We start from the raw sequence: 83,742 nt of genomic DNA, 5'->3' as shown, positions 1-83,742 counted from the left end.
ACCCAGGCCACCAGCTCCTTGCGCAGCTCTTCCGTCGGATCGGTGCCGGCCATCAAGGTCACATAGGCATAGATGCCCTGGCCTTTGATGTCGTGGGGATAGCCGACCACGGCTGCCTCCGACACCAGCGCATGCGCCACCAGCGCGCTTTCGACCTCGGCCGTGCCCATGCGATGGCCGGAGACGTTGATCACGTCGTCGACGCGGCCGGTGATCCAGTAATAGCCGTCGGCATCGCGCCGGCAGCCGTCGCCGGTGAAGTATTTGCCCTTGTAGGTCGAGAAATAGGTCTGCTCAAAGCGGGCGTGATCGCCATAGACGGTGCGCATCTGGCCCGGCCAGGAGCGGGCGATGCAGAGATTGCCTGATGTCTCGCCCTCTAGCGTCTTGCCGTCGGCGTCAACGATCTCCGGCACCACACCGAAGAACGGCTGCGTCGCCGAGCCCGGTTTCAGCCTGGTCGCGCCCGGCAGCGGCGTGATCAGAATGCCGCCGGTTTCGGTCTGCCACCAGGTGTCGACGATCGGGCAGCGCTCGTCGCCGACCACGCGGTGATACCACTCCCAGGCCTCCGGATTGATCGGCTCGCCGACCGAGCCGAGCAGCCGCAAGCTGGCGCGCGAGGTCTTCTTCACCGGCTCGTCGCCGCCCTGCATCAGCGCGCGGATTGCGGTCGGTGCGGTGTAGAAGGTGTTGACCTTGTGCTTGTCGATGACATTCCAGAATCTGGAATTGTCGGGATAGTTCGGTACGCCCTCGAACATCAGCGTGGTCGCGCCATTGGCGAGCGGGCCGTAGACGATATAGCTGTGCCCGGTGACCCAGCCGACGTCGGCGGTGCACCAGTAGATGTCGCCGTCGTGATAGTCGAACACGTATTGATGGGTCATCGCGGCGAACAGGAGATAGCCGCCGGTGGTGTGCAGCACGCCCTTGGGCTGGCCGGTCGAGCCCGACGTATAGAGAATGAACAGCGGATCCTCGGCATGCATATGCTCGACCGGGCACTCCGTCGTCACCATGCTGGCTGCGTCGTGGTACCAGAGGTCGCGCGACGGCTTCATGTCGACCTTGCCGCCGGTGCGCTTGACCACCACGACCCAGTCGACGCCGTCGGTCTTGGCGAGTGCGGCATCGACATTGGCCTTCAGCGGCACCTTCTTGCCGCCACGCAGGCCTTCGTCGGCGGTGATGATCACCTTGGACTTGGCGTCGTTGATGCGCTGCGCGAGGCTGTCGGGCGAGAAACCCGCAAACACCACCGAGTGGATGGCGCCGATCCGCGCGCAGGCCAGCATGGCGTAGGCCGCCTCCGGAATCATCGGCAGGTAGATGGTGACGCGGTCACCCTTCTTGACGTTGCGGGTGCGCAGGATATTGGCCATCCGGCACACTTCGTCATGCAGTTCCTTGTAGGTGATGTGCTTCGACTGTGAGGGATCGTCACCCTCCCAGATGATGGCGGTCTGGTTGGCGCGGGTGTGGAGGTGGCGGTCGATGCAGTTGGCGGCCGCATTGAGCACGCCGTCCTCAAACCATTTGATGGAGATATTGCCCGGTGCAAACGACCAGTTGCTGATCTTGTGCGGGGTCTTCATCCAGTCCAGGCGCTTGGCTTGCTCGGCCCAGAAGCCGTCGGGGTCCGAGAGCGAGCGTGCGTACATTTCCTTGTATTTGCCCTGGTCGACCCAGGCCCGTTTCGACCACTCGGCCGGCACGTCGTAAACTGACTCTTCAATGCCCAATGCCACGGCTCACTCCTAAGACTGATCGTGTTTCAGTCCAGACCCCGATTCCAAGAAGGTCGTCACGATATTAATCTGATCCGGCGCCATCAGCGGCGGCACGTGCCCACAATTGTCGAACTGAAAGACTTCCGCTTGCCGGTTGCGCTTCCTCATCTCAAGCATCAAAGCGCGCGACAACAGATCTGAACTCGCCCCACGCAGCACCAATATTGGCACGCTGATCGCCTCCCAATATTTCCATAGGTCCAGCGCCGGGTAGTACCATGGCAGCTTGAAACCTTTTGCGATGGCGGGGTCGCAGAGCACAGCGTGTTGCCTACGTTCCGCGTCGCTACGAAGGCTGTGGACTGTCAGATGACGCCAATGCGCGTCGGACAGATAACCGTAGGGCGCCAGCACTTTGCGAAAGTACGTTTCGCCCTCCTCCAAGGTGGAGAACGATGACGGCATATTGCCAATATACTGGCCGATCCGCTGAAGTCCCGTGGAGGTGACATAGGGTCCAATATCGTTGATCACGAGCTTGCGGACGACACCACCCGAAAACCCAGCCATCACCATGCCGACCAGGCCGCCGAGCGAGGTCCCGACCCAATCGACTTCCTGAATGCCCAGACGCGCAATCAGCGCATTCATATCGGCGCAGTATTGCGGGAGGGAATAGTGATCCGGTTCACGGAGCCATCCGCTGCGACCTCTCCCCGGGAGATCGGGACAGATCACGCGACGGCCTTTCGCCGCGAGCTCGGCCGCTAGGTAGTCAAAATCCCTACCCTGCCGAGTCAAACCATGCAGGCAGATCACAGGCCGCGGATCGTCGAGCGGCCCCCAATCGACGTAAGCGATCTTGTGAAACCCGGACGGGGAGAGCCCGAGCAGCACGTCCTCGCGGTCGGGCTGCAGGGGTCCTGGGACGCGGGCCGCATTTCCTGAAATCAGATTTTTCGGTCTCATCGGGGGCTCTGTCAGACAGCCGATTTCGAACGACACGCAGCTCTTTGCTGCTGCATTTGGAGAAGGGCCGAGATGCTGCTCTCAGGACTTCCAGCTCTTGCGCATTTCCTCGAAGTTATCCGCCATTCGTTGCTTGACTTGCTCGAATGCATCCTTATTGGACTTCGAAGTCATCTCCGCGAGTTCTCGAGCGCTCGTCAAAGCTGCCTCAAACGATTTTGTCGCGAGCGCGCGCTGCTGCTCGGCGGAGAGCTTCATGTCCTTCAGCATCGAGGCAAGATGCTCGGAACCGGCACGCATGATCTCGAGCTGCCGTTGCGAAAACTCGGTCGCTGTCTCGTTGGACAGCTGTGCCGCCCTTGACATCGCCTCGATGGTCTTGCGCTGGCTCTCGACAAGAGCCGGAACGTCGAGATCGGGCAACCTGAAACTCTGGGCAAGCTTCTCCATCTGTTCCTTGAAGGCTTGAGAAAGCTTTTCGGCATCGAAAGACATCGTCTTCTCCATCGTTTACCAAAATCACTGAGCGGCAAATGCCTGGGACCGCGCAAAGCTTTGTGCTTCCGCCTGAGTTTCGAATATGTGCGGAGCCACCTGGCGCTCGGCGAGGCCTTCTCCGAGCTTCAACCGCATGAAGGCGCTGGTCGTATAGCGGGACGCGGAGCTGTAGTAACGTTTTTCAAGGTAGGCGATCATCGAAAAGTAAGTATCGCTCACGAGCGGCTCGAGATAGAAACCATCGTAATTTGCGATCAGCGCCACTGGCTTTCCGACCCCACGGCAGACTTTTTCGACCTCGCGCCGAACGAGGTCGACATCTTCGATTGTCTTGACGTCGAAACCCTCGAAGTTCACGAACAATATATTGCGCTCGGCGTCGTAGCTGAGGCGGTCCGCGAGGCTGCGGCCAAGGAGCGCATGATCCAGCCCCATGGGTTGGTCGCGGAAGATGCGGGGATCCATCGGCCGAACATTGCGGATCAGCGGCCTGAAATCCATCTGAGAAAGAACGTCGCGCTCGATCTCGACGCCTGGTGCAATTTCGATTAGTTCGAGTCCTGCCGCCGTTCGTTGCATAACGCACCGCTCGGTTACATAGAACACAGCTTGGCCCGTTTCGGCTGCATAATCTCCGCTGAAGGTGACCTGCTCCACATTGGCGAGGAATTTTCGCGCCGTGCCTTCGCGCAGGATGTGCACGGCGCCATCCTCGACCGCGATCTTCAGACCGCCGCTTGTGAATGTCCCGGCGAAAACAATCTTCTTTGCGCGCTGCGAGATGTTGATAAAGCCGCCAGCTCCGGCAAGCCGATGTGAGAATCGGCTGACATTCACATTGCCGGCTGCGTCCGCCTGCGCCATTCCGAGACACGCCAGGTCGAGTCCGCCGCCGTCGTAAAAATCGAACTGCTGGTTCTGATGAATCACCGCATCCGGATTGAGCGCAGTGCCGAAATTGAGCCCACCCTGCGGCATGCCTCCGATGATACCCGGCTCCGCCGTGAGCGTCAGGTATTTGAGCATATGCTCCTCGGCGGCCACAGCGGCAACGCCTTCTGGCATGCCGATCCCGAGGTTGACGACGCCGCCGGGAGGCAGTTCGAACGCGCAGCGGCGTGCGATGATCTTCCTTTCATCCAGCCCAAGCGGCTCGATCCGGTCCATCGGCACGCGCTGCCGGCCTGAAAAGGCGTGGTTATAGGACGTGCCATAGGTTTGCGGATGATTTTCCGCATCTGCGACAACGACGCAATCAACCAGGATGCCCGGGATCTGCACTTCGCGCGGATTGAGCGTATTGGCGGCAGCTATGCGCTCGACTTGCACGATGACAAAGCCGCGTGAGTTCTTGGCCGCCATCGCCATGGCAAGGTTGTCAAGGGTCAGCGCTTCGCGCTCCATGGTGATGTTGCCGGCGGGATCCGCGGTCGTGCCGCGCAAAATCGCGACATTGATCGGGAATGCCTTGTAGCGCAACCATTCCTCACCATCGATCTGCAGGAGCTCGACCAGATCTTCGGTTGTCTTCTCGTTGAGCTTGCCGCCTTCCAGCCGCGGATCGACGAAAGTTCGCAAACCCACCTTGGAAATGGTTCCGGGTCCGCGCGCGGCGATGCTGCGATAGAGATGTGAAATGCAACCGAGCGGCAAATTATAAGCCTCGATGCGATTGGCCAGGGCCAGCTCGCCGAGCTTCGGTACCAGCGCCCAGTGCCCGCCGACCACCCGCTTGACCAGACCGTCATGCGCAAGCCGGTTAAGGCCCCGCTCCCTGGAGTCGCCGGGAGCAGCGGCAAACAGCAAGGTCAGTTCAGACGGATGCCGGGTTTCGCGATAGCGTTTCTCGAGCGCAATCAGAAGCTCGTCCGGCGTACCGACACCGACAAATCCGGACGTGCAGACAGTGTCGCGATCGCGGACGATGGCAACCGCTTCATCGGCGGAGACGATCTTGTTCTTCATCGCCTCACCTCAATCCCTTTCCATCAACCATTTCGCTATACTCTTGCTCAAACGACCCTGCGACTTGCTGGACACGAACAAGCCAACATGGCCGCCAGGCAGAGGAATTTCAGTGTAGTCGTGGGTCCCAATCAGGGGACCGAGCGCCTTTGAGCAAGTCGGCGGAATGATGTGGTCATCCAGCGCGTAGACATTCAAGGTCGGCGCCGTGATGGCGTGGAGATCGACCTTCCGGCCGGACAACGCGAAAGCCCCCTTTGCCAGCCTATTGTTCTGATAGAGATCCTTCAGCCATTGCTTGGCAGCTTCGCCGGGATGGTGAGGCCGATCGGCCAGCCATTTCTCCATGCGCAGGAAATTCATCCACTTCGCCTCGTCGTCGGCAACGTCAATGAGATCGATGTTGTATTTGGTCAGCGAACGCATCGGTGTCATCATCGAGAATACCGAGCTCATGAACTCGCCTGGCAGCACGCCGTAGGCGTCGACAAGATTGTCGACGTCGGCGCTTCGGAGACTCCGTGTCCAGATATTCAGGAACCCATGATGTTCGGCCGGGTCCTCACTGTCGGCATGGAAGTCGATCGGTGTGATGGTCAAGACCAGGTTTTTGACTTTGTCGGGGTGCAGGGCCGCATAACAGGTCGTGAACACACCGCCTTCGCAAATGCCGAGCAGAGTTACCCGATCATGACCAGTCTCCCGGCAAATGCGCTCGACGGCCGCATGGATGTAGTCATCGACATAGTCATCGATTTTGAGCCAGCGCTCCGTGCGGCCTGGCCTGCCCCAATCGATCAGCCAGAGATCGAGCCCCTCCGAAAGCAGACTGCGGATCAACGATCGATCGGGCTGAAGATCGGCCATCGTGTAGCGGCCTATCAGACCATAGGCCACCAGGACCGGTACCTTGACGGAATTGGCTGCGATCGGCTCGTAGCGAAACAGCTCGACTTTGTCGCGACGCATGACGAGCTGCTTTGGAGTGGCGCCGACATCGACATCCTCGTCCTTGATCTTGACGAGACTCTCGGCTGCCTTTCCCAACTTGGCCGCAGCATCCGCGAAATCGCGGATCATCCGTGCTGCCGGACTATCATCACTCATCGCGGCTCTCGTTTTTTCCAGTCGGTCCAGACCCGTCCTGCGCGCCGCGGGCAAGCGCACGCACCTCGCGGCGCAGCTCCGTCAACTGCCGGGTCACTTCGTCGAATTCGCTTTGCGTTGGGACGCTGAACAGCGCCGACACCGTTTCGCTGAGCTCAGTCTGGGATTTTCGGAACTCGATGCCTGCGTGAAGCAATTCTCGCTGGGCATGCAGAAATTGCTCTGATCGTTGATGATGGACCAGCTCTTCATTGGCAAAGGCACTCCAGGCGGCAAACTCCTCGCGCCAGCTCCGTGACTTGGCCTTGCCTTCTTGCCGTGGCGCGGCCTCGTTATAGCGCTCGAGCGCACGCATCCACGGCTTTGAGGCAACTGCGTTATAGGCGACCAATTTCTGTCGCATCCGACTCCAGGCAACGAATGCATTCATCAGCTTGCGGTCGATGTCCCAGACATCGGCCAGCTTCGGTCCTTGCGCAAGCCGCTCGATGGCGTCGCCCAGCTCATCGCCGAAGCCTGACCTCTTTTCCGCCGCGCGCGCGACGATGAACGGCAGCACCGACTTCGACCATGCTTCCCCCAGGTCAGTCGAGAAGTCCGCGACTTTTCGCCAGTTCTCGCTCCACTGAGCCATGGCGTCGGCTATCGCATCGGTGTTCTTGCTTTCTTCCATCGCGACCTACTCGGCAGCAGCCACCCTGTTTCCATATGCCTCCGTGTAGATCGCAAGCGCGTCGTCGTAGTGCACTTCGCGGGGATTGTTGACGAGCAGCCGCGTTTGCTTCATCGCGTCCTCGGCAAGCTTCTTCAGGTCGCCTGCACCGATGCCGACGTCGGCGAGTGACGGCGGCACCTTGCAGTCGCGGCAAATCGCGGCCATCGCATCGACGAATAGCCGTGCTTGCTGAGCGACAGTAAGCCCCACGGTGCGGGGATCGACGATCGGCGCCAATTCGGCATAAAGCGGCTCGGCCTCGGGCAGGTTGAAGCGCAGCACTTGCGACAGCACCAGCGCATTCGACAACCCGTGCGGGACGTGGAAGATCGCCCCGATCGGATAGGCCAGCGCATGGACAGCGGCAACCGGGGCATTGGCAAACGCCATGCCGGCAAGCATCGAGCCAAGCAGCATCTGCGAACGCGCTTCGAGGTCGCGTCCATTCTCGCAGACCTTTCGCACATTGGCCGACAGCAGCGCGAGGGCCTGGCGCGCCAATTGGTCCGACATGGGATTCTTCTTGTGCTTGCTGGTATAGGCCTCGATCGCGTGCACCATGGCGTCGATTCCGGTCGCCGCCGTGACGGGCGCGGGCAGGCCCAACGTCAGTTCAGGATCGAGAATGGCCCAATCCGGAATCAGCACCGGAGAGACCACACCTTTCTTTTCGGTTGTCGGCGTGGTCACGATCGAGATCGGCGTCACCTCCGAGCCGGTGCCCGCCGTGGTCGGCGCAAGCAAAAGCGGCAGACGTTTACCTTTCGCGAGGCCGACGCCGTAAATGTCGTCGAGCCGCTCGGGTGTCTTCGCGAGATAAGCGACGAGCTTGGCCGTGTCGAGCGCGCTGCCGCCCCCGATCGACAGCACGAGATCAATCTCGCTGGCGCGGCAGACGTCGACAGCCGCTTCGATGACATGCGAGGGTGGATCGGCAACGACATCCTCGAAAATACTGACTTCGATTTTCGCTGCCGCGAGCGATGCCTCGGCATCTCTTGTCAGTCCGGCCGCACGTACCCCCTTGTCCGTGACCAGCATGACGCGGCGCGCATCAAAGCGCGCGGCAAGCTCACCCATCTTGCCGCAGGCTCCGGGCTCGAACAGAATGTTCGACGGCGCCTGAAAGGTGAAATTTCCGACCATCCTTCTCTCCTTCTCCTTCGCCGAACGCGACCGGCTTGACACTGGTCCTGCGCCGGGCAACGAGCCGTGCCGCTAGGCGTGCTCTTTACCCAGCTTGCGATTGCGAAGTTCCTCGACGAGCACGCGCGTATTTTCGGAGTAATCGATCGCGACATCGACCAGATGGACACCGCCGCCCTTGAAGGCGGCTTCCAGCGTCGGCAGCAGGGCGTCGACGGACGTGACCTTGGATCCTTTGGCACCGTAGGCCTCCGCATAGCGGACGAAGTCAGGGTTGCCGAATGTGAGGCCGAAATCCGGGAAGCTGTCGACCGCCTGTTTCCAGCGAATCATTCCGTAAGCACCGTCATTGAGGATCAGCACGACGAGATTGAGCTTGAGCCGCACTGCAGTCTCCAGCTCCTGGCTGTTCATCATGAACCCGCCGTCACCGCAGACCGCCATAACCCGACGCTCGGGATAGAGCATTGCCGCCATCATCGCCGACGGCAGCCCGGCGCCCATGGTCGCAAGCGCGTTGTCGAGCAGCAGCGTGTTGGCCACATAGGTTCGGTAGTTGCGTGCGAACCATATTTTGTACATGCCATTGTCGAGCGCAACGATGCCGTTTTCGGGGATCACCTGGCGTACGTCGTGGACCAGCCGCTGCGGCGTGACCGGAAAACGGCTCTCGGTGGCGCGGTCGGTCACCCTGCTGAGGATGCTCTCGCGCAACGACAACAAAGTCTTGGCGTTAGGCAGCTTGCCTTCGACGCGGTCCGCGAGCAATTCAAGGCTCGGGCCGACGTCGCCGACGACCTCCGCATGCGGGAAATAAACCTGCTCCACATTCGCCGGCATGTAGCTGACATGAATAACCTTCGGCCCTGTCGGTCCCATGATGAACGGCGGCTTCTCAATCGTGTCGTGACCGATAGCGATGATCAGATCGGCCTGATCGATAGCCTCGTGCACATAATCGCGCTCAGACAGCGCCGTGGTCCCCATGTACAGCATGGTGCCGCCGGGTACCGTCCCCTTGCCCATCTGCGTCGTAAAGAAGGGAATGCCGGTGCGGCGCACGAAGCCGGCGATCCCGAAGGTCGAACGAGGTCGGCTTGCCGCAGCGCCCAGCATGATCAGCGGCCGCTTTGCGGCCAAGATGATTTCGGCGGCGCGATCGAGCGCCGCTCGATGAGCGACGGGAATTTCGATCGGATGAATCGGAACCATCTGCACCGGTTCGATCTCGTCGCCCGCGATGTCCTCCGGCAGCTCGAGGTGAACCGGTCCCGGGCGTTCTTCCATCGCGACGCGAAACGCATCGCGCACCAGCGTCGGGATGCTTGCCGCGCTCACAATCTGACGCGACAGCTTGGTCAGCGGCCTCATCGAGCCGATCACATCCACGATCTGAAAGCGCGCCTGGCGACTGCTCATGATCGCCTTCTGTCCGGTGAGCAGCAACATTGGCATGGCGCCGAGATGCGCGTAGGCGGCACCCGTCGAGAAGTTGAGCGCCCCCGGCCCCAGTGTCGCGATGCAGACACCCGGACGACCAGTGAGACGGCCGTGAGTGGCCGCCATGAAGGCGGCCGCCTGCTCGTGCCGGGTCAATACCAGTTCGATCTTCGAGTTGCGGAGCGACTCCACCACGTCGAGATTCTCTTCGCCGGGTACTCCGAAGATACGGTCGACGCCCTCATGCTCCAGAGCTGCAACAAGTAAATCCGAACCCTTCACCATTATTCACTCCTTGATTGTCCCGATCGCCTTGTCCGCCAGGCAAATGGAAACATTCCTGTATCGACGTCTGACAGCCGCCAGCTTTAGTGCGCAAGGCGCTTGACGATGGCCGTCGCGAAATCCCTGGTGCTTGCCTTACCCCCGAGATCGCTGGTTCGAACGTTGTCGACCTGCAGCGTCTGCTCCACTGCGGTCTGCAGCCGCCCGGCAAGGTCCGTCCTGCCGACATGCTTCAGCATCAATCCCGCGGCCAACAGGAGCGCAAGCGGGTTGGCCACGCCCTTGCCGGCGATATCAGGAGCCGATCCATGCACGGCTTCGAAGATGGCGGCGCGCTCGCCGATATTCGCACCGGGCGCCATGCCGAGCCCGCCCACCAGGCCCGACATCTGGTCGGAGAGAATGTCGCCGAACAAGTTCGTGGTGACGATGACGTCGAACTGCCAGGGGTTCATGACGAGTTGCATGGCGCAAGCATCGACGATGCGATCGTCCATCGCCACCCGCCCCTCGTATTCCTTTGCAATTTCGCGCCCCGCCTGCAAAAACAGCCCGGTCAGAGCCTTCAGGACATTGGCCTTGTGAACCACCGTCACCTTCTTGCGGCTATGGCTGAGCGCATACTCGAAGGCGAACCGCACGATGCGTCGAGCCTCCGCATGCGTGTTGACGCCGGACGATATGGCAACGGCATGCGGATCGTCACCGACCGCTATGAAATGTTCGAACGCGACATAGAGGCCTTCGATGTTCTCGCGTATGAGGACCAGGTCGATATTCTCATAGCGCCCGCCGGGCACCATGGTTTTCACAGGCCGCAAATTGGCATAAAGCCCGAACTCTTCGCGCAAACGGACGTTCACCGAGCGGAAGCCGCCGCCAACCGGCGTCGTCAACGGCCCCTTCAATGCAAGTCTTGTACGACGGATGCTGTCGATCAGAGAACCTGGCAGCGGATCGCCGGCGCTTTCGATCCCGGCCATGCCACCTTGCTGAATGTCCCAGTCAAACGGCGCGCCCAGCGCGTCGAGCACCTTTGTCACCGCTTCCGTGATCTCCGGGCCTATCCCGTCGCCGGGAATCAACGTTGCTGGAATCCTGTCCGACATGATTGCAAATCCCCCTTGAGCCTGGTTGCGATAACGAATCAAACTCAGTGAGCCCCGCTCAATGCAGTCGTGGCGGGTTGCTCGCTACCACGGCTCAACACCAGAACCAGGACGCATCCAATGGCAGAGAGTGCGGCCAGCGGCATCAGACCGAGCGCGTAGCTGCCTGTTGCGTCCTTGATCGCGCCGAGCATGTAGCTTCCGAAAAAGCCGCCGAGATTGCCGATCGCATTGACCTGGGCGATCGCTGCTGCGGCCACGCCAGCCGACATCCATTCCGTCGAAAGCGCCCAGAACGGTCCCTTGACGATGTAGGTCGCTGTCACCGCGACGCAGAGGATGATGATCGTGGGCGTCAAGGCATCAGTCAGGGGGGCGCAGGCCAGACTCGCAGCGAGCAGCGCAAGCGGCACCGCGGTGTGCCATTTGCGCTCGCGCATCCTGTCGGAATTGCGTCCCCACACCAGCATCAGCAGTGAGGCGACACCGAAAGGTATCGAATTCAGAAGGCCGGTCTGCATATTGGTCAGGCCGAACGACTTGATGATCTGCGGCTGCCACAGCGACAGGCACTGGCTTGCGCCGGAGGCGCCGGCGTAGATCAGCGATGCGGCGAGCACGTATTTGTTGGACATCACCTGCCAAAGCGAGAGATGCGCGACCCGGGTCGCCGGCGAGGAACGCTCTTCGGTCAGCCGGTTGGCGAGCCATTGCCGTTGCGGTTCGGTCAGCCATTTGGCACCAGCCGGCCCGTCGGCGAGAAAGAAGAATGAGATGACTCCCAAAATCACGGCAGGGATCGCCTCCAGCACGAACATCCATTGCCAGCCGTGGAGACCAGCGAACCCGTCGAGCTGAAGCAGGCTGGCGGAAATCGGCGAGCCGAGGAAGCTCGAGAGCGGGATCGCCACCATGAACAGCGCGACGATTCGGCCACGGTATTCGGACGGAAACCAGTAGGTGAGATAGAGGATCACGCCGGGAAAGAAGCCGGCCTCAGCCGCGCCGAGGAGCATCCGCACCACGTAGAAGGAATAGGGCCCCACCACCAGCGCCATGCAGCCGGAGACGATGCCCCAGGAAATCATGATCCGCGCGATCCAGATGCGGGCGCCGACCTTGGCCATCGCGAGATTGCTGGGGACCTCGAAGATCACGTAAGTGATGTAGAACAGCCCGCCGCCGAGACCGAATGCCGCTGCCGACAAACCGATGTCGTGATTCATCTGGAGAGCCGCGAAGCCGGCGTTCACGCGATCGACGAAGGCGATGAAATAGCAAAGCATCAGGAATGGGATGATACGCAAGGTGACGCGACGCATGGTCGCGATTTCCAGTTCCGATCGTTCATTCAATTCAATAGGCATATCCATTCCCCCCATCGACCTGCTTCATGCCGCGAGTTGACGCAGCACGTAGGGCAGGATGCCACCGTGCTTGAAGTAGTTCAGCTCATCGACCGTATCGATGCGACATGTCAGCGGGACCTGCTTCACGGCGCCGTTGGTCATGGTGATTTCGACCGTCATCTTCTGACGCGGCGAGATATCCGCCAGCCCGCGAATCGATACTGTCTCCGCGCCAGTCAGCCCGAGGCTTTTCCAAGACGTTCCCTGTTCGAAGACAAGCGGTATGATGCCCATTCCGACAAGATTGGAGCGATGGATGCGCTCAAAGCTCTGCGCAATGACTGCGCGCACGCCGAGCAGCTTTGTCCCTTTGGCGGCCCAATCGCGCGAGGAGCCGTTGCCGTATTCGACACCCGCGAAAACCACGAGTGGCACACCCTCGTTCTGGTATCGCATCGCCGCATCGAAGATCGACATCCGCTCGCCAGACGGCTGATGTACCGCCCAACCGCCTTCGGGCGGATTGCCGTCCTTGTCCTTCACGGAAAAATTCTTGATGCGAATGTTGGCGAATGTGCCGCGAACCATCACCTCGTGATTGCCGCGCCGCGTGCCGTATTGATTGAAGTCCTCGACGCGTACCTGCTTGTCACGCAGGAACTGACCCGCGGGCGAAGCGGCCTTGATCGAGCCGGCCGGCGAAATGTGATCGGTCGTGATCTTGTCGCCGAACAGGCCAAGGATGCGGGCGCCGACGACGTCGCGGATCGGTGTCGACGTCATGGTCATGCCTTCGAAGTAAGGCGGGTTCTGCACATAGGTCGATGACATGTTCCAGCGATAGGTCAGGCCGGTCGCCACCTTGACCGCCTTCCAGTTCGCATCGCCTTCGAAGACGCCGGCATATTTCGACTCGAACATCGTGCGCGTGATGTTATCGCGGATGAAACACTCGATTTCCGCATTCGAGGGCCAGATGTCCTTCAGATAGACCGGTGCGCCGTCCGAACCGGTGCCGAGCGGTTCATTCAGGAGATCGACCTGCAGCGAGCCCGCGAGCGCATAGGCGACGACCAGCGGCGGCGAGGCCAAGTAGTTGGCCTGGACGTCAGGCGAGACGCGTCCTTCGAAATTGCGGTTGCCGGACAGCACGGCCGCAGCGACAGCCTCATTGTCATTGATCGATTTAGATATCTCGGCCGGCAGCGGACCCGAATTGCCGATGCAGGTCGTGCAGCCGAAGCCGACCAGATAGAAGCCGAGCGCATCGAGGTCCTTTTGCAGGCCTGACTTTTCCAGATATTCGGCAACCACCTGCGAGCCCGGTGCGAGCGACGTCTTGACCCAAGGTTTCGCCGTCAGGCCTTTTCGCGCCGCGTTGCGCGCCAGCAGGCCTGCACCGATCAGCACCGAAGGGTTGGATGTGTTGGTGCAGGACGTGATGGCCGCGATGACGACGTGGCCGTGCCCCAGCTTGAACTCCTTGCCTTCGACGGCAAACTGCTTTTTGGATTCACCCGCCTTGCGGTACTCGCTCTCCAGAGCCGCAAGGAAATTGGACTTGGCATCGCTGAGGCCAACGCGGCCTTCGGGACGTTTAGGACCAGCAAGCGATGGAACGACGTCATCGAGATTCAATTCCAGCGTATCGGTGAAGATCGGGTCTGGCACGCCCGGCGTCCTGAACAGGCCCTGCGCCTTGGCATAGGCCTCGACCAGGGCGATCCGTTCGCTCGCGCGTCCCGACAGGTTGAGATAGTTCAACGTTTCCTGGTCGATCGGGAAGAAGCCGCAGGTCGCGCCATATTCCGGTGCCATGTTACTGATGGTGGCGCGATCGGCCAGCGTCATATGGTCGAGGCCGGATCCGAAAAACTCGACGAACTTGCCGACTACGCCCTTCTTGCGCAGCAGTTGTGTGACTGTGAGCACGAGATCGGTCGCAAGAACGCCTTCGCGCAATTTTCCGGTCAGCTTGAAGCCGATCACCTGCGGCACCAGCATCGATAAGGGCTGGCCGAGCATTGCCGCCTCGGCCTCGATGCCGCCGACACCCCATCCGAGCACGGCAAGGCCATTGGCCATGGTCGTGTGGCTATCGGTGCCGACCAGCGTGTCGGGATAGGCGTAGGTCTTACTGCCCTGCTTCGAGGTCCAGACCGTCTGGGCGAGATATTCGAGGTTGACCTGGTGGCATATACCGGTACCGGGCGGCACCACGCGGAAATTGGTGAAGGCACCTTGTCCCCATTTGAGGAAATTGTAGCGCTCGCCGTTCTGCTGGTATTCACGCACGACATTGTCGTGAAGCGCGCGCGAATTGCCGAAATGATCGACGACAACGGAATGATCGATGACCAGATCGACCGGCACCAACGGGTTGATCCGCGAGGGATCACCGCCCAGCTTCTCCATGCCGTCGCGCATTGCCGCCAGATCGACCACGGCCGGGACGCCGGTGAAATCCTGCATCAACACGCGTGCCGGACGAAAGCCGATCTCGGTACCGGCCGCGCCGCGGTCTTGCGGCCATCGCGCCATCGCCTCGATGTCAGCCCGTGTCACCGACTGGCCGTCCTCGAAGCGCAGCAGGTTTTCCAGCAGGACCTTCAGCGAGAATGGAAGGCGTGAGATGCCCGCCAGGCCATTCTTCTCCGCGTCCGGCAACGAGCGATAGATGTAGGTCCGGTCACCGACGACCAACGCCTTCTCGCACGTGAAACTGTCTTGGATAGCCATGAGCGAATCCCTTTCAAATCGGAGACGCTATTTGAGATAACCCATGATCAAGAGAACCAGCGTGATGGTCACGGCGCCGCCGATGCGGGTCGCGATCTGAGCAAATGGCATCAACTGCATGCGATTCGCGGCCGTCAGGATGGCGACGTCGCCGGTGCCGCCTTGCCCGCTATGGCAGGCGTTCACGATTGCGGTTTCGATCGGATACATCTTCATCAACCGCCCGACGACGAAACCGGTTGCCATGATGGTCACGACAGTGGATACGATTGTGATGATGTTGGCGGGGTGGAACGCCGCGACCAGCTTGTCCCATGGCGTCAACGCGACGCCGATGGCAAACAGGAGCGGATAGGTCATGCTGGTACGAACGAATTCGTAGACCACGAGCCCACCCTGCTGCAGCTCGGGCGACACCGCGCGCGTCAGCTTGGCAAGCACCGCCAGAAACAGCATCGCCACCGGCGCTGGCAGTCCAATCAGGTGATTGAGGAGAACGCCGAGAAGATAGAGCGCGATCGCCGTGAGGCCGGCAGCCGCGACCGTGCTAGCGCCGACATGTCCGACGGGTTTCTCTTCCCCGCCCTCCTCGTGAACGGCCTGGATATCAGTTCCGTCATCCGTGTGAGGCTGCAATCGCCCTTCGCCGGTCAGGCTCGGATATTTCTTGCCGACAACATTGAGCATGCCCGAAAGCAGGATGGCCGTCAGGCTTCCGAGCATTACTGGCGGAAGGACCTGCGCGAACACCTCGCCTTGCGGCACACCGCTCAGCGCGGCATATCCGATGGAGAGCGGAATCGCGCCCTCGCCAACACCACCCGCCATGATCGGTACCACGACGTAGAAGAATGTGTGCGAAGCGCCTAGACCGAGGGCAGTGCCGACCAGGGTCCCGACGACCACGGCTACGATGGTGCCAACCGCAAGCGGCACAAATATTTTGAGAAAACCGCGGATCAGGACATCGCGATCCATGGCAAAGATGCTGCCCACGATGATGGACGCGATGAAAAGATAGAGGAAATTGGTGGATTTGGTGAAGTCGATGACGGCCTTGTCGACCTGCGCCGGGATCAGATGATAGTAGGCCAGCGCAGAGGGAATAAAGGTCGCGAAAATCGCGCCCGCGCCGATGCTGCGCAGAACCGGGATTCGCTTGCCGATCTCGGCGCAAGTGAACCCGCCAAGCACGAGCACGACAATCATCGTCGGACCGTCCGACTTGATCTCGCCGAAATAGACAAGCCCGGCAATGATGAGGACAAGAAGAACATAGATCGGAACAGGAATTATTCCGATCCGAAAGGCCGTGATCCGCCACCAGCCCTCGGGCCAGAACGGGCTCGTGATCTTGGCATTCGATCCCGCAATGCCGGGTACCGGCGACGGAATACTGCCCGCGTCATGCGCTGACATGTTCGCTTCCCTCCCATCGTCTTTATCTGCAAGGACGAACACGTCGCCTCGCGACGGCAAAGGCCGGCGAGAAAGGCGGTCCTCCAAGTCTTGTTTTATTTTGGGGTCAGGATACGCCGCGCTACCTGTCAACAACCTGTCACGGGGACAGAATGCCAATCACTTCTGCAGCGCGTCCTTCCAGTCCTTCAGGAACCGATGGCGCTTGGCCTGGTCGAGGTAAGTCAAGAGATCGATGCTCAGTGCGATCGGACGCAACGCCCGCTCAGCATTCGCATAGCCCGGAATCGCCGGTTTCATATCTTCGCGGACCGATCCAAGCGAGTGCAGTGCGAGTAGGGCCTGACCGTCGCGGGACAGCAAGAAGTCGACGAAGCGTTCGGCCTGGGGCACGTGTTGCGCCAAACGCGGGATCAGAACGATCCGGGACATCATCAGCGTATAGTCGCTGGGGAAGATAACGCCGAGCTGATCATCATGTTTGGCTCGCTCCAGCGCATAAGAACCGGGAACATTATACGCCAGTATGAAGTCGCCGGCGGCCACGCGATCGATCATTGGTGCGGACGAGGTGTAGAGCTTGACGCCAACGCGCCCCATGGCTTCGACCAGCTTGAACGTCTGCTGCGTGATGCGCACATCCTGCGTGATGAACAACAGACCCGTTCCGCTCAATTCGGGATCGTAGGTAGCGATCTTGCCTTGAAATGCCGCAGGGTGCTCCGTCAAGAGGCGCAACAGGTCGGCATGGTCTTGCGGCACCATGGCGCCTTGAAGCAATCGCTTGTTGAAGATGATGACGACCGGCTCGGCGGTTACACCATACGCGCGATCCTTCCATTGCGCCCAGGCTGAGAGTTGCGCGAGCTCGGCGGGTTGATATTCGATGGCATAACCGTCGTTCGCGAGCTTGATCTGGAGATCCATGGCCGAGCTCCAGACAACATCGGCCGGGCTTTGCTCCCGCGCGGACTTGACGACACGATCAAACAGATCTCCGGAAACGATCTTGGAATAGTGAACGGATATGTCAGGATTTTTCTTCATGAACTCAGTGATCAACTCCGCGACTTCCGCAACGTTGGTGGTCGCTTCCACGACCAGCGGAATCTTCACCGTGTCGGCCTCACCTGCCGATACCGCAACTGCGAAATACAAACAAGCAGCGAGCCCGCACAGAAAGGCGAGTTGCCGATGCAATCGTCCCGCGACAGATCTCATAAGACTTGGCAATGTTTTGACGTCGTGGCGCATCTGAACTTACATTGACGCGTTTAGCAATGTTCGCCTCAAGTGTACAAGGTTCACCCTCTTGCGCATCCTGATCATCGAGGACGACACGTCCCTGGTCTCTGGTCTGAAGAAGGCGCTGGTGCCGGCGGGTATTGCTGTCGATCATGAGACAAGCGGCCTCGGCGCTTTGGGGGTAGCCCCCTCAGAGGCCTATTCGTTGATCGTGCTCGATCTCGGCCTGCCTGATTTGCCTGGTCAGGATGTCCTGCGCAGGTTGCGCGACAATGGTTGCGAAGTACCGATCCTGATCCTGACCGCGCTTGGAGAGGTCAAAGACAAGGTGAGATGTCTCAACCTCGGCGCGGACGACTATCTGACCAAGCCATTCGATCTCGGCGAGTTCGAGGCGCGGGTGAGAGCATTGATGCGCCGCAGCAAGGGACGGCCGGCGCCGGCACTCAAATGCGGAAACCTTGTGTTCGAAACCTCGTCGGCGACCGCAACCCTTAGCGGCAAGCCCCTATTGCTTCGTCGCCGGGAAATGGCGGTGCTGGCTGTTCTGATGGCAGACGCCGGTAAGCTTGTGCGAAAGGAGCGGTTGATTTCAGAAATCTTCAGCTTCGACGAACCCGTCGCACCGAACGCAATCGAGCTGTACATCGGACGGCTGCGTCACAAGCTTGGAGCAGACGGACCCAAGATCAGGACGGTGAGAGGCCTCGGCTATCTGATGGAGGAGAAGTGAGAGAGCGGCGGATACCCTCCTTACGTCGGGCTCTTCTCCTCAACCTGCTGGTGCCGACCAGCGTGCTTGCGATCGCGCTTGGCGTCGGAGGGCTGCTGCTGATCAACAAGACCGTCGAAAGGGCCTACGATCGGGTTCTCGATGGCTCGGCGAAAGCGATCGCCGAGCGGATCAGCGTCGAGGACGGCGAGATCACCGTCGACCTACCCCAGGTCGCACTCGGAATGCTCGAGACGCGCGCCAACGACAGCGTCTACTACAATGTGTCCTACGATGGGATGCTCGTGACCGGCTACCCGGATCTGCCGCTGATCGATCTAGCCAAGCTTCGTGCAGATTCCATCGGTCATTTCGACCTGCGCTACAAGAACGTGCCGGTGCGTATTGCCGCCATGGCGCAACCCGTTTACGGCAAGCCACGGCCCGTCCTCATTGAAGTCGCTGAAACGAAGGATGGAAGGACGATGGCGCAGCGCGAACTGCTTCTCTTTCTGGCGGCGCTGGAGACCGGGATCGTCCTCGCGGCCGCAGCTTTGGGCTGGCTTGCGGTGCGGCGTGGGCTTTCGCCGCTGGTGGATCTCGGACGCGAGATCGATACGCGGCAAATTGAGGCTGGAAGGGGCCTGCGGCCTCTCAACCTCGCGAGCATCCCTTACGAGGCGCACCCGCCGGTTCGGGCAATGAACCAGCTGTTCGTACGGCTGGATGCAGCGATGCAGGTTATCCGGGACTTTATTGCCGACGCATCCCACCAGATGAAAACCCCTCTGGCTTCCTTACGGGTTCATCTCGCACTGCTGCAACGCGACACCGGTGAGCAGTCAGAAAATCGCGAGATCATCGCCGAAATCGAGAGGTCGACCCGCCATCTTGACAGGCTCGTTGCTCAACTCATCGCGATGGCGCGCGCCGAGGAGGCAGCCGTTGCCGAAAAAGGCTTCCATCCGCCGGTGACAGACCTGGTCGCGAGTGCGAGCGAGGCCGTCAGCATCATGGCGCCCCTCGCCGCGGCCCGAGATGTCGACTTGGAATTCGAAGCCAGGCTGGATGCCGCTCCAATTCGCGCCCATGCGCCGGCCCTGCACGACATCCTCATAAACCTGATCGACAACGCAATCAGATACAACGCCAATGGCGGCTCCGTTGTCGTATCTGTCTTCTTCGAAGATGGCCGATATCTGACGCGCGTTTCCGACGATGGCCCGGGAATCGCGCCCGAACATCGCGAGCGCGTATTCGATCGCTTCTACCGCATTCCCGCGAACAATCGTCCGCCTGGCTCGGGACTAGGGCTTTCAATCGTTCGCACGTTGTTACAGCAGAGCGCTGGGACAATTGCTCTGACCGATGGCATAGGCGGCGCCGGCCTTGCGGTCATCATCGCTTTTCCTGCCGCTTGACGGCAGGGTTGCCCACGGTCGCATGCTCGTGGCACCACGCGTCCAAGCATGATCGTGGGTTGCGGTCCTCTATTCCTCAACGGCAGACGCCGTGGCGCGGAGACCAGCTACGTTCTACAGAAGCTCTGCATCACTCCCCAGTCGCTTGCGCAATGTCAGGATGAGCCGGTGGACCGTTTGCAGGTCCTTGATCGATAGCCCGTCCGCGAGCTTGTTGATCCAGGGGGCCTGCAGCCGCATGGCCGCGTCGAATGCTTGCTTCCCTTTCTCGGTGAGCACAACAAGCTGCGCCCTCCGATGATGTGGGTTGATCTCAAAGGCGACGAGCCCGTCCTTCTCCAAGTCGTTGACGATGCGCTGCAGGTTCTGGCGATTGGCGCCCATGTCGCGCGCAAGCCAGGCAACGGGTTGTGGGCGTTCGGCGGCAACGATTGCGCCAAGGACCTGCCATCGCGCACTGGTGAGCCCAAGTTCCGCGACGAGGCGATCGCCGGCAGTCAACAACAGGCTGTTTAGCCTGAAGAAGTCGAGGATGAGGTCGGTCAATGCATCGCCCGCCGGCGTTCGCTTGCTCTTGTTCATATGTCACCATAAAACATACTTGACATCATGATGTCAATCAAATAGACATCTACGCACCGTCTTGGTGCTATGAATCCATATTATGAGGAATATGTCATGTCGTTGCTGCGTCCTCTGGACCCTGCCTTCCCGATCGACCGTCAGATCGGGATCGACGCCAGCCCGGTGGTGCTGGTGAACGTGTTTACGGTCGACAAAGCCGATGAGCAGAGCTTCCTCAAAGTCTGGGAAGATGATGCCGCTTTCATGAAACGTCAGCCGGGCTTCATTTCCACGCAGCTTCATCGCGCCATCGGCGAGAACCCGACCTACCTGAACTACGCTGTTTGGGAAACGACAGCCCATTTCCGCGCGGCCTTCACCAACCCCGAGTTCCTGGCAAAGCTCTCGAGCTATCCGGCCTCGGCAGTTGCGGCGCCACATCTGTTCCAGAAGGTCGCGGTGCCGGGCATCTGCGTCCCATAGCCACGCACCAAGCGCGCCGAAGCAGCAGGTGCCACCCTCTATCACCATCCTTCCGAGATGGGCTGCTTGGGCGCATGTGGTTCAGCACCTGAGCCGTCTTGTTTCCGACCTTCCGACGAGCGAGAAAATGATCAAGATTATCCACCCTGTCGCCGGCACCATCGCAATCCTCACGATTGCGACCTTCTGGATGTCGACCGCGTTGAGCGAGCTGTTTGCGTCTCGTTCGGTCGTTACAGCCGTAAAGACGACAATACCTTGGGGCTTCCTGTTGCTTGTTCCAGCGCTGATCGCGGTGGGAGCCTCTGGGTTTGTGTTGGCAAAGGGACGCCGGGCCGGCTTGATCGGCGCAAAAATCAAGCGCATGCCCTTCATAGCCGGAAACGGCATCTTGATCCTCATCCCGTCGGCCGTGTTTCTTGCCTTCAAGGCAAAGGCCACAGAGTTTGACGGCTGGTTTTACGCAGTGCAGCTGCTTGAACTCATCGCAGGGGCAACTAACATCACGTTGCTTAGCCTCAACATGCGCGATGGCCTCAGGTTGAAGGGCTGGTTGCGCGCCACGCCTCGCTGATCAGTCAGACCCTGGAAACTGCTGACAGGCTGGCGATCGAGCAACCCGCACCTCAAGTGTCTGGCATGGCTCGACTAGACCGCAATCGGAGATTGTCGGGCTAATCCTTCGACGTAGGCGAGCAAGCGCTCGGTTGCATGGGCCGCCTGATCCGCGTCGCTGCGGGCGATGGCGCGGGCGATTTCGACGTGGCTCTCGACACCTTCGCGCGGCAGAGACCGTCCGTGATGCATGAACCAGAACCGCCGATTGTGCGTAGACATTAGGCGCATCATCGAGGTCGCCATCGCGTTGCGGCAGGCAGCCACGCACAGCTGATTGAACTCCATATCGAGTCGCGCGAAGACGTCGAAATCGTCCGCTTCCAGCGCCGCGACCATTCCATCCGCGATTTCGGTGAACTGCCGGCGCTGGTCGGGCGTTGCGCGCATGGCAGCCGCGCGCGCCACCATCAATTCGAGGGGCCGCCGCACCTCGATGACATTCAGTTCGTCGCCGAACCGGAAGTCCGAGACGACGCATCCCTTGCGAGGCATGATCTGCAGCAGATGGTCACGCGCCAGCCGCTGCATCGCCTCCCGAACGGGCGTGCGGCCCATGCCGAGCCGCTCGCACAGATCAGCTTCGGAGACGAACGCGCCCGGCCGCAGCTCGAGCGTCGCGATCATGTGCTCCAGCCGGGCGTAAGCCTGCTCGGTCATGCTGGAGACTTCGGCATCGGCCGGCGGCGTCGCGCGCGAAGGGCGAGATTTGGGTTGACGCTTATTCATATATCATCTCATATATCACGTGTTTGAGGCCGGGAAAACGGTCGAATGTAGGGAAGGCAGGCAAGGCATGGCGCGAGCTCCTGTGACGGATTGGGCTTCCGATTGGGATCATCTCGACCCGGCCTGGGTCGGCAACCCCTATCCGATCTGGCAGGACTTGCGCGACCGCTGTCCGGTGGCCCGGACCGATCGCTACCGAGGTGTCTATTTCCCGACGCGATACGCCGACATCCGCGAGGCCGCATACGATCCTGACCGCTTCTCTTCCCGGCGCGTCGTCGTTCGCGACGGCGAATACCGCGTCAATTCGCCTCCGATTACCTCCGATCCGCCAGAGCACCGGCCGATGCGAATGGTGCTGATCCCGCCATTTACGCCCCAGGCGGTGGCAAAGCTCGAGCCGCAGACCATCCGGGTCTGCAACGAATTGATCGACCGCATCGTCGCGCACGACAGCTGCGATGCTGCCGTTGAATATGCCCAGCACATTCCAGTGCGGATCATCGCCCATATGCTGGGAATACCGGCCGAACACGGCGATCAATTCCGTTCGTGGATTACGATGGCCTTGCAGGAGGGCGTGACCAACCAGGCCACGCTGAAGCGGGCCGAGCAGGAGATATCGGACTATTTCGCCGCACAGATCGCCGAGCGGCGCCAGCAGCCGGGCGAGGACCTCGTCAGCTTCCTGATCAAGGCGCGCCATCCGAGTGGGGAGCAGCTTTCAGACCAACAGGTGCTCGGCGCGCTCCGGCTGCTCCTGATCGCCGGCATCGACACCACTTGGAGTGCCATCGGTGCGTCGCTCTGGCATCTGGCGACGCATCAGCAGGATAGGCGGCGTCTGGTGCACGAGCCCGAACTGATCGAGACCGCGGTCGAGGAATTCTTGCGTGCGTACGCCCCGGTGACGATGGCGCGCGAGGTCGTCGAGGATACCGAACTCGGCGGCTGCCCGATGCGGAAGGGCGAAATGGTGATGCTGTCCTTCCCCGCCGCGAACCGCGACCCCGGAAAATTCGCCGATGCGGAAGCGGTCCGGATCGACCGCGCGGAAAATCCGCATGTGGCGTTCGGGCTCGGCATTCACCGCTGCATCGGATCCAATCTGGCGCGGATGGAAATGCGGATCGCGCTCACCGAATGGCTGAGGCGAATTCCTGAGTTCGCGCTCGACCGCACCCGGCCAATGACCTGGTCGGAAGGCGCGGTGCGCGGGCCGCGCCTGCTGCCGATCGTCATCGGATCGAGCTGATTTGGATTCAACCACGGGGGTTCAGATGTACTTCATCCGCAAACACGACATCGTCATCGATGCGCCGCCGGAAGCCGTCTTCGACTATGTCTGCAATCCGCATTCCTGGCCGGAGTGGCTGGCCGCATCGCACCAGATCGATGGGCCGGACCGGCCGTTGCGGTCGGGAGAGACTTTTCACGAGCAGTGGCAGATCCGGCGCGGGACGATCGCGCTGAACTGGACGGTGACCAAGAGCGAGCGGCCGAATGCCTGGGCGTGCAGGGCCGACACCGATTTCATCGGTCCAATCGTCATCCGTTACACGTTTGCCAATGAGGCCGGCCGCACCCGCTATACGCGCGAGCTCACCAACCCCGATCGGCCCACCGCGCCGAGCGAGGACCAGCTCAAGCGCATGGATGACGAGGCGCAGATCGGGCTCGCCAACATCAAGAAGCACGTCGAGCGGCGGTTGGGAAGCAACACCGGCATTGACCTCCGCGTCGATCCCGACAAATGTCAGGGCCATGCCCGTTGCAGCGCGCTCGCGCCCGAATTGTTTCAACTCGACGAGTTCGGAAATGCGCGGGAACGCCTCCGCAGTTGCTTCGATCCTGCCTTGATCGAGCGAGCCTATGTCGCCCGGGCGAACTGTCCGGAGGAAGCCATCATTGTCAGCGAGCGCTAGGTTCGGAAACGGTCGCGCGAGAATTCGATGAAGGTCCGGCAAGCTTTCGTGAGGTTTTTCTCGTAGCGCCAGCAGAGGCTGAAACGGAAGCGGAGTTGTGGGCGGAACGACACGGCTTGGATGCGCGGATCGTCTTTGACCGTGGATCGAAGCAACGTCGCAGCGCCCATGCCCGCGGCAACAGCTTCGCAGATCGTCGGCACATCGTTCGATTGAAGTACCAATCGAAACGTCACCCCGGCGGCCTTGCAAAGCTCTTCGAGTACGTTTCGCTGCAGGAAAGTCGAGTCAAACACCGCCATCGCCAGCCCATCGAGATCCTTCGCCTCGACAAACTTCCTGCCCGCAAGCTTGTGGGTTGTGTTCACGCACAAGGCGGTCTCATCGCGTCCCACCTCGACGTTGTGCCAGCCCGCCGGAACGCGTCGGCTTTCGAGCATGCCGACGTCGATTGCCCCGGCATCCAATAGCTTGCGCACGCTGTCCGCGCTCCCTTCCATCGCGGTCAGCACCACTGAAGGAAACTGTTTGTGAAATTCGGCGAAGACCCTCGGGAAAAATACCTGTCCGTACATCGGCGGGAATCCGACTTTCACCTCGCCGATCTTCAACTCCGACGCAGCCTGTATCTCTTCCCTCGCCAGCGCCACCTCCTCAAAAATGCGAGCGGCTCGCTGCAGTAGCAATTCAGCCTCGGGACTCGCGACGACATGGCGGGCCTTCCTTGCGAACAGGACCACTCCGAGCTCGGTCTCCAGCTTCTTGATGGCGATACTCAATGCGGGTTGCGCGATGCGCAGCTCCTCCGCAGCTTTCGTGAAGCTGCCGTGGCGTGCGACCGCTTCGCAGTAACGAAGCACCTTTAGATCCATTGCCACGGCTTATCCTTCTCATATCCCTTTTATATTTTTCATTCACAAAGACGAATAGTAGGCTCCTGCATAAAACAAAGGCAAGGGCGCGACACTATCGCAGCCCCAAGGGAAACGCTCGATCCAGGAGGCTACAATGCAGAAGGGGCGCCGTTGGATTGCGCTGATGCTCTTTTCGCTTGCTATGATCAACTACATCGACAGGGTGACCCTGTCGTTCGCCGCGGCTCCGATAGCCAGGGAGTTCGGTTTGTCGCCGGTTACTCTGGGCTATCTGTTTTCATCGTTTCTGTGGACCTACACCATCTTTCTGATCCCGGTCGGAATGCTGGTGGATCGGTTCGGCGCAAAGCGGGTGGCTGGTTTCGGGCTGGCGCTCTGGTCCGCAGCGACCGCAGCAACCGGCATCGCGTGGAGCTTTCCCTCGCTGCTCGCGACCCGCCTTTTGATGGGAGCGGGGGAGGCAACCAGCAACCCGGCCGGTGCCCGCGTCGTCCGCGAGTGGATTCCCGCCTCCGAGCGAGGAGTCACCAACGCCATCTTCAACAGCGGGTCCTACGCAGGCCCCGCGATCTGCGCGCTTGCTGCAGGCCCGATCATGGCGGCGCTTGGTTGGCCGGCTCTCTTCTTTACGGCTGGCGGAATCGGATTGGTCTGGCTGCTCTGCTGGGTGACATGGTTCGCCCGCCCCGAGGACGCCGCCTGGCTCGGTGAGCAAGAGCGACAAAAAATCCTGAGCGAACGTGGCGCCCGGAAGGCTGATTTCGACACGTCGGCACCCAAGACCGGACTGCTCGGCCTGTTGCGTAAAGGCCCGACGCTCTGGGGTCTCGCGCTCACACAGGGATGCAACGTCTACTGCCAATACCTGTTTCTCACGTGGCTGCCGAGCTACCTTCAGAACGAGAAGGGATTGGCGTTCGCAAAAACCGGCTTCTATGCAGCGGTGCCATACGCGATTGCCGTCGCTCTGTGCATCATCGTCGGCCGGATCAGCGATCGGCTTCTGAAGGGGGATACCGGCGGTGGCAGGCGGCGCAACATGATCGCCTTTGCGATGCTGCTTGCAGCCATCATCCTTTTCGCGCCGCTGGTCGACAGCGTCTGGGTGATCCTCGGTCTCATCGCGATATCGCTCACGGGTGTCGCGTCCACCACTTCGCTCAATTTCGCGCTCCTCAACGATCTCATCAGGAAGCCGCAGGACGTCGGGGTTGCCATGGGCTTCCTCGTTGTCGGCGGCAATGTATTCGGCTTGATGGCGCCGATCGTGACCGGTTATGTCGTCGCGGAAACGGGCCATTTCGACCGCGCCTTCATGATCGCCGGGCTCCTGCTCGTGGTCGGCGCAACATCGATCCTGACGCTGACACGGCGGGCGTTGGGGGAGACCTCCGACGCCTCGGCGCTGGCGCCTCAGCACGCCGCGACCAGCGCCTAGAGAGCGGCTTGATGACCGCAATCGAGTTCGAACGACGCGAGATTCTGCGGGGAATATTGCTGATGACGGTGGCGAGCGCGGCGACTACCCTTGCACCATCCGGACGGGCAACAAGCGGCGGTCGCTTCGCCCGGTTTGCCTACACGGGCTGCCGGACGACGAAAGAACGCGGCGCAAGAGGACGCGGAATAAACGTATTCCGCGTCGATCCGGCGACGGGCGCCTGGACCCATGCTCAGCTGGTCGAAAATCTTATCAACCCTTCCTTCCTCTCATTCGATCGGGAGCAGCGCTTCCTCTATACGGTTCACGGCGATGCAAGCGAAATATCCGCCTTCCGCGTCGACCGCGAAAGCGGAAGCCTGACGTTGATCAATCAGCAGTCGACAGGCGGAAAGAACCCTGTCGCCCTGGTGCCCGATCAGACCAACACGTTCATGATCGTGGCCAATTACGCGACAGGCTCCCTTGCCTTGCTACCCATACGGCAAGACGGTGGCCTCGCCCCCCTAGTGCAGCTCATGCAACTGCCCGGCACAGGCGGCCCCAACAAGATCGAGCAGACCGGTTCGCACCCGCACCATGCGGTCTACGATCCGGCCGGCCGTTTTCTGATCGTCCCGGACAAGGGCGTCGATCGGATCTTCACCGTCGAATTCGATTCGACCAAGCCGATGCTGAAACTCACTGACCCGGGGTTCGTTTCAACTCGACCGGGAGCTGGTCCGCGCCATGCCTCGTTCCACCCAACTCTTCCGTTCGTCTATGTGAACTACGAGCTCGACTCTTCGCTCAGCGCAAATCGGTACGAGCCGTCGACGGGCGTCATAACGCCCGTCCAGGTGGTGCCGTCCACTCCCGATACGTTCGTCGATGCGAACACGTCCGCCGAAGTCGAAGTCCATTCGAACGGTCGTTTTGTCTACATCTCCAATCGTGGAAGCGATGTCATCGGAACATACGCGATCGATGCTTCGACCGGTCGGGTCAGCCCGGTAGGCTGGACGTCGAGCGGCGGTCGCGGACCGCGGTTCATGAAGATCGACCCGAGCGGAACGTTGCTGCACGTGGCCAATGAGCTGACCGATACGATCGTTACTTTCGCCATCGATCCCGAGACGGGCAGGCTTCGGCCGACCGGCCAGGTCATCGAGACTGGAAGCCCCACTTGCATCGCATTCGCGACTATTTAGCGGCGACGCGCGAAAAGGAGCCACATATGAAGATCGGATTTGCAGGCCTGGGCCAAATGGGCCGTCCCATCGCGCTCAATCTCCTGAAGTCGAACGCTACGCTGACCGTCACCGACAGGTCGCCGCAGTCGTTCGGCGAGTTCGAAGCCAAGGGGGCGCGGGCCTCGACCGATCAGTCCGTCATTTCGGATTCGGACATCATTTTCCTCTGCCTGCCGAACGACAAGACCGTCGAGGCAGTGATCGCAGGAGACGGCGGTCTGCTGGGGAGCTTGCGCCGAGGGCAGATCGTGGTCGACCTGAGCACGATCACTTACAAGGCCACGGTCTCGATCGCCGAAAAGCTCTCCGGGCGCGGGGCGCAATTCCTCGATGCGCCAATCTCGGGAATGGAAGCACGGGCGATCGACGGCACCCTGACGGTCATGTGCGGTGGCGAGCGGGCGGTCTTCGACGAGGTCCAGCCGTTGTTGGACTGCATTGGCAACAAGATCCTCTACATGGGCGGCTCGGGAAGCGGCCAATTGACCAAGCTGATTAATCAGCTTCTCTTCGATATAAACGCTGCGGCGATCGCCGAGATTTTGCCGATGTCGAAGAAGATGGGGCTCGATCCCGATCTCGTCGGCGAGGTCATCAACAGTGGAACCGGCCGCAGCTATGCTTCAGAGTTCTTCATCCCCCGAATTCTGAAAAGTCACTTCAGCGATGGATACCCGATGAAGCACGCCTACAAGGATCTGATCAGCGGCGCGGAATTGGGCGCGAGCCTTTGCATCCCCATGCCAGTTCTCGCCGCGGCGACCGCGACCTACCAAATGGCCTTGTTGAGGGGACATGGCGAGAAAGATAAGGGCGGGATGGTTACGGTTTTCGAAGAGATGCTTGGCGTCACCTGCCGAAGTCCGGAAAGCGCGCCCGCAACCTCAGGAGCGGCGTAATGACTGATCATGGCATGGACAACGGGCTGACCAACTACGGCGACAAGGACTTCGCGAGGTTTTTGCGTCGCTCCTTCGCCAGGTCGATGGGCCTGTCGCGCGCGATGCTCGCCAAGCCGATCGTCGGCATCGCGATGACGCCGTCTGGCTTCAACAATTGTCATCGGTACATGCCGGATCTAGTTGAGGCGGTTTCGCGTGGCGTGCTTGCGGCTGGCGCGCTGCCACGGCCGTTTCCGACGGTCTCTCTCGGAGAGGTGTTCCTCAACCCGACCAGCATGATGTACCGCAACCTGATGGCGATGGACACCGAGGAGATGATCAGTGCCCAGCCCATGGACGCGGTCGTGCTCATCGGCGGTTGCGACAAGACCGTACCCGCTCAATTGATGGGCGCCGCTTCCGCCAATCTGCCGGCGATCCAGCTCGTCACGGGACCGATGATGACGGGACGGCACAAGGGACAGCGTTTGGGAGCCTGCACGGACTGCCGCGGCTTCTGGGCGAAATACCGGGCGGGGAGCATCGATAAGGATGAAATCAATACCGTCGAAGGCCGGCTCTCGGTGACGGCCGGCACCTGTGCCGTCATGGGCACGGCGTCCACCATGGCCTGCATTGCCGAGACGCTGGGCATGTCGTTGCCGGGCACGGCCGCGATCCCTGCGGTGCACGCGGATCGCCTGGTCGCTGCTGAAGAGACCGGCAAGGCCGCCGTCCGATTGATTGGGACCAAGATCTCTCCGCGCGACATCATCACCCAGAAGTCGGTCGAAAATGCTTTCCGCGTCCTGCAGGCGGTCGGCGGTTCGACCAACGCGGTCGTGCACCTCGCTGCAATCTCCGGACGGCTGGGAATCAAGATTCCGTTCTCGCGCTTCAACGAGCTATCCGACGAGACGCCGGTTCTCGTCGATCTGAAGCCGGTCGGCGAAGGCTACATGGAGGATTTCCATGCGGCCGGAGGCATGGGAGCCCTGCTGCGCGAGTTGAAGCCGCTGCTTCATCTGGACACCATTGACGTGGAAGGGCGGACGCTGGGTGAACGATTGGAGGAGCCTCTGGACTGGGTCAATCCGGCGGTCATCAGGCCGTTCAATGATCCGGTTTCGAGAGATGGCGGCCTCGTCGCGCTGACAGGCAACCTCGCTCCGGACGGCGCCATCTTCAAGCGCGCAGCGGCCACTCCGGCATTGTTCGAGTCGGAAGGGCGGGCCGTGGTGTTTACCGGCCTCGAAGATCTCAGCAATCGAATCGACGATCCCGATCTGGACGTGCGACCCGACGATGTTCTCGTATTGCAGAATGCCGGCCCTCACGCAGCGGGTATGCCGGAAGCCGGCTACCTGCCGATTCCGAAGAAGTTGGCGAAGGCGGGCGTAAAGGACATGGTCCGCATTTCGGACGCGCGAATGTCCGGAACGGCGTTCGGTTCGATCGTCCTGCACATCGCGCCGGAGGCCGCAGTCGGAGGACCGCTCGCCGCCGTCCGCAACGGCGATCGCATCCGGCTGTCGATCACGAAGAAGCAAATCAACCTTCTCGTGGACGACACCGAGATCAGGCGCCGTTTGGCGGACCATCGCCCGCCGCCCGCGCCGGCCCGCGGCTACAAGTCGCTGTATCGGCGGACCGTGCTTCAGGCGCCTGAAGGCTGCGACTTCGATTTTCTCACGCAGGGAGCCGACCGATGACGGCTCCCTTCGATCCGTTACCAGCGGCGCGCTACCTGGCCCGCGCCTGGCATGGCCCAAAGCAAATCGCCGAGCTGCCGCAGGCGATCAGACCGGGGAACATCGAGCAGGGATATGATGTTCAAGACCATCTGGTCGACCTGCTGGGCGTTCCGGTCGTCGGCTGGAAACTCGGCGTCGGCAGCGCCAAGCTGAAACAGCAATCAGGTATCGGCCGGTCGATTGCGGGACAGGTGCTCGAGAACCGAAGACACGATCCGGGCGCGATCGTGCGACTGTCGTTTGCCGCGCCGCTAACGATCGAATTCGAGATAGCTTTCGTTCTCGGCGAGGATGTTGATCACCGGTTTGCCGGCGATGCGAGGAGCGCGATCGCTGAGGCCCGCGTCACCTTCGAGCTCGTCATGGCGCGATTCATCGATCGCCGCTCCGTCGGCTGGCCGAGTTTCGCGGCCGACGACGCAGGATTTGAAGCGCTGATCGTGGGTGAGCGATTCGACGAACGGCAGATGCCGGAACTGCTCTCCTCGCTCGTCGTATCGGTTGACGGTCAGGAAAAGGCCCGCGCTGCGGGCGGCGATGATGCAACCGATCCTTATGGCGCTCTTGCCGATCTCATTTTGATCGCTCGTGAACGGAAAATGACCCTGCCAAAGGGAAGCATCATCTCGACCGGCTCCGCTTCGATGCCGTTCGCCGTCTCGTCGCCGAAAGGCGAGGTGTGCGCTTCGTATCTCGGAAAGAAGCTCAGCTTCGCATTCGAAGCGCCGGCAGGTTTCTAAGGGACGGAGAATTCCGATGTCTACAGTCGCCAGGATCGATCCGTATCGTCTGCTGAATTTCGCAACCGCAGTCTACGTAGCGGCTGGAATGTCGCAGGAAAACGCGCATTTGTGCGCGGACACGCTCGTGCAGGCGGACTTGTGGGGACACCAGTCTCACGGCGTGATGCGGCTCTCGTGGTATGCAGCGCGTCTGAAGGCCGGCGTCTGCGATCCGAAGGCGAAGCCCGAACTGGTCATCGACGCGGGCGGCCTTGCGCTTATCGACGGCCACGACGGCATGGGCCAGGTTCTGACCGCAAGCGCCACACAGGAAGCCGTCCGACGCGCCAGGACCCACGGCATTGCGGCCGTCGGAATCCGCAATTCCAACCATTTCGGTACGGCGCTCTACTTCACGCTGATGGCGGCTCGGCAAGGCTGCGTTGCGTTCCTCTCGACGAACGCGAGTCCAGCAATGGCGCCCTGGGGAGGCCGAAAGAAGATCGTCGGCACAAATCCATGGTCCTGGGCCTGCCCGGCCGGCGCCCATCCTCCAATGGTGCTCGACATTGCCAACACCGGGGTCGCGCGCGGCAAGATCTATCTCGCGAAGCAGAAAGGCCAATCCATTCCGGAAGGATGGGCGATTAGTGCGGCAGGCGCTCCGACGACCGATCCTTCGGAAGCTATCGATGGAATCATCCTGCCGATGGCGCAGCACAAGGGATACGCGATTGCGCTGATGATGGACATGTTGTCCGGCATCCTGACCGGCAGCGGCTTCGGGGCCGAGGTGGCCGGGCCGTACCAGGCGGAACGCCGTAGCCGAGCCGGTCAGCTGATGATCGCGCTGAACATCGAAGCCATGCAGCCGCTGTCAGACTTCAACGCTCGAATGGAAGCGCTGATCGCTCAAATCAAGGCGGTGCCCCTTGCGCAAGGTTTCTCGGAAGTGTTCTATCCGGGCGAGATCGAGGCGCGCAACGACGCCAAGAATCGGCGCGAAGGCTTGCTGCTTCCGGAAGATACTCTGACCGATCTGATAAAGTTGGCGGGTGATTACAATCTGAAAGAGCTATTGCCATTTTGAGCCGGAGAGAACAATCGCCAAGGAGCGGACTCTACCTGCGTAAAATGAACATCCCTTCCGGCGTAGCTGGAGCGAGCGGAAGCGAAGACGGGCTGCCACCTCCCGCAAGCTATCCTGCAATCACAATCGGGAAAGACCGACACCGATCCCGACCAAAATATCGAAAACAACCCCATGCAAAGTAGCGGGGCCGTCCTCGGCAAGGATGCTTCGAATGATGCCGAGACATTTGACGTGTCGGGCAAATCACCGGCACAATTCGATCATGGGTGCCAGCGGCGTCCAGATTGATGGGGGCCTGAAATCGCCCGCCGTCTTCATACCTTTCAAGCACCCCCAGGAACATTTTGAAGCAGGTTGAGATCAGAGCTGACGGTGTGTGACAATCCGGACCGTGCCGGAGCCACCGCCCGACCATGCGCGCCGCGCGCTGGTTGGCTGCGAACGCCCTCGCCTGGCGGATGCGCCGATCCTATTCGATTCTCTGGGGGACGCCGAAGCAAACCCACTGTTCCGCACGCCGTGTTTTCTCATCAGAGAGCAGCGTAACCTGCCCCGGACCCGAACAGCGCAATGATAGACACGGGTCTTTCTTCGCCAGATCTACAGCGTCGGGCTTGACAGCAGCATGTTGGGCGATTAATCCATAAATCGTTGGATTGATGGAGTCTGGATGGCTCGCGGTACGCCACGCAGCAGGCATCATCATGCTCCGCGGCCGGCGGCAAAACTACCGGGCGACCTTCAGCTTGAGGAGGCGTCCGCGATGTTTCGTGCGCTTGGCGATCCAGCGCGGCTGCGGTTGCTTGCGCACCTGGCCGGTGGCGAGGTCTGCGTGTCGGAACTTGCGGAACTGGAAGACGACAATCTGACGACAGTGTCAGCCCGCCTGAAGACACTTTATGCGGTCAGGCTGGTCAAACGCAGGCGAGAGGCAAAGCACATTTATTACGCGCTTTCCGACGACCACGTTCTTCAACTGGTCGAGAGTGCGATTGAACATGCCGCCGAAAGGCATACCATCTGATCTCGGGCAGATGCGGGATCCAAGCCAAAGGAATGAACCATGACCGAATGTAACGAGAAGCATCATGCCAACCACACCCATCAGCATGGCCCGAACTGCGGACATACCGCCGTCCGGCATGACGGGCATGTCGATTATCTGCACGACGGTCATCTGCATCACATGCACGGAGATCACGTCGACGAGCATGTGATTGCTGTCAGCGCCACTAACCCCGCGCGCTGCACGCCCGATACGAAGTGCGCTCACACCCACGGCCCCCGATGCGGACACGAGGCGGTGCCCCATGGCGACCACATCGATTATCTCGTCGACGGACACTTGCATCACGTGCACGGCGACCACTGTGACGATCACGGCGCTTTGCAATTGGCCTGATCAAGCGAGGTCGTTCAGCGGACATCAAGATCTCAGCTCGTGCGAACCTGCGACTGCGGCCGGACGTTCCGCTTGACCTTGCTTCGATCGAGCTGAGGCTTGATGTGGCATTGCGTTTTGCGCGCCGGCTTCGCGGCCAGCCGGCCAAGCTCCTGCCCGCCGCGCTCCGCTTGAGCACTCAGCAGAAGCATCGGCTCGTGCAGCTCCTGCACGCCTTCGATGTTTATGCTGGCCAAGCGGATACAGCAGGCTGAAGCGAAAATCCGTCACCGAAGCCCGCGAACACTCAGGCGTAGGCAACCCAGCCGCGCCAGGTGAAGGCGGCGTAAAACAGCGCGACATCCGAGAAGCCCGCGTTCCACAGGATGGCTTCGTCCTGCTCAGGATCGAGCATCGGTACGTGAGCGTCCACCGTCGTGCGCATCTTCTCCACCTGCTCCGGATCGGCCCCCGACGCACGCGCGAACGCGGCGTAGCGCGACAGCCAGAGCGCACGTCCGCCTTCGCCCTGTGGGAAACTGCCGTGCGCCGCCACAAACGGGGCGCCGGGCTTGAGCCGTCGGTGCAGTTCGCGCGCCGCACGCGTGCGCTCCTCTACGTTCAGAAAGTGCAGCGTGAGAAGGCAGGTGGCAGCGTCGAACGGGCCATCCGGTGCATCGTCGATATAGCCCTCGCAAAAGGTCACGCGCGCCGCATCGGGACCGAGCAGTCGTCTTGCCTCGTCCAGCATGGCAGCCGCCGGATCGACGCCCAGGAACGTCCAGCCTGGATGGGCTTGTGCCAAGGCCCGCAACTCCAGGCCGCCACCGGCGCCGAGCACCAGCACACGCCCATCCTCCGGCGCACGCTCGGCCAGCAGGATCGCCGTCATGCGATGCAGGTCGTCCATGCCCGGCATGAACCGCCGTGGGCCATCGCCGTAACGCCTCGCAGTCTCGGGATCTTTGAAGGATGCGAGCATCGTTCGCATCTGGTCATCATTCGGCATGCGCCGTCTCCAGGTCGTGGGACTGTTTGAGCGTGGCCAGCCGCTGGTGGAAGTCAGCGCTGAGCTGGGCGAGCGTCACCTCGGCGAAGCGCGATAGCAGCATGGCTTCGGCTTCCTCGAAGGCGCGCCCCAGTGCGGCATTGACCGCCTGCTCGACGAGGCAGTCGGGCGATTCCATCCGATTCCCGATGGCCAGAAGCGAAGGTTCGCCCAACGCCTGGTAGACGTCGCGCAGGGTGAGCCTCGAAAGATCGCAATTTAAAGTCCAGCCACCACCGTGCCCTTTTTCCGAGCGCACATAACCCCGCTCGCGTAAGCCCGCCATGATCCGGCGGATTACCACCGGATTGGTCTGCATCGCCCTCGCCAGCATCTCGGATGTCGCCGGTCTGTCCTCCTCGGCCATGTGCAGCAGCACGTGCAGCACGCCCGACAATCGACTATCTCGTTTCATGTAACTTGAGATATTACGTGACGCCGGTAGAGTCAATGTGCGCGCGGCTTGCCGGCGCAATCGCCGCGTGAACGGGGACACAAACCTTCGAAATTCTTCGTCCACCACCAACGCATGACTTCTTCGCCACGGTGCACTCGGCCGCGACTTCCGGGCGGGGCTGCGTCGCCAGCCCTGCGATGGCGGTGCAGCCAACCTCCGCCCATGACAAGCGCTCAGGCCACCATGCTAAGGATAAACAGCGGTTTGTCGTGTCGGTGGTTGCGGATGATTCCCTCCCTGGGCAGCAAAACTGCGATATTTGCGACTTTCTAGGAGAGTCCGCGATGGACGACTAAGTCTTGCGATCGCGAGTGAACCAAACAAGGCGAATCGGCCACGTTGGGTGATGCAAACCACCGACGTGCTCGATGTTCCCTGGATTGAAGGCCGGCTTGATCATTCCCATTGAAGGGTTCGCCGAAATACGGAGCGGCTTGGTGAGTAAGGGCCGCGTTGAGCGGATATCGTCGCGCACCACGGCGAACGCGCCAAGGAGCAGAAACTACTCGCCTGGAGCGCTCGCCGAAAGCTATCGGGTCCGCTTGAACAATCTCAAGAAGTCGCAGTTTGCAATTTGAGACCGTAGTCGCTGGTTCAGTGCTCGTCAGGATCTCAGCGGCCGGACGGGGAGTAAGACCCGGGAATCAGCACTCCCTGACCGTTTATTATCTCCTGCGCCGGACGCTTCCTGTGGTGCAAATTGGCGTCATACCCAAGGTTGTCGCTAACATCGTCTTTTCCGCCCACCATAGAACGGATTTGCTCGTCGGGATCGACATAGCCCGATGAACCGCCCGAGCCCGTATCAGTCGAGGAGTTCATAGAGAAGGCAGACGCATTATGCGTGCAAAGCAGCAAGGCCGCCGCCGCGGTCACAACCGAGATAAAGCGCATGGGTGTCGCTCCAATTCAGGCGGCCATCCTAGCGCATGCACGACGGCAAAACTGTTACGTCCGCGCAACATGTCTCAAAGATCGCCCAGCCGGCTACAAGCTAGGTCCGCATGGTGGCTTCAGCCCCTCCGCCAGCTTTTAGCCAAAGTGATCCTCTGCCATAACGCCAATTCTGCGGCGCGCTTGTATATCAGCGCCTTGTTCAGTTCCGCACCGAAACCCACTCCTCTTGATCTTTGCAGCGCGCCGCGAACTGGGGCGCAGGTCAGAGCGTGCGGCACCGCGGCGATCGGCCAACAAGTCCTCGCCAGAGACACATCAAACGTGATCGCCCGCGCGTGTGGTCGCCCTTGACAGTATATCGTCGTGCTGAGACGTTATGTTATAACATTGCATGTGGGCATTGTCGCCTCGGCTGCGTCTGTCGCACGTTGCGCGATGGTCTCCGGAAGGAAGTGCGCGGAGGAAACTACGTTCGCCTCCATCTTTGAGCAACTGTAGTCATTGGCTTGGCTGAATGGCGGCGCAAGGACAACCGAACTGCGGCGCGGCCTAGCATGTCGAGAGAATCAATATGCGTCCAAACAGATCGATTCGCAGTGCATCCGTCACACGCTTGCTGCAGCATATTGCAAAAGCAATCCCGGTTCGGGGACTCGATCGCTCGCTTCTCGTCTGTCTGCTCGTTCTAGGTTTCTGCGTCGGTGCAAGCGCGTCGGAAACGGATTGCAAAGGTAAGCCCGACGCACTTGGCGTCAGTCGTATCATCGCCGTCGATCCCACGGAACATCCTAGGATCGGCACCATGCAGTATCCAGAAACGCTGCCGCTCGCCGACCACGAAGTCGTTCTGACATTCGATGATGGACCATCGCCGCGATACACCGATCGCATTCTCGAAGCGCTGGCGGCCCAATGTGTCAAGGCGACCTTTTTTATGGTTGGCAAAATGGCGAAGATGTTTTCGGATGAGGCCAGAAAGGTCGAGACGGAAGGCCATACGATTGGAACGCACAGTTTTCGTCATCCGTTCACGTTTAACAAAATGACCGAAAGTCAAGCTGGCGAGGAGATCGACAAAGGCGTCGAAGCAGTCCAAGCCGCACTCGGAGACCAGGCCAAGCTTGCTCCCTTCTTTCGGGTGCCCGGATTCCTGACCTCGAAATCGACGGAGGATGCGCTTGCTTCTCGCCGTCTCATGACGTGGAGCACGGATGTCACCGGCGATGACTGGAGACCGATCAGCAGTGCCGAGGTCGTGAGGCGTGCGATGTCAAGATTGGAAGCGCAGGGGCGGGGCGTGTTGCTCCTTCATGATCTTCACGAACGTACTGTTGCGGCGCTTCCAGAACTTCTCAATGAACTCAAGCAAGAAGGGTTCAAGATCGTTCAAGTCGTTCCAGCCAGCACGACGACCCCCAAAACCGAAACGACCCCTGATCAATGGCGCCTGCCTCCCCCTGCGGCTGTCGCGGCCGAGAGTGAAAAGCCATCCGCGGCTGAAGCACCCACAAAATCCGCAGCTGCTATCCATAAAACGAAGACCTCGACGCGACTCGGGAAAGGCATTCGCAAACTAGCGAGCGTGAGCCGTTACCGAAAGTCGGGGCACATTGGCGTTCGTCACCACGCCAATCTCGCTTGTCGAGCACGTAATCACAGAAAAAGCCAACCCGGTTCATGCTCGGGCATATCGTAGACCGATCCGAAAGGGCAATTCGTTGGATGCTGTCAACGAGTGCCGCTTCGCTGTGCAGGCAAAGCGCTTATTCGCCGCGTTCAACGCGAGCTGGCACGCCATGGCATAAGCGCGGCTTTCGATGAAACATCTCCTATCCAGTCTTTTTCCGGCAGCCGTCTGGCTCATCGCCATTTCGAGCGGCGCATCGGCCCATCCTCACGTGTGGGTGACGAATCATACGGACGTGATCTACGACGCGAAAGGGCAAGTGACGGGACTCCGGCACGCCTGGACCTTTGATGAGATGTTTTCGGCCTACGCCATCCAGGGCATCGATCATAAAGAGAAAGGATTGTTCACCCGGGAGGAGTTGAGTGGGCTCGCCGAAGTCAACGTGACGTCCCTCAAGGAATTTGACTATTTCACCTTCCCGCGCGCGGACGGAAAGAAAGTGCCCCTGCTCGACCCGACTGACTATTGGATGGAGTACAAGGACCCAGCCTTGACGTTGCATTTCGTGCTCCCGTTCAAGACGCCCGTTGCTGCCCGACGGTTGCAGGTTGAGATTTACGATCCGACGATTTTCGTAGATTTCGAGCCGGCCAAGGACACGCCGGTGTCTATGGTCAATGCGCCGGCAAGCTGCCAATTGCAGGTGGACACGCCTCATACGCCGACAGCGGGCGAGCAATTGCGGCTGGGTCAGCTCGACGCCGCCCCGCTTGATCCATTCAGCAGCTTTGGCGAAATCTTCGCGAACAAGTTCGTTGTCAATTGTCCCTGACCAACGGGCCGAGGACGCTGGCGTGGCAGTGAGGCGAGCACAGCGGTTTCGAGCTGCCTTGGCTGAACGAAACTCAGGACGACGCAGGTCGCAATCCGCCACCGCCCTTGTGGCGCTCGCCAGTGGAATGCGATCCACGGCGAACAATCCCGTTAGGCCGATAGCCCCTGGATCATGACCGCCATGCCCAGGATCCAACACGATTAAGGGAACATCACTCTGAGTGGAGAGAGCAGGCCCACCACCAATAAGCGGCAAAAGGCCAATTCCCAAAAATGCGGCGATTGCCTCGCGGCGTCGTAGTCCTTCAAACGCCGTGCCTGAGTGACCGGGCTGTGTGCCGCCGGTGGCGCGGATCATAGTAGGCGCTAGTATCCCCTTTTGTTAGAGGGTGAGTCGTAATTCATGATCGGGATGACGCTCGAAACGAGAGAAATCCCACCTTCGAGAAAAAAGCCGCCGTATCACTCAGCCATGATTCAGCCCCGCAGCGCGTTGATCGTCCGCCGATTGCAGTCTTTTGTGCGCGAATCGAACTCTACTTCGAAATTTGCGGAGCAAACAGGCGACGCATCGCATCCTCATAAAACAGGAATTGGTCCGAGAGAGGTTGTTCTGGCGCTCTCCGCACTCGCGTCGCGACCAGAGAATCGTTGATGTCCCCGGCGAGTGAGCTCATGCAAGGCCGTCCACGAATCTCCTGCTCCCGTCACTGGCCGACCTGGAAGGTGAAGTGCTGCCCTCGGTCGTATGCGTGTCGACCGAGATCACGTGCCAGTTGACGTGATCGGTGCCGGCTCCGCCGGCCCGCAACGGGACTAACATCTGATTGCCGCTGATACGGGCCTTGCCGCCATTGACGCGCTCGCCGGCGTAGTTAGCTTCAATTCGGAACGCGACTGTCATCTCGCCCAGCGACGTGTGCTGACACGCCATGAATGGCGTCTTTGCCCGGTTCGGATCTGCGGTTAGATGTTTACCGCGTAATGGTGGAGAGCACCGGTCCTGTTGGCGGTTAATTGGATTCTGGCGCAACTATCTGCATAGGGCGCTCTCAGCTCAGGGCGCCGCAATATGCCAAGCGCCGTTGAGTTTTCCGTCACCATCGGTATCGCCGGGCGCTTTGTCGTTCTTCAATGTGTACAAAGGTCTTCCCTTGTAGGCCCACATCTTCCTTCCATCGTCGCGCACGACGATCGTCCAATCGCCCGAAGGCTTGTCGGTATCGGACGCGAGCAGAGCCGGCCAATTTTCGGCGCACGGTCCGTTGCAGGCGGATTTGCCCGGCATGCCCTTGTCCTTATCGAAAACATAAAGAGTCATGCCCTTGGCATCGACCAGCGCCTTGCCCTTTGGGGTGTCGCCTGTTCTGGCCGGCGTCATCTGCGCAAAGGCCGTCGAAACCATGAGAACTGTGCTGACCAGCAGAACTCCCGCGCTCTTGATCATTGGATCATTCCTCTCCGCCAGGGGATTTACATCCGGTCGAACACCTGAACCGGCAAATTATTCCGAGAAGATCCGTGATTTGGTCCCTTCACGCGGGAATAAGACCGAGACCACAAGAGTCCTCGCCCGCGCGATGTCGCAAGCAGGAGAGATTCATGGTCAACAATCAAATAGCCACAGCTACGCAACAAAGGCAGCTGCGGCATTGCTGGCTGTCACAGCTCTTTTGTGCAATCCGGCAAATGCAGCGGGCAATATCAGCCGCGGGGAAGGACTCTATCGGGGCTGCCAGGATTGTCATTCCATCGAGAAGAACGACGTGGGTCCGAGGTCCGATGCACAAGGGCATCGTTGGCCGTGCTGCCGGCACCGTGCCAGGCTACAATTACTCACCAGCATTGCGGAATGCAAAGATCATATGGACCGAGCAAAACCTGGACAAATGGCTGAACAATCCGCAGGAGCTTATTCCAGGGACAAAAATGTTCTACGAAGTCAAGAATGCTCAGGACCGTGCCGATATCATCGCATTCCTCAAAGAACGCGCGCGCTGACTGCGAAGAAGATTGACAAATTCAGTCCCTCCAATCGCTCCCGTGTGGTTGGTCGGCTTTGACGAACCGTTCATCCGACCCTGCACAAAATCGAAATTGTTGCCGCTGGAAGCGTGCTGAAGACGGCGAGCGCTATGATCGCAAATCCCAGCATCCTTTGCAGCCGAGGCGACTTTGCCCGCATGCGCAACCATGGCAGTCCAGCACCGGCGCCCACAACCGGCGGCAACGTGCCGAATCCAAAGCCGATCATGACGGCGGCACCGTTGAGCCATGAGCCCGACAGCATCGCATAGAACAGCGCTGCATAGACCATCGCGCAGGGAAGAAAGCCCCAAAGGCAGCCGGCCAGGAAAAATCCCGCAAAAGATGGTAGCCGAAAGGATCCCGATATCGAGGCAAAATTGCTGCTTGCCGCAGCCGCCAGACGGACGAGCGGGGCTGGGATCGGAACGGCGCCCATCATCGACAACCCAATCCATCCAAGCGACACCGCCGCAGCCCAGCGTAGCACGATATGTGCAATGGAGCGGTCGAGGACGCCAAATAGACGGGTACCCAGGCCTCCGACGGCCATGCCCGCGATGACATACCCAGTTATCCTTCCGGCGTTGACCAGGAGGTTGCTGCGGTACAGGCCACGCAGAGGCTTTCCCGGCGCCGGCGAAGTTGCCATGCAAAGGCTCGCCGCGATCCCTGAACACATGCCAAGGCAGTGCAGGCTCGATGCGAGGCCCAGGAGAAACCCGGCGACAATAAGAGGTTGACCGAAATCGAACATGACGGCATTCCGCGAATGTCACCTTCCTAGCGTAGCGGCGCATGCGCAGATTTGCGCTGTATCAATCTGGACAGTCGCTACCCTTCGCTCACCAGGCCAATTCCGCAATGAGTTGCAATCGACAAAACACCGAACGCGCACGCGAAGCGGATGAGTTCGAGCAAAGGATGTGCTCTCGTTGCCGAACCATTCACCAGCGACCACAAGCCGCCGATATCCAAAAGATAGAGCCCAAGGCCAAAGGTCAAACCGACACAGAAGCCGGTAAGGAATGGGACAACAACGTTCAAAAGCACCCCGCGCATGGCCGTCAGCCTCTGGCCGCGTCATCCAGGAGTTTTCTGATCTTCTCGCGCGTCGTCGCCTCCGGCTCCTGGTAATTCAGCAGGCCGACGAACTGCCCCTTCGGGTTCATCATGTAGACGGCCGCCGTGTGATCCATCGTATAGTCACCGTCCTTCAGCGGCACCTTGCGCGCGTAAACGCGATACTCGGTCAGGATGGCGGCGATATCGCGTGGGGAGCCGGAAAGCCCGGCAATGCGTGGATCGAATGATGACAGATAGAGCCCAAGCTGCTCAGGCGTATCGCGCTGCGGATCGACGGTAACGAATGCAACGTTGAGCCGGTCCGCGTCCGGACCAAGCTCCTTGAGCCGCTCCGTTAGATCCAGCAACGTCGTTGGACAGATATCGGGGCAGTTGGTAAATCCGAAGAACATCAGGGTGGGTTTGCCCAGATAGTCCCGTTCGGTCACCCGCCTGCCGTGCTGATCGACCAGCGAAAATGGCCCGCCGATTGCCGCCGTCGCTTTCGAATGCGTGTCGCTGCGGAGATAGTTACGAGTTGCGGTGACGGCGCCCGCGAAAACCAACGCGCCCACCACTACCCCGAGGAGCCAAATGGCGGGGTTCATTTTTTCGGTCCGATCCGAAGCGGCCTTGCGAAGATTCCGCCAATACATTTTTTGGACTCCTATCGTCAGGGATTTGCAGCCACCGGCTGCTGATGAAGCGGCGGGGTTGATGACGTCAGCGCCGCCAAGTGGCCCGGTTGTCGCGGTCATCCGTCCGCGCCGCATCGGTCCTGCAGGCGAGCGCAAACCATGACCAGATCGTCCTGGTTGGGCCCAGCAAAGCGCGGTATGCTCTGTGCCCGGTCACGCCAAGTGACGGCGGTCATGCGGCCGGCAGGTTGGACGATATGGGAATCAGGCGAGCGGTGGGCCTCTCGGGCCGTACGCGGCTATGGTTCTCACCGGCACTCGCGGCGCGGGTGGTGGCGCGACGCTCTCAATCTCAATCGACGTCCGGGTCGCCAATTCGCCTCCTGACGGCGGCGGCAATCCGGGGGCGTGGATCAGGCAGCAGAAATCACATCGCGGAAGATGAGCGTGGTGGCTGTCGGAATCGCTGTTTCCGTTCCCACCACAGATCGGCGGAAGGGTCCCGTCGGGTAGAACGAACTGGGTAACGTCGACCGCAATCGGATCAGACCGATGCGCAAATGCGAAGCTCGTACTGGCAAGAATATAGAAGGCCAACGCGACCAGTCTTACCGCTCTGCACCGGATCAGGTTTGGCGGCATCAGTCGCGTAGCAAGATGGCGTCGTCTGGGGTCCATCAGAGCGTGCCATGCTTAGGCTTTTGGACCGACATACGATCGCGGCCAACAATCGCTCGCGAGGAGCTCGTTGGCTTGGACGCGAACATATCTGGATAGATCATGATGCCGATGACTGGCCGAGCCGGTCGGGGCGCACTCTGCTCAGCCCTTACCGAGGGCACAAACAAACCGGCGAGTGAACTCGCCATCAAGACGGCATTGAACTCCCGCCGATCCATTTGCTCCTCCGGCACGCTGTAGCAGCGACGCCGCTACATCTTCTTCATATCCATCTTCTTCATGTCCATTTTCCCGCCCATGCCGGAGTCGCCAGCCGGTCCCTGTGCGCCGACACCCTCGACATCGAACGAAACCGTCACCTTGCCGGCCTTTTCGAACTCAAGCGTGATGGGCAGCTTTTCGCCCTGCTTCAGCTGGCCTTTCAAATCCATCAGCATCACATGATAGCCGCCCGGCGCGAGCTTGACGGTCTTGCCTGGGGCGATTTCAAGCCCCTTCTCCAGCGGGCGCATCTTCATCACCCCGTTGCTCATGGACATCTCGTGGACTTCAACTTTGCCGGCAACATCGCTCGAACCACCGATCAGCCGATCAGGCGCGCTGCCCTTGTTTTCGATGGTGAGATAGCCAGCGCCCGCTTTCGCGCCACTCGGCGTCGCCCGGCTCCAGGCCTGGCTGATCACAAGGTCGCCGGCCTTGACCTCGTCAGCCATCGCAACGGACGAGCCGACAAATACCAACGCGAGGGCCAGAAGTATCTGCTTCATCTTGCACATGTCATTCACCTCTCAGTTAAAAATGCTTTGCAAACGTAGCAGCATGTTCTTGCTGTTAAGGATGCTCGCGGTCTTCATGAGGGTTGCCTCCCATCACGACAGTTCCCTCGAACGTTGATAGCATCGTCCGCTTGACCGGCGATATGGTGCTTTCGGCGGTTTGCAATCTTTCCGCAAGATCGGCCGCATCGGATGCGGGAACGCCGGCCTGTTGCAGCGCCGCGGCTGACGTTATCCCGTCTCCGCTGCACAATATCAGCGACCACTTGCCGTCGCGCCGTTTTAGTAAAGCGCGGCCTCCGTGCCCGTCCTGGATCCAGTCGGCGATGGCGTAATCGTTCGCGGCAACGACGGGGTCGACGACAAGTGGTGCGCCAGGCTTGTCGAAGGTATCCATCAGCAGCTTTCGGATCGACTGTTCGGCAGATTCCGCGAGCGCAATTGCACTCCCCAGCCAGAGCGCGAAGGCGGCAGCCAGCATTCGGATCGTCATCTTGCCGAATCTACCGGGCATTCAGGCCGGTCTCCAACGTAAGGGCCACTTCAACGCCCAACCAGTAGCTGCGATTGCGATAACCGATAACCCGAAGATGGGCAGAAGCAGGCTCATCACGCAAAGCGGAATAACCATCCCATTCGACCAGCGAACATCCCGAGCGGGAGGAATGCCGAACTGTCCTTTTGGGCGTCGAATCCACCAGGATGCGACGCCCGTCGCGCTGAGCCAGATCAACGAAACGGCAAGCAGCGTATTCAACCAGAGATTCAGCGGGCCAAAGTCGCCCTGATGAACATGAACACCGACTGCCACCAGCCGCGGAATGATCGGGAAATCGCGGTTGCGGAAATCGCCGGCGATCTTTCCGGTCGCCGCGTCGGCGATGATGGTGCGATCGTCTGACAGCGAGGATACCCGGTTGGTCACGAACAATGGCGCCCCCTGCCAGGGCGACAGTTGGATCGCGATCGCGCCGGTTACGCCGCGATCGCGGGCGGCTTGCGCGATGGCATCGATGGGTGCTCCCGCAGCGGCCATCTGGGCTGCGGTCGCGCCACCGGTCGAGAAGCCGGCCGGGCTCTCCTGATTCAGCGCATATTGAACGCGCGAGAGCACCTCACCGCCCCAGAATGACGTCCAGGGCAACGCGCTGATGAGGAAGAACAGCAAGACGCTGGAAAAGATCACGGCAACGACGGCGTGCAGATCACGCAGGAGAACGCGTGGGCCGGCGTCAAGCCGCGGCCGCAATGCCTGCCAAAAGCTTCTGCCGCGAGGCCACCACAGATAAAGTCCCGAGACGACCATGACAATCGCCCAGCAGTTGCCGAGTTCGAGCAGCCAGTTGCCGGGCTTGCCCAGCGGCCATCCCGCGTGCAGGGCTCGGCTCAAACCGGGCAGCCATTGTGCCGACGTCAGCCTTCCGAGAACGTGGCCGCTGTGGGGATCGACAAACACGGGGTAAGGCAGCCCGTCCGCCCCCTGCATGATGACTTCGGTGCTCCGGCGCGGATCATCGGACAGGACGATTTGCTGTACGGGAAGCGCATCTGAATCCAGCGACATCAGCTCATGATGGCTGCGGCCCAGATGCGCCTGTTCCGGTGCCACCCCTACCCGCTCCTCCCCACCCAAGAATGAGACAGCAGCCGCGAGTTGTTCGCTCGGAGGGACAATCGAGGGTGAGCCCGCCACGAAGCGAAGGTCCGGATATTGGACGTCCATCCACCATTCCGACCACAGGTACAGCGTGCCTGTCGTGCTTTGCCAAAGCACAAAGGGAATGACGATCAGCGCTGCCAGGAAATGCCAGCGCCAAAAAACGGGGTACAGACGAACTGGCCTGACCGCGATCGTCATGTTTTCAGCCATGTGCGGTTCTCACCTGCGGCTAAGCCCTAGAGTTCGGCACGGATCGAGGCGAGGAAGGTGCGAGGCGCGCCCGGGAAAATACTAAGCCGCGACGATGAGTTCTGGTAGTAGACCGTGTCGAACACGTTCTTCACATTCAGCTGCAGCGTCACCCGCTTGAACTGTGTCTCCGGCGGCGGCTTGAACTGGTACTGGATCATCGCGTCGACCCTGGCGTAGGCCGGCAAAATGAAGCTGTTCTGGTTGTCGCCCTGGCGGTCGCCGACGGCGACAACCCCTGCCCCGAGGCTCAGGCCGCGCCAGCGTCCGTCGGCATCGTATTTCGCCCAGATCGCACCCGAGTTGTAGGGCACGTCCTGCAGCCTGTTGCCACTCTCGTCCACGACATTGGTCGGCGGATAGAGCGTGCCGTTGACGATATCCTGAGCGCTCGGCCCCTGACCGTTGACGATACGCGCGTCGTCGTACGCGTAGCTCGCTATAATGCTCCAGTTGTCGTTGACGCGGCCCGTAACATCCAACTCCACGCCCTTGCTCTCGACGCGGCCCACCGGGGTCGAGAATGGTGTGCCTCCGAGGACTTGCACGACGTTGGACCTGACGATGTCGTACACCGCAAGCGTAGCCGTGAGCCTCTTGTCGAGCAATTCTGCCTTGACGCCAGCTTCATACTGCGTCGCCGAGTCCGGCGGGAACAAGGGCTGTCCCGGCACGGGTATCGCGTTTATCACGCTGAATGACTTTGTATAGCTGCCGTAGAATGAAAGCCAGGGAACCGGCTGAATCGTCAGGCCAAGGTGTGGACTGAAGGCTTGGTCGTTGGCAGTCTGGAAGCCGACCCCGGTCGTGGGGTTATACGGCCCCTCTGCTTCAGCATCGGAATTCGTGCTGTAGCCGTTCCCGTAGCTTGCCCAATCATATCGCCCGCCGAGCAGCAGGTGGATGCGGTCCTGCGCGAACGAAATCACATCCTGGCCGTAGACGCCGGTCCACTGCTCGCGCAGCGGATAGAAGCTGTTGCTGGGCAGCGGGCTGTAGGTGCCGCTGTAATCCGGCGCGTAGATGTTGATCGGCCCGATTGTCGGGTTGTCGCCGAAGAATGCCTCGATGTTCTTGTCGAGATAGAAATAATCCGTCCCGAAGAGCACAGAATGGTTGAACGGACCGAGGTCGAACTTGCCCTTGAGGTCGAGGTTGGTTGCGACCGTCTGCGTATGGACGTGAGCATCCCAGACGTTGCGGTTCAAGACGCCCGTTGCTTCATCGAACGAATCCACCCCGTTAAGAAATTGCCGATACTCCTGATTGTTGAAGGCAAAGCGATTGGTGAGGCTCCAGTCCTTATTGAAGTCGTAGGTCCAGTCGTAGCCGATCAGCTCGCGTTCCTGGCGGTTGGGATTGTTGACCGTCAGCGCGGGCGCCTGCAGATAGCGGCTCACCGGAATGTCCGCAGGCCGCGTCCCGACAGCCGGAATGCCCATCGAATTGTCGACAAAGCTCGACTTCTGGTACTCGACATCGACATTGAGCCGGAACTGGTTCGTCGGGTGCCAGGTGATCGTCGGCGCGACAAAGAAGTTCTTGCTGTTGACGAAGTCGGTGAAGGAGTCGGCCTTGGTGTAGTCGAGATTGACCCGATAGAGCCATGTCTTGTCGGCGGTCAGCGGTGCGGTTGAATCGATTGTCGTGCGCGTCAGCCCCCACGAGCCGAACTGCTCCTGGAGCGACGCATAGGGCGTGTCGAGCGGCCGTTTCGGCACAAGGTTGACGATGCCGCCGGGCTCCAACCGGCCGAACAACATGGCGGCCGGCCCCTTCAGGACCTCGATCGATTGAAGGTTCGCGGTCTCGATGCCCGTGATTTCGAACAACCGCAGGTCGTTGCGATAAATGTTGGCGTTGTCGAAACCGCGAATGTTGAAACCGTCGTAGAAATTGTTGCTGTCCGATGTCACGCTCGGCGGCTGCACGCTGCTGACATAGCCGACAACAGCGTCGCGCACCGAGATGTCCTGGTGATCGTCCATGGTCTGGCGTGGGACCACCTGGACGTTGATCGGCGCCTGCAAGAGTGGCGTGTTATCCTTCGTTGCCGCCACGGGAGCGTTGAAATCGACCGTGTAGCCGGTCATCCTTCCGCCCAGACCCGCCCCAGTCTGGCTACTGGCGACCTCGCTTGGCGGCTTAATCTCCTGAGCAGGTGTTGCAGTAGCGCGCGCAGGAGCCCGGACCGGGTGTCGGCTCTCCCGCGCGACCTTCGGCTTCTTGGGACTCGGCGGGTTGATGACAACCGGCGGCAGGCTTGGCTGGCTGCCGCTCGAGCCGTTATCGGCCGCGGCCATCGTGATTGCGTTAGCCGAATTTGTCGATGAACTTGGCGCAGCAACTTGCGCGAAAGACTCAGCCGGCACGGCTGCAATAGATGCAGCCGCGCACAGCGCGGGCAAAAAGCGGGACATAAATCAACTCCGTACGACGTCAACCAGATTGGGATCGGTTAGACGGTCGCGGGAGGTCCTTGCGAGGAGCGTGGCTCGTGTTGCCTGCCCGAAGATATCGCAAGCCAAGCCGTTGTAATCGCTGAAATCTCCAGCGCAGGCTGATTTTGCAGGCTGGGAGAGGCATCCGGCAAAGGCGGAACACCAGAGGCAAAGGCGCAGATCGGACATCCGGTGTGATGGTCAGGGGACTGCGCAGGCGGCTTCTGGGGGGCGTTCGAACCTGCCGCTTCGACGTTATGACAGATGGCGTCAAGCTCGCCGGGCACGGCCATCTGCGTCGCGACAACCGCAGCCAAAATCAGCTGAATCGCGAACAGATAGGCGGTTGCAACACCGACTACCCCTTTCAGCAATGACTTCGTCCGCACGCCGACCACAGAAAGCCTCCGCTGGCCCTCTAACATTTTCTTTATGTCGAGTGCCAGCCCAAGCGTGGCGGAGAATTCGACCGCCCACTGAAAAACAGACGCTGAAGCACGGCAGCAACACATCGTGGAATAAGCTTTATCGGCGTTCGGGCGGATCATCTCGACATGCGTCCGAATCCGCGTTCAACCCTTGCCCTTGACGCGGAAGATCACCGGAAGCGTGAAGCTCAGCCCCTCGTCTGCCACAGCCGGCGGCGGCTGCGGTACCGGATCGGACCGGTGGATCATCGCAAGCGCGGCCTCGTCGAAGGCGGCATCACCAGACCCCTTGGCGATGCTCGCCGACAGCACATGGCCCAACCGATCCAGCACGAAGCTGACCAGGATTTCGGCGCTCTTTTGCGCGCGATCGACCGGATAGCGCTTGTGCCGGTCGAAATGGGCGACCAGCTCCCTCTCCCACTTTACTTTGACGCGCTGCAGGCTTGCGCCGATGCCTTGCGCTGGCGCCACCGAGTGCTCGCCTTGCGGAACGTTCTCTGAGCTTGGGGCCGCGGTGGCTTCCGCGGCGACGGATTCCTGCGACGCCGCTGTCTGCACGGCCGCGATCTTCGCCTCGTCCTCGACCGGCTTCTTGACATCGTTTGGGGTGACGACGCGATCGGGATCGTCGGTCTCCCTCGGGGCATCCTTGGGCAAATCGGTTTCTTTGACCTCCGCCTTCTGTTCGGGGATGGCGGGAGAGGCGACCGAAGCGTCGGAATCCGGACCGGGCGGCAGGTCGGACGGATCCTGCTTCGGCGAGCTCAGTTCCAAGCCGACTTCGATCGCCGGCGCGCCCAGGTCATCTTCAGGCTCGTCGGTCTTGAGATATGATAGCCCCAACGCAGCACCGCCGAGATGAAGCGCAACCGCGCCGGCCGCGGCCATAGCCCACAGCCAATGCGAGGTCTTCTGCGAAGCGTCGAGATCCGTCATATTCGCCCCTGCCCGGCGTCTCACGGCTTTACCACCTCCGGGACGCCCTCGAGCGCCACCAGCTTGATCTTGGCGTAGCCGCCGGCGCGCAGGATCTCCAGCACGTCCATCATCTCGCCATAGGGCACCGTGCGATCGCCGCGGATGAAGACGAAACGATCCTTGCCCGCGCCGGCTGTGCCATCCAGCGCGAGCACAAGCTCCGAGCGTTTGACCGGCGTCTCGCCGATCCAAAGCGACAGATCCGGCCTGATGCTCACATAGACCGGCTTGTCCGGCTTCTTCTCCGGCATGGCAGTCGAAGAAGGCAGATCGATCGGCAGATCGACGGTCGAGAGCGGCGCCGCCACCATGAAGATGATGAGCAGCACCAGCATCACGTCGATGAACGGCGTGACGTTGATCTCGTGCGCCTCGGCGAACTCCTCGTCGTCGTCCAAACCGCCTTCAGCAATCGAAGCGCCCATTTGACGTTACTCCGCTGCCCGCCCCAGCCCACTCGCTTGGGCGCGATCGAGATCGCGCGACAACAGCCGCGCAGCCGCGCCCGAGGCGCGCGCGACCAGTTCGAGATAGGTTTTGGTCACCCGCGCGAAGTGATTGTAGATGATAACGGCGGGGATCGCCGCGGCCAGCCCGATCGCGGTCGCAAGCAGCGCCTCCGCAATGCCCGGCGCGACCACGGCGAGGTTGGTGGTCTGCGCCTTCGAGATGCCGATGAAGCTGTTCATGATGCCCCAGACCGTGCCGAACAGGCCAACAAACGGCGACGTCGAGCCGATCGTCGCCAGCATCCCCATGCCGAATCGGATGCGGCGCGCTTCGGCACGTGAGATTTCGGCACAGCGCGAGGCGGCACGTTCCTTGATGCTGTTGTCGCGGGCAATTCCGGCCGACAGCTGCTCCTCGTGGGCCGCCGCATCGAGCAGCGCCGTCAGCACCCCGCTTCTTTCGCCAAGCGCCAGCTTGGCCTCCGCCAGCGATTTTGCATTGCCGATCTTCTTCAGCGAGGCCGCGAGCTTGCGCCGGATGAACGACAGCTCGAAGGTCTTGGCAATCAGGATGGTCCAGGTCACCAGGGACGCAAAGGCCAAGGCGCCCATCACGATCTTGACCAGGATGTCTGCCGACAGGAACATCGACCACGGCGACAATTCGTGCGGGACAGCCAGTTGCGGCTTCAGGGGCCTCGCCGCGTCCGCTTCGGACGTCCCGGTTACAGGGGCCGCAACCGCTGGCGCTGCGGCTTCGGGTGGTGCTTCGGCCGGACTTGACGACACCGCGGGCGCCGGACTCGGTGCCTGATCCTGCTGCGCAACTGCAACGGACATCAGCAACGAAAGGGCAAGTGCGGCTGGAAGCAATCTTCTCATCATCGGAGTTCAACCTGTGCGCACGACGTTCATGGAGCCCGCGTTACCTCAGACTGGCGAGACCGATAGTTCAAGACATCTGAGCGATCGACGAGATGACTTGAGAAACTGGCAACGCTCGGATCGCCGATCAAGCAAGTTCCGCGCGGTGCTATCGCTCTTGCTTTACGCTCTGGCATACCATAGACGAAATCAGAAGCTAACAGTCAGACGTCCGTTCACCGAACGCCCCGGCCCCTTGACGCTGTTGCCGTAGACAGCCCACGAACCCATCATCGACACAGCCTTGTAGTCGACCAGATCAGCGCCCCCGAGCGGGAGGTAGTAGAGCTGGTTGAAAAGGTTGTCCACGCCGAGGTCCACTCGCACATACTCCCACCGGTAGCCGGTCCGGAGATTGACCAGCGCGTAAGCTGGCGTCGTCAGTTCGTTCCGCATCTGGCTGACATCGTCCTTCGCGCCAACCAGTTGCAGTTCGAGGCTGTTGATCCACCCCCCGAGCCGGTGATCGAGCGCGAGCTTCAGATTGATCGGCATTTCGACACAAGCGCGTACGGCAAATCCGCTCATCGACGGCAACGGAGAAGGATCCTCGGAGACTTAGAATGCTGCGCAGGGCACGTCGATCGGACAAATAGTCCCGGCTGCAAATTGCGGATGCGACTTGCCCGACATGGGAGCGAGATTTGCATCAATGCCAGTGAAGACACCGACGCTGGTGATCCGCGGTGACCGCGACATGTTTGCCGACCAGGGGCTGGCGGCGAAGATTCCGGGGGCGCAGGAAAGGATCATCGCGGATGCCACGCATTGGGGGCCATACGAACGCAACCGGGATCACATTATCGATGCAGCCGAGCGCTTCCTCGCGAACGAATGACTTCTAATCCTGGGTCAAAGGATTCCAGCTTTTGGACGAGCTCAACGAGCTTTTCGTTTTACCGAACTCGGCGCAAAATTGACCACCCTTGGATGCCCCACTGGTCTATTGCGGAGTGAAAACGGGAGCAGCCGGCCATGGAACGCATCACAGCAACACTCGATGAGGATCTGGTCGAGGAGCTCGATCGCTTCCAGAAGGATCGTGGCTATCAGAATCGGTCGGAGGCTCTTCGCGACCTCGTTCGCGCCGGGCTGCAGGAGGCAACACAGGAGAATGAGAGCGGCGGCGCCTGCATCGGTGCCCTGGTCTACGTGTATGATCACGAGGTCCGAACGCTTGCCAAACGGTTGACGATCACGCAGCACGATCACCATGATCTATCGGTCGCGACGCTTCACGTGCATCTCGATCATCATTCCTGCCTCGAAGTCGCCCCTGTTGCGCGGCGCCTCCGCTAAGGTCCGCCATTTCGCCGAGCACGTCATTGCCGAGCGCGGCGTTCGCCACGGTCGGCTCGTGGTGGTTCCAGTCGCGCTCGAACCGGAAACGCATGTCCACGGTGGCGGCAAGCCGCGCGCCCATTCGCATGCCCATGTTCGCGGTCCCGCAAAGCGGAAAGAAGCCCGCGGCTAACTTGCCATCTTGATGGACAGTTGGTTTCCAATCGTCGCGCTCCTGCCGACTGTGCAGCGCTGGCTTAAGGCTGCAGCCGCTTCAGTATTCAATTGAGTTCAAAAGAGTTTGCAATCCGCGCAGCCGGACGGCAGGGGATGGCACGGGTCTTGCTCAACTCCGAGTAAGATGATTATTTAAATTCATCATACGCGCCTAGGCTGACTTCGCGAGCATTCGGCATGTGGTGTTGCCGTCCGGTTGAGTAGATAATTTGGGGGACGAATGTTGTCGATCAGCCGGGCGCCGGAGTGCCACCGATCATTACGGGGCGTGTGATGTCATTGCGCGCGCGTTTGCTGACGTCCACGTCGCTTTTGCTCTCGTCCGCCTGTGTCAGTGCGGTTGCGCAGACCCCGGTTGCGCCGTCTCCATCGGAGGAGCAGGCGCCGGCTGTCTCCACTCCGGCATCGCCGCCCTCGCCCGCGGGTGAGGCACAGGGCACCGGAGCGGGCGCGTCTCCACGATCCGGGGGAACGCTACTTCCCACCCTCATAGTCCGCGCGCCGCGACCGCGGCGGCCTCCCACTGCGCCGAAAACGGCGGGAGCTCCATCCAGCAGACCCGCAGAGCCCCCGGCCTCGTCTTCACAGCCAGCTTCGCCCTACGAGACCGGCGCTCCCAACGTCGCAGGCGGCGCCGCGATGGCGCCGAGCATGGCAAGCCAGATGACGGTTTCCGGAGAGGACGTCAACGCGCGCCCGATCACCCGTCCCGGCGAGGTCGTCGAGGTGGCGCCTGGGCTGATGGCGATCATGCATGCCGATGCCGGCAAGGCCAATCAGTATTACCTGCGTGGCTGGAATCTTGATCACGGCACGGATCTCGCGACATTCTGGGACGACATCCCCATCAACCTGCCGACCCATGCCCATGGTCAGGGCTATACCGATCTCAACTGGCTGATTCCGGAGACAGTCGGCAGCGTGGAGGTCCGCAAAGGGCCATACTGGGCCGACGTCGGCGATTTTGAAAATGCCGGCAACCTGCATCTGTCCGTGCGCGACAGCGTCGAACGGAACATCCAGTCGGTCACGGTCGGCAGCTTCGGCTATCAGCGATACCTTTCACTCGGCTCGACTAAGATGTCAGACGGCACGCTGCTCTACGCCGGAGAGTTCAATAGCTATGCCGGCCCGTGGATCACTTCCGACGACATGAAGAAGTTCAGCGGCCTGTTGCGCTACAGCCAGGGCACGGCAACCGACGGCTTCTCCATCACCGGCATGGCCTACACCAACACCTGGAATTCGACCGACCAGGTGGCGCTGCGGGCCTACACGACCGGGCAGATGGGGCTTTACGGCGAGCTCGATCCAACCGATGGCGGCGACACCAGTCGCTTCTCGCTCTCCGGCCGCATCGCGCAGTCAACCGATGACGGCTCGTGGAAAGCAAATGCCTATCTCGTCAAATACACGATGGATCTGTGGAACAATTACACCTGGTTCACCAACGATCCGGTCAATGGCGATCAATTCCATCAGCACGATGACCGCCTATATGGCGGCGGCGGTGCCTCGCGCACGTTCGATGGCACGTTTGCCGGTCTCCGCACCGAGACCGTGGTCGGCGTACAGGCCCGCTACGACGACATCGCGAGTGCACTCAATTATTCCTACCAGCGTCAACTGCTGACGCCCTACATCAACGACCACGTCGGCGAAGGCAATGCCGCGATCTATGCCGAGAACACGGTGCATTGGACCGACTGGCTGCGAACCATCGCTGGCTGGCGCGGCGACTATTACGCCGCATCGGTCAATTCGATGCTGCAGCCGACAAACTCCGGCAATGTCCAGGAAGCTATCGGCAGTCCAAAGTTTCGCATGGTCGTCGGTCCCTTCGCCAAGACCGAGTTGTTCCTCGGCGCCGGTATGGGCTACCACAGCAACGACGCACGTAGCGCGACGCTGACCGAGGTGCCCGGTCAGCCGGGGCAGCCCGAGGGCGCCTCGCCGTTTCTGGTGCGCTCGCGCGGCGCCGAGGTCGGGGTCCGCAGCCAGGCGGTTCCAGGGCTCGATAGCTCGGTCAGCTTTTTCTACATCCATCAGGCTTCAGAACTGTTCTTCGATGGCGATACTGGCGATACGGCGGCGGGCCTGCCGAGCGTGCGCACGGGGGTCGAGTTCACGAACAGCTATCGGCCGTTCTCGTGGTTGCACATTGACGGCAACCTGGCGCTCTCGCACGCTCGTTTCATCGGTTACGACGACACGCAGGCGGCGCTCTATCAGTCGCTGGCCGGCTTTCCGCAAGCGCAGATCGGCAACGCGCCCGGCAACTACGTCTACAACGCGCCGGGGATGGTGGCCTCGGCCGGCGTGACGCTGGGCGAAAAGACCGGCTGGTTCAGCACCATGCGCTGGCGCTACATCGGCTCGCGCCCGCTGACCGAGGATGGGGTCTTCCAGTCGCCGCCGCTCAACCTCATCAACGCAGGCGTCGGCTATCGTTTCGAGAATGGCTGGCGCATCCAGCTTGATGCCCTCAATCTGCTCAACTCGAGGACAGACCTCGATACCTATGCCTATGGCTCGCTGCTGACGACCGACGCGATGTTTGCCATGTGCTACCCGACGGCAAAGATCCCCGCCGCGGTCTGCCAGAACGGCGTGATGGACTATGTGTACCATCCCGTGGAGCCGCTGGCGTTTCGGCTAACACTTGCCGGTCCGCTGGAGTCGATTCCAACAATGGACGTTCGGGCCATGGCCGCCGAGATGAAGCGGTCGTTTCCGGCCGACCCCCTCCAGCCGGCAGCCTACGACTGGAAGGGCTTCTCTCTTGGCGCTCGTGTCGGCAGTGCGTGGTCCCGCACCAGCGGCGGCACTTTCGATCCGACGAGTGGCGCCACGTCAGCTCCGATCTACGGGTCGCCGCCCGACTGGCACGGCGGCATCCAGCTCGGCTATGACTACATGCTGCCGTCGCGCCTCGTGCTCGGCATTGCCGCCGACGTGTCGTCAGGCGGCTCCAGATCGACAACGACGACCAATGCCGCGGGAAGCAGCACCGCGCAACTGACCGTATTCGACAGCGAGACCGTGCGCGCGCGCATTGGTTACGCCGCGGACAACGTCCTGCTTTACGGGACGGCCGGCTGGGCCTGGTCGAGCAATCAATACATCCGTACCCAATTGACGGGAACGCTCAACCTGGCGACGGCGGGCACCGAGGAAGCGGTCAACACCTATCTGAGCGGGTGGACGGCGGGGGCCGGAATTGCCGTCGCAATCGCCCGGAATTGGAACGTATTCGCCGAATATCGCCATACTAGTTACGGCAACTCGACGGTCGCGCTGCCTTTCTCGCAGTTGTCAACGACCTCGGCCGTCACCACGAACGAAGTCGATATCGGCGTGAACTACAAGTTCGATTGGGGGCCATCGTCCGCTTCCGCTTCTCGTGCGTTGGCCAAGATGGATTCGCAGCGGCCGGCCGCAACAGTGTCGCCTGTGGTCTGCCACCCCTGCGACTGGACCGGCGTCTACATAGGCGGCGATGGAGGCTATGGCTGGAACTCAGCCGACAGCGTGCCTTCGGATGCGATGGGCGTGCCGCTCGCATCACACGTCTACGGTGTCCGTGGTCCGCTTGCCGGTACGTTTGTCGGCGGTAATTACCAGTTCAATCGCCTTCTGGTCGGCGTCGAAGGCGATTGGCAATGGTCAAACCTGACCGGCAACAATCAACAGCTAGCTCCGCTTGGAGCGGCAGGTGTATCGCCCGGCGGTCCATTTACGGTCTCTACGACGATCAAGGACTACGCGTCGATCCGCGGCCGGCTCGGTGTCGCCTTCGATCGCTGGCTTCTATTCGGCACCGGTGGCTGGGCATGGGGCAATCCAGCGATGTCCTATGCGCCGCTCGGCTCGGCGCCCTTGGCGACCAACGGCGGCAACATGTCGTCCGGCTGGACCGTCGGCGCGGGTCTGGAATATGCCCTGACCGATCACGTCCTCGGCCGTATCGAATACCGTTACACCGATCTCGCGACTCCCGGCTTCGTGAATGCAGCGGCCAATCTCGCCAATGCCGGCCAGCGCGGGGCAATCAGCGACACCCGGCTCGGGTTCGCCTACAAATTTGCCGGCGGGGCGCCGTTGTAAGGGATTGAAGACCGCGCACGCACGATCAAGTGGAAGCATCGTGCTCGCCGACAAACATTTGATGTTTGAAAACGGCCGAAGCCTGCGCGAACACCTGCTCGTCGGGACGGTAGCGCCTACAACACCTCCTGCGCGCCTCCGCTGTGCGACAATTCTGCTCCGATCTCGTCGAAACGACGCATTCGGTAGACCAAGATGGAAATCAACCAACCCGCGATGAAGACGCCAACGATGAGGTAACCGTCGTCGTCGCACAGTACCTGATCAGGCAGTGTTCTGACGGCCGGTGCAGTTCGCCGCGCCCGTCCCTGAAAGAACGCGGCCCCACGCTTTGCCCATGCCTCCCGCTTTCCGGCCTCTTTTGTCTCGGCCAGCGCGATCAGGGCTCCTGCCAATTCGCCGGCGGTAAGTGTGTCGGCTCCCGTGACGATGACGAGTTCGCCGAGCTGCTATACTTTGCGGCTCTTGAGATCACGCGCCTTGTCCCCAAGCGCTTCAGTTCAGCATCAAAGTCTCGTGGCTTCCGCATCGTCGTCTCCATTAGTGTTGATGGAGAAATGATAGTCGAGCGATCGGCGCAATGCTGTAAGGTCGTCAGGGCATCTCTGCCTCCCGCTTCTATCGCGAACCGCAATTCCACACATCTGCATCAAACCAGTTCGAGCCGCAGCGACCGCCCGACCATGCGAGCGGCGCGCTAAAGCGTGGTTAGTGTGACATTGCCGTCCTTCGGATCGAGCAGGCGCCCGATCTGGCTGCGCGAGGTGTTCGTGCGCCAGGTGACACGCTTCGGTTCCTCATCGAACGGACGTTCGACGTACTTTCCACCCTGCCGACTTGAGCGGTCAGTCGCCCAGCGCGTTCCTGGTTGCGCGAAGGATGTCATCCGATAGCTTGGGATCGCTCACGGCACGGGCGAGCACGAGGGCCCCGACCAGGGAGGCGGTCGCGGCGAGGGCCTTCTCCTCGCGTTGCCGTGGCTTCAGCCCGGAGGCCATCCGGCCGCTCAGCAACGCGACCATGCCCCGCACGCCGGCCGTGAAGCGTTCTCTCACACCTCTGCTTTGTCGCGGCATTTCAGAACACAAGGCCGCGAAGGGGCAGCCGCTTCCGGGCGCGTCGCGATGCGCCGCCGAAAGGTAGTCCGAAACGTAGTCGCCGAAAGCAAACGCCTCGGGCAGCTCTTGCCCTTTGGCGGTTATCGCATGCGCCACCGCCTCTTCGACCAGCCGCTCCTTGGAACCGAACTGACTGTACAGGCCGCCATGCGTCATTCCGGCTGCCTCGGTCAATGCGTCCACACCTACGCCAGAGATGCCGCGCTCCCGCATGAGGCGGGAGGCGACTTCGAGAATTCGCTCGCGGTTTTTGGCAGCCTGTTCTTTTGAAACGCGCATGTAGCCAGGTCCTGAATCACGGGTCTTGACAATTATAATTACAATCGTCATGTATATCAATCATTACGACCGTAATCAAAATGGCCGACAGGAGAGTCTCATGAACGGGCCCAAATCGAAGATCGCGCTGGTCACCGGCGCCTCATCGGGGATCGGCGAAGCCACCGCAGCGCGGCTCGCGCAAGCCGGCTACAAGGTCTACGGCACCAGCAGACGGGCATTGCACGCTGGCAGGCGAGCGTTCGAGATGCTCGCCCTCGACGTGACTAGCGATGAATCGGTGGAAGCCCTCGTCAGCGAAGTCGCACGGCGCGACGGCCGCATCGATCTGCTCGTGAACAACGCGGGCTTCGGTGTTGCCCCGGCAGGAGCGGAAGAGAGTTCGATCGATCAGGCCCAATCGATTTTCGAGACCAACTTTTTCGGACTGGTCCGGATGACGCGCGCCGTAGTGCCTCACATGCGACGCCAGGGGAACGGCCGCATTATCAACATCGGCTCGGTGCTTGGATTTCTACCGATGCCTTATGGCGCGCTCTATGCCGCGACCAAGCACGCGGTGGCGGGTTATTCGGAATCGCTCGACCATGAACTGCGTACGAGGGGCATCCGGGTCTCGGTGATCGAGCCCGCGTACACCAAGACGCCATTCGATGCAAACTTCATGGCGCCCGATGCCACGCTCGATGAATATCGCGCGGCTCGCGAGGGCGTGACCAGAAGGGTCAACGAAGTGATGGCAACAGCCGAGCAGCCGGGCGTCGTGGCCGACACGGTGCTGAAGGCGGCCAATGCCGCGCACCCAAAACTGCGATACCCGGCAGGCAGGCTCGCCAAGCGCCTGCGCCTTCTTCGCAGATTTGCGCCGGCTGGCCTGGTGGATGCCGGGATCCGGAAGGACCTGAGGCTTGATGCGCCGGCGGCGCCGCAAACCGCCCGCACCGCCCGAGCTTTCTGACGGCGTGCGCCCGATGCACGCCACCGCCTCCGTTCGCCGCCGCTGCGAAAAAGCTTCGCACCCAGAGGAAAAAATGAGAGCTGTTGTTTTGAAGCGGTACGGCAAACCGGATCAGGTCGGGCTGGCCGATATCCCTCGGCCGACACCCGGGCCGAATGAGATTCTTGTCCAGGTTCACGCGGCTGGCTTGAATCCCATCGACAACATGATTCCGAAGGGAACGTTCAAGCCCATCCTGCGCTTTCAAATGCCGGCCACGCTGGGCAGCGATCTGGCTGGCGTTGTGGTGGAGGTGGGAAGCCGCGTCACTCGCTTCAAGCCAGGCGATGCCGTCTTCGCCAGCATCTTTGACCTCGGAACGGGCGCTCTCGCTGAATTTGCGCGCGTACCGGAGGATGCCGCCGCGCTCAAGCCGCCAAACCTGGACTTCGTGCAAGCGGCCTCGATACCGATGGTCGGCCTGACGTCGTGGCAGGCGCTCAAGGAGCGAATACGTCTCAAGCCCGGTCAGAAGGTGTTCATCCCCGCGGGCGCCGGCGGGATTGGCACGTTCGCGATCCAACTCGCGAAATACCTCGGAGCCCGCGTGGGAACGACAACGAGCACAGGAAATATCAGTCTGGTGCGCAGCCTCGGGGCTGATGAGGTGATCGACTACAAGAAACAACACTTTGAGGAGGTGCTGCGGGACTACGACGCCGTGCTGGGCACGGTCAGGGGCGATGCGATCGAGAAATCGCTTCGAATTTTGAAGCCAGGGAGCACCGTTGCTTCACTCGTCGGGCCACCGGACGCCGCGTTCGCTCGCGCCCGAGGGATGAATTTCTTCATGGTGTTGCTGTTCGGATTGCTGAGCCGCAAGATCATTCGCCGCGCCAGCAAACGTGGCGCTGCATATTCGTTCGTTTTCGTGCATCCGGACGGCAGCCAACTCGCCGACATCGGCGAGCTTCTCAAGGCGGGGCGCATCCGGCCGGTGATCGACAGGGTATTTCCGTTCGAACAGGTCAAGGAGGCGCTTGCGTATCTCGAGAAGGGCCGAGCCAAGGGTAAGGTCGTTGTCCAGATGAGGTGATGACGCGGATGTGGGTGCCGGCCGCACCCATTGCGCACCAGAAACAACTCGCCATCACTTCGTCCCACGACACGAGGGCCGAGACCCCGGGGTGACTGGGGATCGGAGTTTGTCCATCGGACGCCGCAGGACGCCCATCCGGAATCAACCCATCCCGTGTGCGGCTTACGTCGTGCGTTTGAACCGTTCCCAAGACAGCAGTGCGAACAGGGCGAGGACCGCAAGACCGAGCGAGGCCGTGAGCAGCCAATCACGGCCGCGCGCGTAGTCATCGGTTGCGCCAATGTCTTCCGTGCCGGAGATCGGCGCGGTCGATGAAACGAGTGTGGTCTGGGGCTCAGTGGCGGTCGCCGCGCTGCCGGCGTCGGCTAGCCTGGTGTTCGCCGTTCCAGTCGCCGGAGAAAGCTGCTCCGCAATCGCCTCGACGGGCCCCGATGGCGCAGGAGCAGCGACTTGCGGCGTTTCCACAGCTTGCGCCGGCGTATCGCTCGGCCGCAGAAGTCGCGCGAATGAGTTCAGGTCCGCGTGGCGCGCGTCCGATGCACGAGCGGCGGTCCGGTCCGGCTTCCTATGCATGGCCGTCCGCGCCTTGGGCCGCCGCTGCGGAGACGAACGTAACTTCGCCATCATCCGATCGGACCAAGCCATGTAGGCCTTGCAGATATCATTGCACGGCAGTTCATTGACATAACCGGTCCCCGATGCCTTCGAGGGGGCCGCATGTGACATGCTCGGTCCGGCTAGAGAGAGCACAAAGCCAAGCGCCGCGGCTACCCCGAGCCTTTGCCTTGTCGATCCTGGGCGGTCGATCATCGCAATCCCCCACGTGGCGTTTTCACATCTCTGCGAGATTACGACAGCAGCAATGGTCGATAATTCGATCAGATCGCGTCAATATGCCGATAAGACACCGTCAATTTAATGAAGAGGCTACGCGAGGGCTCAAAGCCTCGCCACAATCCCGCTGCCGGCAGGCCACTTTCACCGAGAGCTTGCACGTATCGGGCGAGCGCCGAAGGCGTGCTCGCCCGCCGTCGCAGTTTTTGAGGAAACGAATCTGGCAGTATCGAAAGACCTAGTCGACGGCGATCCTGATTTCGCCGAGCCCTTCGATCCCTCCGCTCATGACTTCGCCCCGCTGCACGGGGCCGACCCCCTCCGGCGTGCCGGTCATGATGATGTCGCCTGGCTTGAGACCCATCGACCGCGAGCAGATGGAGATGATGTCCGGCACCGGCCAGATCAGCTTGGAGATGTCCGACTCCTGCTTGAGCGCGCCGTTGACGGCAAGCCAGATGCGCCCGGCTTTCGGATGGCCGACCTCTGAGACCGGCCGTAACGGAGCGATCGGCGCCGAGAGATCAAACCCCTTGCCCCAGTCCCAGGGGCGGCCCTGCTCGCGGGCTTGAAGCTGCAGATCGCGCCGGGTCAGATCGATGCCGACGCCATAGCCCCAGACATGATCGAGTGCGCGCGCGACGGGGATGTCGGTCCCGCCCTGCCCGATCGCGACGATGAGTTCGATCTCATAGTGGAAATTGCTGGTCTGCGGCGGATACGGAACCGTCGTGCCGTCGTCTACCACCGTATCGGCCGGCTTCATGAAAAAGAACGGCGGCTCGCGATCGGGATCCCGCCCCATCTCACGCGCGTGTGCCGCGTAGTTGCGGCCGACACAGATGATCCGGCGCACTGGAAAGCGCGCGGACGAATTGTGGACTGCAACCGATGCCGGCGGCGGAGGCGGCAGGACGAAATCGGATTGAGTGCTGACGTCACGCATTGCCGCGGTCCTCCCGGAACAGATGCAGCGCTTCCTGGATCGGTCGATCCGAATAGGAGAAGATCACGGCGTCGCCACCCAGCGCCTCGTGGCGCACGCGATGCCAGGACGGCACGACGAAAACGTCCCGCTTGCCCCATTCGATCACGATGTCCTCGCCGGAGGCGGACGAGATGATGCTGCGGCCGGTGCCTTCGATCGGCACGAACACCGTCGCGTCCGTCGAGCGGTAGGTCGCGGTTGCAAAATCCTTCGGCAAGAGCTGGATGAACGTCGCCATGGTGGCCATGGCGTGATTGCCGGTGATCGGGTTGGTGTAGCGCATCTTCAGACCATGGCAGGGATCCCAGGCCGCGGCCCGTCGCAGCCGTTCGAGCGCCTCGCGCGTGCGCGCATACGGATAGTTGAATACCGGCGAGGTGCCGCCACCTCCCTTGTGATCCACCGGCAGCAGGTTGTTGCCATAGCGCGCGTCGCTGTCGCCGACGGGCCGGACAATTGGCTGCTCGTCGACATCGAGGTGTTCGGCAAACGAGGCGTCCAGCATCTGCAGCACGGGGATGTCGAGACCATCCAGCCAGAACACCGGGCTCGAGCTCGGATTGCCGTGGTCATGCCAGGCCCAGGGCGGGGTGATGATGAAATCGCCCTCATGCATGATGGTGCGCTCGCCGTTTACGGCGGTGTAGGCGCCTTCGCCTTCGAGGATGAACCGCAGTGCCGACTGGGTGTGGCGGTGCGCCGGCGCGATTTCACCCGGCATGACCAGTTGCACGCCGGCATAGAGATCTGTGGTGATCCTGGACTGGCCGCGAAGACCGGGATTTTCCAGAACGAGAACGCGCCGCTCCGCCTCCTTGGCTGTGATGAGCGCTCCGGCCTCGAGCATATAGGCGCGGATGTCGTCAAAGCGCCAGGACGCGGGACGACAGCCGCTCCTCGGTTCGGGCGTGACCAGGTCGGCGAGCGACAGCCAGAGCGCCGTGAGATTCTGCTTGTCAATCTTGTCGTAGAACGCCCGCCGCTCCGGTGTATCGGCAGTCGGAGCGATGATCGACTGTTGGGACATCGTTTGTCTCGCTGTGATTTGAAACATGATCAGTGATGAGTTTCGCGGCTGACGACGCCTGCGGCTTCAGGCTTCCGGCGGCGCGCTGCGCAGCCTCTGCCGATCGATCTTGCCCGTTCCTGTCTTCGGCAAATCCGCGCGGTATTCGATCAGGCGCGGATATTTGTAAGGAAGCAGTTTCGATTTGACGTGGTCCTGCAGCTCCCGCGTCAAAAGCTCGCTCTCCGAATAACCGTCGCGAAGAATGACGAATGCCTTTGTCGTCATCCGGCGGTCGGCAAGCTCCAGTCCAAGCACCGCACACTCCCGGACCGCAGGATGTTCGGACAGACAGAGCTCGATCTCGAGCGGGTAGATCCACTGGCCGCTCACCTTGATGAGATCGTCGACCCGGCCAACAAAAGTGAAGAAGCCCTCCTTGTCCTCAACAAGCCTGTCTCCGGTCCAGATCCACCCCTCCTCGCGCATGGTTTGCGCAGTCTTGTCCGGTCGATTCCAGTAGCAAGGCGCATTGGAATGGCCGCGAACCCACATCACGCCTTCCGCGCCTTGCGCGACCGGCTCGCCTTCGGGAGTCGTCAGGCGGAGTTCGTAACCAGGGACGCGCTTGCCGGCGGCACCGATCTTCTTCTGCTCGCGCGTATTCGAGAGATAGATGTGCAGGACCTCGGTCGACCCGAGCCCCTCCATGATCTCGTGTCCGAAGCGCCGCTTCCAGTCGTTGAAAAGATCTTGCGACAGCACCTCGGCGGCCGACAGGCAGAGCCGAACGCTCGACAAATCCGCAGTGTCGATACGCGGATGATTCAGCAGCGCGTTGTAGAGCGTCGGCAGTCCGAAAAACAGCGTGGGCTTGAATCGCGCGATCATGTCGAGCACCGCGTTCGGCTCGGGGCGGCCCGCGAGCAACACCGTGCTGGCGCCGACCGAGAACGGGAAGGTGATCGAATTGCCAAAGCCGTAGGCGAAGAAAATTTTTGGCACCGAGAAGCAGATGTCGTTCTCTCGGATCCCCAGGATGTGGCGGCCGAAACTCTCCGCCGTATAGGCCATGTCGTGCTGCAAGTGCACGATGCCTTTCGGCCGGCCGGTGCTGCCCGAGCTGTACATCCAGAACGCCATGTCGTCGCGGTTGGTCGGCGCCGCGTCCAGCTCCGCAGCAAACTGGGCGAACCATTGGTCGCCATTCAGCACACGGATCGAGGACGGCTCGCGCGCGGTTTCGCCATTGACCACGATCAGCGTCCGCAGCTGCGTTCCCGCGATCGTCTCCTGGTCGAACAGGGCGGCGTATTCGGCGTCGACCACCGCAACCGGTGCGGCCGAGTCCTGCAGGTAAAAGCTGATCAGGTCCTTTGGCGACAGCGTGTTGATCAGCATCGGCACCAGGCCGGCGCGGATCGCCCCGAAAAGAGCGGCCGGATACGACGCAGTGTCGTTTAAGAGGAGCAGCACGCGGTCGCCCGCGGCAAGCCCGAGGGAGCCCAGCGCATTGCCGCATCTGGCGGCCTTGGCGCACAGCTCGGTGTAGCTGACCTCGCCCGCCGCACTGTAGATCGCGACCTTCTCCCCACGGCCTGCCCGCAGATTGCCGAACAGGATGTCGCTGGCGTTGTAGCGCTGAGGGATCGCAAAGCCGATCTCCCGCGCGCTCGGAGCATCGTCGGGGACATGGTCGACGATCACCTGGCCACTTCGGTCCGTCATGGCAGCGTTCCCTCTTATCGCGATATGCTCGAGGCCGATGAACTCGCGTCGTACCGCGCCATGAAGCGCGGCGACATCGCGCGGAGCTGGCTAGCGTCGATCCGGCCCGAGCGGGTGATGTAGCTGTAAGCGAAATCCAGCGGCGCGAGCTTCATGTGCTCCGGAAAGCGCTCATACCAGGCCGCGCTCGTCTTCGCCGCCTTGACCAGCTTCTCCACGACCGGGCGACGTTCGCGCTCGTAAGTCTCCAGCGCATGGCGGAGGTCGCGCGGTTCGCCTTCGAGAGCCTTGACCAGCGCGATGACGTCCTCGAGCGCCAGGCGCGTACCGGATCCGATCGAGAAATGGGCGGTATGAAGCGCATCACCGACCAGCACCATATTGCGATGCGACCAGCGCTCGTTCCACAGCCAAGGGAAGTTGCGCCAGACCGACTTATTGTTGACCAGCGGATGCCCTCCAAGCGTGTCGGCGAACACCTTCTCGCAAAGCGCCCGGCTCTGCTCTTCCGTCTTCTCGGCCAAGCCGGCGCGCAGCCACGTGGCGCGATCGCACTCGACAATGAACGTGCTCATCGTCGGCGAGTAGCGGTAGTGATGCGCATTGAAGCTGCCGAACTCGGTTTCGACGAAGGTCTGGGTCAGTGTCTCGAACCGTTTCGTGGTGCCGTACCAGGCGAACTTGTTGTCGTCGTATGACAGCGAGGTCTTGAAGTCGCCCTCATAGGTCCTTCGCACCAGCGAGTTCACGCCGTCGGCGGCGACAATCAGATCGTATCCGGCGAGTTCATCGACGGAGCGCACGGCAGTGCCGAACCGGAGGTTTGCGCCCACGGACCGTGCGCGGGCGGTGAGCTGGATGAGGAAGTCGAGTCGTCCGACCGCGGAGAAGCCGACACCGTCAAGCGCGACCCGTTCACCACGGTGAACCAGCGTGATGTCACGCCAATGCTCCATGCGGGCCGAAACGGCTTCAGCGGTTTCCGGATCATCGGCGCGAAGGAAATCGAGCGCCTTGTCGGAGAAGACGACGCCAAATCCCCAGGTGGCGCCTTCCGGGTTCTGCTCGAAGACGTCGATCTGAGCTTCAGGATGCCGGCGCTTCCATAGATAGGCGAAGTACAGCCCCGCCGGGCCGCCTCCGAGCACAGCAACGCGATCGAGCCGCATGACCTTCCTTCCCCTATTGCTTTTGCTTGCCACTTCTATTTGCGCATTATGCAATAGATTTCATAAGACGCAATACTTGATTTGCATAATAGGGAATTATTTTTACATTAGGGAAATGTGGTTTTCACGCTAAGCTTCGATTCCAGGCCGTTCGGCCGGAGGTTTTCGGATGTTTGAGACGACTTTCACGATCGAATGGGGCGATTGCGACGAAGCCGGAATCGTCTTCTATCCCAATTACTTCTATTGGCTTGACTGCACCTATCAGCGCTGGCTGCGCAGCCATGGATTAAGCCAGCGCGAGCTCAAGCGCCGCTTTGGGAGCGTCACGCCCCTGGTCAATGTCGGCGCACAGTTCACGGGGCCTGCCCGCTACGATGATGAACTGGTGATCCGCGCGGAGGTGGCCGAGTGGCAGGAGCGGCGGTTTCGAATCGACTACAAGCTTTCGGTCGGGAATATGCAGGTTGCCACGGGTTTCGAACAGCGCACCTGGGCAGCAGTCACGAACACAGGCGGACTCCGCGGCGCGAGTGTGCCGGGCGAGTTCAAGGAACTGCTGACATGAAACGCAAGCCTGCGAACGACACGAGCGACGACAGCGGCGGGGCGGCCCCGGGCGGTATCCAGGCGCTCGATGCGGCGCTTTCGGTGTTGCGAGTGCTGCGATCGTTTGACGGGCCGGCGACGCTATCAGACATCGCGCGCGAAGCGGGCATGCCGCCAAGCAAGGTGCATCGTTATCTCGCGAGCTTCATCCATGCGGGACTTGCGGTGCAGAAGGAGCGCTCCGGCCGCTATGATCTGGGCCGCGAAGCCGCGGAGCTTGGCGTTGCCGCCATCAGCCGGAACAACTTCGTCCTCCGCGCGTCGGAGGAGCTCGAGGACTTGGCGCTCGCGACCGGCCAAGCCGCGCTGCTTGCGGTCTGGAGCCACAATGGTCCCACCGTGGTCAGGCTGGAGCGGGGTCCCAATCTGACAACCACGTCGATCGGTCTTGGCAGCACCTTCTCCTTGCTGAACTCCGCGACCGGACGTGTCTTTCTCGCCTATCTGCCGCCGCAGCAATTAACCGCACGACTGCAAAACGAACTCGAGCGCACCGCTGCTGCCGGTCTCAGCTGGCCGGATCTCACTCCCGAGCCGGCCAGCGTCGATGCGTTAAGGGCGAAAGTTCGCCATGAGCGAATTGCATATGTCGACGGTCGCTTCATTCCGGGCCTGTGCGCGATCTCATCGGCGATCACGAATTGGCAAGACGAGATCGAACTCGCGGTAACCTTGTTCGGCACGCACAGGGAGTTGCTGCAGCCGGATAGTGCCGCGCGAGCTGCCTTGATCGATTTTGCCGCGCGCCACTCGATCATCCCACCGGCCCAATTCGGCAATTCACGCGATGCGCGAGCGCGATAGGGGGCTGGCGGAGAACAACGCTCACTTGATCCTTGTCTCGGCCGCGATGACGTTCCTCCCTTCCGCGCTCCTGATCGTCAGCTGGACCTGATCACCATGGCTGCCGGCGGGAACAGCCGCGACGATCTCATTCCCCACTTTCGGATCCGCTTTCACGTCCGCGTCGAACAGGACTGTCTCACCGCGCTTGAGCGCAACGTGTAGCGGCATGGCCGGCTCCAGGCTGACGAACTGAACGGTGACGCTGTTTCCCTTGGCCTCGAGATTGACCAGAATGCTCTCGTTGGCATCGGTCACATTGCTCATGCCGACGGTCGGGCCGTAGGTTTCGGCGATCGACACCTCGCCGCGTGCGGGAAGCTCGGCGCTGTGGAAGAACTGGTCCGAGACGCCCGCCCACAGCTCGACATAAGGCTGCGCTTCGCTGGGCGCCTTGCGGGCATCGGTTTGGTGTGTGAACGACGGAAATCCCCAGGTCCACATTTTCAGTCCTCGCGTGATCCTGTTGTCGGCGATGCGGATGATCCCTTCGTCGTTATCGTGGTTGATCACGCCCCAGAAATTTCCACCCTGCATATCAGGCGCGGCGTAGGCGATGCCCATGGTCGGCCAGTTCTTGAAATAGCGAAGCTTGTCGAAACGATGCTCGTCGGGGCCGGCGCTGGCGTCGCCCTGCGCGATATTCGATGACCAGGCGGGCGTGGTGTAGGCCTTGACCGGCGCAATGATTTCGGCGCCGCCCGTGGCCCTCGGATGGTTCGGGTCCGATCCCGGCGCGAGCGTCGTGCAGGTCCAGTATTCGTATGGGACCGCCTCGTGCCCGGGATTTTTCAGCACGACACGCGCATGAAGCGCGGCGCGGCCGGCTGTGAGCGTGACATAATAGGTCGCTGCGATGCCGCTCGCGCCGCGCCGGAACTTTGGCGGCGCCGCGGCGTAGGCAAAATCGTCCGTCAGCGACATGGCCACGGTCACTTCATCGTCGCCTTGTTTCACCACCTTGAACGCCCATGGCTTCAGCCAGGTCTTGCCATGTTCGGGATCCGGGAAAGTGGGGAAGATGCCGCCATACACCATCAGCCAATCGTAATAGAAATTGCCGGCCCCGATCCCATAGGGCACGGCGACCTCGTTGCGATAAAGCTCCTCATGGCCGGTCGGCTTGTAGATGATGGAGAGAATGCGGCCACCGAATTCCGGCAGCAGCGTCACCTTCAGATACTTGTTTTCGAGCACATAGGTCTTGAACACGCGATCGACGATCGTCTTGTCGTCGAGCGAACCGCGGACTAAACCGTTCTCCGCATCGGTGGCGTATTTGACGGTGCTCCACCTGATCGAGGACTCCGAAAGGGAAACGTGGTCAGGCGATGCCGGTTCCGCTGTCGCCGGACATGCAAAGGTCATACACAACCCGATAACGGTGGCACTGATGCCGTTGCGGAGGAGAAGCTGAACTGCCATTTGCGTCGCCTTCCAAAGGTCTCCGCGCATCGCGTGAACTGTGCAGACCGTCATGACGTCACGCCTCCATTCAAGTCGTGATATCTCAGGTAGCCATGACCTGGCCACATGTCATCCGGCGCATATCGGCGGATAGTTGTCCTTGTCAGCCCGCAGGTGATCGTCATAAATCATCCCTGCGGGCTGAGGTCGCTGTTGCCGGTTGCGGCAGTGGCGCTTACGGCAGCAAGCCGTGCTGCGGGCGGGTGGTTTCGAAATTTGGGAGCTGATGGATGAACGAGCGCGCCGCGATCTGGAGCCCGCATAGCTCCCATTGGGGCGCATTCTCGGCGCGGTGGGACGGTACGACGCTCGACGTCAGGCCTTATGAGCATGACCCGGCACCCTCGCCGATCCTCGATAACTTCAACAATGCACTGCGGCACAAGGCCCGGGTCCTTCGGCCGATGGTGCGAAGATCGTGGCTCGACGGCAAGGCGCGTGGGAGACGCGATTTCGCGCCGGATTTTGTCGAACGCTCCTGGGAGCAGGTGATCGACCTGCTCGCAGCCGAGCTCATGCGGGTGCGCAGCGACTATGGCGGCGTCTCCGTCTTCGGCGGCTCCTATGGCTGGTCCAGCGCCGGCCGGCTTCATCACGCCCAGAGCCAGGTTCATCGCTTCCTCAACATGGCCTTCGGCGGCTATGTGCGTTCGGTCAACACCTACAGCGCAGGCGCCTCGGCCGTGATCCTGCCGCATGTCATGGGCGGTTATGAAAACCACTCGCGCCGCAATGTCACCTGGGACCAGATCGCCGAGCACACCGACACTGTGCTCGCCTTCGGCGGCATGGCGCTGAAAAATACGGCGGTCGCGAGCGGCGGCCTCAGCCGGCACATCGAGCGCGACGCCATGGCGCGCGCCGCGCGTCGTGGCACCCGTTTCTTCTGCATCAGCCCGCTGCGTGACGATCTGCCAGATCAAGCCAATGCGACCTGGCTGCCGATCAAGGTCGGCAGCGACGTTGCGCTGATGCTGGCGCTCGCGCACACGCTTGTTGCTGAAGGCCTCTGCGACGAGGCGTTCGTGGCGCGCTACTGCACCGGGTTCGAGCGTTTCGAGCGTTACCTGCTCGGCCGCGATGACGGAGCGGCCAAGGACGCCGCCTGGGCGGCCGCGATCACCGGCATGTCGGCGGCAGCTATCGTCGATCTCGCCCGCCAAATCGCGCGCGGCCGCACCCTGATTACCGTGTCGCATTCGCTGCAGCGGGCGCAATATGGCGAACAGCCGGTGTGGATGGGCGCGGTGCTGGCGGCGATGCTCGGCCAGATCGGCCTTCCCGGCGGCGGCTACAATTACGCGCTCGGCTCGCTCGCTCACACCGGTCGCCGGGTCAACGCGGTTCCGATCCCGACCTTGCCGCAGGGCACGAACAATGTGCGTGACTTCATTCCCGTCGCACGCATCAGCGACATGCTGCTCAATCCGGGCCAGCCGTTCGACTACAACGGCCAATCGCTGCGCTATGCCGACATCAAGCTGGTCTACTGGGCTGGCGGCAATCCATTCCACCATCACCAGGACATCAACCGCCTGCGCCGCGCATTCAACATGCCGCAGACCACCGTCGTACATGAGAGCGCCTGGACGCCGACGGCGAGATTTGCGGACATCGTGCTGCCGGCGACCATGACGCTGGAGCGCGACGACATCGGCGCCGCCGCGACCGACCCGCGGCTGATCGCGATGCGCAAGGTCGCCGACCCGATCGGCGAGGCGCGCGACGATTTCGACATTTTCGCCGAGCTCTCGCGCAAGCTCGGCGTCGAGGAGGCCTTCACCGAGGGGCGCGACAGCCGGCAATGGCTCGCGCATCTGTATGAGCCGACGCGACGGGCGTTGGCGGAGATGGGCTGCGACGCGCCCGATTTCGAGGAGTTCTGGCAGCGCGGCGAGCTCATGCTGCCCTCAGCGCCCGACGATGGCGGCTCCCTGCGCGCCTTTCGAGACGATCCCGACAACAACAAGCTGCCGACGCCAAGCGGCAAGATCGAGATCTATTCGGAGACCATCGCAAGGTTCGGCTATCCGGATTGCCCCCCGCATCCGAGCTTCCTGCCATCGACAGAGCCTGCCTCAGAGCGTCATCCCCTGACGCTGATCGCGAACCAGCCCTCGACGAGGCTCCACAGCCAGCTCGACTTCGGCGCCTACAGCCAGTCGAAGAAGATCAGGGGTCGGGAGACGGTGCGTCTCAGCCCCGCCGATGCGGCGCGCCGCGGCATTGCGGATGGCGACATCGTTCGCCTGTTCAACGATCGCGGCGCCTGTCTTGCCGCCGCGATCGTATCCGACGACGTGATGGCCGGCGTGATCCAGCTCGCGACCGGCGCGTGGTACGATCCCGAGCCGGGCGGGGAGCAGCAACCGACGTGCGTCCACGGCAATCCTAACGTCCTGACCCGCGACATTGGCACGTCCCGTCTCGCACAAGGCTGCTGCGGTCAGGTGACTGTGGTCGAGTGCGAGAAATTCTCGGGAAACCTGCCGCCAATTCGCGCCTTCGATCCGCCGACGCCACTTTAGGAGCGGCGCTCCGAGCGACTTGCGAGCGGCTATTCGCAGCCGCTCCGCGGGATCATCCAGGTCGAAAAGGTCTGCCACACGCCGCCAAGACGACGCTGATAGGCGACGAAGTCGGCATCCTCGCCGTGCACGAGCTCATAGCGATACTGGGTCGATTGGTGGGATCTGCTGGCCATTGCCATTCTCCATAATCATGGCGTTGAACTGCACTTTCACGTAGTCGCAGCGCGTCGCCCATCAATGGGATGACAAGGGTCATCTTTTCACTTTGACGCGAGGTCACCGCTGCGATCTCGCGCTCTTTAACGATAGGCCGCCACGATGTCGGAGATTGCGCGCTCCAGCTGCTGGGCGGTGGCGCATTGCCGCACCAGGTTGCAGAACGTCGCGTAGCGCAACATCTCGGAATCGCCAAAGCCCCAGGTCATGCGTCCTTCCGGATTGAGCCAGACCAGCCGCTTCGCCCGTTCGGAGATGCGGCGCAGGATGTCGGCGCCGGGATCGAGGTTGTTGCTGCGCGCATCGCCCAGCACGATCACCGTTGTGTGTGGCGTCACGGTCTCCATCCATTGCCGCTCGAAATCGGCGAAGGAGGTGCCGTAGTCCGACGAGCCGAAGCCGACCCTGGACATGATGTCCTGCATGGCTTCTTCCGCACTTTTGGATTCCAGGACCTCACTGACCTCGATCAGGTGTCCCGAGAACGCAAAGGAGCGGACGTCGGACACGACCTCGTGCAGGCTGTGGATCAGCAGCAGGAAGAAGTCGGAGACGCGGGCGACCGAGCCCGAGACGTCGCAGAGTGCGACGATCTTCGGCCGCTCGCGATGTCTGCGCTTCCAGGCGGTGAGGAAGGGAACGCTGCCCCAGGCGGCGTTGCGCCGCAAGGTGCGGCGGACATCGAGATGACCACGGCGCTGACGCTTGCGCGGCTTGGCGTAGCGCTCACGCAGCCGGCGCGCGATGTGGCGGATCAGCGTGCGCATCTCTTCGATCCGCCGCGGCTCGATCCGCGCCAGCGGTGCATTGCGCAGGATCTCGTTGCGCAAATTCTCAGCCTCCTCGCGTCCATAGAGCAGCAGCGCCTGCGCGACCACGTCGCGCACGTTCTCGCGCAAGCCGTCGGTCAAGGTCGAGAGCCGTTCGGCGAGCGCAGGATTGGTTGCCGTCAGCGTCTCCAGATCGTCGTTGAGGCGGGCGATACCCATTTGTTCGAGAATGCGGCCGGAGAAGATGCCGCGCTGGGTGAAATACCGGATGTCCGTCAGCGAGGCCGCGGCTGAAGCGCTGGCGATCGCCGCCGAGATCGCAGCGCGGTCCTGCGACAGCAGCATTTGCGCGAGTGCGCCAAGCCCGGCGAGCTGGCCGTCATCTCCACCTTCCGCGCCATGATCCTGCGTGACTTGAGGGCTCTCGTCCGACGTCTCGCCAGCTGACTCGCCGGCCTCACTACGCTCTGCGGCTTCGCCATCCGCTTGCGACGGCTCGGGCGAGGCGAAGAACAGATCGAAGCAGGCGCCGAGCGCCTTCTTCTCGTCCTCGGATTTGGCGAGCGTCAGCAGCAGTGCATCGCGCAGGACAGCCCGATCGGCGATGCCGACGGTCGACACCGCCCGCATCGCATCGATGCTCTCGGCCGGCGAGACATGAACCCCCGCTCCCCGCGCCGCGCGAAAGAAGCGATGCAGGTTCTCTCTCATGCCATTCAGCCGAACACGTTCTGGCGTGCAGCCGTCGCAACGAAGCTCGTCACATGCGGCAGCGCGGCCTCGACATCGGATTCATATTTCAGGAGCACGTTGAGCGTATCCCGGACCATGTCATGGCCGAGCTCGCTGGCCTCGAGCAGCACCAGGACGCGGGCCCAGTCGATGGTTTCGCTCACCGAGGGCTGCTTCTTCAGATCCAGGGTGCGGAGCTGGTGGATGAAGCCGACCAGTTGCCGGCGCAAGGTCTGCGAGATGCCGGGCACGCGGCTCTCGACGATGCGTTCCTCGAGCTTCTGCTCGGGGAAGCCGATGTGCAGATGCAGGCAACGGCGCTTGAGCGCATCACCGAGATTGCGCTCGCTGTTGGAGGTCAGGATCACGGTCGGCGGCACGGCGGCTGCGATGGTGCCGAGCTCGGGAATGGAGACCTGGAAGTCGGAGAGGATCTCGAGCAACAGCGACTCGAACTCCGCATCCGATTTGTCGATCTCGTCGATCAGGAGCACGCAGCCGCCAGGCTGCTCCAGCGCCTGCAACAGCGGCCGCGGCTCGACGAATTCCTTGGAGAAGAACACGTCGCCGAAATCATGCAGCTGATCGAGCGCCGCGTGCAGGGTTTGCGCGCCGCCCAGGACTTCGCCGAGCTTATCCTTGAGGATCTGGGTGTAGAGCAGCTGCTTGGCGTATTTCCATTCATAGAGCGCCTTGGCCTCGTCCAGCCCCTCATAGCACTGCAGGCGGATCATCTTCAGCCCGCGCCAGGCGGCGATCGCCTTGGCAAGCTCGGTCTTGCCGACGCCCGCGGGCCCCTCGACCAGGATCGGCTTGGCGATCTTGTCCGAGAGGTAGACAGCGGTCGCGATCTGCCGGCTCGCGATGTAACCCTGCGAGGCAAGCCCGCTTTCGACCGCTTCGATGGAGGCCAAGGGTGTAGCAGAGGGCTGGCTGTCAGCCACGGATCTCAACTCCTGGTATGACGCGTATCACCTGCGATAGGAGCATTGGCCAGCAAAGTCCATAGCTGGCCATCAGGTCGATTTCCGTGCCCCGGCAAATGCGGTTGCTCCTCGGCTCACCTGCCGCGTTCGTAGAGCAGCCGGGCGCGGATCGTGCCTTCCAGCGCGCGGATGTCGGCCAGCACCTTGCGGCTGTCGGCGGTCGACGCATCGGCGTCGAGCACCACATAGCCGATGTCGCCCTGCGCCTCGTAATATTGCGCGGCGATGTTGATCGAATTGCGCGCGAGCACCTCGTTCAACTGCCCGAGCATGCCCGGCAGGTTGCGCTGCACCTGGATGAAGCGCGTCCCCATCGGCCGCGCCGGCAGCTGCACCTGCGGGAAGTTCACCGCGCCCATGGTCGCGCCGACGTCACTGTAATCGACCAGCTTGCGTGCGACCTCCGAGCCGATGCGCTCCTGCGCCTCCTCGGTCGAGCCGCCGATATGCGGCGTGAGGATCACGTTCTCCAGGCCCTGCAGTGGCGAGGTGAAGCGCTCACCCACCGAGCCGGGCTCGACCGGAAACACGTCGACGGCCGCGCCCGCAAGCCTGTTCTCGCGCAGGGCCGCGGCCAGTGCGTCGAGATCGACGACGGTGCCACGGCTGTTGTTGATGAGATAGGCGCCTTGCTTCATGGCCGCGATTTCCGCGGCGCCAATCATGCCCTGCGTCGCCGGCGTCTCCGGCACATGCAGCGACACCACATCGCTTTGCGCGAGCAGCGCCGGGAGCGTATCGACCGGCTCGGTATTGCCGTGGCGGAGCTTGTCGGTGTGATCGTAGTAGATCACCTTCATGCCGAAGGCCTCGGCGAGATTGGAGAGCTGCGAGCCGATATTGCCATAACCGATGATGCCGAGCGTCTTGCCGCGCACCTCGAAGCTGCGGTCCGCCGACTTGTCCCAGCGCCCCTGATGCGCGCCGACCGAGCGCGCCGGAATCCGCCTCAGCAGCATGATGATCTCGCCGATCACGAGCTCGGCGACGCTGCGGGTGTTGGAGAACGGCGCGTTGAACACGGGAATGCCGGCGTGGCGCGCGGTCTCGGCATCGACCTGGTTGGTGCCGACGGAAAAGCAGCCGATCGCGATCAGCCGATCCGCCTCCTCCAGAATCTCCGCGGTGACCTGGGTGCGCGAGCGGATGCCGAGCAGATGCACGCCGCGAATGGCCTCCTTCAGCGCGGCGCCGTCGAGCGCCTTGGGCAGATGGCGGATATTGGTGTAGCCGGCCGAGCGCATGGCGGCGACCGCGGTCTCGCTGATGTTCTCGAGTAGCAGGACACGGATCTTGTCCTTTGCGAGCGACAGCTGGGAATCGAGCGAATTTCTGTTGATCATTTGGCCTCTTCAGAGCCGGTTAGCCTGCCTGCAGGTGATCGGCGCGCCCCGCAAAACCAAGGCTCGGAAACCCAAGACTCGCCTGGAGCGGAATCGCGACCGCGGCGGCTTCTCCGTGGCACAATCGGCGCGCCAATGCACGTCAAAATGCCCGGCCGCAAGCCTCAAATCATACCGCGCCGGTTCCGAACGATGCCAGGCGAACCCCCGCCTGCTCCAGCCGGGTGCGGATCAGCCGCGCGGTCTGCACCGCATGGACGGAATCGCCGTGCACGCAGATGGAATCGACCGCCGTCGCCAGAGGTGTACCGCGTGCGGTGACAATCGCGCCGGTCTTGATCATCTCGATCACCCGCGTGGCCGCCTGCTCCGGATCGAGGATCATCGCGCCCGGCTGCCCGCGCGGGATCAGTTGCCCGCTCTCGGTGTAGCCGCGATCGGCATAGATCTCCTGGAACGAAGCAATGCCGAGGGCCTCGCTTGCCGCGATCAGTTCGCTGAGCGCCGGCGCAAGACATGCAAGGTTGCGATCGACCGCGCGCGAGGCGCGGGCCACCGCATCGGCAATCTCGCGATTCTCGCAGGCGATGTTGCCGAGCGCCCCATGGGTCTTCACATAGGTGATGCGGTGGCCGGAATAGGCGGCGAGCGCAGCCGCCGCGCCGATCTGGTAGGCAACCAGCCGCTCGATCTCGGCCGCGGAGAACGGCAGGCGACGGCGACCAAATCCCCACAGGTCTGGAAAACCGGGATGCGCGCCGACATTGACGCCGCGCTTCTTCGCCGTGGCAAAGGTCTGCGCCATCACCTCCGGATCGCCGGCATGGAAGCCGCAGGCGACATTGGCCGAGGTGACGATCGAGAGCATCGCCTCGTCATCGCCGCAGGTGTAGGCGCCAAAACCTTCGCCAAGGTCGGAGTTCAGATCGACGGTCGGCATGCTGGGCTCCCGGTTCGACAGGGCGCATGGGTAAACCACGGTTGCGCGCGAAGCCATTCAAAAATGCCCCTAACGAGGGCGACGACCCGCTCTGGGCAAGCACCTTGTCGCCGAAGTGATTTGCCCAGCGAACCAAAATCGCATGAGGTCGGCCGGGACAAATTCGATCCGGCGCGACTGCTCGGGAACATCCGAGAGCGCACGCCCCGCTGAACTGGCGATCGTCGCAAGCACAGCGTGACTACTTTGAAGTCGCCTCCAGGAGCACGAGCCATGGCCACAGACGGACTGATCACCCTCCGCAGTGCCTTCGGGCCGGAAGAGACGATGAACCGGCTCGAGGCCGAGGTCCGGGCCAGGGGCATGATGGTGTTTGCTCATATTGACCATGCTGCAGGTGCCGCTGCGGTTGGCCTGCCGCTGCGGCCGACCGATCTGTTGATCTTCGGCAACGCCAAAGGCGGCACACCGCTGATGCAGGCGCTGCAGACGATCGGGATCGACCTGCCATTGAAGGCGTTGGTGTGGCAGGACGCAGCGGGCATCACCTGGGTCTCCTATAACGATCCGCATTGGACCGCGCAGCGCCACGGCCTGGATGATGCCACCAAGGCGACGATCGAAGCGATGTCGGGCGCATTGAAGGCCATCGCAGGCAAGGCAACCACCGCGCCGTGAGCATCGCCGCCGGCGCATCACGCTCGAGGAGCATGTGCCATGCATCAGCGCTGCGGCTTGCTCCCGTCGCACCACGCGCCTAACCTGCACAAAAACAACAAGCGGGTGGACGCGCAATGGCACGCATCGCATCGATCGAGACCGGGCACTACCGGATTCCCCTCTCCGTCACGCTGTCCGACAGCACGCATGGCGAGATCACCGCGTTCGAGCTGATCACGCTGCGGGTGCGCGATGCTGACGGCGCGGAAGGCACGGGCTACAGCTACACGGTCGGGCGCAATGGCGGTGCGATTGCCGACATCCTGCGGCGCGAGATGCCGTCCCTTGTCGAGGGCCGTGAGGCCGAGGACACCGAGGCGATCTGTCAGCATGTCTGGTGGGCGCTGCATTATGGCGGCCGCGGCGGACCGACCGTGCTCGCGCTCTCCGCACTCGACATCGCGCTATGGGACTTGAAGGCGCGCCGCGCGCGGCTCCCGCTGTTCCGCCTGCTCGGCGGCTTCGATCATCGCGTGCCCTGTTATGCCGGCGGCATCGATCTCGACCTCTCCGTCGAGGCGCTCTTGAGGCAGACCGACGACAATCTGCGCAAGGGTTTTCGCGCCATCAAGATGAAGGTGGGACGACCGGACCTCGCCTCCGATGTCGCCCGCGTGCGGGCGATGCGCGAGCATCTCGGCGAGGGCTTTCCGCTGATGGCCGATGCCAACATGAAATGGACGGTGGAAGAGGCCGTGCGCGCCGCCCGCGCGCTTCTCCCGTTCGATCTCGTCTGGCTGGAGGAGCCGATCATTCCCGACGATGTCGCAGGCCACACCCGCATTCTCACGGCAGGCGGCGTGCCGATCGCGGCCGGCGAAAACCTGCGCACGCTGTGGGAGTTCAAAAACTATATCGCGAGCGGCGCGGTGTCCTATCCCGAGCCTGATGTCACCAATTGCGGCGGCGTCACCGTTTTCATGAAGATCGCGCGGCTTGCCGAGGCCTTCAACCTGCCGGTCACCAGCCACGGCGCCCATGACATCACCGTGCACCTGCTCGCGGCCTGTCCGAACCGCTCCTATCTCGAGGCGCATGGCTTCGGGCTCGACCGCTATATCGCCCATCCCCTGATGCTGGACGACGGCATGGCGCTCGCGCCATCGCGGCCGGGCCATGGTGTCGAATTCGACTGGCAGGGGCTGGCGCGGCTGGCGGTGTGAGGGCAAAGCCAACCTGTCGCCGGTCTTGCATGCGCCCCGGGACCGTTCGAACCGTCATCCTGAGGCGCCGGAGCGAAGCGGAAACCTCGAAGGATGACGGATCGAAACACCGAATGCGGTGGGGGCCAGCCCACCCAGTTCGCATCAGCGCATTGCTGGCCCGACTGCGCCTGTCTGGACAACGCCGCGGCGTGACTGTTACGCAATCCAATCGCCTCAAGCACCGGTGCAGTAGACCATGTCCGACCATATCTCCAATCGCCAGCAGATCCGCAAGCCCGCCGTCGAGTCCAAGGGCGGCATTGTCGCTTCGCAATCGCGCCGCGCGGCCGAGATCGGCGCCGAGGTTTTGGCCGCGGGTGGCGACTGCGTCGATGCGGTGATCGCGACCGGCTTTGCGCTCGGCGTGCTGGAGCCATGGATGAGCGGTGTCGGCGGCGGCGGCGCGATGGTTCTCTACCGGGCCGACCACGACCGCTATGAGGTGATCGACTACGGCATGCGCGCGCCGCAAAGCCTGCGCGTCGAGGACTATCCGCTCACCGGCGATGGCGCGGCGTCCGACATCTTCCCCTGGCCGCGGGTGAAGGACGACCGCAATCTGCACGGGCCCTCCTCCATCGCGGTGCCCGGGGTGGTCGCGGGCCATGAGGAGGCGCACCGCCGTTACGCAAAGCTGCCGTGGCGCGAGCTGATCGCGCCGAGTGTTGCGTTGGCCGCGGAGGGGCTTTTGGTCGACTGGTGGACGACATTGTCGATCGGCAGCGCGGCTCCTGATCTGCGCCGCTATCCCTCGAGCGCCGCCGCCTATTTGCGCGACGGCCTGCCGCCGCAGCCGCAATGGGGCATCCGCTCGGTCACGCGCCTGCCGCAGGAGCGGCTGAAGGCGACGCTGTCGCATCTCGCCGAACAGGGCGCGCGCGATTTCTACCAGGGCGACCTCGCACGCAGCATGGCAGCCGACATCAAGGCGGCCGGCGGCTCGCTGTCATACGAAGACCTCGCCGCCTTCCACGCCCATTGGCGCGAGCCGTTGCGAATCCCCTATCGCGGCGGCACCGTCTACGCGACGCCGGAGCTCACCGCGGGCCCGACACTGGCGCAGACGCTGCGGCAGCTCGGTGATCTGCACACAGGCGCCACCGGGCCTGATGCGGCCGCCTACAAGGCCTACGCGCTGGCGCTGCAGGCCGCCTATCGCGAGCGGCTCAAGGACATGGGCGATGCCGACGGCCGCCGTGCGCTCGGTGCCGAGCATCTGGCGCCGAGCTGCACCACGCATTATGCGGTGGTCGACCGCCACGGCAACATGGCCGCGGTGACGCAGACCCTGCTGTCGACCTTCGGCTCCAAATTCGTCACGCCGCAAAGCGGGATCACCATGAACAATGGCATCATGTGGTTCGATCCGACGCCGGGCGGAGCCAATTCGCTGGCGCCGGGCAAGCGCTGCCTGTGCAACTACACGCCGGTCGTCGCGCATGCCGCCGACGGACGCCGCTTCGCGGTCGGCGCCTCGGGCGGCCGCCGCATCCTGCCCGCGGTATCGCAGCTGATCTCCTTCATCATGGATTTCGGCATGGACCTGGATGCTGCCATCCATCAGCCGCGCATCGATGCCAGCGAAGGCGCCATCGTGATCGGCGATGTGCGCCTGCCCGCGGATACACGCGAATTGCTGCGCCAGCAGTTCGACTATGAGGAAGCCCGCGTGCAGACCTGGCCCGGCAAGTTCGCCTTCCCGAGCATCGTGCTGCGCGACGGCGACACCAACAGCGGCGCGACCGAGGTGTTCCATGCCTGGGGCGATGCGGTGGCGGAGGCGTAGTAGCGGGCTATCCGCGCCTCATGCCGCGGGTTCAAGCACCATCAGCCCGGTCGCGGTGTTGGAAATCGGAAGGTGATAGTTGGCGTGCTGCTTCCTGACCCGCTCGGGCATGGTGCCGCGCGCGACCATCCAGTTCAACAATTCCACGCCTTGGGTGCCTGACAGCTCGACCAGTTCTGTGATCGAGTATTTCGTCGCCCAGTCCGGATCTTCGATCATGCTGTTCATGAACTTGAGATCGAAATCCTTGTTGATGAAGCCGGCGCGGGTGCCGTCGAGCTGATGCGACAGGCCACCGGTCCCCATCACGACCACCCGCTCATCACCGGGCCATGACGCAATCGCGCGCGCGATCGCCTGACCAAGCTTGTAGCAGCGCGCCGCCGAGGGCAGCGGCGCCTGCACGGTGTTGACCACGACAGGCACAGTGCGCACCGGCCACTTCTGATCCGGCCAGCACAGTGCCATCGGCAGGGTGAAGGCGTGGTCGACCACCATCTCCTGACACGTCGTGAGATCGAACTCCTCCGCCACCAGCTGCTCGATCAGATGCCAGGACAACTCGGGGTCGCCGCGGAACGGCGCGACGGTTGGAATCCCCCAGCCCTCATCGGCATTGCGGTATTCACTCGCCGCGCCGATCGCGAAGGTCGGCATCTTGTCCAGAAAGAAGTTCAGGCCGTGATCGTTGTAGGCCAGTACGACGACATCCGGCTTCACCCTGGCGAGCCAGTCGCGCACCGGCGGAAAGCCGTCGAAGAACGGCTTCCAGTAGGGATCGTTCTGCATGCCCTTGGCGATCGCGCCGCCGATCGCCGGCACATGCGAGGTGGTGATGCTTCCGACAATTTTTGCCATTGCCTACTCCCGCGCCGCCAGCAGCTTGGCCTTGAACTGATCCTTGGTGAGGCCGGTCTGCTGGGCGCCGATGTCCTGCATGTCGAGCCCGAAGATGCCGGCGAATTTGGCGAGGTAATAGGCGTTGCCGCCGGCCTCGATCAGCTCGAGCACATTGCGATGGCGGATCGCCTCGCGCTGCTGCGGGTTGAGGCCGAATTTGGCACAATAGGCGTCCTCGTCCGCGATGAAGGCCTTGCGGTTACTGGCCTCATTGAACGAGTAGCACATCTTGTTCAGGGCATAGCCCTTGCGGGCCTGCTCGCCGTCAAAGATGGTGGTACCGGGCACGGGTTGCCGCGGGTTGGACGTCATGGCGTTTCCCCTTCATGCGAAGCGCGGGAGCATCGCTCGGTGATTGGGCGGCATATTGCCCGCGGCCGGCCGTGGCGGAATTGATCTGGAGCAATTTGGGCCGCGAACATGCCGGCTTTCACCCTGCGAGCTGCCGCTCCAGCTCGTGGAGCACCTGGTAGCACGGCAGGACCTGGGCCACGCTGGCATTCGGCTCGCGGCCCTCGCGGATGGCGGCAAAGAACTCGCGGTCCTGCAGCTCGATCCCGTTCATGGAGACGTCCACCTTTGAGACGTCGATCTTTTCTTCCTTGCCGTTAAAGAGATCGTCGTAGCGCGCGATGTAGGTGCCGGTGTCGCCGATGTAGCGGAAGAAGGTGCCGAGCGGGCCGTCATTGTTGAAGGATAGGCTCAGCGTGCAGATCGCGCCATTGGCGGCCTTGAGCTGGATCGACATGTCCATGGCGATCCCGAGCGCCGGATGAACCGGTCCCTGGATGGCGTTGGCCTTCACGATCGGTGCGCCGGCCTGGTAGGCGAACAGATCGACCGTATGCGCGGCGTGGTGCCAGAGCAGATGGTCGGTCCAGCTGCGCGGCTGGCCCAGCGCGTTCATGTTGGTGCGGCGGAAGAAATAGGTCTGCACATCCATCTGCTGGATGTGAAACTCGCCGGCCTTGACCTTCTTGTGCACCCATTGATGGCTGGGGTTGAAGCGGCGCGTGTGGCCGCACATGGCGACCAGGCCGCTCCGCCGCTGCATGTCGAGCACGCCTTGCGCATCGGCAAGGGAGTCCGCGAGCGGAATCTCGACCTGCACATGCTTGCCGGCCTTCATGCAGGCGATCGCCTGCGCCGCATGCATCTGCGTCGGCGTGCAGAGGATCACCGCGTCGACCTCGGGGCGTGCCAGGCTGTCGGCAAGCTCGGTCGTGACATGCGCGATGCCGTATTTGGCGGCGACCTCCCTGGTCGGCTCCAGGCGCCGGCCGACCAGCGACACGACCTCGATTCCGTCAATGTTCCTGATACCGTCGAGATGCTTGATGCCAAAGGCGCCGGCGCCGGCAAGCGCGACCTTGATGGTCTTGACCATGTCAATTGTTCTCCACAACCCCGCGCGAACGCCGCCTCAGGGGCGACGGCCGGCGCGGGATCAAAACGTGCCGCAGCGCCGGCCCGCCGTCTTTGATATAGCTCATGCTTGCATCACTGGATGCGCGGCAGCGTCTCGAACTGGTGGAACGGCGGCGGCGACGACAAGGTCCATTCCAGCGTGGTGGCGCCCTCGCCCCACGGATTATCGCCGGCCTTTTCCCTGCGCGCGAAAGCCAGCGCCATGTTGACAAAGAACACGACGAGGCCGGCTGCCGAAATGTAGGAGCCGATCGAGGAGACGAAATTCCACCCCGCGAAGGCGTCGGGATAATCGACAATGCGGCGCGGCATGCCCTGCAACCCCAAAAAATGCTGCGGAAAGAAGATCAGATTGGCGCCGATGAAGACCAGCCAGAAATGCAGCTTGCCGAGCCGTTCGGAATAGAGATAGCCGGTCATTTTCGGGAACCAGTAGTACCAGGCGGCGAAGATGGCGAAGGTGGCGCCGATCGACATCGTGTAATGGAAATGCGCCACCACGTAGTAGGTGTCCTGCAGCACGCGGTCGACGCCGGCATTCGACAGCACGACGCCGGTGACGCCGCCGACCGTGAACAGGAAGATGAAGCCGATCGCCCACAGCATCGGGGTGCGGAACTCGATCGCGCCGCCCCACATGGTGGCGATCCAGGAGAACACCTTTACGCCCGTGGGCACCGCGATCACCATGGTGGCCGCCACGAAATAGGCCTGCGTCGCGGAGGACATGCCGACCGTGTACATGTGGTGAGCCCACACCACGAAGCCGATGCCGCCGATCGCGACCATCGCATAGGCCATGCCGAGATAGCCGAACACCGGCTTGCGGCTGAAAGTCGACACGATCTGGCTGATGGCGCCGAAGCCGGGCAGGATCAGGATGTAGACCTCGGGATGGCCGAAGAACCAGAACAGATGCTGGAACAGCACGGGATCGCCGCCCTGGTCGGCCGAGAAGAAGGTGGTGCCGAAATTGCGGTCGGTGAGCAGCATGGTGATGGCGCCGGCGAGCACCGGCAGCGACAGCAGCAACAGGAATGCCGTCACCAGGATCGACCACACGAACAGCGGCATCTTGTGCATGGTCATGCCGGGCGCGCGCATGTTGAAGATGGTGGTGATGAAGTTGATGGCGCCGAGGATCGACGAAGCGCCGGCAAGGTGCAGCGACAGAATCGCGAAATCCATCGCCGCCCCCACGTGGCCGCTCGTCGACAGCGGTGCATAGACGGTCCAGCCGGCGCCAACGCCGTTTTCGCCTCCCGATCCATTCACGAAAAGCGACAGTACCAGGAGCGAAAGACTCGCGGGCAGAAGCCAGAACGAGATGTTGTTCATGCGCGGGAACGCCATGTCGGGCGCGCCGATCATGATGGGCACGAACCAGTTGCCGAAGCCGCCGATCAGCGCCGGCATGATCATGAAAAACACCATGATCAGTCCGTGCGCCGTCACGAAGACGTTGAACGTGTGCGCGCTGGCGAAGATTTGCAGTCCAGGTGTCGCAAGCTCCATGCGCATCGCGATGGACAGAAGCGCGCCGATCACTCCGCTTGTCATCGCGAACACAAGATACATCGTACCGATGTCCTTGTGGTTGGTCGAATAGACATAGCGGCGCCACCCCGTCGGGTGGCCGTGCGCGGCATCGTTCGTTTTGGTGACGAAGCTCGACATATTCTGCCCTTGTGTCTTGAAGAGTTTGGTTCACGAAGGCCGTCACCGGCTCTTTCGGCAGCGTCCGAAAAATTAG

77 protein-coding genes and 3 pseudogenes are annotated in these 83,742 nt (G+C 61.8%); 30 read left to right on the top strand and 50 right to left on the bottom strand.

The features are described from left to right. From acs to VFB05_RS10105, 13 genes are all read right to left on the bottom strand, one after another. A partial coding sequence (acs, locus tag VFB05_RS10165; RefSeq protein ID WP_325011754.1) for an acetate--CoA ligase occupies positions 1-1,739 on the bottom strand: 1,739 nt, incomplete at its 3' end. A 21-nt stretch (positions 1,740-1,760) separates the two neighbouring features. Next, on the bottom strand, positions 1,761-2,702 hold the full coding sequence (locus tag VFB05_RS10160; RefSeq protein WP_325011745.1) for an alpha/beta hydrolase: 942 nt from the start codon (positions 2,700-2,702) through the stop codon (positions 1,761-1,763). 81 nt (positions 2,703-2,783) lie between these two features. Continuing rightward, positions 2,784-3,197, bottom strand: a complete 414-nt coding sequence (phaP, locus tag VFB05_RS10155; protein ID WP_325011743.1) for a TIGR01841 family phasin — start codon at positions 3,195-3,197, stop codon at positions 2,784-2,786. A gap of 24 nt (positions 3,198-3,221) precedes the next feature. After that, positions 3,222-5,165 (bottom strand): acyl CoA:acetate/3-ketoacid CoA transferase, encoded by a 1,944-nt coding sequence (locus VFB05_RS10150; protein WP_325011741.1) that lies wholly within the window; start codon positions 5,163-5,165, stop codon positions 3,222-3,224. A 9-nt stretch (positions 5,166-5,174) separates the two neighbouring features. Next, entirely contained in the window at positions 5,175-6,272 is a 1,098-nt protein-coding gene (gene phaC, locus VFB05_RS10145; RefSeq protein WP_325011739.1) for a class III poly(R)-hydroxyalkanoic acid synthase subunit PhaC, read from the bottom strand. Next, the gene (locus VFB05_RS10140) at positions 6,265-6,945 is read right to left on the bottom strand and encodes a poly(R)-hydroxyalkanoic acid synthase subunit PhaE (RefSeq protein ID WP_325011737.1); all 681 of its coding nucleotides are present in this window, start codon (positions 6,943-6,945) and stop codon (positions 6,265-6,267) included. The genes phaC and VFB05_RS10140 overlap by 8 nt, the downstream gene beginning before the upstream one ends. 6 nt (positions 6,946-6,951) lie before the next feature. Then, on the bottom strand, positions 6,952-8,133 hold the full coding sequence (locus VFB05_RS10135; RefSeq protein ID WP_325011735.1) for an iron-containing alcohol dehydrogenase: 1,182 nt from the start codon (positions 8,131-8,133) through the stop codon (positions 6,952-6,954). Positions 8,134-8,205: 72 nt separating this feature from the next. Next, positions 8,206-9,858 (bottom strand): acetolactate synthase large subunit, encoded by a 1,653-nt coding sequence (locus VFB05_RS10130; RefSeq protein ID WP_325011733.1) that lies wholly within the window; start codon positions 9,856-9,858, stop codon positions 8,206-8,208. Between the two features lie 83 nt (positions 9,859-9,941). Continuing rightward, positions 9,942-10,967 (bottom strand): isocitrate/isopropylmalate dehydrogenase family protein, encoded by a 1,026-nt coding sequence (locus tag VFB05_RS10125; RefSeq protein ID WP_325011731.1) that lies wholly within the window; start codon positions 10,965-10,967, stop codon positions 9,942-9,944. Positions 10,968-11,011: 44 nt separating this feature from the next. Continuing rightward, complete coding sequence (locus tag VFB05_RS10120; RefSeq protein ID WP_325011729.1) at positions 11,012-12,334, bottom strand: MFS transporter; 1,323 nt, start codon at positions 12,332-12,334, stop codon at positions 11,012-11,014. A 24-nt stretch (positions 12,335-12,358) separates the two neighbouring features. After that, positions 12,359-15,055 carry an aconitate hydratase AcnA gene (gene acnA, locus VFB05_RS10115; RefSeq protein ID WP_325011727.1) on the bottom strand — a complete coding sequence of 899 codons (2,697 nt, stop codon included), beginning with the start codon at positions 15,053-15,055 and terminating at the stop codon, positions 12,359-12,361. 27 nt (positions 15,056-15,082) lie between these two features. Continuing rightward, positions 15,083-16,474 (bottom strand): 2-hydroxycarboxylate transporter family protein, encoded by a 1,392-nt coding sequence (locus tag VFB05_RS10110; RefSeq protein ID WP_325011725.1) that lies wholly within the window; start codon positions 16,472-16,474, stop codon positions 15,083-15,085. A 159-nt stretch (positions 16,475-16,633) separates the two neighbouring features. Beyond that, the gene (locus VFB05_RS10105) at positions 16,634-17,632 is read right to left on the bottom strand and encodes an ABC transporter substrate-binding protein (RefSeq protein WP_325011723.1); all 999 of its coding nucleotides are present in this window, start codon (positions 17,630-17,632) and stop codon (positions 16,634-16,636) included. 154 nt (positions 17,633-17,786) lie between these two features. On the opposite strand from VFB05_RS10105, the gene VFB05_RS10100 reads away from it, so the two are divergent. After that, complete coding sequence (locus VFB05_RS10100; RefSeq protein ID WP_325011721.1) at positions 17,787-18,452, top strand: response regulator transcription factor; 666 nt, start codon at positions 17,787-17,789, stop codon at positions 18,450-18,452. Beyond that, positions 18,449-19,852, top strand: coding sequence for a sensor histidine kinase (locus VFB05_RS10095; RefSeq protein WP_325011718.1), 1,404 nt, complete (start codon positions 18,449-18,451; stop codon positions 19,850-19,852). The genes VFB05_RS10100 and VFB05_RS10095 overlap by 4 nt, the downstream gene beginning before the upstream one ends. Before the next feature lie 114 nt (positions 19,853-19,966). On the opposite strand, the gene VFB05_RS10090 is transcribed toward VFB05_RS10095, so the two are convergent. After that, the gene (locus tag VFB05_RS10090) at positions 19,967-20,434 is read right to left on the bottom strand and encodes a MarR family winged helix-turn-helix transcriptional regulator (protein ID WP_325011716.1); all 468 of its coding nucleotides are present in this window, start codon (positions 20,432-20,434) and stop codon (positions 19,967-19,969) included. 96 nt (positions 20,435-20,530) lie between these two features. On the opposite strand from VFB05_RS10090, the gene VFB05_RS10085 reads away from it, so the two are divergent. Beyond that, complete coding sequence (locus VFB05_RS10085; RefSeq protein ID WP_325011714.1) at positions 20,531-20,899, top strand: antibiotic biosynthesis monooxygenase family protein; 369 nt, start codon at positions 20,531-20,533, stop codon at positions 20,897-20,899. Positions 20,900-21,026: 127 nt separating this feature from the next. After that, positions 21,027-21,473, top strand: a complete 447-nt coding sequence (locus VFB05_RS10080) for a hypothetical protein (RefSeq protein WP_325011712.1) — start codon at positions 21,027-21,029, stop codon at positions 21,471-21,473. Between the two features lie 74 nt (positions 21,474-21,547). Here VFB05_RS10080 and VFB05_RS10075 read toward each other — a convergent pair whose 3' ends face one another. Continuing rightward, entirely contained in the window at positions 21,548-22,243 is a 696-nt protein-coding gene (locus tag VFB05_RS10075) for a GntR family transcriptional regulator (RefSeq protein ID WP_325011710.1), read from the bottom strand. Positions 22,244-22,310: 67 nt separating this feature from the next. Between VFB05_RS10075 and VFB05_RS10070 the strand changes: the two genes are divergently transcribed. The 3 genes and pseudogenes from VFB05_RS10070 to VFB05_RS10060 all read left to right on the top strand — a co-directional run bounded on the left by VFB05_RS10070 (position 22,311) and on the right by VFB05_RS10060 (position 24,168). Beyond that, the gene (locus VFB05_RS10070; protein WP_325011708.1) at positions 22,311-23,498 is read left to right on the top strand and encodes a cytochrome P450; all 1,188 of its coding nucleotides are present in this window, start codon (positions 22,311-22,313) and stop codon (positions 23,496-23,498) included. A 25-nt stretch (positions 23,499-23,523) separates the two neighbouring features. After that, positions 23,524-23,934, top strand: a pseudogene (locus tag VFB05_RS10065) (SRPBCC family protein); the annotation flags it as partial. Positions 23,935-23,952: 18 nt separating this feature from the next. Beyond that, the gene (locus VFB05_RS10060; protein ID WP_325011752.1) at positions 23,953-24,168 is read left to right on the top strand and encodes a ferredoxin; all 216 of its coding nucleotides are present in this window, start codon (positions 23,953-23,955) and stop codon (positions 24,166-24,168) included. On the opposite strand, the gene VFB05_RS10055 is transcribed toward VFB05_RS10060, so the two are convergent. Then, a complete protein-coding gene (locus VFB05_RS10055; protein WP_325011706.1) occupies positions 24,165-25,040 on the bottom strand; it encodes a LysR family transcriptional regulator in 876 nt (291 codons plus the stop codon). The two genes, VFB05_RS10060 and VFB05_RS10055, sit on opposite strands and share 4 nt — an antisense overlap. Positions 25,041-25,206: 166 nt before the next feature. Here VFB05_RS10055 and VFB05_RS10050 point away from each other — a divergent pair, with 166 nt between their 5' ends. The 9 genes from VFB05_RS10050 (at position 25,207) to VFB05_RS10010 (ending at position 33,822) form a co-directional block, all read left to right on the top strand. Continuing rightward, positions 25,207-26,481, top strand: coding sequence for an MFS transporter (locus VFB05_RS10050; RefSeq protein ID WP_325011703.1), 1,275 nt, complete (start codon positions 25,207-25,209; stop codon positions 26,479-26,481). Between the two features lie 11 nt (positions 26,482-26,492). Then, a complete protein-coding gene (locus VFB05_RS10045) occupies positions 26,493-27,674 on the top strand; it encodes a lactonase family protein (protein WP_325011701.1) in 1,182 nt (393 codons plus the stop codon). Positions 27,675-27,700: 26 nt separating this feature from the next. Further along, on the top strand, positions 27,701-28,615 hold the full coding sequence (locus VFB05_RS10040) for an NAD(P)-dependent oxidoreductase (protein ID WP_325011699.1): 915 nt from the start codon (positions 27,701-27,703) through the stop codon (positions 28,613-28,615). Next, positions 28,615-30,309: an IlvD/Edd family dehydratase gene (locus tag VFB05_RS10035; RefSeq protein ID WP_325011696.1), complete on the top strand. Its 1,695-nt coding sequence runs from the start codon at positions 28,615-28,617 to the stop codon at positions 30,307-30,309. The genes VFB05_RS10040 and VFB05_RS10035 overlap by 1 nt, the downstream gene beginning before the upstream one ends. Next, on the top strand, positions 30,306-31,091 hold the full coding sequence (locus VFB05_RS10030; RefSeq protein ID WP_325011694.1) for a fumarylacetoacetate hydrolase family protein: 786 nt from the start codon (positions 30,306-30,308) through the stop codon (positions 31,089-31,091). Before VFB05_RS10035 ends, VFB05_RS10030 begins: the two co-directional genes overlap by 4 nt. Before the next feature lie 16 nt (positions 31,092-31,107). Further along, positions 31,108-32,163 (top strand): Ldh family oxidoreductase, encoded by a 1,056-nt coding sequence (locus tag VFB05_RS10025; protein WP_325011692.1) that lies wholly within the window; start codon positions 31,108-31,110, stop codon positions 32,161-32,163. 673 nt (positions 32,164-32,836) lie between these two features. Further along, a complete protein-coding gene (locus tag VFB05_RS10020; protein WP_325011689.1) occupies positions 32,837-33,190 on the top strand; it encodes a metalloregulator ArsR/SmtB family transcription factor in 354 nt (117 codons plus the stop codon). A 39-nt stretch (positions 33,191-33,229) separates the two neighbouring features. Beyond that, positions 33,230-33,568, top strand: coding sequence for a hypothetical protein (locus VFB05_RS10015; protein WP_325011687.1), 339 nt, complete (start codon positions 33,230-33,232; stop codon positions 33,566-33,568). Positions 33,569-33,672: 104 nt separating this feature from the next. Next, positions 33,673-33,822, top strand: coding sequence for a DNA -binding domain-containing protein (locus VFB05_RS10010; protein ID WP_325011685.1), 150 nt, complete (start codon positions 33,673-33,675; stop codon positions 33,820-33,822). A 32-nt stretch (positions 33,823-33,854) separates the two neighbouring features. On the opposite strand, the gene VFB05_RS10005 is transcribed toward VFB05_RS10010, so the two are convergent. From VFB05_RS10005 to VFB05_RS09995, 3 genes are all read right to left on the bottom strand, one after another. Beyond that, positions 33,855-34,556, bottom strand: a complete 702-nt coding sequence (locus VFB05_RS10005) for a class I SAM-dependent methyltransferase (RefSeq protein ID WP_325011683.1) — start codon at positions 34,554-34,556, stop codon at positions 33,855-33,857. After that, a complete protein-coding gene (locus VFB05_RS10000) occupies positions 34,546-35,010 on the bottom strand; it encodes an Rrf2 family transcriptional regulator (protein WP_325011751.1) in 465 nt (154 codons plus the stop codon). Before VFB05_RS10000 ends, VFB05_RS10005 begins: the two co-directional genes overlap by 11 nt. Before the next feature lie 654 nt (positions 35,011-35,664). After that, positions 35,665-35,946 carry a hypothetical protein gene (locus VFB05_RS09995; RefSeq protein ID WP_325011681.1) on the bottom strand — a complete coding sequence of 94 codons (282 nt, stop codon included), beginning with the start codon at positions 35,944-35,946 and terminating at the stop codon, positions 35,665-35,667. Positions 35,947-36,520: 574 nt separating this feature from the next. Between VFB05_RS09995 and VFB05_RS09990 the strand changes: the two genes are divergently transcribed. Beyond that, complete coding sequence (locus VFB05_RS09990; RefSeq protein WP_325011679.1) at positions 36,521-37,645, top strand: polysaccharide deacetylase family protein; 1,125 nt, start codon at positions 36,521-36,523, stop codon at positions 37,643-37,645. Positions 37,646-37,766: 121 nt separating this feature from the next. After that, positions 37,767-38,411 (top strand): DUF1007 family protein, encoded by a 645-nt coding sequence (locus VFB05_RS09985; protein WP_325011677.1) that lies wholly within the window; start codon positions 37,767-37,769, stop codon positions 38,409-38,411. A 675-nt stretch (positions 38,412-39,086) separates the two neighbouring features. Here VFB05_RS09985 and VFB05_RS09980 read toward each other — a convergent pair. Beyond that, positions 39,087-39,347, bottom strand: coding sequence for a copper resistance protein CopC (locus tag VFB05_RS09980; RefSeq protein WP_325011675.1), 261 nt, complete (start codon positions 39,345-39,347; stop codon positions 39,087-39,089). A gap of 123 nt (positions 39,348-39,470) precedes the next feature. Continuing rightward, positions 39,471-39,860 (bottom strand): hypothetical protein, encoded by a 390-nt coding sequence (locus VFB05_RS09975; RefSeq protein ID WP_325011673.1) that lies wholly within the window; start codon positions 39,858-39,860, stop codon positions 39,471-39,473. 335 nt (positions 39,861-40,195) lie between these two features. Between VFB05_RS09975 and VFB05_RS09970 the strand changes: the two genes are divergently transcribed. Continuing rightward, positions 40,196-40,414, top strand: coding sequence for a hypothetical protein (locus VFB05_RS09970; RefSeq protein ID WP_325011671.1), 219 nt, complete (start codon positions 40,196-40,198; stop codon positions 40,412-40,414). A 70-nt stretch (positions 40,415-40,484) separates the two neighbouring features. On the opposite strand, the gene VFB05_RS09965 is transcribed toward VFB05_RS09970, so the two are convergent. The 12 genes from VFB05_RS09965 to VFB05_RS09910 all read right to left on the bottom strand — a co-directional run bounded on the left by VFB05_RS09965 (position 40,485) and on the right by VFB05_RS09910 (position 51,225). Beyond that, a complete protein-coding gene (locus tag VFB05_RS09965) occupies positions 40,485-41,195 on the bottom strand; it encodes a sulfite exporter TauE/SafE family protein (RefSeq protein ID WP_325011669.1) in 711 nt (236 codons plus the stop codon). 77 nt (positions 41,196-41,272) lie between these two features. Then, entirely contained in the window at positions 41,273-41,500 is a 228-nt protein-coding gene (locus VFB05_RS09960; protein ID WP_325011667.1) for a hypothetical protein, read from the bottom strand. Positions 41,501-41,505: 5 nt separating this feature from the next. After that, entirely contained in the window at positions 41,506-42,261 is a 756-nt protein-coding gene (locus tag VFB05_RS09955; RefSeq protein ID WP_325011665.1) for an SCO family protein, read from the bottom strand. 812 nt (positions 42,262-43,073) lie between these two features. Then, positions 43,074-43,598: a copper chaperone PCu(A)C gene (locus VFB05_RS09950; protein WP_325011662.1), complete on the bottom strand. Its 525-nt coding sequence runs from the start codon at positions 43,596-43,598 to the stop codon at positions 43,074-43,076. 55 nt (positions 43,599-43,653) lie between these two features. Beyond that, a complete protein-coding gene (locus tag VFB05_RS09945; protein WP_325011660.1) occupies positions 43,654-44,112 on the bottom strand; it encodes a copper uptake system-associated protein in 459 nt (152 codons plus the stop codon). Next, entirely contained in the window at positions 44,113-45,468 is a 1,356-nt protein-coding gene (locus tag VFB05_RS09940; protein WP_325011658.1) for a PepSY domain-containing protein, read from the bottom strand. It abuts the gene before it with no gap. Between the two features lie 26 nt (positions 45,469-45,494). Next, entirely contained in the window at positions 45,495-47,600 is a 2,106-nt protein-coding gene (locus tag VFB05_RS09935; protein ID WP_325011656.1) for a TonB-dependent siderophore receptor, read from the bottom strand. Between the two features lie 365 nt (positions 47,601-47,965). Beyond that, the gene (locus tag VFB05_RS09930) at positions 47,966-48,496 is read right to left on the bottom strand and encodes a DUF2946 family protein (RefSeq protein ID WP_325011653.1); all 531 of its coding nucleotides are present in this window, start codon (positions 48,494-48,496) and stop codon (positions 47,966-47,968) included. A gap of 24 nt (positions 48,497-48,520) precedes the next feature. Then, entirely contained in the window at positions 48,521-49,315 is a 795-nt protein-coding gene (locus VFB05_RS09925) for a TonB family protein (RefSeq protein WP_325011651.1), read from the bottom strand. 20 nt (positions 49,316-49,335) lie between these two features. After that, complete coding sequence (exbD, locus tag VFB05_RS09920; RefSeq protein WP_325011649.1) at positions 49,336-49,782, bottom strand: TonB system transport protein ExbD; 447 nt, start codon at positions 49,780-49,782, stop codon at positions 49,336-49,338. A gap of 6 nt (positions 49,783-49,788) precedes the next feature. After that, entirely contained in the window at positions 49,789-50,691 is a 903-nt protein-coding gene (gene exbB / locus VFB05_RS09915) for a tonB-system energizer ExbB (RefSeq protein ID WP_414643174.1), read from the bottom strand. A 189-nt stretch (positions 50,692-50,880) separates the two neighbouring features. Further along, positions 50,881-51,225 (bottom strand): hypothetical protein, encoded by a 345-nt coding sequence (locus VFB05_RS09910; RefSeq protein WP_325011647.1) that lies wholly within the window; start codon positions 51,223-51,225, stop codon positions 50,881-50,883. A gap of 157 nt (positions 51,226-51,382) precedes the next feature. On the opposite strand from VFB05_RS09910, the gene VFB05_RS09905 reads away from it, so the two are divergent. The 3 genes and pseudogenes from VFB05_RS09905 to VFB05_RS09895 all read left to right on the top strand — a co-directional run bounded on the left by VFB05_RS09905 (position 51,383) and on the right by VFB05_RS09895 (position 56,355). Then, the gene (locus VFB05_RS09905; protein ID WP_325011645.1) at positions 51,383-51,568 is read left to right on the top strand and encodes a hypothetical protein; all 186 of its coding nucleotides are present in this window, start codon (positions 51,383-51,385) and stop codon (positions 51,566-51,568) included. Positions 51,569-51,705: 137 nt separating this feature from the next. Then, positions 51,706-52,204: pseudogene (gene nikR, locus VFB05_RS09900) on the top strand (nickel-responsive transcriptional regulator NikR). A 707-nt stretch (positions 52,205-52,911) separates the two neighbouring features. Then, positions 52,912-56,355 carry a TonB-dependent receptor domain-containing protein gene (locus VFB05_RS09895; protein WP_325011643.1) on the top strand — a complete coding sequence of 1,148 codons (3,444 nt, stop codon included), beginning with the start codon at positions 52,912-52,914 and terminating at the stop codon, positions 56,353-56,355. A gap of 281 nt (positions 56,356-56,636) precedes the next feature. Here VFB05_RS09895 and VFB05_RS09890 read toward each other — a convergent pair. Then, positions 56,637-56,884, bottom strand: a pseudogene (locus VFB05_RS09890) (conjugal transfer protein TraD); the annotation flags it as partial. Positions 56,885-57,200: 316 nt separating this feature from the next. Continuing rightward, the gene (locus VFB05_RS09885) at positions 57,201-57,752 is read right to left on the bottom strand and encodes a TetR/AcrR family transcriptional regulator (RefSeq protein ID WP_325011640.1); all 552 of its coding nucleotides are present in this window, start codon (positions 57,750-57,752) and stop codon (positions 57,201-57,203) included. A gap of 100 nt (positions 57,753-57,852) precedes the next feature. Here VFB05_RS09885 and VFB05_RS09880 point away from each other — a divergent pair, with 100 nt between their 5' ends. Further along, the gene (locus tag VFB05_RS09880; protein ID WP_325011638.1) at positions 57,853-58,710 is read left to right on the top strand and encodes an oxidoreductase; all 858 of its coding nucleotides are present in this window, start codon (positions 57,853-57,855) and stop codon (positions 58,708-58,710) included. A gap of 73 nt (positions 58,711-58,783) precedes the next feature. After that, positions 58,784-59,785 (top strand): NADP-dependent oxidoreductase, encoded by a 1,002-nt coding sequence (locus tag VFB05_RS09875; protein ID WP_325011747.1) that lies wholly within the window; start codon positions 58,784-58,786, stop codon positions 59,783-59,785. A 165-nt stretch (positions 59,786-59,950) separates the two neighbouring features. On the opposite strand, the gene VFB05_RS09870 is transcribed toward VFB05_RS09875, so the two are convergent. From VFB05_RS09870 to VFB05_RS09850, 5 genes are all read right to left on the bottom strand, one after another. After that, on the bottom strand, positions 59,951-60,361 hold the full coding sequence (locus VFB05_RS09870; protein WP_325011635.1) for a hypothetical protein: 411 nt from the start codon (positions 60,359-60,361) through the stop codon (positions 59,951-59,953). Between the two features lie 499 nt (positions 60,362-60,860). Continuing rightward, positions 60,861-61,568: a fumarylacetoacetate hydrolase family protein gene (locus tag VFB05_RS09865; protein ID WP_325011634.1), complete on the bottom strand. Its 708-nt coding sequence runs from the start codon at positions 61,566-61,568 to the stop codon at positions 60,861-60,863. Then, positions 61,561-62,637 carry a gentisate 1,2-dioxygenase gene (gene gtdA / locus VFB05_RS09860; RefSeq protein WP_325011632.1) on the bottom strand — a complete coding sequence of 359 codons (1,077 nt, stop codon included), beginning with the start codon at positions 62,635-62,637 and terminating at the stop codon, positions 61,561-61,563. Before gtdA ends, VFB05_RS09865 begins: the two co-directional genes overlap by 8 nt. A 66-nt stretch (positions 62,638-62,703) precedes the next feature. Continuing rightward, positions 62,704-64,344, bottom strand: coding sequence for a benzoate-CoA ligase family protein (locus VFB05_RS09855; protein WP_325011630.1), 1,641 nt, complete (start codon positions 64,342-64,344; stop codon positions 62,704-62,706). A 14-nt stretch (positions 64,345-64,358) separates the two neighbouring features. Continuing rightward, entirely contained in the window at positions 64,359-65,513 is a 1,155-nt protein-coding gene (locus VFB05_RS09850) for an FAD-dependent monooxygenase (protein WP_325011628.1), read from the bottom strand. 169 nt (positions 65,514-65,682) lie between these two features. Here VFB05_RS09850 and VFB05_RS09845 point away from each other — a divergent pair, with 169 nt between their 5' ends. Together VFB05_RS09845 and VFB05_RS09840 are read left to right on the top strand one after the other, a co-directional pair. Continuing rightward, positions 65,683-66,081, top strand: a complete 399-nt coding sequence (locus VFB05_RS09845) for a thioesterase family protein (RefSeq protein WP_325011626.1) — start codon at positions 65,683-65,685, stop codon at positions 66,079-66,081. Continuing rightward, positions 66,078-66,926, top strand: coding sequence for an IclR family transcriptional regulator (locus tag VFB05_RS09840; RefSeq protein ID WP_325011624.1), 849 nt, complete (start codon positions 66,078-66,080; stop codon positions 66,924-66,926). The genes VFB05_RS09845 and VFB05_RS09840 overlap by 4 nt, the downstream gene beginning before the upstream one ends. A gap of 21 nt (positions 66,927-66,947) precedes the next feature. Here VFB05_RS09840 and VFB05_RS09835 read toward each other — a convergent pair whose 3' ends face one another. Beyond that, positions 66,948-68,390: a DUF5107 domain-containing protein gene (locus tag VFB05_RS09835; RefSeq protein WP_325011622.1), complete on the bottom strand. Its 1,443-nt coding sequence runs from the start codon at positions 68,388-68,390 to the stop codon at positions 66,948-66,950. A gap of 272 nt (positions 68,391-68,662) precedes the next feature. On the opposite strand from VFB05_RS09835, the gene VFB05_RS09830 reads away from it, so the two are divergent. Further along, positions 68,663-70,960, top strand: coding sequence for a molybdopterin guanine dinucleotide-containing S/N-oxide reductase (locus VFB05_RS09830; protein WP_325011620.1), 2,298 nt, complete (start codon positions 68,663-68,665; stop codon positions 70,958-70,960). A 29-nt stretch (positions 70,961-70,989) separates the two neighbouring features. Here VFB05_RS09830 and VFB05_RS09825 read toward each other — a convergent pair whose 3' ends face one another. The 5 genes from VFB05_RS09825 to VFB05_RS09805 form a co-directional block, all read right to left on the bottom strand. Then, positions 70,990-71,136, bottom strand: coding sequence for a hypothetical protein (locus VFB05_RS09825; RefSeq protein WP_325011618.1), 147 nt, complete (start codon positions 71,134-71,136; stop codon positions 70,990-70,992). A 126-nt stretch (positions 71,137-71,262) separates the two neighbouring features. Beyond that, the gene (locus tag VFB05_RS09820; RefSeq protein ID WP_325011616.1) at positions 71,263-72,660 is read right to left on the bottom strand and encodes a VWA domain-containing protein; all 1,398 of its coding nucleotides are present in this window, start codon (positions 72,658-72,660) and stop codon (positions 71,263-71,265) included. Between the two features lie 5 nt (positions 72,661-72,665). Further along, positions 72,666-73,625 carry a MoxR family ATPase gene (locus VFB05_RS09815; protein WP_325011614.1) on the bottom strand — a complete coding sequence of 320 codons (960 nt, stop codon included), beginning with the start codon at positions 73,623-73,625 and terminating at the stop codon, positions 72,666-72,668. 116 nt (positions 73,626-73,741) lie between these two features. Next, positions 73,742-75,010, bottom strand: a complete 1,269-nt coding sequence (gene serA, locus VFB05_RS09810; protein ID WP_325011612.1) for a phosphoglycerate dehydrogenase — start codon at positions 75,008-75,010, stop codon at positions 73,742-73,744. Between the two features lie 169 nt (positions 75,011-75,179). After that, positions 75,180-75,950: a 5-oxoprolinase subunit PxpA gene (locus VFB05_RS09805; protein WP_325011610.1), complete on the bottom strand. Its 771-nt coding sequence runs from the start codon at positions 75,948-75,950 to the stop codon at positions 75,180-75,182. Positions 75,951-76,223: 273 nt separating this feature from the next. On the opposite strand from VFB05_RS09805, the gene VFB05_RS09800 reads away from it, so the two are divergent. From VFB05_RS09800 to VFB05_RS09790, 3 genes are all read left to right on the top strand, one after another. Continuing rightward, positions 76,224-76,628, top strand: coding sequence for a DUF302 domain-containing protein (locus tag VFB05_RS09800; RefSeq protein WP_325011608.1), 405 nt, complete (start codon positions 76,224-76,226; stop codon positions 76,626-76,628). Between the two features lie 116 nt (positions 76,629-76,744). Then, positions 76,745-77,833, top strand: coding sequence for a mandelate racemase/muconate lactonizing enzyme family protein (locus VFB05_RS09795; protein WP_325011606.1), 1,089 nt, complete (start codon positions 76,745-76,747; stop codon positions 77,831-77,833). Positions 77,834-78,071: 238 nt separating this feature from the next. Further along, positions 78,072-79,661 carry a gamma-glutamyltransferase family protein gene (locus VFB05_RS09790; RefSeq protein WP_325011604.1) on the top strand — a complete coding sequence of 530 codons (1,590 nt, stop codon included), beginning with the start codon at positions 78,072-78,074 and terminating at the stop codon, positions 79,659-79,661. 18 nt (positions 79,662-79,679) lie between these two features. On the opposite strand, the gene VFB05_RS09785 is transcribed toward VFB05_RS09790, so the two are convergent. The 4 genes from VFB05_RS09785 to ctaD all read right to left on the bottom strand — a co-directional run bounded on the left by VFB05_RS09785 (position 79,680) and on the right by ctaD (position 83,666). Further along, positions 79,680-80,519 carry a class III extradiol dioxygenase family protein gene (locus VFB05_RS09785; protein ID WP_325011602.1) on the bottom strand — a complete coding sequence of 280 codons (840 nt, stop codon included), beginning with the start codon at positions 80,517-80,519 and terminating at the stop codon, positions 79,680-79,682. Positions 80,520-80,522: 3 nt separating this feature from the next. Further along, positions 80,523-80,873, bottom strand: a complete 351-nt coding sequence (locus VFB05_RS09780) for a protocatechuate 4,5-dioxygenase subunit alpha (protein WP_325011600.1) — start codon at positions 80,871-80,873, stop codon at positions 80,523-80,525. A gap of 118 nt (positions 80,874-80,991) precedes the next feature. Further along, the gene (locus VFB05_RS09775; RefSeq protein WP_325011598.1) at positions 80,992-81,948 is read right to left on the bottom strand and encodes a Gfo/Idh/MocA family oxidoreductase; all 957 of its coding nucleotides are present in this window, start codon (positions 81,946-81,948) and stop codon (positions 80,992-80,994) included. A 113-nt stretch (positions 81,949-82,061) separates the two neighbouring features. Further along, complete coding sequence (ctaD, locus tag VFB05_RS09770) at positions 82,062-83,666, bottom strand: cytochrome c oxidase subunit I (protein ID WP_325011596.1); 1,605 nt, start codon at positions 83,664-83,666, stop codon at positions 82,062-82,064. Between the last annotated feature and the right edge of the window lie 76 nt (positions 83,667-83,742).

The sequence above is a fragment of the Bradyrhizobium sp. genome (assembly GCF_035652035.1).
In the GTDB taxonomy this organism is placed as follows: Bacteria; Pseudomonadota; Alphaproteobacteria; order Rhizobiales; family Xanthobacteraceae; genus Bradyrhizobium.
This window is presented reverse-complemented; position numbering and strand designations above follow the sequence as displayed.

Bases quoted from the DNA above. Each gene is read 5' to 3' on its own strand.
- VFB05_RS10160 (WP_325011745.1), bottom strand. From the start codon at position 2,702: ATGAGACCGAAAAATCTGATTTCAGGAAATGCGGCCCGCGTCCCAGGA.
- phaP (WP_325011743.1), bottom strand. From the start codon at position 3,197: ATGTCTTTCGATGCCGAAAAGCTTTCTCAAGCCTTCAAGGAACAGATG.
- VFB05_RS10150 (WP_325011741.1), bottom strand. From the start codon at position 5,165: ATGAAGAACAAGATCGTCTCCGCCGATGAAGCGGTTGCCATCGTCCGC.
- phaC (WP_325011739.1), bottom strand. From the start codon at position 6,272: ATGAGTGATGATAGTCCGGCAGCACGGATGATCCGCGATTTCGCGGAT.
- VFB05_RS10140 (WP_325011737.1), bottom strand. From the start codon at position 6,945: ATGGAAGAAAGCAAGAACACCGATGCGATAGCCGACGCCATGGCTCAG.
- VFB05_RS10135 (WP_325011735.1), bottom strand. From the start codon at position 8,133: ATGGTCGGAAATTTCACCTTTCAGGCGCCGTCGAACATTCTGTTCGAG.
- VFB05_RS10130 (WP_325011733.1), bottom strand. From the start codon at position 9,858: ATGGTGAAGGGTTCGGATTTACTTGTTGCAGCTCTGGAGCATGAGGGC.
- VFB05_RS10125 (WP_325011731.1), bottom strand. From the start codon at position 10,967: ATGTCGGACAGGATTCCAGCAACGTTGATTCCCGGCGACGGGATAGGC.
- VFB05_RS10120 (WP_325011729.1), bottom strand. From the start codon at position 12,334: ATGCCTATTGAATTGAATGAACGATCGGAACTGGAAATCGCGACCATG.
- acnA (WP_325011727.1), bottom strand. From the start codon at position 15,055: ATGGCTATCCAAGACAGTTTCACGTGCGAGAAGGCGTTGGTCGTCGGT.
- VFB05_RS10110 (WP_325011725.1), bottom strand. From the start codon at position 16,474: ATGTCAGCGCATGACGCGGGCAGTATTCCGTCGCCGGTACCCGGCATT.
- VFB05_RS10090 (WP_325011716.1), bottom strand. From the start codon at position 20,434: ATGAACAAGAGCAAGCGAACGCCGGCGGGCGATGCATTGACCGACCTC.
- VFB05_RS10085 (WP_325011714.1), top strand. From the start codon at position 20,531: ATGTCGTTGCTGCGTCCTCTGGACCCTGCCTTCCCGATCGACCGTCAG.
- VFB05_RS10080 (WP_325011712.1), top strand. From the start codon at position 21,027: ATGATCAAGATTATCCACCCTGTCGCCGGCACCATCGCAATCCTCACG.
- VFB05_RS10075 (WP_325011710.1), bottom strand. From the start codon at position 22,243: ATGAATAAGCGTCAACCCAAATCTCGCCCTTCGCGCGCGACGCCGCCG.
- VFB05_RS10070 (WP_325011708.1), top strand. From the start codon at position 22,311: ATGGCGCGAGCTCCTGTGACGGATTGGGCTTCCGATTGGGATCATCTC.
- VFB05_RS10055 (WP_325011706.1), bottom strand. From the start codon at position 25,040: ATGGATCTAAAGGTGCTTCGTTACTGCGAAGCGGTCGCACGCCACGGC.
- VFB05_RS10050 (WP_325011703.1), top strand. From the start codon at position 25,207: ATGCTCTTTTCGCTTGCTATGATCAACTACATCGACAGGGTGACCCTG.
- VFB05_RS10045 (WP_325011701.1), top strand. From the start codon at position 26,493: ATGACCGCAATCGAGTTCGAACGACGCGAGATTCTGCGGGGAATATTG.
- VFB05_RS10040 (WP_325011699.1), top strand. From the start codon at position 27,701: ATGAAGATCGGATTTGCAGGCCTGGGCCAAATGGGCCGTCCCATCGCG.
- VFB05_RS10035 (WP_325011696.1), top strand. From the start codon at position 28,615: ATGACTGATCATGGCATGGACAACGGGCTGACCAACTACGGCGACAAG.
- VFB05_RS10030 (WP_325011694.1), top strand. From the start codon at position 30,306: ATGACGGCTCCCTTCGATCCGTTACCAGCGGCGCGCTACCTGGCCCGC.
- VFB05_RS10025 (WP_325011692.1), top strand. From the start codon at position 31,108: ATGTCTACAGTCGCCAGGATCGATCCGTATCGTCTGCTGAATTTCGCA.
- VFB05_RS10020 (WP_325011689.1), top strand. From the start codon at position 32,837: ATGGCTCGCGGTACGCCACGCAGCAGGCATCATCATGCTCCGCGGCCG.
- VFB05_RS10015 (WP_325011687.1), top strand. From the start codon at position 33,230: ATGACCGAATGTAACGAGAAGCATCATGCCAACCACACCCATCAGCAT.
- VFB05_RS10005 (WP_325011683.1), bottom strand. From the start codon at position 34,556: ATGCCGAATGATGACCAGATGCGAACGATGCTCGCATCCTTCAAAGAT.
- VFB05_RS10000 (WP_325011751.1), bottom strand. From the start codon at position 35,010: ATGAAACGAGATAGTCGATTGTCGGGCGTGCTGCACGTGCTGCTGCAC.
- VFB05_RS09995 (WP_325011681.1), bottom strand. From the start codon at position 35,946: ATGCGCTTTATCTCGGTTGTGACCGCGGCGGCGGCCTTGCTGCTTTGC.
- VFB05_RS09990 (WP_325011679.1), top strand. From the start codon at position 36,521: ATGCGTCCAAACAGATCGATTCGCAGTGCATCCGTCACACGCTTGCTG.
- VFB05_RS09985 (WP_325011677.1), top strand. From the start codon at position 37,767: ATGAAACATCTCCTATCCAGTCTTTTTCCGGCAGCCGTCTGGCTCATC.
- VFB05_RS09980 (WP_325011675.1), bottom strand. From the start codon at position 39,347: ATGGCGTGTCAGCACACGTCGCTGGGCGAGATGACAGTCGCGTTCCGA.
- VFB05_RS09975 (WP_325011673.1), bottom strand. From the start codon at position 39,860: ATGATCAAGAGCGCGGGAGTTCTGCTGGTCAGCACAGTTCTCATGGTT.
- VFB05_RS09970 (WP_325011671.1), top strand. From the start codon at position 40,196: ATGCACAAGGGCATCGTTGGCCGTGCTGCCGGCACCGTGCCAGGCTAC.
- VFB05_RS09965 (WP_325011669.1), bottom strand. From the start codon at position 41,195: ATGTTCGATTTCGGTCAACCTCTTATTGTCGCCGGGTTTCTCCTGGGC.
- VFB05_RS09960 (WP_325011667.1), bottom strand. From the start codon at position 41,500: ATGCGCGGGGTGCTTTTGAACGTTGTTGTCCCATTCCTTACCGGCTTC.
- VFB05_RS09955 (WP_325011665.1), bottom strand. From the start codon at position 42,261: ATGACCGCGACAACCGGGCCACTTGGCGGCGCTGACGTCATCAACCCC.
- VFB05_RS09950 (WP_325011662.1), bottom strand. From the start codon at position 43,598: ATGTGCAAGATGAAGCAGATACTTCTGGCCCTCGCGTTGGTATTTGTC.
- VFB05_RS09945 (WP_325011660.1), bottom strand. From the start codon at position 44,112: ATGCCCGGTAGATTCGGCAAGATGACGATCCGAATGCTGGCTGCCGCC.
- VFB05_RS09940 (WP_325011658.1), bottom strand. From the start codon at position 45,468: ATGGCTGAAAACATGACGATCGCGGTCAGGCCAGTTCGTCTGTACCCC.
- VFB05_RS09935 (WP_325011656.1), bottom strand. From the start codon at position 47,600: ATGACCGGCTACACGGTCGATTTCAACGCTCCCGTGGCGGCAACGAAG.
- VFB05_RS09930 (WP_325011653.1), bottom strand. From the start codon at position 48,496: ATGATCCGCCCGAACGCCGATAAAGCTTATTCCACGATGTGTTGCTGC.
- VFB05_RS09925 (WP_325011651.1), bottom strand. From the start codon at position 49,315: ATGACGGATCTCGACGCTTCGCAGAAGACCTCGCATTGGCTGTGGGCT.
- exbD (WP_325011649.1), bottom strand. From the start codon at position 49,782: ATGGGCGCTTCGATTGCTGAAGGCGGTTTGGACGACGACGAGGAGTTC.
- exbB (WP_414643174.1), bottom strand. From the start codon at position 50,691: ATGATGAGAAGATTGCTTCCAGCCGCACTTGCCCTTTCGTTGCTGATG.
- VFB05_RS09910 (WP_325011647.1), bottom strand. From the start codon at position 51,225: ATGCCGATCAATCTGAAGCTCGCGCTCGATCACCGGCTCGGGGGGTGG.
- VFB05_RS09905 (WP_325011645.1), top strand. From the start codon at position 51,383: ATGCCAGTGAAGACACCGACGCTGGTGATCCGCGGTGACCGCGACATG.
- VFB05_RS09895 (WP_325011643.1), top strand. From the start codon at position 52,912: ATGACGGTTTCCGGAGAGGACGTCAACGCGCGCCCGATCACCCGTCCC.
- VFB05_RS09885 (WP_325011640.1), bottom strand. From the start codon at position 57,752: ATGCGCGTTTCAAAAGAACAGGCTGCCAAAAACCGCGAGCGAATTCTC.
- VFB05_RS09880 (WP_325011638.1), top strand. From the start codon at position 57,853: ATGAACGGGCCCAAATCGAAGATCGCGCTGGTCACCGGCGCCTCATCG.
- VFB05_RS09875 (WP_325011747.1), top strand. From the start codon at position 58,784: ATGAGAGCTGTTGTTTTGAAGCGGTACGGCAAACCGGATCAGGTCGGG.
- VFB05_RS09870 (WP_325011635.1), bottom strand. From the start codon at position 60,361: ATGCATAGGAAGCCGGACCGGACCGCCGCTCGTGCATCGGACGCGCGC.
- VFB05_RS09865 (WP_325011634.1), bottom strand. From the start codon at position 61,568: ATGCGTGACGTCAGCACTCAATCCGATTTCGTCCTGCCGCCTCCGCCG.
- gtdA (WP_325011632.1), bottom strand. From the start codon at position 62,637: ATGTCCCAACAGTCGATCATCGCTCCGACTGCCGATACACCGGAGCGG.
- VFB05_RS09855 (WP_325011630.1), bottom strand. From the start codon at position 64,344: ATGACGGACCGAAGTGGCCAGGTGATCGTCGACCATGTCCCCGACGAT.
- VFB05_RS09850 (WP_325011628.1), bottom strand. From the start codon at position 65,513: ATGCGGCTCGATCGCGTTGCTGTGCTCGGAGGCGGCCCGGCGGGGCTG.
- VFB05_RS09845 (WP_325011626.1), top strand. From the start codon at position 65,683: ATGTTTGAGACGACTTTCACGATCGAATGGGGCGATTGCGACGAAGCC.
- VFB05_RS09840 (WP_325011624.1), top strand. From the start codon at position 66,078: ATGAAACGCAAGCCTGCGAACGACACGAGCGACGACAGCGGCGGGGCG.
- VFB05_RS09835 (WP_325011622.1), bottom strand. From the start codon at position 68,390: ATGGCAGTTCAGCTTCTCCTCCGCAACGGCATCAGTGCCACCGTTATC.
- VFB05_RS09830 (WP_325011620.1), top strand. From the start codon at position 68,663: ATGAACGAGCGCGCCGCGATCTGGAGCCCGCATAGCTCCCATTGGGGC.
- VFB05_RS09825 (WP_325011618.1), bottom strand. From the start codon at position 71,136: ATGGCCAGCAGATCCCACCAATCGACCCAGTATCGCTATGAGCTCGTG.
- VFB05_RS09820 (WP_325011616.1), bottom strand. From the start codon at position 72,660: ATGAGAGAGAACCTGCATCGCTTCTTTCGCGCGGCGCGGGGAGCGGGG.
- serA (WP_325011612.1), bottom strand. From the start codon at position 75,010: ATGATCAACAGAAATTCGCTCGATTCCCAGCTGTCGCTCGCAAAGGAC.
- VFB05_RS09805 (WP_325011610.1), bottom strand. From the start codon at position 75,950: ATGCCGACCGTCGATCTGAACTCCGACCTTGGCGAAGGTTTTGGCGCC.
- VFB05_RS09800 (WP_325011608.1), top strand. From the start codon at position 76,224: ATGGCCACAGACGGACTGATCACCCTCCGCAGTGCCTTCGGGCCGGAA.
- VFB05_RS09795 (WP_325011606.1), top strand. From the start codon at position 76,745: ATGGCACGCATCGCATCGATCGAGACCGGGCACTACCGGATTCCCCTC.
- VFB05_RS09790 (WP_325011604.1), top strand. From the start codon at position 78,072: ATGTCCGACCATATCTCCAATCGCCAGCAGATCCGCAAGCCCGCCGTC.
- VFB05_RS09785 (WP_325011602.1), bottom strand. From the start codon at position 80,519: ATGGCAAAAATTGTCGGAAGCATCACCACCTCGCATGTGCCGGCGATC.
- VFB05_RS09780 (WP_325011600.1), bottom strand. From the start codon at position 80,873: ATGACGTCCAACCCGCGGCAACCCGTGCCCGGTACCACCATCTTTGAC.
- VFB05_RS09775 (WP_325011598.1), bottom strand. From the start codon at position 81,948: ATGGTCAAGACCATCAAGGTCGCGCTTGCCGGCGCCGGCGCCTTTGGC.
- ctaD (WP_325011596.1), bottom strand. From the start codon at position 83,666: ATGTCGAGCTTCGTCACCAAAACGAACGATGCCGCGCACGGCCACCCG.